General features: G+C 63.6%; 106 protein-coding genes (2 of these 106 cut by a window edge). 49 read left to right on the top strand and 57 right to left on the bottom strand.

Translation table 11 applies throughout. From position 1 onward, the window contains the following. Window positions 1-291: the 5' portion of a PAS domain-containing hybrid sensor histidine kinase/response regulator gene (locus J0909_RS11325; RefSeq protein ID WP_207262937.1), read on the bottom strand. 2,154 nt of this gene lie to the left of the window's left edge; 291 of the gene's 2,445 nt are visible here — the first part of the coding sequence; the start codon lies at window positions 289-291; its stop codon lies off the left edge, out of view. 162 nt (window positions 292-453) lie between these two features. On the opposite strand from J0909_RS11325, the gene J0909_RS11320 reads away from it, so the two are divergent. Further along, on the top strand, window positions 454-1,323 hold the full coding sequence (locus J0909_RS11320; protein WP_207262936.1) for a radical SAM protein: 870 nt from the start codon (window positions 454-456) through the stop codon (window positions 1,321-1,323). Between the two features lie 12 nt (window positions 1,324-1,335). Here the strand turns inward: J0909_RS11320 and J0909_RS11315 are convergent, their stop codons facing one another. Then, a complete protein-coding gene (locus tag J0909_RS11315) occupies window positions 1,336-2,538 on the bottom strand; it encodes an amidohydrolase family protein (RefSeq protein WP_207262935.1) in 1,203 nt (400 codons plus the stop codon). Between the two features lie 10 nt (window positions 2,539-2,548). Beyond that, complete coding sequence (locus J0909_RS11310) at window positions 2,549-3,799, bottom strand: EAL and HDOD domain-containing protein (protein ID WP_207262934.1); 1,251 nt, start codon at window positions 3,797-3,799, stop codon at window positions 2,549-2,551. Window positions 3,800-4,024: 225 nt separating this feature from the next. Here J0909_RS11310 and J0909_RS11305 point away from each other — a divergent pair, with 225 nt between their 5' ends. Continuing rightward, window positions 4,025-4,828, top strand: a complete 804-nt coding sequence (locus tag J0909_RS11305; protein WP_207262933.1) for a 2-amino-3,7-dideoxy-D-threo-hept-6-ulosonate synthase — start codon at window positions 4,025-4,027, stop codon at window positions 4,826-4,828. A 599-nt stretch (window positions 4,829-5,427) separates the two neighbouring features. Here the strand turns inward: J0909_RS11305 and J0909_RS11300 are convergent. Genes J0909_RS11300 through J0909_RS11290 form a run of 3 tightly spaced genes read right to left on the bottom strand, consistent with a single transcriptional unit; the run spans window position 5,428 to window position 7,594 of the window. Continuing rightward, complete coding sequence (locus tag J0909_RS11300) at window positions 5,428-5,829, bottom strand: hypothetical protein (protein WP_207262932.1); 402 nt, start codon at window positions 5,827-5,829, stop codon at window positions 5,428-5,430. A 12-nt stretch (window positions 5,830-5,841) separates the two neighbouring features. Next, a complete protein-coding gene (locus J0909_RS11295; RefSeq protein ID WP_207262931.1) occupies window positions 5,842-6,822 on the bottom strand; it encodes a HEAT repeat domain-containing protein in 981 nt (326 codons plus the stop codon). Window positions 6,823-6,847: 25 nt separating this feature from the next. Further along, window positions 6,848-7,594, bottom strand: coding sequence for a S24 family peptidase (locus J0909_RS11290; RefSeq protein ID WP_207262929.1), 747 nt, complete (start codon window positions 7,592-7,594; stop codon window positions 6,848-6,850). Window positions 7,595-7,747: 153 nt separating this feature from the next. Between J0909_RS11290 and J0909_RS11285 the strand changes: the two genes are divergently transcribed. Together J0909_RS11285 and J0909_RS11280 are read left to right on the top strand one after the other, a co-directional pair. Next, window positions 7,748-8,143 (top strand): DUF5675 family protein, encoded by a 396-nt coding sequence (locus tag J0909_RS11285; protein ID WP_207262927.1) that lies wholly within the window; start codon window positions 7,748-7,750, stop codon window positions 8,141-8,143. 15 nt (window positions 8,144-8,158) lie between these two features. Continuing rightward, window positions 8,159-8,389, top strand: coding sequence for a helix-turn-helix domain-containing protein (locus J0909_RS11280; RefSeq protein ID WP_207262925.1), 231 nt, complete (start codon window positions 8,159-8,161; stop codon window positions 8,387-8,389). On the opposite strand, the gene J0909_RS11275 is transcribed toward J0909_RS11280, so the two are convergent. From J0909_RS11275 to J0909_RS11260, 4 genes are all read right to left on the bottom strand, one after another. Then, a complete protein-coding gene (locus J0909_RS11275; protein WP_207262923.1) occupies window positions 8,350-9,102 on the bottom strand; it encodes a hypothetical protein in 753 nt (250 codons plus the stop codon). The genes J0909_RS11280 and J0909_RS11275 overlap by 40 nt on opposite strands. Before the next feature lie 104 nt (window positions 9,103-9,206). Beyond that, window positions 9,207-10,541 (bottom strand): SH3 domain-containing C40 family peptidase, encoded by a 1,335-nt coding sequence (locus J0909_RS11270; RefSeq protein WP_207262921.1) that lies wholly within the window; start codon window positions 10,539-10,541, stop codon window positions 9,207-9,209. Between the two features lie 4 nt (window positions 10,542-10,545). After that, entirely contained in the window at window positions 10,546-11,124 is a 579-nt protein-coding gene (locus J0909_RS11265) for a flavin reductase family protein (protein ID WP_207262919.1), read from the bottom strand. 64 nt (window positions 11,125-11,188) lie between these two features. Next, on the bottom strand, window positions 11,189-12,271 hold the full coding sequence (locus J0909_RS11260) for a hypothetical protein (RefSeq protein WP_207262917.1): 1,083 nt from the start codon (window positions 12,269-12,271) through the stop codon (window positions 11,189-11,191). Between the two features lie 181 nt (window positions 12,272-12,452). Between J0909_RS11260 and J0909_RS11255 the strand changes: the two genes are divergently transcribed. The 4 genes from J0909_RS11255 to J0909_RS11240 all read left to right on the top strand — a co-directional run bounded on the left by J0909_RS11255 (window position 12,453) and on the right by J0909_RS11240 (window position 14,836). After that, window positions 12,453-12,863 carry a hypothetical protein gene (locus J0909_RS11255; RefSeq protein ID WP_207262915.1) on the top strand — a complete coding sequence of 137 codons (411 nt, stop codon included), beginning with the start codon at window positions 12,453-12,455 and terminating at the stop codon, window positions 12,861-12,863. Window positions 12,864-13,103: 240 nt separating this feature from the next. Next, window positions 13,104-13,919: a sugar phosphate isomerase/epimerase family protein gene (locus J0909_RS11250; RefSeq protein ID WP_207262913.1), complete on the top strand. Its 816-nt coding sequence runs from the start codon at window positions 13,104-13,106 to the stop codon at window positions 13,917-13,919. Between the two features lie 2 nt (window positions 13,920-13,921). Continuing rightward, window positions 13,922-14,332 carry a PaaI family thioesterase gene (locus J0909_RS11245; protein ID WP_207262911.1) on the top strand — a complete coding sequence of 137 codons (411 nt, stop codon included), beginning with the start codon at window positions 13,922-13,924 and terminating at the stop codon, window positions 14,330-14,332. Window positions 14,333-14,401: 69 nt separating this feature from the next. After that, window positions 14,402-14,836 (top strand): thioredoxin family protein, encoded by a 435-nt coding sequence (locus tag J0909_RS11240; RefSeq protein ID WP_207262909.1) that lies wholly within the window; start codon window positions 14,402-14,404, stop codon window positions 14,834-14,836. A gap of 92 nt (window positions 14,837-14,928) precedes the next feature. On the opposite strand, the gene J0909_RS11235 is transcribed toward J0909_RS11240, so the two are convergent. Beyond that, the gene (locus tag J0909_RS11235) at window positions 14,929-15,291 is read right to left on the bottom strand and encodes a hypothetical protein (RefSeq protein ID WP_207262907.1); all 363 of its coding nucleotides are present in this window, start codon (window positions 15,289-15,291) and stop codon (window positions 14,929-14,931) included. Further along, window positions 15,278-16,564, bottom strand: coding sequence for a terminase large subunit domain-containing protein (locus J0909_RS11230; protein WP_207262905.1), 1,287 nt, complete (start codon window positions 16,562-16,564; stop codon window positions 15,278-15,280). Before J0909_RS11230 ends, J0909_RS11235 begins: the two co-directional genes overlap by 14 nt. A gap of 52 nt (window positions 16,565-16,616) precedes the next feature. Here J0909_RS11230 and J0909_RS11225 point away from each other — a divergent pair, with 52 nt between their 5' ends. Next, window positions 16,617-17,537 (top strand): tetratricopeptide repeat protein, encoded by a 921-nt coding sequence (locus J0909_RS11225; RefSeq protein ID WP_207262903.1) that lies wholly within the window; start codon window positions 16,617-16,619, stop codon window positions 17,535-17,537. A 2-nt stretch (window positions 17,538-17,539) separates the two neighbouring features. On the opposite strand, the gene J0909_RS11220 is transcribed toward J0909_RS11225, so the two are convergent. Both J0909_RS11220 and J0909_RS11215 read right to left on the bottom strand, forming a co-directional pair. Next, window positions 17,540-17,752, bottom strand: coding sequence for a hypothetical protein (locus J0909_RS11220; RefSeq protein WP_207262901.1), 213 nt, complete (start codon window positions 17,750-17,752; stop codon window positions 17,540-17,542). Next, on the bottom strand, window positions 17,749-18,153 hold the full coding sequence (locus J0909_RS11215; RefSeq protein WP_207262900.1) for a hypothetical protein: 405 nt from the start codon (window positions 18,151-18,153) through the stop codon (window positions 17,749-17,751). The genes J0909_RS11220 and J0909_RS11215 overlap by 4 nt, the downstream gene beginning before the upstream one ends. A gap of 291 nt (window positions 18,154-18,444) precedes the next feature. Between J0909_RS11215 and J0909_RS11210 the strand changes: the two genes are divergently transcribed. Beyond that, the gene (locus tag J0909_RS11210; RefSeq protein ID WP_207262898.1) at window positions 18,445-19,119 is read left to right on the top strand and encodes a CBS and ACT domain-containing protein; all 675 of its coding nucleotides are present in this window, start codon (window positions 18,445-18,447) and stop codon (window positions 19,117-19,119) included. Window positions 19,120-19,303: 184 nt separating this feature from the next. Here the strand turns inward: J0909_RS11210 and J0909_RS11205 are convergent, their stop codons facing one another. The 3 genes from J0909_RS11205 to J0909_RS11195 form a co-directional block, all read right to left on the bottom strand. Beyond that, on the bottom strand, window positions 19,304-21,118 hold the full coding sequence (locus tag J0909_RS11205) for a hypothetical protein (protein ID WP_207262896.1): 1,815 nt from the start codon (window positions 21,116-21,118) through the stop codon (window positions 19,304-19,306). Between the two features lie 213 nt (window positions 21,119-21,331). Continuing rightward, window positions 21,332-21,790 (bottom strand): FlxA-like family protein, encoded by a 459-nt coding sequence (locus tag J0909_RS11200; RefSeq protein WP_207262894.1) that lies wholly within the window; start codon window positions 21,788-21,790, stop codon window positions 21,332-21,334. Between the two features lie 157 nt (window positions 21,791-21,947). After that, the gene (locus tag J0909_RS11195; protein WP_207262892.1) at window positions 21,948-22,448 is read right to left on the bottom strand and encodes a hypothetical protein; all 501 of its coding nucleotides are present in this window, start codon (window positions 22,446-22,448) and stop codon (window positions 21,948-21,950) included. Window positions 22,449-22,673: 225 nt separating this feature from the next. Between J0909_RS11195 and J0909_RS11190 the strand changes: the two genes are divergently transcribed. Beyond that, complete coding sequence (locus J0909_RS11190; RefSeq protein WP_207262890.1) at window positions 22,674-25,379, top strand: bifunctional acetate--CoA ligase family protein/GNAT family N-acetyltransferase; 2,706 nt, start codon at window positions 22,674-22,676, stop codon at window positions 25,377-25,379. Window positions 25,380-25,382: 3 nt separating this feature from the next. Continuing rightward, window positions 25,383-26,465, top strand: a complete 1,083-nt coding sequence (locus tag J0909_RS11185) for a glycosyltransferase (protein ID WP_207262888.1) — start codon at window positions 25,383-25,385, stop codon at window positions 26,463-26,465. A 157-nt stretch (window positions 26,466-26,622) separates the two neighbouring features. Here J0909_RS11185 and pstA read toward each other — a convergent pair whose 3' ends face one another. The 4 genes from pstA to J0909_RS11165 all read right to left on the bottom strand — a co-directional run bounded on the left by pstA (window position 26,623) and on the right by J0909_RS11165 (window position 31,160). After that, entirely contained in the window at window positions 26,623-27,555 is a 933-nt protein-coding gene (gene pstA, locus J0909_RS11180; protein ID WP_286181955.1) for a phosphate ABC transporter permease PstA, read from the bottom strand. A 10-nt stretch (window positions 27,556-27,565) separates the two neighbouring features. After that, window positions 27,566-28,492: a phosphate ABC transporter permease subunit PstC gene (pstC, locus tag J0909_RS11175; protein WP_207262886.1), complete on the bottom strand. Its 927-nt coding sequence runs from the start codon at window positions 28,490-28,492 to the stop codon at window positions 27,566-27,568. An 85-nt stretch (window positions 28,493-28,577) separates the two neighbouring features. Next, complete coding sequence (locus tag J0909_RS11170; protein WP_207262884.1) at window positions 28,578-29,387, bottom strand: PstS family phosphate ABC transporter substrate-binding protein; 810 nt, start codon at window positions 29,385-29,387, stop codon at window positions 28,578-28,580. 543 nt (window positions 29,388-29,930) lie between these two features. Beyond that, on the bottom strand, window positions 29,931-31,160 hold the full coding sequence (locus J0909_RS11165; RefSeq protein ID WP_207262883.1) for a molybdopterin molybdotransferase MoeA: 1,230 nt from the start codon (window positions 31,158-31,160) through the stop codon (window positions 29,931-29,933). Between the two features lie 175 nt (window positions 31,161-31,335). On the opposite strand from J0909_RS11165, the gene mobB reads away from it, so the two are divergent. Beyond that, complete coding sequence (mobB, locus tag J0909_RS11160) at window positions 31,336-31,872, top strand: molybdopterin-guanine dinucleotide biosynthesis protein B (RefSeq protein ID WP_207262881.1); 537 nt, start codon at window positions 31,336-31,338, stop codon at window positions 31,870-31,872. 298 nt (window positions 31,873-32,170) lie between these two features. Here the strand turns inward: mobB and cydB are convergent, their stop codons facing one another. The 3 genes from cydB to J0909_RS11145 all read right to left on the bottom strand — a co-directional run bounded on the left by cydB (window position 32,171) and on the right by J0909_RS11145 (window position 36,003). Continuing rightward, entirely contained in the window at window positions 32,171-33,220 is a 1,050-nt protein-coding gene (gene cydB, locus J0909_RS11155) for a cytochrome d ubiquinol oxidase subunit II (protein WP_207262880.1), read from the bottom strand. Window positions 33,221-33,246: 26 nt separating this feature from the next. Beyond that, a complete protein-coding gene (locus J0909_RS11150; protein ID WP_207262878.1) occupies window positions 33,247-34,560 on the bottom strand; it encodes a cytochrome ubiquinol oxidase subunit I in 1,314 nt (437 codons plus the stop codon). Between the two features lie 114 nt (window positions 34,561-34,674). After that, the gene (locus J0909_RS11145) at window positions 34,675-36,003 is read right to left on the bottom strand and encodes an ATP-dependent 6-phosphofructokinase (RefSeq protein ID WP_207262876.1); all 1,329 of its coding nucleotides are present in this window, start codon (window positions 36,001-36,003) and stop codon (window positions 34,675-34,677) included. A gap of 220 nt (window positions 36,004-36,223) precedes the next feature. Here J0909_RS11145 and J0909_RS11140 point away from each other — a divergent pair, with 220 nt between their 5' ends. From J0909_RS11140 to J0909_RS11130, 3 genes are all read left to right on the top strand, one after another. Next, the gene (locus J0909_RS11140) at window positions 36,224-37,069 is read left to right on the top strand and encodes a zinc metalloprotease HtpX (protein ID WP_207262874.1); all 846 of its coding nucleotides are present in this window, start codon (window positions 36,224-36,226) and stop codon (window positions 37,067-37,069) included. Between the two features lies 1 nt (window position 37,070). After that, window positions 37,071-38,417, top strand: coding sequence for a trypsin-like peptidase domain-containing protein (locus J0909_RS11135; protein ID WP_207262872.1), 1,347 nt, complete (start codon window positions 37,071-37,073; stop codon window positions 38,415-38,417). 86 nt (window positions 38,418-38,503) lie between these two features. Next, on the top strand, window positions 38,504-39,073 hold the full coding sequence (locus J0909_RS11130; protein WP_353616757.1) for a class I SAM-dependent methyltransferase: 570 nt from the start codon (window positions 38,504-38,506) through the stop codon (window positions 39,071-39,073). Window positions 39,074-39,674: 601 nt separating this feature from the next. Here J0909_RS11130 and J0909_RS11125 read toward each other — a convergent pair. From J0909_RS11125 to J0909_RS11110, 4 genes are all read right to left on the bottom strand, one after another. Then, on the bottom strand, window positions 39,675-41,576 hold the full coding sequence (locus J0909_RS11125) for a SurA N-terminal domain-containing protein (RefSeq protein WP_207262870.1): 1,902 nt from the start codon (window positions 41,574-41,576) through the stop codon (window positions 39,675-39,677). Window positions 41,577-41,642: 66 nt separating this feature from the next. Then, complete coding sequence (locus tag J0909_RS11120; RefSeq protein ID WP_207262868.1) at window positions 41,643-43,565, bottom strand: aconitate hydratase; 1,923 nt, start codon at window positions 43,563-43,565, stop codon at window positions 41,643-41,645. A gap of 116 nt (window positions 43,566-43,681) precedes the next feature. Then, a complete protein-coding gene (locus J0909_RS11115) occupies window positions 43,682-43,987 on the bottom strand; it encodes a hypothetical protein (RefSeq protein WP_207262866.1) in 306 nt (101 codons plus the stop codon). Then, entirely contained in the window at window positions 43,956-45,764 is a 1,809-nt protein-coding gene (locus J0909_RS11110; RefSeq protein WP_207262865.1) for a chorismate mutase, read from the bottom strand. The genes J0909_RS11115 and J0909_RS11110 overlap by 32 nt, the downstream gene beginning before the upstream one ends. 251 nt (window positions 45,765-46,015) lie before the next feature. On the opposite strand from J0909_RS11110, the gene J0909_RS11105 reads away from it, so the two are divergent. After that, window positions 46,016-46,453, top strand: a complete 438-nt coding sequence (locus J0909_RS11105; RefSeq protein WP_207262863.1) for a YMGG-like glycine zipper-containing protein — start codon at window positions 46,016-46,018, stop codon at window positions 46,451-46,453. 335 nt (window positions 46,454-46,788) lie between these two features. Here J0909_RS11105 and J0909_RS11100 read toward each other — a convergent pair whose 3' ends face one another. Beyond that, window positions 46,789-47,631: a DMT family transporter gene (locus J0909_RS11100; RefSeq protein ID WP_207262861.1), complete on the bottom strand. Its 843-nt coding sequence runs from the start codon at window positions 47,629-47,631 to the stop codon at window positions 46,789-46,791. A gap of 142 nt (window positions 47,632-47,773) precedes the next feature. On the opposite strand from J0909_RS11100, the gene J0909_RS11095 reads away from it, so the two are divergent. Then, a complete protein-coding gene (locus tag J0909_RS11095; RefSeq protein ID WP_207262859.1) occupies window positions 47,774-48,493 on the top strand; it encodes a DUF1295 domain-containing protein in 720 nt (239 codons plus the stop codon). 220 nt (window positions 48,494-48,713) lie between these two features. Continuing rightward, window positions 48,714-49,148 (top strand): hypothetical protein, encoded by a 435-nt coding sequence (locus J0909_RS11090; RefSeq protein ID WP_207262857.1) that lies wholly within the window; start codon window positions 48,714-48,716, stop codon window positions 49,146-49,148. A 179-nt stretch (window positions 49,149-49,327) separates the two neighbouring features. Here the strand turns inward: J0909_RS11090 and sat are convergent, their stop codons facing one another. Further along, window positions 49,328-50,614: a sulfate adenylyltransferase gene (gene sat, locus J0909_RS11085; RefSeq protein WP_207262855.1), complete on the bottom strand. Its 1,287-nt coding sequence runs from the start codon at window positions 50,612-50,614 to the stop codon at window positions 49,328-49,330. 614 nt (window positions 50,615-51,228) lie between these two features. Between sat and aprB the strand changes: the two genes are divergently transcribed. From aprB to J0909_RS11050, 7 genes are all read left to right on the top strand, one after another. Beyond that, on the top strand, window positions 51,229-51,729 hold the full coding sequence (aprB, locus tag J0909_RS11080; protein ID WP_207262853.1) for an adenylyl-sulfate reductase subunit beta: 501 nt from the start codon (window positions 51,229-51,231) through the stop codon (window positions 51,727-51,729). 65 nt (window positions 51,730-51,794) lie between these two features. After that, window positions 51,795-53,792, top strand: a complete 1,998-nt coding sequence (aprA, locus tag J0909_RS11075) for an adenylyl-sulfate reductase subunit alpha (RefSeq protein ID WP_207262851.1) — start codon at window positions 51,795-51,797, stop codon at window positions 53,790-53,792. A gap of 119 nt (window positions 53,793-53,911) precedes the next feature. Continuing rightward, window positions 53,912-55,192, top strand: a complete 1,281-nt coding sequence (locus tag J0909_RS11070) for a CoB--CoM heterodisulfide reductase iron-sulfur subunit A family protein (protein WP_353616758.1) — start codon at window positions 53,912-53,914, stop codon at window positions 55,190-55,192. Between the two features lie 3 nt (window positions 55,193-55,195). After that, window positions 55,196-57,478, top strand: a complete 2,283-nt coding sequence (locus J0909_RS11065; RefSeq protein ID WP_207262847.1) for an FAD-dependent oxidoreductase — start codon at window positions 55,196-55,198, stop codon at window positions 57,476-57,478. A 10-nt stretch (window positions 57,479-57,488) separates the two neighbouring features. Then, window positions 57,489-58,760, top strand: a complete 1,272-nt coding sequence (gene qmoC / locus J0909_RS11060) for a quinone-interacting membrane-bound oxidoreductase complex subunit QmoC (protein ID WP_207262845.1) — start codon at window positions 57,489-57,491, stop codon at window positions 58,758-58,760. Between the two features lie 51 nt (window positions 58,761-58,811). After that, complete coding sequence (locus J0909_RS11055) at window positions 58,812-59,465, top strand: hypothetical protein (RefSeq protein ID WP_207262843.1); 654 nt, start codon at window positions 58,812-58,814, stop codon at window positions 59,463-59,465. 238 nt (window positions 59,466-59,703) lie between these two features. Beyond that, window positions 59,704-60,267 carry a hypothetical protein gene (locus tag J0909_RS11050; protein WP_207262841.1) on the top strand — a complete coding sequence of 188 codons (564 nt, stop codon included), beginning with the start codon at window positions 59,704-59,706 and terminating at the stop codon, window positions 60,265-60,267. Window positions 60,268-60,416: 149 nt separating this feature from the next. Here the strand turns inward: J0909_RS11050 and J0909_RS11045 are convergent, their stop codons facing one another. After that, window positions 60,417-61,559, bottom strand: a complete 1,143-nt coding sequence (locus J0909_RS11045) for an XRE family transcriptional regulator (protein ID WP_207262839.1) — start codon at window positions 61,557-61,559, stop codon at window positions 60,417-60,419. Next, on the bottom strand, window positions 61,549-62,169 hold the full coding sequence (locus J0909_RS11040; protein WP_207262837.1) for a hypothetical protein: 621 nt from the start codon (window positions 62,167-62,169) through the stop codon (window positions 61,549-61,551). The genes J0909_RS11045 and J0909_RS11040 overlap by 11 nt, the downstream gene beginning before the upstream one ends. 302 nt (window positions 62,170-62,471) lie before the next feature. On the opposite strand from J0909_RS11040, the gene J0909_RS11035 reads away from it, so the two are divergent. Next, the gene (locus J0909_RS11035) at window positions 62,472-63,035 is read left to right on the top strand and encodes a hypothetical protein (RefSeq protein ID WP_207262835.1); all 564 of its coding nucleotides are present in this window, start codon (window positions 62,472-62,474) and stop codon (window positions 63,033-63,035) included. A 279-nt stretch (window positions 63,036-63,314) separates the two neighbouring features. Here J0909_RS11035 and J0909_RS11030 read toward each other — a convergent pair whose 3' ends face one another. The 4 genes from J0909_RS11030 to J0909_RS11015 form a co-directional block, all read right to left on the bottom strand. Continuing rightward, window positions 63,315-64,835 carry a M48 family metallopeptidase gene (locus J0909_RS11030; RefSeq protein WP_207262832.1) on the bottom strand — a complete coding sequence of 507 codons (1,521 nt, stop codon included), beginning with the start codon at window positions 64,833-64,835 and terminating at the stop codon, window positions 63,315-63,317. Window positions 64,836-64,852: 17 nt separating this feature from the next. Next, entirely contained in the window at window positions 64,853-65,224 is a 372-nt protein-coding gene (locus tag J0909_RS11025; protein ID WP_207262830.1) for a hypothetical protein, read from the bottom strand. Continuing rightward, window positions 65,221-66,561: a CHASE2 domain-containing protein gene (locus J0909_RS11020; protein ID WP_207262828.1), complete on the bottom strand. Its 1,341-nt coding sequence runs from the start codon at window positions 66,559-66,561 to the stop codon at window positions 65,221-65,223. Before J0909_RS11020 ends, J0909_RS11025 begins: the two co-directional genes overlap by 4 nt. 327 nt (window positions 66,562-66,888) lie before the next feature. After that, complete coding sequence (locus tag J0909_RS11015) at window positions 66,889-67,644, bottom strand: SDR family oxidoreductase (RefSeq protein ID WP_207262826.1); 756 nt, start codon at window positions 67,642-67,644, stop codon at window positions 66,889-66,891. Between the two features lie 343 nt (window positions 67,645-67,987). Here J0909_RS11015 and J0909_RS11010 point away from each other — a divergent pair, with 343 nt between their 5' ends. From J0909_RS11010 to J0909_RS10990, 5 genes are all read left to right on the top strand, one after another. Beyond that, window positions 67,988-68,743 (top strand): ABC transporter ATP-binding protein, encoded by a 756-nt coding sequence (locus J0909_RS11010; protein ID WP_207262824.1) that lies wholly within the window; start codon window positions 67,988-67,990, stop codon window positions 68,741-68,743. A gap of 41 nt (window positions 68,744-68,784) precedes the next feature. Beyond that, entirely contained in the window at window positions 68,785-69,936 is a 1,152-nt protein-coding gene (locus J0909_RS11005) for a branched-chain amino acid ABC transporter substrate-binding protein (protein WP_207262822.1), read from the top strand. A gap of 61 nt (window positions 69,937-69,997) precedes the next feature. Further along, the gene (locus J0909_RS11000; protein ID WP_207262820.1) at window positions 69,998-70,900 is read left to right on the top strand and encodes a branched-chain amino acid ABC transporter permease; all 903 of its coding nucleotides are present in this window, start codon (window positions 69,998-70,000) and stop codon (window positions 70,898-70,900) included. After that, window positions 70,881-72,071, top strand: a complete 1,191-nt coding sequence (locus tag J0909_RS10995; RefSeq protein ID WP_207262818.1) for an ABC transporter permease subunit — start codon at window positions 70,881-70,883, stop codon at window positions 72,069-72,071. Before J0909_RS11000 ends, J0909_RS10995 begins: the two co-directional genes overlap by 20 nt. 4 nt (window positions 72,072-72,075) lie before the next feature. Then, entirely contained in the window at window positions 72,076-72,798 is a 723-nt protein-coding gene (locus J0909_RS10990; RefSeq protein WP_207262816.1) for an ABC transporter ATP-binding protein, read from the top strand. 474 nt (window positions 72,799-73,272) lie between these two features. Here the strand turns inward: J0909_RS10990 and J0909_RS10985 are convergent, their stop codons facing one another. After that, the gene (locus J0909_RS10985; protein ID WP_207262814.1) at window positions 73,273-73,743 is read right to left on the bottom strand and encodes a hypothetical protein; all 471 of its coding nucleotides are present in this window, start codon (window positions 73,741-73,743) and stop codon (window positions 73,273-73,275) included. 271 nt (window positions 73,744-74,014) lie between these two features. On the opposite strand from J0909_RS10985, the gene J0909_RS10980 reads away from it, so the two are divergent. The 4 genes from J0909_RS10980 to serS all read left to right on the top strand — a co-directional run bounded on the left by J0909_RS10980 (window position 74,015) and on the right by serS (window position 77,795). Continuing rightward, complete coding sequence (locus J0909_RS10980; RefSeq protein WP_207262812.1) at window positions 74,015-74,455, top strand: universal stress protein; 441 nt, start codon at window positions 74,015-74,017, stop codon at window positions 74,453-74,455. Between the two features lie 267 nt (window positions 74,456-74,722). Beyond that, window positions 74,723-75,823 (top strand): histidinol-phosphate transaminase, encoded by a 1,101-nt coding sequence (hisC, locus tag J0909_RS10975; protein WP_207262810.1) that lies wholly within the window; start codon window positions 74,723-74,725, stop codon window positions 75,821-75,823. Next, on the top strand, window positions 75,816-76,475 hold the full coding sequence (gene cmk, locus J0909_RS10970) for a (d)CMP kinase (RefSeq protein WP_207262808.1): 660 nt from the start codon (window positions 75,816-75,818) through the stop codon (window positions 76,473-76,475). The genes hisC and cmk overlap by 8 nt, the downstream gene beginning before the upstream one ends. Window positions 76,476-76,517: 42 nt before the next feature. Next, the gene (serS, locus tag J0909_RS10965) at window positions 76,518-77,795 is read left to right on the top strand and encodes a serine--tRNA ligase (RefSeq protein ID WP_207262807.1); all 1,278 of its coding nucleotides are present in this window, start codon (window positions 76,518-76,520) and stop codon (window positions 77,793-77,795) included. A 103-nt stretch (window positions 77,796-77,898) separates the two neighbouring features. Here serS and J0909_RS10960 read toward each other — a convergent pair whose 3' ends face one another. The 5 genes from J0909_RS10960 to hisS form a co-directional block, all read right to left on the bottom strand. After that, entirely contained in the window at window positions 77,899-78,738 is an 840-nt protein-coding gene (locus tag J0909_RS10960) for a DUF116 domain-containing protein (protein ID WP_207262805.1), read from the bottom strand. Beyond that, a complete protein-coding gene (fmt, locus tag J0909_RS10955) occupies window positions 78,729-79,730 on the bottom strand; it encodes a methionyl-tRNA formyltransferase (RefSeq protein WP_207262802.1) in 1,002 nt (333 codons plus the stop codon). The genes J0909_RS10960 and fmt overlap by 10 nt, the downstream gene beginning before the upstream one ends. Continuing rightward, complete coding sequence (gene def / locus J0909_RS10950) at window positions 79,721-80,215, bottom strand: peptide deformylase (RefSeq protein ID WP_207262800.1); 495 nt, start codon at window positions 80,213-80,215, stop codon at window positions 79,721-79,723. Before def ends, fmt begins: the two co-directional genes overlap by 10 nt. 273 nt (window positions 80,216-80,488) lie before the next feature. Further along, window positions 80,489-82,309, bottom strand: a complete 1,821-nt coding sequence (gene aspS, locus J0909_RS10945) for an aspartate--tRNA ligase (protein WP_207262798.1) — start codon at window positions 82,307-82,309, stop codon at window positions 80,489-80,491. 211 nt (window positions 82,310-82,520) lie between these two features. Next, a complete protein-coding gene (gene hisS / locus J0909_RS10940; RefSeq protein WP_207262796.1) occupies window positions 82,521-83,762 on the bottom strand; it encodes a histidine--tRNA ligase in 1,242 nt (413 codons plus the stop codon). A 195-nt stretch (window positions 83,763-83,957) separates the two neighbouring features. Here hisS and J0909_RS10935 point away from each other — a divergent pair, with 195 nt between their 5' ends. From J0909_RS10935 to J0909_RS10925, 3 genes are all read left to right on the top strand, one after another. Further along, window positions 83,958-85,859 (top strand): molybdopterin-dependent oxidoreductase, encoded by a 1,902-nt coding sequence (locus J0909_RS10935; protein ID WP_207262794.1) that lies wholly within the window; start codon window positions 83,958-83,960, stop codon window positions 85,857-85,859. A gap of 17 nt (window positions 85,860-85,876) precedes the next feature. After that, complete coding sequence (locus tag J0909_RS10930; RefSeq protein WP_207262792.1) at window positions 85,877-86,068, top strand: hypothetical protein; 192 nt, start codon at window positions 85,877-85,879, stop codon at window positions 86,066-86,068. 90 nt (window positions 86,069-86,158) lie between these two features. Beyond that, window positions 86,159-87,433 (top strand): transcription antitermination factor NusB, encoded by a 1,275-nt coding sequence (locus tag J0909_RS10925; RefSeq protein ID WP_207262790.1) that lies wholly within the window; start codon window positions 86,159-86,161, stop codon window positions 87,431-87,433. A gap of 39 nt (window positions 87,434-87,472) precedes the next feature. On the opposite strand, the gene J0909_RS10920 is transcribed toward J0909_RS10925, so the two are convergent. Next, window positions 87,473-88,054 carry a phage connector family protein gene (locus tag J0909_RS10920; protein ID WP_207262788.1) on the bottom strand — a complete coding sequence of 194 codons (582 nt, stop codon included), beginning with the start codon at window positions 88,052-88,054 and terminating at the stop codon, window positions 87,473-87,475. 314 nt (window positions 88,055-88,368) lie between these two features. Here J0909_RS10920 and J0909_RS10915 point away from each other — a divergent pair, with 314 nt between their 5' ends. Next, window positions 88,369-89,622 carry an HD-GYP domain-containing protein gene (locus J0909_RS10915; protein WP_207262786.1) on the top strand — a complete coding sequence of 418 codons (1,254 nt, stop codon included), beginning with the start codon at window positions 88,369-88,371 and terminating at the stop codon, window positions 89,620-89,622. A 4-nt stretch (window positions 89,623-89,626) separates the two neighbouring features. Here the strand turns inward: J0909_RS10915 and J0909_RS10910 are convergent, their stop codons facing one another. The 5 genes from J0909_RS10910 to J0909_RS10890 all read right to left on the bottom strand — a co-directional run bounded on the left by J0909_RS10910 (window position 89,627) and on the right by J0909_RS10890 (window position 95,670). Then, window positions 89,627-90,622, bottom strand: coding sequence for an asparaginase (locus J0909_RS10910; RefSeq protein ID WP_207262784.1), 996 nt, complete (start codon window positions 90,620-90,622; stop codon window positions 89,627-89,629). 40 nt (window positions 90,623-90,662) lie between these two features. Further along, window positions 90,663-91,268 (bottom strand): DsbA family oxidoreductase, encoded by a 606-nt coding sequence (locus J0909_RS10905; RefSeq protein WP_207262782.1) that lies wholly within the window; start codon window positions 91,266-91,268, stop codon window positions 90,663-90,665. A gap of 63 nt (window positions 91,269-91,331) precedes the next feature. After that, window positions 91,332-93,932: a [protein-PII] uridylyltransferase gene (gene glnD / locus J0909_RS10900; protein ID WP_207262780.1), complete on the bottom strand. Its 2,601-nt coding sequence runs from the start codon at window positions 93,930-93,932 to the stop codon at window positions 91,332-91,334. Between the two features lie 177 nt (window positions 93,933-94,109). Further along, window positions 94,110-94,448, bottom strand: coding sequence for a P-II family nitrogen regulator (locus tag J0909_RS10895; RefSeq protein ID WP_207262778.1), 339 nt, complete (start codon window positions 94,446-94,448; stop codon window positions 94,110-94,112). 19 nt (window positions 94,449-94,467) lie between these two features. Continuing rightward, entirely contained in the window at window positions 94,468-95,670 is a 1,203-nt protein-coding gene (locus J0909_RS10890) for an ammonium transporter (protein WP_207262776.1), read from the bottom strand. Window positions 95,671-95,939: 269 nt separating this feature from the next. On the opposite strand from J0909_RS10890, the gene J0909_RS10885 reads away from it, so the two are divergent. Further along, entirely contained in the window at window positions 95,940-96,392 is a 453-nt protein-coding gene (locus J0909_RS10885; protein WP_207262775.1) for a hypothetical protein, read from the top strand. 2 nt (window positions 96,393-96,394) lie between these two features. After that, entirely contained in the window at window positions 96,395-97,138 is a 744-nt protein-coding gene (locus J0909_RS10880; protein WP_207262774.1) for an SIR2 family NAD-dependent protein deacylase, read from the top strand. A 59-nt stretch (window positions 97,139-97,197) separates the two neighbouring features. On the opposite strand, the gene J0909_RS10875 is transcribed toward J0909_RS10880, so the two are convergent. From J0909_RS10875 to J0909_RS10855, 5 genes are all read right to left on the bottom strand, one after another. Next, complete coding sequence (locus tag J0909_RS10875; protein ID WP_207262773.1) at window positions 97,198-98,832, bottom strand: methyl-accepting chemotaxis protein; 1,635 nt, start codon at window positions 98,830-98,832, stop codon at window positions 97,198-97,200. Window positions 98,833-98,953: 121 nt separating this feature from the next. After that, window positions 98,954-100,105 (bottom strand): chromate efflux transporter, encoded by a 1,152-nt coding sequence (gene chrA / locus J0909_RS10870; protein WP_207262772.1) that lies wholly within the window; start codon window positions 100,103-100,105, stop codon window positions 98,954-98,956. 10 nt (window positions 100,106-100,115) lie between these two features. Then, a complete protein-coding gene (gene hemW / locus J0909_RS10865) occupies window positions 100,116-101,345 on the bottom strand; it encodes a radical SAM family heme chaperone HemW (RefSeq protein ID WP_207262771.1) in 1,230 nt (409 codons plus the stop codon). A gap of 2 nt (window positions 101,346-101,347) precedes the next feature. Further along, complete coding sequence (locus J0909_RS10860) at window positions 101,348-101,701, bottom strand: hypothetical protein (protein ID WP_207262770.1); 354 nt, start codon at window positions 101,699-101,701, stop codon at window positions 101,348-101,350. Further along, complete coding sequence (locus J0909_RS10855) at window positions 101,698-102,246, bottom strand: epoxyqueuosine reductase QueH (protein ID WP_207262769.1); 549 nt, start codon at window positions 102,244-102,246, stop codon at window positions 101,698-101,700. The genes J0909_RS10860 and J0909_RS10855 overlap by 4 nt, the downstream gene beginning before the upstream one ends. A gap of 206 nt (window positions 102,247-102,452) precedes the next feature. Between J0909_RS10855 and J0909_RS10850 the strand changes: the two genes are divergently transcribed. The 3 genes from J0909_RS10850 to J0909_RS10840 all read left to right on the top strand — a co-directional run bounded on the left by J0909_RS10850 (window position 102,453) and on the right by J0909_RS10840 (window position 104,713). Next, window positions 102,453-103,052 (top strand): VOC family protein, encoded by a 600-nt coding sequence (locus tag J0909_RS10850; RefSeq protein ID WP_207262767.1) that lies wholly within the window; start codon window positions 102,453-102,455, stop codon window positions 103,050-103,052. 72 nt (window positions 103,053-103,124) lie between these two features. Continuing rightward, window positions 103,125-103,853 (top strand): DNA/RNA nuclease SfsA, encoded by a 729-nt coding sequence (sfsA, locus tag J0909_RS10845; protein ID WP_207262766.1) that lies wholly within the window; start codon window positions 103,125-103,127, stop codon window positions 103,851-103,853. Continuing rightward, entirely contained in the window at window positions 103,850-104,713 is an 864-nt protein-coding gene (locus tag J0909_RS10840) for a DMT family transporter (RefSeq protein WP_207262764.1), read from the top strand. The genes sfsA and J0909_RS10840 overlap by 4 nt, the downstream gene beginning before the upstream one ends. Window positions 104,714-104,916: 203 nt before the next feature. Here J0909_RS10840 and J0909_RS10835 read toward each other — a convergent pair whose 3' ends face one another. Next, window positions 104,917-105,420, bottom strand: coding sequence for an acyl-CoA thioesterase (locus J0909_RS10835; protein ID WP_207262763.1), 504 nt, complete (start codon window positions 105,418-105,420; stop codon window positions 104,917-104,919). A 1-nt stretch (window position 105,421) separates the two neighbouring features. Beyond that, complete coding sequence (locus J0909_RS10830; RefSeq protein ID WP_207262761.1) at window positions 105,422-105,664, bottom strand: hypothetical protein; 243 nt, start codon at window positions 105,662-105,664, stop codon at window positions 105,422-105,424. A 183-nt stretch (window positions 105,665-105,847) separates the two neighbouring features. Between J0909_RS10830 and J0909_RS10825 the strand changes: the two genes are divergently transcribed. Both J0909_RS10825 and J0909_RS10820 read left to right on the top strand, forming a co-directional pair. Then, complete coding sequence (locus tag J0909_RS10825; RefSeq protein ID WP_207262759.1) at window positions 105,848-107,731, top strand: potassium transporter Kup; 1,884 nt, start codon at window positions 105,848-105,850, stop codon at window positions 107,729-107,731. 305 nt (window positions 107,732-108,036) lie between these two features. After that, window positions 108,037-108,762 (top strand): metallophosphoesterase family protein, encoded by a 726-nt coding sequence (locus J0909_RS10820; protein ID WP_207262757.1) that lies wholly within the window; start codon window positions 108,037-108,039, stop codon window positions 108,760-108,762. Between the two features lie 74 nt (window positions 108,763-108,836). On the opposite strand, the gene J0909_RS10815 is transcribed toward J0909_RS10820, so the two are convergent. Next, entirely contained in the window at window positions 108,837-109,415 is a 579-nt protein-coding gene (locus tag J0909_RS10815) for an OmpA family protein (RefSeq protein ID WP_207262755.1), read from the bottom strand. Window positions 109,416-109,424: 9 nt separating this feature from the next. Next, on the bottom strand, window positions 109,425-109,919 hold the full coding sequence (locus tag J0909_RS10810) for a FecR family protein (protein ID WP_207262754.1): 495 nt from the start codon (window positions 109,917-109,919) through the stop codon (window positions 109,425-109,427). 275 nt (window positions 109,920-110,194) lie between these two features. Here J0909_RS10810 and J0909_RS10805 point away from each other — a divergent pair, with 275 nt between their 5' ends. Further along, window positions 110,195-110,515, top strand: coding sequence for a c-type cytochrome (locus J0909_RS10805; protein ID WP_207262753.1), 321 nt, complete (start codon window positions 110,195-110,197; stop codon window positions 110,513-110,515). Between the two features lie 186 nt (window positions 110,516-110,701). Beyond that, window positions 110,702-111,843, top strand: partial view of a molybdopterin-containing oxidoreductase family protein gene (locus tag J0909_RS10800; protein WP_286181957.1) — the 5' portion only. The gene runs 1,033 nt beyond the window's last position; the window shows 1,142 of its 2,175 coding nt (coding positions 1-1,142); its start codon is at window positions 110,702-110,704; the stop codon falls past the right edge of the window.

Below are 111,843 nucleotides of genomic sequence, written 5' to 3'. Positions count from 1 at the left end.
GTCGATCTCCTCCTCGAAGCGCACGGACCGCACGGTGCGGATGGACTCCGCGATCTTGGCCCGGCGTGATTCGGCTGCGGCAGTGGGCAAGAGTTCGTAAATGTTGGAGCGTTGCAGGGTCTGGCCGGGCTTGAGGTCGAACAGCTTGGCGGCGGCGTCGTTGGCGGCCAGCACGTAGCCGCTGACGTCCATGACAAAGGCGGATTCCACCGAGGAATCCATCAGGGCCTTGGAGGTTTCGTCAAGGGCGACGTAAGAAGTCGGGCGTGCGGGTTTTTTTTCGAAGGGCATGCTGTTTGGACGTAGATGGGTTGACTCTTCTATATCTAGTAAGAAACCCGGTCCGGTTGGTCAACGGGAATCCCCGTGTCGGGCCATTATAATTCTTGATGCCCGGGCGGCTTGTCATTTCCGGCCGTTGCCGTATCGTGGCTTCCGTCCGAAGGAGAAGGCATGGATTACCAAGGCATGATCATACGGCCGCCGAGCGAGGCCGGTTCCATCCTGTTGCAGGTTACTCTGGGCTGTTCCCATGGGAAATGCGCCTTTTGCGGCGCGTACCTGGCCAAGCGGTTCGCCATCAAGCCGCGCGAGACCGTGTTGGCGGACATCCGCTACGCCGCCCGGCATTGCCGGGACCAGCGGCGGGTTTTTTTGTGCGACGGGGACGCCATGATCCTGCCCCAACCCCGATTGACGGAGATCCTCTCGCTCATCCGCGAGCACCTGCCGTGGGTGACGAGGGTGGGCGTCTACGCCAACGCCAAGAGCCTGAAGCGCAAGAGCGACGCGGAACTGGCCGAATTGCGCGCGTTGGGGCTGGGCATCGTCTACATGGGGCTGGAGTCCGGCGACGACGAGATCCTCCGGGCCATGGGCAAGAACGGCGACGCCGCGTTCATGGTCGAGCAAGGCCGCCGGGCCAAGGCGGCGGGGTTCAAGCTCAACGTCACGGTCATCAACGGCCTGGGCGGGGTGGAGCGGTCCATGGCGCATGCCGAGGCCACGGCCCGCGCCCTGACCCGCATGGACCCGGACCAGGTGGGGGCGCTCAGTCTCATGCTTGTCCCCGGCACTCCCCTGCACGAACGGTTCGAGCGCGGCGAGTTCGTCCTGCCCGACGCGCCCGGCATTCTTCGGGAATTGCGCGGGATGCTCGCCGGGGTGGAACTGACGCGCGGCCTGTTTCTGGCCAACCACGCCTCCAACTACCTGCCGCTCAAGGTCCGTCTGCCCTCGGGCAAACAGGCGGCCCTGGACAGCATCGACCGGGCCCTGGCGGGCATGACTCCACTCAAGGCCGAGTCCGCCCGGCGGCTCTGATATTCCCGACGATCAGCGGATGAAGGTTCCATCCTTGACGATGTGCAGGGGGTCTTTCAGTGCGTCCGGCGAGGGCGCGCCTCGCACCGCCAGCAGGTCGGCGGCCATGCCTGGCGCGATGCGGCCCCGGTTTGCGAACCCGCACGCCTCGGCCGCTCCGGCCGTGGCCGCTTCAAGCACGGCGAGCCGGTCCAGTCCGGCCTCGGCCAGCAGGCGCATCTCGCGCACTGGCATGCCCGCATCCGTGCGCCGGTAGGGGAAGTCGTTGCCCAGGGCAACCTTGCCGCCCAGGGCATGGAAAAGGCGCACCGGCTCGAACAGGGCCGGGCCGTTCCACGGGGTTCGGGTGAACACGTCCAGGGTCGGGGTCATGATGATGCCGTCGCGGGCCATGCGCTCAAGCAGGGCCCGGTAGCGGGGCACGGGCAGGCCGTCCGGGCCGAGCACGGGCCGGACGGTGCCGTGTTCGCGCAGACGGTGGGGCACATGCTCCACCGTGGATACCCCGGCGTCCAGGGCTGGCTTGAGCCCGGAAACATCCTCCACATGGCAGCGCACGCCCAGGCCGAGCCGTCGGGCGGTGTCGCAGACGGCCGCCGCCGTGGCCGAGTCGAACAGGGGCCATGGCCGGGGCAGGACGCCCGGCTCGAAGGCTATCTTGATACGCGTGACGCCCAGGTCGGCCAGGCGGCGTACCGCTTCGGCTCCTTCTCTCGGTGAGCCGACGGCCAGGGCGTGCTCCGGGCTATGTACGGGCAGGGGATAGCCGCCGGGCGGGCAGAGCATGGGCCCGCAGGCAGAAGCCGTGGCGGTCGCGCCGGGAGGCGAATCCAGGAGCGCAGGCAGGGCCGCAAGGGGCGAGGCCGCATCGCCGATGGAGGTCACGCCCGCGAGCAGCCAGCGTTCGCGCCGCGCTTGGGCGCTGTGCAGGGTGTGGCAGTGGGCGTTGATCACGCCCGGCAGGATGGCCGCGTTCACCGGGGCGATAACGGGCCGGTCGGTCACGGCGCGTGCCGGGACCACGGCTTCGATGCGCCCGTCGCGGACGAGCACGGCGTGGCCGGGCAGGGGGGCACCGCGGCCGGGGTACACGACGCCAGCCAAGGCGAAGACGCCGCCGGGCGGAGCCGGGACGGACGATGCGGCGGCCGTGCCCGGAGCGAACAGGCCGGTTCCGGCCAGGAGGGTCAGGAACGCGCGCCGGGTGAGGGCCATGGGGCCGGGGCTATTCCGAGCCCGGCTTGGAGGAGAAGAAGGCGTCGGCCCAGGTGAAGGCGTGCTGGTAGCTGACGGCCACGGTGCCGGGCAGCAGGTTCAGGGCCGCGGCGCGTTGGCCCACCTCGTCCCAGTCCGAGGCCTCGATGGCCTTGGCCAGGTCGAGCCACGGAGTGTAGCGGGTTTTCTTGCCGCACAAGGTGGTCTTGACCTCGTCGTCCACGGGCAGGTGGTTGGTGATTTCCTTCATGTCCGTATCGAGCATGGCGTCCAGCAGGGAGAAGAGGCCGACGATGAACAGGGTGTCCGAGTCTTCCTCGTAGCCGCTGCCCAGGGCGGCGGTCTCGAAAAGCTTGGCCCGGTGGGCCGAGATGTAGGCCAGTTCCAGGGTCTTTTCGGACGGGGCCAGGTCGGTCAGGATGATCAGCCTGAGCCAGTTGCGGATGGGCTTCCACCCGGTCAGGACCACGGCCTGTTTGATGGATGTCACCTTGGTGGCGAAGCTGAAGTTGGCGGAGTTGAGGAAGTTGAGCAGGCGGTAGCTGATGGCCACGTCCGCCTCGATGGCCGGGGCCAGGGCATCGAAGTTGGGTTCGTCTTTTTCGATGATCTCGAAGAGCTTGAGCCGAGTGGCCTTGGCCGAGCTGATCTTGCGCCCGGATTCGATCTCGGGCCGCTTGAAGAAGAAGCCGTGGAAGAATTGGAACCCCGCGTTCCGGGCCTTGTCCAGTTCCTCGGCGTTCTCCACCCTCTTGGCGATCATGCGCGGCACGCCGAATTTCTTGCCCCGGGTGACGATGGCTTCCAATTCGGCCTGGTCCTTGCCGGTCACGTCGATGAACAGGGTGTCGGCCAATTCGGCCAGCCGCTCGCAGCCGGGCCGGCCCTCGAAGTTGTTGATGGCCAGTTCATAGCCGTCGAGCAGCAGGTCGCTCAAGGCCACTATCAGAGCCTCGTCCGGCGTTTCAAGTTCTTCGAGGATGATGACCGTGTTGTCCCAGGGGATGGCGTGGGGAATGCCCCTGATCACGGCCTCGGGCGTGAAGTGGATCAGAAACCGCGTCTTGCCCCCTTTCGGGGTGTCGCAAAGAGGCAGGTTGGCCACCAGGCTCATGGTCGCTTCGGAATTGTCGGTGAACACGGCGTGGTCGGCGTCCGCGCTGTCCCGGAAAAGCATCATGTAGCCCCAGGTGTTATTCTGGGTATCGAATATGGGCTGTCTGGCCACGAAGACGGATTCGTAGGTTTTCTCGTCGGTCATCACTGTCCCCTTTGGCAGGCAATCGAGTGGGTCATGTCGGCCCACATGAAACCGGCACGGTGCCAACGATAGTTTTTGGGCCACCATTCGTCAACAACTCCACATAAAAAGCGACCGTTAATCCGATCTTCGGCGATGGGAATTCCGCTTTCCTTCCAGGCCTGGTCTGTATTATGTGAACCCACGTAACGGATAGACCGCAACCGCCAGGAGCGAGGTGAAACAATGCACATCGGCAAAGCCATTCGTCTGGAGAGAATTTTCGACCGCAATACCAAGCGGACCATCATCGTGCCCATGGATCACGGCGTGACCGTGGGACCCATCGCGGGCCTGGAGAAGATGCGCGACACGGTCACCAGCCTGGTTGCCGGCGGGGCCAACGCGGGACTGGTGCACAAGGGCCAGGTCAAGCTCGGGCACCGCATGCAGGGCCGTGATTTCGGCTGTATTGTGCACCTGTCGGGGGGCACCTGCCTGTCGCCGTTTCCCAACGTCAAGCGACTGGTGACCACCGTGGAGGAGGCCATCCGGCTGGGGGCGGACGCGGTCAGCGTGCACGTCAATCTGGGCGACGAGACCGAGGGGCAGATGCTCATGGACCTGGGGCGCGTGGCCGCCTCGGCCTCGGAGTGGGGCATGCCTCTGCTGGCCATGATCTACGCGCGCGGCCCCAAGGTCCCGGACGAGTACGACCCGAACGTCGTGGCCCACTGCGCCCGCGTGGGCGCGGAACTCGGGGCGGACGTGGTCAAGGTCAACTATCCCGGCAGCGCCGAGAGCTTCGCCCGGGTGGTCGAGTGCGCGGGCGTGCCGGTGGTCATCGCCGGCGGAGCCAAGATGGACTCCACCCGCGACTTCCTGGACATGGTCCGCACCTCCCTGGATGCGGGCGGTTCCGGCCTGTCCGTGGGCCGCAACGTCTTCCAGCATCACAACCCCACCCGGCTGGTGGAGGTGCTCAATCGGATCGTCCACGAGGACGCCCCGGTGGACGAGGCCGTCAAAGGCTACGAAGACATCCTTTAGTTCCGCTTTTCGGCGGGCAACGGCAGGTAAAGCCCCTGACGCGAACGGCGTCAGGGGCTTTGTCGTTCCGGGAGAGGGCCGCCTGGCGGTCCCCTTCGTTCAGGCCCGTCCGCGTCCGCCCCATCCCGCCCGTTCGCGTCGCGGTCCATGTCGCCATGCCCGTTCGGCGGCCCCAGGGCCTCGGACATGACGAAGCCCGCCCTGCGAAGTTCAGCGGCCGTGGGCAACCCCACTTTCTGTTCGCTTCTGATGATGACGGCAAGCCGCATGGTTATCCCCCCTGTCCCCTTCGCCGGGAGAGTTCGGCGAAGTTGTTGATCGATAATTATAGAAAGAACGATGCACGGTATGGTTCGGACAGTAAAATGTCCAGTAAAAACTGACAAATTTTGCATCTAATGTCCTATTTTACTTTGAAAAATTAGTTAAATAGAATTTAAGGTTTTACTTTAGAAAGTATTTTATAGTGCGCTGTGGGTGGTGTTGTATTGATGATGCAGACGTATGAAATGCAGTAGTATTTTGTACAACGCAAAAGGCCGCGTCATGCATAGTCTGTGTATGCATGACGCGGCCTTTTGTAGTGCCATGTTGGATAGCTAGTTATTCTGACTCCCGAACACGTAAAGCGGGAGCCGCGCCCGGGTGTCCCATCCGTCGTCGGTCTTCAGGGCCACGGCCAAGATGTGCCGCCCCTCGCCCTCCACTCTGATGCCGGGCAGTTGGAAGTTCAGCTTGTGCAGCATGGTCCCGGTGGGAGCGACTTCCTGCATGCCCAGGGTGATCGGCTCGCCCTGGGGCGGAATCAGGCTCAGGGAGATGGTGAACGGTTCGTTCTCCGCTCCGTCCAGGTCCCACATGCTGGCGAAGAAGATGGGCGGCAGGGTGGCCGGGAACTCCGGGACCACGGCGTGTTCGATGGTCCGGATGAACGAGGTCGAACTCGAATCCTTGTCGATGAGCAGATCCGAGCAGATGAGTGAGTAAATCAGTTCGGGCATTGTGCCTCCGTGTCAGTTCAGGTGAAGGGCGCCGCCCAGGGACCGGCGCAGGTCCTCGGGCAGGGAGTGCGCCAGATCCGGGTCGATGCCGGTCAGGAGCAGGGCCGCGGCCGCGCGTTGGCCCTCGGTGCCGGTGGCCAGGGCGGCGCGCAAGGCCGGTTCGGCCTGGCGGCCCATGCGGGCCAGGGTGTACAGGGCCATCTGCGCCATGGGCGTGCCGGGCCGGGCCAGGAGCCGGACCAGGGTGGGGGCCGCCGCCGCGCCAAGGCGCGAAAACGGCTGGTTGGCCCCAGCGCTTCCGAGCAGGGTCATTTGTCGAAATACCAGGGCCGGGTCCGGGCCGATGAGGTCCAGTGTTTCGGCCAGAACGTGGACCAGGCGCATGTCGTCGGTTTCGAGCGCCCGGATCAGGGCCGGGACGGCGGGCCGGGCGTTCTGCCCCATGGATTCGAGAATCAGGGCGGCCTTGGCCTGCACCGGCGGGTCGTCGCGTCGCAACGTCTCGGCCAGGGCCGGCACCGCGTCCGGCCCCATGCGGCTCAGGGCGAGGGCGGCGGCCACGCGCACATTGTTTTTCGGGCTGGCCAGCAGCCGGGCCACATCGGGCGCGGCCAGTCCGCCCAGGCGGGCCAGGGTTCTGGCGGCCAGGAAACGCACCGCAGGGTCCGGGTCGCCCAGGGCCTCGAGCAGGCCGTCCAGGGCCAGGGCAGGCGAGGGTTGCAGGGCCAGGCCGAGGACCGCGCCGCGCCGGACTTCGGCGGACGTGTCACTCAAGGCCTTGAGCAGACCGGGCAGGGCCGCCTGGCCGACCTGGCGCAGGGCGGACAGTCCCACGGCTCGTTGGCCCGCATCGGCGCTGCCGAGTTGGGCGGCCACGGACCGGGCGTCGGGATCCGAGGCCCGGACGGGGCCGGGAACCAGGGTTGCGGCCAGGGTGAACAGCAGAACCGGCAGAAGCCGTCGGACGAGGAAAGGGTGTCGAAGGTCCAACATCGGGTCTCCTTGTGTCGAAAAATGACTATTTCCGGGTCATGTCGCTCCAGGCCCAGACCACGTTGCCGCCGATGGCCCCGGTGATGTCGCCGCCGAAGTCCCGGCCGAGTCGGAAGGTGGCGGGCGGGTATTCGCGGCTGTCGTCCGAGTAGTAGATCAGCTCCACGTCGCCGTCCAGCGGCCGGGTGCCGACCCGCCGGATGCATGCGGCGCCGTCCTTGCCCGGTTCGCGGACGAGCATGATCCGGCCCGCCGCGTTGGGCTCCCGGTCGTCACGGTCCACCAGGACGATGTCCCCCGGGTGCAGGGTCGGCGCCATGGACCGCTCTCCGGGCGGGATCTCCACGGCCACCAGGTTGGAGCGGAAACGGATGGACTCCTGGTGCCGCCAGACCAGGACCCAGCCTTCCACGTCCCGCTCGGGGACGAGTCCGGGCGAGGCGGCCACGGCCGGGTCCGCCAAGGGCACGGCCAGGTAGTCGTCGGCTCGGGGTTCGGGTGCGCCCGGCCCGGCCCGGCCCTTGTCCGGGGCCCGGAAGCAGATTTCGCGGGCCGTGTCCGATGGTTCGTCGCAGAAGGTCAGGGTTACCCCCACACGGTCCAGAATGTGTCCTAGCGAGTCACTGTTCAGGCCGCGTTCCCGCTTGAGAAATCGGTTGAGTTGCGATGGATCGACGCCGAGTTCGTCCGCCATCCGCTTGTTGTTGGGGTACCGCTTGCCCGGTCCGATCCGGTCGAGGAGCGCCTGGCGCACATTGTCGGTGAATCCCATGTATTCCCCTTTCCTGTGTAATGGTTGTGCACCCTTATACATGAAAATTGGCAAATGTCTAAAGAGAAATACCGAAATTGGTTGACTAGCAAATAGACAACTGACTATACAAGATTTAGCAGTTTGGTCATAAAGCAAAAAATGGAGTAACAGATGAAGAAAATTGATGTTGTTCGACTGGAAAAAAGTGACGCCGGAACCTTTGGCGTGCTTCGCCTGGACGGCCGGGTCCAGTGCGTCACCCTGGAGCCGCCCGAACGCGGCAACCGGGTGGGCGTGTCCTGCATCCCGGCCGGGACGTACACTTGCCGCCGGGTTGATTCGCCGACTTTCGGTCCGACCTTCGAAGTCGCCGACGTCCCGGGACGTACGGCCATCCTGTTTCATCAGGGCAACGTGGCCCGGGACACCCATGGCTGTATCCTGCTCGGCAGCCGGTTCGGCCGCCTGGGGCCGGAACGCGGCGTACTCGATTCGCGCACGGCATTCCGGGAGTTTCTGGATCATTGCGGCGGGGAGCAATCCTTTTTGTTCGAGATAGCGGAATAGGGCGCGGGGGGGAGCATGTCGGAAATCTGTCTGAAAGGGGCGAAGGAGATCTGCGAGGCCGTGGGCGAGAACCCGCGCAACATCACGGAGTTGGTCAGGGACAAGGGGTTGCCTGCCTGGAAGCGGGACGACAAGGGGTCCTGGCGCGCCCTGCCCGAGGATCTGCACAGGTGGATCCGCGAGCAGCGCGACCGGCACATCAGCAACTACGTGTTCAGGGAACGGGGGGACGGAGGCGCGGATTGACCCGGTTCGCGCCCGGACGCGGGCGGTGGGGGGAACGCGGCGGGCGCGGTGCGCATGACCGGCAGGCGCAGGGAACTGCCCCCGTTCACCCCCTGGGCGCACGGGTCGCCGTCGCATGGCGGCACGGACAGGCGCAGGCCACCCCTCTCCGCAGAGAGATAGAGGCGTTCGGCCTGGGCTAGCCCGTTCTCCAGGCGGTCGAGACGCACGAGCAGCGGGTCCGGGGTGTATGCCGCGTAGGTATGGACCGGGAGCGCCCGGCGCGGCGTGGAAGCCTTCCGCACCGGGGCGGTGACCCTGTCGCGGGCCGGGACTACGGGCGCATGCCGTCCGGCTGCGGCGGGCCGTCGTGTGGCGCGGGGTGCCGGTGCGGGCGTGGAAGCCACTTGGGCCACCAGTGCCGGGGGGTGCGCGTTCATCGCCTTCTGGGGGGCCACCGTGCGCCGCAGAGCCCCGGCGAAGGCGGCCGGATCGGGCTCTTTCACATCCTTCCGGAGCCAGTCGAACTTGGCCAGAAAGACCTCGTCCGGGGTACGCCCACGGGCTCCGTATTCATAGGAGTATTCGGCCACTGTATAGGCCGCCCCGGCCAATTGCGCTGCGGGCGGTCCCACGGCGCCGAGCACGCCCAGGGCCGCGTTGACGGCCAGGCAGCCTGGCAGGATCGTGGCCGCCGCCAGGATCAGGAGATTGCGGAATTTCGCGTCGTACATGCGACGGGCGATGCATGGCCCGTTCCCGTCCGGGGCAAGGCATGGGAAATCAGGTTGTTGCGCGGCCCGCTTTCTCCGCCGAACCGGGCCACGTCAAAAAACGGTCAGGGCAGGGTGTTGATGGAACGGACCGAGTGCAGGAGCACGCCGTCGGGCCGGGCCAGATGGCGGAGGTCTTGTCCCGGCTCCAGGGTGGTGATCACGGTCCGGCCGAGAACCGCCCGTCCTTCGATTCCGCCACGCCGTGTTTTGAGGCCCCAGGCCGTGTGCAGGACCACGGGCTCGCCGCGTCGCGAACCGATGTAGAGCATGATGTGTCCCGGCTTGCGCACCAGGGTCAGGAACGGCACACCCTCTTCGAGGAGAAGCGCCTTCTTGGCCGCGTCGTCCCGTCCGTCCAGAGGCTCCACCCATCCGATACGGGCCTGTTGGCTCGAATTGCGCGGCAGGAAGATGCCGAACGCGGCCATCAGGTCCATGGTCGTGGCCGAGCAGTCCCGGTCTCCGTACAGGCCGCCCCATCCATAGGGTTCGCCGAGCATGCGGTCGGCCAGCCGGGCGAAATTGTCCGGTGTGGGCGCAAGCGGCGCGGGCTCGGCGTCCCCGGGCGCGATGCGGGCGAGTTTGATCACCGCCCGACCCCGGTCGTCCCGGGCCGGGACCAGGACCGTCAGCCCGTCGCCCCGGGGCTCTTTGCCCATGGGCAGCAGGGTGCCGATGGTCCCCATGCAGCGGAATACGCCGTCCCGGTCCACCAGGGGGACCCCGTCCCGGACCACGGCGGCGTATGCGCCGGTCCGGAACCGTTGAGCGAATCCGTCGTCCACCCAGGCGATGTCCGAGGCCCGCACCCAGCCGAAGGCGAAGCGCGATTCGACCAATATCCAGGCGCGGTCCGCGCTTTCATGGGTGGCCAGCAACGGCGTTCCGGCCAGGACCAGGGAATTCTGCACATAGTCGAAGGGGAAGCCTTCGCCCGCCTGCCGGGGATCGTAAAAGGCGGGCTTGTCCGTGGGCAGGACCCGCATGGCCGTGTTGCTCACGGCCACCGCCCGCTGGTTCAGGCTCGGATATTCGTTCACCCGCGAAGCCCGGGCCAGGCCCTCCAGCCAGGCCGGATCGCGCGCGAGCGTGTTTTCTCCGTAGAGCGCCCGGTTCGCCAGGCGGTCCAGAGCCCGGAAGACCTTTTCCGCCGGGTATTCGGGCCGGGGCCGATCCCATGGGTCGAAGTGGCGCGTGAGGAAGTCCGACCAGGCCGCCGCCTGGATCGCCGGGCTCATGAGCTGCGCGTCCCCGGGCAGCCCGTGATACGCGCCGGCGTCCTGGGCCAGCGGCAGGGCCACGGTTTCCGCCCGCCGCACCGCGCACCCCGCTCCCAAAAGGAGCAGGGCGGCGAGCAGCGTCGCCAGGAACGGCGGGAAGAGGCCAGGGCGGCGCATGGCGTTAATCCTTCTTCAGGTATTTTTGGCCCATGTCGAATCCCCGGCCGATCCTTTCGCCCACGGTGTGGTAGGCGCGCGTGCCGGGGGAAAAGATCAGCGGCAGGATTTTTTCCGGGTCCGGGTACTTGCCGTCCGCCAGCTTGTCCTCGTCGCACTTCACATCCTTGATCTCGCCCACGAACATGACGTGCGCGTTCAGGTCCACGGTCTCCTTCAACTCGCACTCGATGACCAGGGGAAATTCCTCGATGTACGGCGCGTCCACGAACTCGCCCTTGACCGGGGTCAGGCCGGTGACCGCGAACTTGTCCACCTTGCCGCCCGAGACCATGCCCAGGAAGTCCGCCTCGGCCGCCACCGCCACCGAACTCACGGACACGGTGAACGCCTTATGCTTCATGATGCCCGCATAGGTGTGGCGCGACGGGCGCACGGATACGGTCAGGCAGGCCGGGTCCGAGCCGCAGATGCCGCCCCAGGCCGCGATCATGGCGTCGGGCTTGCCGTTTTCGTCGTAGGACCCCACGGCCCAGACGGGGGTGGGCTGGGCCAGGGTATTGGGACCAAGGGATTTCTTCATGCCGGGAACTCCTTATGATGCGTTGCGGCCGCCGCTGACGGCGGGCCGGGGTAAATGGCGATGGTCAGGGCCGGAACCCGGGCAGGCCGGGGTCCGTGCGCTCCACGATGCGCCTTGCCAGGGCCGCGCACAGGCCGCAGGCCCGGCAGGCCTTGTCGCAGGCCGTGACCTGCTCGAAAAAATCGGCGGGAAGGCCGTGGTTGGGGATGTGCACCCGCTCGGCCAGGTCGCCCATGGCGTCCATCAGGTCCAGGAGGTTGCCCGCGTACTGCTCCTCCACGTAGGCCGCCACCGCGCGCAGGAGAAAATCCGCGCCCCGGTTGCGCCCGCAGAGTTTGAGCCCGTGGGCGAGCCCCTCATAGCGGCCCGCGTCTTCGGGCCGGATGAACGGCGAGGCGAGCATGTGCCCCGGCTCCTCCAGCATGCGCCGCACGCAGCCCAGGTCCCGGTTCAGGGCGAAGGTCCGGTCTCCGCACAACCCTTCCACCACCAGGGCCACGTGGGCGTCGTGCGCGGGCTTGTACGGGCATTGGTGCAGGCAGCCCTCGTTGGCCAGGAGAAACAGGCGGATGTCCACATGCCGGGAGCGCAGCCCGTGGGCCAGCGCGGCCAGCCCCTCGGGATCGCGGTTCAGGGCCCGATCCGCCACCAGCCGCGACGGCGGGCGAAACGCCGTCTCCGCGATCAGATCCAGCAGGGCGAAGACCCGGGCGGGCGTGTCCGGCATGGCGTTGACGCTCGGCACCGCCTCCAGCCGTTCGCACACCTCGGGCCGGGCGTCGGACAACGCCTGGAGATAATATCCGTCCGCGAAAACCACTCCGGTCAGCCCGGCCTCGTCGGCCAGCCGTTCCAGAAGATCGGCGGTCCGGTGCAGGCCCGCCTGGTCGAAATACCGCTCCGGCCGGTGCATCCGTCCATTCATGAGCAGGAACCGGTCCACGCCCGGCAGCCGGTTCAACCCCCGGATGACCGTTTCGACGTCCGCCGTTGCATCCGGTATCGCGCCAGCCGCGCCGAGCCGTTGGCGGGCGTTGGGCACGCGCGGGTCGTGCAACGAGAAATGGACCGAGGCGAGCCGGTCGGACCGCTCGCGCAGGAAGGTGACGTAATCGTCGCGGGGCAAAAAGGGCACATCCAGCAACATGCTTTCTTCTCACCCCTGGGCGCGTCCGCGTCAAGGGGCCTGTGGCGGCGATGCGAATCGGCCGGTATGGGCCCCGGCGGTCCGCCCATGCCGCCGCTCCGGCGAAACCGTGAAGAGGGGCCTTAAGGAATCGGGAAAACGGCCGAAAAGAAGGGACGATGATTGGAGCGAGGAGCGGACAATGGGCAATGTGGTAGCCTTGGATGAATTCCGGCGGACACTGGACCGGCGCGGGGAGCGCAGGGCCGTTCCGCCGCGCCCGGAGATCCGGGGCGCGGATATATGGGGCCGGGATTACAGGCAAGTGGAGGCGGTGGTGTTCGGGCTGCTGAAGGTCCGGGAGATCGCGGCCTACCACGCCTCGTTGCGCGTGGTCGGGTATGCGGACGGGTTCGGGGAAGCGTTCGACACCCTGTGCCTGGACGCCCTGGACGCGGCCTATCATGTGGCGGACCGGGGTTCGGCGCGCCTTAAGGCGGCGATCAAACCGCTCAAGGAGTGGCTCTTGGACGTCATGACCGAGGACAACAAGCGCGACATCGCCTGGGCTCTGGTCTTGGTCGACCTCATCGAGAAGTCCCCGAAGGCGTGATGTCGATAGGTTATCGTCCGCCTTTTCTGTTTTATATTCAATAAAATAGATGCTTCCATTTGTTGGGCGGTTTTTCGCTCGCCAACCCGGCTCCGGTCCGTGCGCCGTGGCGTCGATCGGCGGGAAACCGCACGGCGGCCTTTGTTCGGCGCGTTCGCGCCCGGCTGCCGTTTACCAGCCGAATTGCACCCTTCCCCGATTAGCTGTTGCCTGGACCGGGCCGGACCGTATGGTGCAGGCATGGGAGAAGCCGCAACGGGCCGGGGCGGCCCACACATTTTGCTGTCGGCGGGGTGTCTGTTTCACCTGCCGCTCAAGCTCGTGGCGCGCATGGGCCGGGAGGCCGGATTTGCGGGCATGGAGCTGATCATGAACTCGCCCGGGCTCACGCCCGATGCCGGGCTGGGCGCGGTTCACGACATCCTGCCCATCCGCAGCCTGCACGCACCGTTTCGTGACTGGGCGGCCTGGGGCGGGCATCTCAATGCCTGGAAGGCGACCACGGCCCTGGCCAACTCCCTGCCCGAGGCGGATCACATCGTCATGCATCCGCCCGGTTCGCGGTTGTCCAACATGATCCAGAACCGCTGGTTCGAAAAGGCCGTGGACCTGCCGCTGCTCCTGGACGCCAAGGGCCGCATCCGTTTCTCGCTGGAGAACATGCCCTGGGCCGAAGGGTCGCCCTTCGGCCGTGACCCGTTGGACAAGCTCATGGCCCAATGCCGCGACAGGAACGTGGGCCTGACCTTCGATGTCTGTCATATGGGCGTGTCGGGACGCGACGTGCTCCAGGCCATTGACAGGGTGCCGTCCGACCTGCTCTGCAACGTCCATTTCTCCGACGCCGTGGGGTATACCGAACACCTCGCTCCGGGCCGGGGCGCGTTGCCGCTGGACGCCTTTCTTGAGCGCCTTGGCAAACGGGGCTACGCCGGATACATTACCCTTGAACTGGAGCCCGGCGCCTTCCCCGACGATGCGGAGGGTACCGTGGAAATGCTGACAAGGCTGCGCCGCGGCATGCAGGCGCGGCTTGCAACCGGCCGGAGTGAATGATCATGCCCCAATCCTATCTTGACGCGGTCCGGCGGCCCGGCCAGACCGTGAATCGCCTTTTCGCCTTCCTCGGCATCGTCGTCGACGCCGTCGAACCGGATCGGGCCGTGCTCCGTCTGCCCTTCCGTCCGGAACTGACCCAGGGCGCGGGCATGGTCGCGGGCGGCGTGCTGGCCACCCTGCTCGACGAGGCCATGGCCCACGCCGTGCTCGGCGGCAACCGGCCCGGCCAGAGGACCACCACCGTGGACCTGTCCGTCAGCTATCTGCGCGCCGCCAAACCCGGCGGGGACCTGGTCTGCGAGGCCCGCGTGGTCAAGCGCGGCGGGCGCGTCCTGTTCGTCGAGGCCGCCGCTTCGTCCGACGGCCGCGAGGTGGCCCGGGCCACGGCCTCGTTCCTGCTCCTGGCCTGATCCATCCCCCCTTGCCCCGAGCGGTTTCATGCTTATTTTTCTTCCGTACGACATTTACGGAGGAATACCATGACCACCGACAACCGACTCATCGTCTGTCCCCACTGCGGGGCCGTCAACCGCATTCACCCCGGCCGCGAGGCCGAAGCCGCCTGTGGCAAATGCCACGCCAAGGTCTTTGAAGACCACCCGCTTGAACTCGTGGGCTCGACCTTCGACCGGCACATAGCCAAATCCGAAGTCCCCATCCTTGTGGATTTCTATTCGCCCACCTGCGGCCCTTGCCTCATGATGGGCCCCCAGTTCGCCGACGCCGCCAAAACCCTCTTCCCCCGGGTCCGCCTGGCCAAGATCGATACCTCGGCCGAACAGGCGGTCGCCGCCCGTTACGGTATCCGCGCCGTGCCCACTCTCATTCTGTTCCGCGACGGCCGGGAAATCGCCCGCCAGTCCGGAGCCATGAACGCCCGGGACATCGAGGCCTGGACGCGGCAGCACGTATAGGCGTCCCGGCAATGTCCGCCAATCGCCTCCGGCTGGGCTCCTTTTCGAAGGACCCACCGGAGGCGTTTTTCGTCAATGGGCCGTCGCGCCCGCTAGTCCACGTCCAGGCTGGCCGTCTGGAAGACGTGGTTTTCGGCGAAGCCGTAGAGCCGGGCGAAGCGGAAGAGGTTGGGGTCGAACCGGCCGTTGCCGTCGGCCCGGACGCCCAGGATTCTGGACAGGCCCAACCGGCGGGCCTCGCCTTTGAGCCATTCCAGGTCTCGGGCCAGGACCCGGCGCGTGGCCGGGCCCCAGCGGGTCATGGTGATGTGCAGTTCGAGGTAGTCGGGTCGCGCGGCGATGGCGCAGACCCCGTAGCGGCCGAGGCCGTCGGCGAGTTCGAGCCAGCGGTAGGGGCCGTTTTCCGGGAAGTTGGCCAGAAGGGCTGGGCGCGAGGGCGTCTCAGTCACGGGCATGGTTGCCTCCGAACGGGTTGTAGTTGTTGGCGGTCCGGGCCGGCCGGGGCCCGGCCTCGGGCTCGCGGAAGCCCACGGCGAAGTAGCGGAAACCGTCTGCCGCGTGGCTGGTCCAGTCGTGCATGGGCCGGGACGAGAAGTCGGCGGTCCGTTCGTTGAAGGCGCGCCGGTAGTGGCGCAGGGCCTCGATGCCGGGGCCGCAGCGGGCCTCGTCGAACCAGCAACGCGGCAGGATGGTGCGTACGGCGTTGATGCCGTCCTGTATGGGGATGTTGGCGGCGATGTCGAAGCGGATGCCCAGGGAGCGGGCCGTTTCCAGGCGCGACTTGCCGGTGCCGAGTTCGCGCACGCGGATGTCATGTGGCGCTATATGGTTGCCGTATTTGTAGTCTTTTTCATCCAGGACCTTGGCGTAGTGGTCGAGGCCCTCGCCGCTGGCCTCGTAATAGTCGATGACCGCGAAGGTGCCGCCGGGCTTGGCCTGGACGAACCAGATGGACGTGGAGTCGGACATCCCCAGGTCCCAGGCGGTATGCACGGGCATGGACGGGTCGTGGGGCACGGCGGTCACGCGGCCTTCGCGGTCGGCGTCGGCCAGGAGCTGGCCGAAGTAGGCCCCGCGGATGGCGGCGGTGAACGAACATTCGAACTCCTGCTCGTATTCCTCGGGCGACATTTCGCGGGCGCTGGCGGCGAGTTCGTCGACCGGGATGATTCCGGTCTCGGAGGCGCGGTACATGGCGGCCAGCCAATCCGGGTCGAGCCTGGCCTTTTCCCATATCTCATAGAGGGCGTTCTTGCCGCGCGGGGTGCCGATGAACATGGCCCAGCCCTTGCGGTCGGACAGGGCGGGCCGGATGACCTCGGTCCAGACGCGCAGGGGCATTTGGGCCACCTCGTCGAAGACCACGCCGTCGAGGTACATGCCGCGCAGGGAATCGGGGTTGTTGGCCCCGAACAGGCGGATGCGCGCGCCGTTGTCGAAGTCGGCGCGCAGTTCGGTCTCGTTGAATTTGACGGTGCAGCCGTCCAGACCCTGGCCGCAGTAGCGTTTGAGCTCGTCCCAGACCACGGTCTTGGCCTGGCGGTAGAGCGGGGCGATATAGGCCCCGCGCCAGTCGTCGCGACGTGTTTTCCGGGCCGCGCGGATGAGCCGGTTCACGGAGAGCACGGTTTTGCCGAAACGGCGGTGGCAGACCAGGACGGAGAAACGTCCGAGTTCCGCTTCGATCCGCGCCTGATGTTCCCGGGGGACGTACAGGTTAATGGACATGGTTTCCTCGCTTATGTTGACGGGCGGCCGGGGCCGAGGGTATTTGACGGCTATGCGAAGTTGCGCCCTGATTGTGTTTTTTTGTCTGCTTCTGGTCGCGCCGGGTTGCGTGAAGGAGGAAGGCCCGCCGCCGTCGCCGCTTTCCTCCGCGGAACTGGCGGCGCAACGTCGTGAGGCCCAGGCTGCCGAGGCGCTGGCCGAGGCCTTGCAGCTTCGGCATGATGACGAGTTCCTGGACGAGGACGCGGCGCTCGACTACCTGAACCAGGCGTTGGAGCTGGACCCGGATTTGGCCAATGCGCGGTACTACCGGGCGACCATCCTGTATTCCAAAGGGCGCATGGCCGAGGCCCTGGCCGATGTGAATCGGGCCATCGAACTCAAGCCGGACCGCGCCCAGTCGCATTATTCGCGTGGCGTCATCCTTGAACAGCTCGGGCGGTACCGCGAAGCGGCGCGGGATTTTTCCGAGGTGATCCGGAGCGATCCGTCCGTCGCCGAGGCGTTCGTGCGGCGCGGGCTGTGCTACATGCAACTGCACCGCGAGGACGAGGCCATCGACGACTTCGGCAAGGCCCTGGCCATCAATCCCGCCAACCTGGAGGCCAACTACAATCGCGGCATGGTCTATCTGGCCCGGCGGCAATACGAGGCCGCCCTGAGCGACCTGTCCCAGGCGTACATCCTGGATTCGGACAACGTCCGGTTGCTCTCCGCGCGCGGGGAGGCCCTGATTCGGCTCGGCCGGTACGAGCGGGCCGTCCGGGATTACCGGCGGGCCGTCAGGCTCGCCCCGGGCCGGAGCGTCCTGTATGGACTGCTGGCCGAGGCCCTGGCGGGCGCCGGGGAGACGGAACAGGCCATCGAGGCCGCGGAGAAGGCTCTTTCCTTGGCCCGAGCGCAGGGAGACGACGCCCTGGCTTCCCGGTACAGGGACCAACTCGGACGGTACCGGGACAAAACGCTTCCCTAGGTTCATCGCAGGGCCTCGAAAATGAGGCGCCCGCCCAAGGCGGCTGTGCCCGCCAGGCTGCCCCAGACGAGGCGCTCCAGGAAACGGATTTTTTCTCGATTCCCGGCGCACTGCCGGGTGTCGTTGATTTCCCGGATGGCCTCCTGGATGGCCTTGACCCGTTCGTCGATGCGGACCAGAAGGTCCTGGAGGTCCTGTCGTTCCATGGCCGTCATTTGCGGCCTCCCAGGGCGTCCTTGAGACCGCGCACCGCGCCGGGCAGGTAATCGCCGATTTTCTTGACCCCGAGCACGGCGGCCACGATCCAGAAGGTGATCTGCAGGAACCAGTCGGGCAGGGCCTCCCAGGCCCGGATGACCTTGGCCGCCCCTTCGGGGTCCGCCCCGGACCAGATGAAGAAGCCGATCCAGGCGAAGAAGAGCACGTCGTCCTTCCAGCCCGCGTTTTCAAGCTGCTTCATCTCCCAGTCGTGGTTGAATTCCTGGTCGGAATGGGCCAGCCGGATGCGGTTCTCCATGACCGCCTTCTTCAGATCCCGTTTGCCCTTGAAGTGGTCCGTGACTCCTTCCACCACCGTGGTCAGCAGCCCGGCCACGGCCGTGATAATCGGTACCATGTCGTTCTCCAAATCCTAGAGGGTTGCGCGAGTCACCCCGGTCCGGGACGAGCATAGCCCCTGTTTTCGGGAAATCCCGTTTCGGGGAGAGAATGACAGGGAAAAACGGCTAAATGGCATGAAAAAACAACTTGACGGGTTTCGCGCCGCTACAGTCGCCGGGCGGGCGCGGCCCGGTGCGCGAAAAAGCCGCTGTAGGGCTAGCCAAATGGCGTGGGAATCGTTAAGAATGATTCGGAATATTGACTGCATCCGGCCGTGCGAGGCCGGTTAACCCAAGGAGGGAACTCTATGCTGGTAGCCAACTGGATGACCACAAACGTCATCACCATCACCCCGGAACACTCCATGATGAAGGCCTCCAAGCTCATGAAGGACAAGGGCATCAGCCGTCTTCCCGTCGTGGACGCAAGCGGTCGGATCGTGGGCATTGTCTCGGACCGCGACGTCAAGGACGCCTCCCCGTCCAAGGCCACCACGTTGGACGTGCACGAGTTGTACTACCTTCTCTCCGAGATCAAGATCGCGGACATCATGACCAAGAAGGTGGTTACCATCCGCGACACCGAGACCGTGGAAAAGGCCGCAGTGCTCATGCTCGAGGGCAATTTCGGCGGCCTGCCGGTGGTCAACGAGGAAGACCACGTGGTGGGCATCATCACCGATACCGACATTTTCAAGGTCCTGGTGGAAATTTCCGGCATCTACGAGGGCGGTGCCCAGTTCTGCCTGCGCCTGTCCACGGCTCCGGGCAGCCTGCGCCCGGTGCTGGCCTTCCTCAAGGAACACGGTGCGCGGATCATGTCCATCATGACCCACAACGTGCCCGAGTCCGAAGGCTTCAAGAACGTTTACGTCCGCATCCGCGACATGGAGAAGCCCGAGTTCAAGCGCCTCAAGCAAGACCTGGCCGAACAGTTCGAGGTGGTCTATTGGGCCGTGGATTCGGTCCACAGCGTCATCTAGGCGGTGGCCGGACGCGGTCCGCTGAAGAGCCTGTTTTTCAATAACGGTACGATAAGTTCTTGATTTCTACTAGATCGTAATATAGTCATATCTTACCGACGATCTCTGCCTTTTCAAGACCAGGAGGCCGCCCCGCAATGGGGCGGCCTCCTGCCGTCTGGCGCACGGGATGTCCGCTCCCGGCCTAGGCGTTGCCGACCACGATGTCGCCGCCCATGCGTTCGGGGGCGTCGAAGTTGAGGAAGGTGCGCGAGGAATTGTCGAACACGTAAGTCGGGTCCTGGTCGGTGACGAACTGGACCCGACTCGCGTCGATGTTGTTGATCTCCGAGCTGCTGCGGTCCACATTTTCGAAGTTGTTCACCTGGGTGAGGGTGGTGGAGTTATCCGCCTCCACGGTTCGTGATTCCGGAAAGGCCATGGTCACGGTGCGGTTCTCTTCGAGCACGGTGTCGTTGTCGTTGACGAACGTGGTTCGGGAATTGTCCTGGTCCGTGAAGTTGTAGGCCGTGGTCTGCTCCTCGCGGCGGGAGTTGTCGATTTCGTTCACATGGGTGTCGGCGTAGGTCAGGGAGGAGTGCAGCTCGGTGACCACCTCGGTCCGGGAATTGTCCGCCTCGTTCCGCTCCACGATGTGATTTTCAGTGGTGTCCCGGCTCGCGTCCACGTTGCGAATCTCGGTGTTCTCGGTGGACAGGGTGGTCTCGCGGTGTTCCTCGTTGGTGAAGCTGCGTGAGTTGTCCTGTTCGTTGACCACGTTGGTCTCGGTGTGAAAGTTGTTGTCGCGGTTGAAGTTCTGGGTGATGTCCTGGGTGTTTTCGGTGGTTCGGTTCGTGGACAGGTCCAGGTTGCGGGTGGTGGAATTGTCGAATTCGTTTTGATTCACGTAGCGGTCGCTGCGCTCTATGGCCGTGTGCATGGACAGGTCCAAGGTCTGATCCACGGTCCGGTCGTAGTTTGCCTCGCGATTTTGCTCGATGTCCTGGGTTTGGTCGATGTGCATGGAATATTCGGAGCGCATGTCGATGGGCGTGCCCCGGCCCATGTCCTGGGCGAAGTCGACCTTGGGCAGGGAAAAGGGTTCGGCGTAGCCGTCGGCCGTCGGCACCCACGGGGCCATGGGCACGGTGGGCGGGATGTAGGGCGTGGAGGCTCGCGAGTGCTGGAAGACGTCGTTGGGCCAGTGCTGGGTATGGCCGAAGAACATGCCGTGCGGGCTGGTCATGCGGTGGGCCATGATGGTCCCGCCCGGGGAGATGGGCACGAACCCGGTCAGGATGGGCATGGAGAAGCCTATCTTGGGCGCGATGTTCACGCTGCCCGCCGGGGAAATGGGCTGTACGCCCAGGCCCGGCGCGATGGCCACGTTGCCCGCGGCCATGCCCGCAGGAGACCCGGGGCGATCGACGGGGCCGCCACCTCCGGCGCTGATGGTGCTGCCTCCGGTGGCCGGGGCTGTGGCCGATCTACCGCTCTCGGTGGAGATGGGTACGTTGGCTCCGCCCGAGACCGGGCCGCCGCCCGTGGCCGGGGAAATGGCGTTGCCGCTGCCGGTCTGGCCCGCGCTGCCGCCCGTGGACCGGGCGATGTTCGGCTGGCCCGGTTCGGTGGAGATGGGCACGCTGGCCCCACCCGAGACCTGGCCGCCGCTGGTGGTGCTCGGACTGGCGGCACTGCCGCCGCCGGTCAATCCGATGCCGCCCGAACCGGTGACGCTGCCCACGGTCCCGCCGCCGATGTGCGCGGAGGACGTGCCCGGGGTCAGGCCGCCGCTGGAGGCCGCAAGCGCAAAGGCCCCTCCGCCTGTGGACGCGGCGTAGGGGATTCGGGCCACGGACGTGTCGATGGGTACGTGCGCGGGCGTGGTGTCGATGGGCACATGGCCGGGCTCGCCGATGGAGACTTGCCCGGGCGCAGCCGCCTGGAACGAGCCAGCCGGGCCTGCCGTGATCTGGCCCGGAGGGCCCGCCACGATAAAGTCGGTAACTCCCATGGACATGGGATGTTTCTCCCCGCCGAGCCGACCTTCCATGGTCCGCAATCGCCCGCAGAGGGGCCTTCCGGCGTATATTTACAATATACGACGGGGAAAAAGGGCGTCAAGGGGGTTGTTTGCCGTTTCCGGGGAAGGGGGACTCGGCCAGGGGGGTTAAAGCAAGCGGGCGCGGCGAGGAGCCCCGTCGCGTCCGCTTGCGCTGTTCTGTCGGTCCGGTCAGAAGGTCTCGGCGGTATTGCCGAAGCCGTTGGCGCGGGTACCGCCGCCGTCGGCCGTGCCGGAGACCTTGAGCTTGGACTGCTGGGCCTGGAGCAATTGGTTGCGCAACTCCATGAGCTGTTTTTGCTTATCTTGAAGCTCCATCTGCTTGCGCTCGTCAGGCACCTCTTCGTCTTTCTCCAGCGCCTTGATTTCCTTTTCCAACTTCCGGATGCGCTGCCTCAGGGAGTCGATAGTCTGATCCAGGTCCGAATCCTGGTCGGATTCCCCGGATTCGCCGGGCTTTTCCATGGCGATCAGGGCGCGCCCCTCCTCGGAGATGGTCACGGTGTCGCCCTGGTCCGGGAGGCGGGCCTCCATGGCGGTTTCGGCCTCGGTCTTGTCCGTGGCTGCGGGCTTGACGGTCAGTGCGTCCACGAAAGCTCCCGCCTGCTGCATCAATGATTCGATAGCCATATTCCGCACTCCTTTGTTGCTGGTATGGGCATCCCCTCATCCGATTTACCGGACAATTTATAGAACGCTCTATGCCTGTTGGCAAACCGATAGCCCGGCCCGCAATGGGCCGGTCGTATCGAGACTGCGTGTTCGCCCTCGGCGCGGGCTTCTCTGATCAGAAAGTTTTGGCCGTGTTGCCGAATTGCTTGGCCGGGGTGCCGCCGCTCACGGTGCTGCCGAGGGCATTCATTTTTTTCTCCAAAGCTTCGGACAGCTGGTCGTTCAAATCCATGAGCATGACCTGCTTGTCCTGGATCATGGTTTGCTTCAGCTTTTCGGGCAGGTCCGAGTTTTCCAATTCCTTGATCTCTTCCTTGATGCGCTTGATCTGCTCCTTGAGCATGCGGATGATCCGGTCGACCTCGCTCTCTTCCTCGCTTTCATCGGGCTGCTCGGCGGCGATGCTCACCTTGGAATCCTTGGACTTTTCAGAGTCGCCGGATTCTTCGGCCGCAGCCAAGGCGCGACCTTCCTCAGAGATGGCCACGAGGTCTCCCTGCTCGGGGACGCGGGCTTCCATGGCGGTTTTGGCCTCGGTCTTGTCCGTGCTTGCGGGCTTGATGGTCAGCGTATCTACGAATGCTCCGGTCTGTTGCATCAACGATTCGATAGCCATGGTTTACACTTCCTTGCTGCGTGTAACATCCCCTCATGGGCCTTATCGAACGCTTCATGGAAAACTTTATGGTTGTATATTTATCTTTATATGGACGGCGTCGGAAAGACCCGCCCAGCCTGGGGGACCAGGGACCCGGCGCGTCCATTCTGCGGTTGCCTCATGGCGGCAAAAGGCGCTATCCTTTGCCTAAATCGCTTCCGTCACGACATCTCAAGGAGCCACATGAGCCTCACCAACCTCGAATATCTCTTCAAGCCCACCTCCGTTGCGGTCATCGGGGCCACCAATGATCCCCGGAATGCGGGCAACATCGTCATGCGCAATATCATGGCCGGGGGGTTCCTGGGGCCGGTCATGCCGGTTTCGTCCCAAGCCGAGGCCATAGCCGGGGTGCTGACCTATCCCTCGGTCAAGCATCTGCCCAAGACCCCGGACCTGGCCGTGGTCTGTTCGCCCTTGGACGAGGTCCCGGAGGTCATTCATTCCCTGAGGGAGCGGGGCACCCATGCGGCCGTGATCATGGGCGCGGGCTTCGCCTCCATGTCCTACGAAGAAAGCCAGGACATCAAATCCACCATTCTGTCCATCGCTCGGCCGCCGGAGATCCGCATCCTCGGGCCCAAGTCCCTGGGATTCATGGTCCCGTCGCTGAACCTGAACGCCTCCCTGGCCCACGCCCGGGTGGAGCCGGGCAAGGTGGCCTTCATCTCGCAGTCGGATTCACTCTTCGCCACGGTCCTGGACTGGGCCATCGACAAGGGCGTGGGCTTTTCGCATATGGTCGCGCTGGGCAGCCGCATCGACGTGACCTTCGCCGACATCCTCGACTACCTCGGCTCGGACCCGCTGACCCGGTCCATCATGCTTTACGTGGAATCCATCAAGGATGCCCGCGAGTTCATGTCCGCGGCCCGGGCCGCCTCGCGCAACAAGCCGGTCCTGGTCATCCGGCCGGGCCAGGCCCTGGACACCGTGCTCGGCGACCTCAAGCTGCGCGAGACCGGCGACGGCCGCCATTCCGACGAGATATACGATGTGGCCTTCCGCCGGGCGGGCATGCTCCGGGTTGCGGACATCGACGGCCTGTTCGACGCGGCCCAGACCCTGTCCACGCCCCGCCAGGTCTACGGCCGCAAGCTGACCATCCTGACCAACGGGACCAGCGCGGGCATCCTGGCCGCCGACCGGCTGCTGGTCGGCGGCGGCGAGATGGCCCCTCTGTCCGAGGAGACCATCAAGGGCATCGACAACGTGCTCGGCGCGGGCAACTGGTCTCGGGCCAATCCCGTGGACATCCCCTTCAATGCCGACGGCAAGGCCTATTCCGAAGTCCTCAAGCTGCTCATCAAGGATAAGAATTCCAACGGCATCCTGGCCATGCACGTGCCCTGGGCCGCCCAGCCGGACGTGGAGGTGGCCGAGGCCATCCGCGATTCCCTGAAGCGGGTCCGGCGCATGGTCCTGACCGCATGGCTCGGCTCGGGCAAGGCCGGGCAGGCCCGGGAGATCTTCCGCAACGCAGGCATCCCCACCTACGAGACCCCCACCCAGGCGGTACAGGCCTTCCTGTACATGGCCGAGTACCTGCACAACCAGGATATGCTCATCGAGACCCCGGACTCCCTGCCCACGGACTTCTTCCCGGATACGGCCCGGGCAAGGAAGATCGTGCGCAACGCCCTGGACAACGGGCGCAAGGCCCTGACCGAGCCCGAGGCCAAGGACATCCTGGCCGCCTACGGCATCCCCGTGGTCGAGACGCGCATCGCCGTGTCCGCCAAGGAGGCGGTCATAGCGGCCGACGCCCTGGGTTACCCCGTGGCCCTGAAGCTCCGGAGCCCGCAGGTTCCCCAGCCCTACGACGTGGGCGGCGTGCTCCTGGACCTGGAAACGCCCGAGCGCGTCTGGGAGGGCGCGGCCTCCATCCTGGCCCGTTGCACCCGGGAGCGGCCCGACGCCTACATCGAGGGCTTTACGGTTCAGAAGATGGGGCGCAGGCCCGGCGCGCACGAACTGTCCGTGTCCGCCCACCTGGACCGGACCTTCGGCCCGGTGCTGCTGTTCGGCCACGGCGGCATGGCCCGCGAGATGATCCAGGACCAGGCCCTGACCCTGCCGCCCCTGTCCATGTCCCTGGCCCGCGAACTGGTTTCGCGCACGCGCATCAGCACCTTGCTCAAGGGGACCCCGTCCCACGCTCCGGCGGACATCGACGATATCTGTCTGACGATCATTCAGATATCCCAGCTCATCGTGGACGTGCCCCAGATCACGGCCATCGACATCAACCCGCTCTATGCCGATTCCGAAGGCGTGCTCGCCCTGGACGCCAAGATCGACATCGCGCCCTTTGACGGCACGGGCGAGTCCCGGTTGGCCATCCGCCCCTATCCCCGCGAACTTGAGGAGTGCGTCACCCTGAAGTCCGGCCGCCAGGTCACCCTGCGGCCCATCCGACCCGAGGACGAGGAGACCCATCGCGTCTTTCTGGCCAGCCTCTCGGACGAGGATCTGCGGTTGCGGTTCTTCGGCGTGGTTCAGCGCGAGTTCGACCACAAGGACATCGCCCGTTTCACCCAGATCGACTACGACCGGGAGATGGCCTTCATCGCCACGGCCTTGGACGAGCGGGGCGAACCCGAGACGCTCGGGGTCATGCGCACCAACACCAAGCCCGACAACTCCGAGGCGGAATTCGCCATTGTGGTCCGTTCGGATCTCAAGGGCGAAGGGTTGGGGGCCATGCTCTTTTACAAGGGCATCCAGTACACCAGGGAGCGCGGCACCAGGCTGCTCACCGGCCAGACCATGCTCGAAAACAAGGCCATGCAGGGGTTGTCCCGGAAGTTCGGCTTCGAGATCGCGCCCGATCCGCATGACCCGGACCTGGTGGACATGACCCTGGACATGGAGAAGGCGGTCCTTTAGGCCATGACCCTGCCCCCGGTCCATCATCATACCGGCCTGGAAGCGAGCGGCGGCGCCACCCGCGTGGCCCGGCTGCTGCTTCAGGGGTTGCGGCGACACGGGGTCGAGGCGGAGTTGTCCTTTGAACTGGCCGAGAAGGCCGACGGCACGGCCATTCCGCCCGAGGAGTTCGGCGTGCGCTTGCCCGAGGACGTCATCGCTCACGTGCATTGCACCGGCAATTGGCCCGCCCTGCTCGGGTCCATCCCCACGGGCGTTAAGACGGTCGTCACCCTGCACGATTGCGAGCTGTTCACCGGCGGTTGTCCCTACCCCCTGGATTGTCCCCTGGGCGAGGACGGCTGCGCCGCTCCCTGCCCGCGCAATTTTCCGGACGCCGACGGTCTGCGCCGGCGCAAGCTGGCCGAGATCCAGCGGCTGGACCCGGTCCTGGTGGCCCCGTCCCGCTGGCTGGCCCGGCTGGCCAAGACCCATCTGTTCCGTCCGGTCAAGATCATCCCCAACGGCATCCCCTGGCCCGTGGGGCTGCGCTCCAAGAACGACGCGCGCAAGGCGCTGGGCATCCACCCGGCCGCGCGCGTGGCCTTGTTCGCGGCCCATGGCGGCATGAATGCGGCCTACAAGTCCGGCGACACCTGGCAGGACATTTGGAAACGTCTCAAAAAGGCGCTGCCCGATCTGGTCTGCTTCGCCGTGGGCGGGGACCGCGAGGAGCGGCACGACGACTTCATCCTCTGGCCCTACGTGGACCGCGCCAAGCTCGCTCTGCTCATGGCCGCGTCCGATGCTCTGCTTTATCCCACCCGCGCGGACAATCACTCCCTGGTCGTGCTGGAGGCCATGGCCGCCGGGCTGCCCGTGGTGGCCTATGGCGTGGGCGGCGTGCCCGAGCAGATCGTGGACCGCCTGACCGGCATGCTTGTGCCGCCGGGCGACCGTGATCAGTTCGTGGAAGCCGCCCTGTCCGTCCTGTCCAGCCGCTCCCTGGTCCGTCAGATCGGCCGCGAGGCCTTCCTGTCCGGTAGCCGGAAATTCGCCGTGGACCGTATGGTCGGTGATTATGCCCGGCTATACGCGGGGCTGTAGCCGCCCGTTCGCTGTTCGGGGAGGGGCCGGGCGGGCGTCCCCCGCATTCCGCACATACGCGTCGGCGCGGGATGTTTTCGTTTCGCGGGAAAAGGTGGGCCAATGCAGAAGCCCCCGCACCGATTTCGGTGCGGGGGCTTCTGCATTGGAGTGGGAATTAACCGAGTTTTTTGCGCAGGTGGGAGCGCAGCATAATGGCCACCAGGTTCATGCCCAGAACCAAAGCCACCAGCACGAGCGAGGTGCCGTATTGGAGAGGCAGCGTGGCCTCGGGGTCGGTGGAGGAAACGGACAGGGAATAGATCTGGTAGGGCAGGGCCATGACCTCGTCGAAGACGGAACCCGGCAGGGTCGGGTTGTAGCTGGCCGCCGCCGTGAACATGATCGCCGCGGTCTCGCCCGCCGCGCGGGAGATGGACAGGATGGAGCCGGTCAGCACGCCGGGCATGGCCGAGGGTAGGACGACCCGGAAGATGGTCTGCCATTTGGTCGCGCCCAGTCCGAGCGAGGCCTCGCGGTAGGTGTCGGGCACGCTCCTGAGGGCCTCTTCCGAGGTGCCGATGATGACCGGCAGTATGAGTACGGCGAGCGTCATACAGCCCGAGGCCACGGATACGCCCATGCCCATGCCGCCGAGGTCGCGGCCAGCCACGAAGAAGGCCATGCCGAAGAGGCCGAAGACCACGGACGGCACGCCCGCCAGGTTGTTGATGCACAGCCTGACCACGCGCATGAACGGGCCGGGCGTGGCGTATTCGTGCAGGTAGATGGCCGCGGCCACGCCCAGGGGCAGGGCCAGGGCCATGGACCCCAGGGAGAGGTAGAACGTGCCCACGATGCACGGGAAGATGCCGCCCGCCAGGCCGCCCTCGGTGGGTTTGGTGGTCAGGAAATCCCAGGAGATGGCCGGTAACCCGTAGTAGACCATGTAGCCGACGATGATGAACAGGGCCAGGGCGTTGATGGCCACGGCGATCCGGAACATGGTGAACCAGACCTCCTGGGTGGCCTTGCGCCGGAAGCGCAGGCCCGGGGTGTCCGGTATGTTGGAGCCGTTCAGGGTCATTTCGGTGCTTGCCATTTCGGACATGTCCTTATTCCTAGAGGCTGGCCGAGCCGACCTGTTTGTATTTGTGGGCTATGTGGTCGGCCAGGAGGTTGAAGAGAAAGGTGATGATGAACAGCACCATGGCGATGGCGAATAGGGCGAAGTAGTGCCGCTCCAGGCCGAAGCTGGTCTCGCCCATCTCGGCCGCGATGGAGGCGGGCATGGGACGGACCGGGTCGAAGATGGAGGTCGGGATGCGCGCCGCGCCGCCCGCGACCATGAGTACGACCATGGTTTCGCCGATGGACCGCGACATGCCCAGGATGACCGCCGTGGACAGCCCGGACAGGGATGCGGGCAGGACCACGCGCCAGATGGTCTCGAACCGGGTCGCGCCGAGGGCCAGGGACCCCTCGCGGACCTCGGCGGGCACCGAGTGGATGGCGTCCTCGGCGATGGAGGTGATGGTCGGCACGGCCATGAAGGCGAGCATGATCGAGGCGTTGAGCATGTTCACGCCGAAGCGGATGTTGAAGACTTCAAGCAGGATAGGCGCGACCACAGCCAGGCCGAAGAAGCCGATGACCACCGACGGCAGGGAGGCCAGCAGCTCGACCATGGGCTTGACGATCTCGCGCACCTTGTGGGGCGCTATCTCGGCCAGGTAGACCGCGGTCATGATGCCCAGCGGGATGGCGATGAGCGAGGAGAGCAGGGTGACCCAGAAGGAACCCATGATCAGCGGCAGGATGCCCCATCGCGGATGCGAGGAGATGGGCCGCCACTGGCTGCCGAAGATGAAGTCGAAGAAATTCAGCCCGCTGATCTTTTCGCCCATGGCGTCGAAGCCGGTAAACGTGGGCAGGGCCTCGGAGATCAGGAAGTACATGATCAGCCCGAGGGCGAGGATCGAGGCGCTGGCGCAGAGCAGGAACATGCCCCGGATGAGCTTTTCCTTGGTGGACCGAGAAACGAGCATATGCTGGCCGCCTTTGATGCGTGAACCCGTCGGGGCGGAGCGCCGCCCCGACGGGGAGTTGAGTTCCTTGCCGGTTGGCGTTTCGCTACTGGACCGGGACGAAGCCGACTTCGGCGATGATCTTCTGGCCGGCCGGGGACATCGCGAAGGAGATGAACTTGGCCACTTCGCCGGAAGGCTTGCCGCCGGTGTAGAGGTTCAGCTTGCGGGCCAGCGGGTAGGAGCCGTCGGCGCCGGTCTTGACGGAGGGCACGATGCCGTTGACGGACAGGCCCTTGATCTTCGGGTTCAGGAAGCCGAGGCCCACGTAGCCGATGCCGTTCTTGTTGCCGGCGATCTTGGCGGCCATGGCGGCGTTGGAGGGCATGCGGGAAACCAGGTCGTTCTCGTCTTCCTTCTGCATGACCTTCTGCTCCCAGACCTCGTAGGTGCCGGAGTTGGTCTCGCGGGAGAACAGGGCGATCATGCCGTCGTTGCCGCCGAGCTGCTTCCAGTTGTTGATCTTATCCTGGTAGATGTCCTTGAGCTGGGCGGTGGTCAGGGCGGTGATCGGGTTGGAGGGGTGCACGATGGGCACGATGCAGTCCAGGGCGATGATGGTGCGCACGGGCTCGATGCCGTTGGCCTGGCATTTCTTGATCTCGGCGTCCTTCATGGGACGGGACATCATGCCGATGTCGGCGGTCTTGTTGATGATCGCTTTGGCGCCGTCGCCGGAACCAGTGGCGGAGATGGAGAAATTCACGCCCGGATTGGCGGTCTGGTAGGCGGCCACCAATTTCTTCATGGCCGGGTCAACGGTGGTGGAACCCTTGACGCGGATTTCCGCGGCAAAGGACAGAGCGGAAACGCTCAACACGGCCAGCGTCACGAAAGCAATGAGCAATTTTTTCATCAGAAGTACCTTCCTTAAAAATTATGATGGAAAACTATTCCTCGTCGACGTGTGACGTAGTGATAGACCCGCCATGTTACATCTTCGTGACACGCATTCGAAAGCTCAGTGACAGTTTTGGGGTGGGGGCTGCGGCTTTTGGGTACGGGGGGAGAGCCGCTGTAGGGTGCTTGCGGCATCCTCATCGCTCCAGGGCGTGGTGGCGGAGGGTGAACGCCGTGCGCTTAAATCTGCTGGTTTGGAGATTGACGCGGGGGGCAATGTGTTTGGTTGCGGACCGTAGCGGAGTCCCCCCGCGAAGCGGCAACAAAAAGTTTAGGAAAGGATGGGGATGGGGGTCCGGGGGAAGGGGAAGGAAAAGCCCTTTTCAAAGGGTCTTCCTTCCCCTTCCCCCGGNGTTTGGTTGCGGACCGTAGCGGAGTCCCCCCGCGAAGCGGCAACAAAAAGTTTAGGAAAGGATGGGGATGGGGGTCCGGGGGAAGGGGAAGGAAAAGCCCTTTTCAAAGGGTCTTCCTTCCCCTTCCCCCGGCCGCCGGAGGCGTCTTAAAATAACGTCGTCAGTATTTCGGTTTCGTCGCCGGGGGTGACGGTTTGCCCGCTTTGCAAAACGGCCAGGCCGTGAGCGTGGGCCAGTCCGAACATGGGGGGGACGGCCTTGCCCGCCAGGGGGGTGGCGGTCAGCGCGCAGCCCTGGATTTCGAGGCGGCACTGGACCAGCCATTCGGAGCCCGGCCGGGCGTTGATGGCCTGGGTGAAGCGGGCGGTGCGCGGCGTGTCGGGCCCGGGCAGGCCGCGCAGTCGGCGGACGACCGGGAGGATGACCGCGTGGAAGCAGGCGTGCCCGGCGGCGGGCGGGCCGGGCAGGCCGAAAAGCAGGGTCCGGCCGCGCGCGGCCGCGAACATGTTCCGGCCCGGACGGATGTCTATGCGGTGAAATATCGGGGTGAATCCGCTTTCGAGGGCGGCCTCCAGGGCGAAGTCCCGCTCGCTGTTGCCCGTACCACCGGTGGTGACCAGGATCTCGGGCAGGTCGGCGTCACTCAGGGCGGCCACCAGCCGGTCGCGGTCGTCCGGCATGACCGCGGTCCCTTCCACATAGGCTCCGGCCGCTTCGAACAGCCCCCGCAGCAGGACCAGGTTGTCCGCCGGGAATTGCGCCGTGCCCGGGTGTGCCGGACCGTCCGGGCTGTGGCCCGGCTTGGCCAGCTCACTGCCCAGGGCCATGAGCCGGGCCCGAGGCCGGGGGTGGACCTGGATGGAGTTCACCCGGGTGCGGGTCATGACCGCCGCCGCCTGGGGCGAGATCGGTTGACCCGCCGGGACGACCACCGTATCTTTCGCGATCTCGCCGCCCGCGGCGCGCACGAACCAGCCCGCGCGCACGGGGGCGCGCACCAGGATATGCCCGTCCGCCGCCTCCACGTCCTCTTCGGCATAGACCGCGTCCGCGCCGGGCGGCACCGGGCCGCCGGTCAGTACGCGGACGGTCGTATGCGGCCGGATGGGCATGGGGTTCGTCGATTCCGCGCGCAGGCAGCCGTTCACGGCCAGCCGCACCGGATCGAGCGGCTTGGCCGGGGCCGCGTCCAGGCTGCGCACGGCGTATCCGTCGCGCACCGAGCAAGCGTGTTCGGGGACATCGCACTGGGCGGTCGCATCCCGGGCCGCGATCAGGCCGATGCCGTTCATGGGCGGTACGGTTTGCGTTGTGGCGGGCCGGGCGAGCCCGAGCAGCTTGCGGACCGCGTCCTGGCGGGAAATGAGTGCGGGCATGGCCTTCCTCGGGAGTTTGGGGGCGGTATGGACGCATAGTGGCACCCGGCCCGTACGTTGTAAAGGATTGCACCCGTCGGCCCCTTGATATACGGTTAATGTCTGTCGTCTCGTCGCGCCCGGTTCTGTTGCAACACCTGGGCGCGTTTCCGCATGTCAACCATAAGGGATTGAAATGGCACAGCATATATTCTGCATCGTCGGCAAAAAGAAATCCGGAAAAACTACTTTTATGGAAAAACTCGTGCCTGAGCTGCGTCGGCTCGGGCTGTCCGTGGGCGCGATCAAGCACGATTCCCACTCCTTTGAAATGGACGTGGAGGGCAAGGACTCCTGGCGGCTCAAACGCGCAGGGGCCGAGACCGTGGTCGTTTCCTCGCCCGACCGCGTGGCCATGATCAAGTCCGTGGAGCGCGAGCGGTCCTTGGAATCGTTGGCCGAGACCCTGTTTGCGGACAAGGACCTGGTCCTGGCCGAAGGGTATTTCAACTCGGATCAGCCCAAGATCGAGGTCTACCGCAACGCCGCTCACGTCTTGCCCCTGTGCGACCGCTACAACCAGCAGGCCAAAAGGCTCATCGCCATGGTCACGGACCGGGGCGTGGACACCGACGTTCCGAATTTCGGGCTGGACGATGCCGCCGAGGTGGCGTCCTTTCTCGCCCGCAAGTACTTCGGCTGGGTCTACAACGGCATGGATACGCACGACTAGACATTCCCCGCGCGGGGCGGCTTTCGACAGCCGTCCCGTCCCTCGCCCCTCCGGGATTTGCTCCTCGCGCGACCCGGCGCACCCGAACGCGCTTCGCGCAACGAAAATCCAGGGAACACCCCCCCCCCGGCTCGTGATTCCGGGAAGACGAAGGCTCGTCCACCCCGATACCGCCCGGAGCGGTTTTTCATGGGAGAAACGCGAAAAAACGAGGCTCGGCCCATCCTGTGATCGACGCGAAAAAGCCCGGCCCGGCTGATGCCGGACCGGGCGGTCTTGCGGTTTGGGAGAGCCTTTTCTAGTAGTGCAGGTCGTCCTCGGTCATGGCCGTGGCGAAGTGCTTGTAGACCCATGATTGGTAGCCGATGACAAGAGGCACGAAGATGACCGCCACCACGAGCATGATTTCCAGCGTCAGGGCGCTCGATGCCGAGTTCATGATGGTCAGGCTGTGGGCCGGGTTGGGGTTGGACGGGATGATGGCCGGGAAGATTCCGGTCACGCCGAACAGGGCCGTGCCGCCGATGTACAGGCAGGAGGAGGCCCAGGCCATCCAGTACTTGCCTGCGCCGAGGTAGGTGCGCATGAGCACCAGCCCGGCCACGGGCAGGAGCAGGATGACGAACAGGATCGGGTAGACCATGTAGTTGGCGAAGAGCTGCGTGGACATGGCGGTATAGGCCAGGAACAGCACGGTCAGGATGACCACGCCGGGCCACAGCTTGGTGGCCACGTTTTCGGCCCGCTGCTTGAGTTCGCCGGTGGTGCGGATGCACAGCCACAGAGCCCCGTGCATCATGAAGATGGTCACGAACAGGATGCCGCCGGCGATGCCGTAGGGGTTGAGCAGGCCGAAAAGCCCGGCCTGGGAGAACCCGGTCTCGTCCAGAGGGATGCCCTGGAAGATGTTGGCGAAGGCCACGCCCAGCAGCAGGGCGGGCAGGAAGGAGCACACCGCGTGGGCCGTGTCCCAGATCTTTTTCCATGCGGGGCTTTCAACCTTGGAGCGGAATTCGAAGGATACGCCGCGCACAATCAGGGTGAACAGGAGCAGCATGAGCGCCATGTACAGGCCGCTGAACATCTGCGCATAGGCGTAGGGGAAGGCGGCGAAAGTCACGCCGCCCGCCGCGATCAGCCAGACTTCGTTGCCGTCCCAGAAGGGGCCGGTGGCGTTGAACATGGCCCGTTTTTCGGTTTCGGTCCGGGCCAGGAAGGGCAGCAGGGTGCCCACGCCCAGGTCGAAGCCGTCGAGGATAAAGTAGACGGCCCAGAGCACGCCCCAGAGGATGAACCAGATCATCGCCAGGTAGTAGTGCAGCGAACCGGTTTCCATCAGAGTAGTCATAGATTTTCTCCTTTAATTCGCTGAAGTTAGACCTGGATGGGGGTGTTGTCTTCGGGACCCTTCTTGGCCAGCTTGACCATCAGCCAGATGCCGACAGCGCCGAGCAGGGCGTAGAGCAGGGTCATGAGGACGAGAGTGAAGCCCACCTCGGCGCCGCCCACCGGGGAGACCGCGTCGGAGGTGCGCATGAGCCCGTAGACGATCCAGGGTTGGCGGCCCACTTCGGTGAGGGTCCAGCCCGCCCAGAGCGCGATGTAAGGGAGAGGGATACAGAACGGCAGCGCCTTGAGGAAGAGCGGGTAGTTGTGCACCTTGGAACGGACCAGGAAGCCGAAGGCGGCCACCAGGATGAACAGGGTGCCCAGGCCGACCATCAGCCGGAAGGAGAGGAAGGACAGGACCACGGGAGGCCGGTCCTCCTTGGGGAAGTCGTTCAGCCCCTTCACTTCGGCGTTGAAGTCGTTGTAGGCCAGGAAACTCAGCACGCCGGGCAGGGGCAGTGCCTGAAGCACGTTGCCGTCCTCGCCCGGGATAACCAGGAGATACATGGGCGCCTGGGTCTGGGTCTCCCAGTGCGATTCCATGGCCGCCAGCTTGGCGGGCTGGGTGTCGGACAGGTTGTTGCCGTGGATGTGGCCCTCGAACGCGGTGAACAGGGCGAAGACCAGGGCCACGGAGATGCCCAGGTTGAAGGATTTCTGGAAGAACTCGGTGTTGTTCTTGCGCAGCAGGTGCCACGCCGAGATGCCGACGATGAAGAATCCGGCCAGAAGCAGGGAGGCCGGAACCACGTGGAAGAATTCGAGCCACGCGTACTTGTTGGTGATGACCGCCCAGAAGTCGGTCAGCTCGGCCCGGCCGTTGCGCAGGACGTAGCCCACGGGATTCTGCATGAAGCCGTTGGCGATGAGAATCCAGATGGCCGACAGGTTGGACGCGCCGGCCACCAGCCATGCGGTGGTGGCGTGGGCCTTGGGCGAGAGCTTGTCCCAGCCGAAGTGCCAGACGCCGATAAAGGTGGATTCAAGGAAGAAGGCCGCCGTGGCTTCGATGGCCAGGAGCGAACCGAAGATGTCGCCCACGTAGGCGGAATACCGGGACCAGTTGGTGCCGAACTGGAATTCCAGGGTGATGCCGGTGACCACGCCCAATGCGAAGTTCACCAGGAAGAGTTTTCCCCAGAATTTGGCCATTTTTTTGTACACCTCGTTGCCGGTGCGCACATAGGCCGTTTCCATGCAGGCGATGAGGACCGATAACCCCAGCGTCAACGGCACGAAAATAAAGTGAAACATGGTGGCTGCGGCGAATTGCAACCGGGAAAGCATCAGCACATCCATACAAACCCCCTTGTGGATATTGCTTTGACATACCTCAAACCGTTAAAAAATGCTCAACATTCAGAGATGCATACCTCCGCCTCGCGAACAAATCAAGAATAATTATTGTTCCCATTAGCCATTTTTCATGGAAACGGGCTGGCCCGTGGATTCGAGTACGGCGCGCCAGTAGTTGGAACAGGTGCTGATGCGTTTCTTGCCCTTGGTCACCAACCCCATGGGGATGTACACGTAGCGGCCGTTCCAGCGGGAGACGACCAGGCCGGTACGCCCGGACATGCCCGCATGGACCGCGTGGATGCCCAGGAAAGAGCAGTAGATGCGGTCGTTGGCGTTGGCCGGGACCGAGCGGATGATGTAGCTCGGGTCGATGTATTTCAGGGTGGCCTCGATGCCCTGTTTGCTGAAATGTTCGAGAATTTCCTTCTTGAGCAGGGCGGCGATGTCGCTGAGTTTCACGTTGCCTGAGGCGTCCGCTTCGCCAGAGGTTTTCAGGAGGTCCTGGCCTGCGCCCTCGGCAACCACGATGACCGCGTTTCCGCGCTGCTTCATGCGCCTGTCCAGGGCGGCCAGAAAGCCCTTTTCGCCGTGGAGGTCGAAGGGAGCCTCGGGGATGAGGCAGAAGTTGACCTCCTGGCAGGACAGGGAGCTTTGCGCCGCGATGAAGCCCGCGTCCCGGCCCATGACCTTGACCATGCCGATGCCCCAGGGGGCGCCCGTGGCCTCCACATGCGCGCCCCGGATGGCCATGGCCGCGGTCTCCACCGAGGTGTCGAAGCCGAAGGAGGGCGAGACGTAGTTGATGTCGTTGTCGATGGTTTTGGGCAGGCCGACCACGGAGATGGACAGGCCGCGCTTCGCGATCTCGGCCACCACGGCGGAGGCCGCGCGCATGGTCCCGTCGCCGCCGATCATGAACAGGATGGAGACGTTCATGCGCTCCAGCGCGTCTACGATGACCTCCGGGTCCTGGGGGCCGCGCGAGGAGCCCAGCACCGTGCCGCCGAATTCATGGATGCGCGACACGAAATCCGGGGTCAGCTCGATGACGTCGTACCCCTGTTCGGGCACGAACCCGGCCAGACCGTATTGGATGCCGAGCACGGACGGGACCTTGTATTCGTGGTAGGCGGCCATGACGATGGCCCGGATGACGTCGTTCAGGCCGGGGCACAGCCCGCCGCAGGTGACCACCGCGCATTTTGTCTTGCTTGGGTCGTAGTAGATCTTGTCCCGGGGGCCGGCGGGCTCGAAATAGGCGTGCTCGGGCTTCTTGCGGCTCTTGGGGCCGCCTTCCACGGTCCGGCGGGAGATGTTCACCAACACGGCGTCGTCTTCTTCGACGAATCGACCGAATGCGATGGGATTGGCGATTTTGGCAGGGCCGACCGTGGTGATTGCCGTGGATTTGGATGTGGGGTTCTCGGAAATACATGTCTTCATGGTCTCGACCTCCCGGATTCAACAATGGTCCATTGCTTAACGGTATTATAACGATTTTTTCCCATGGGCAAACGGTATCTCCGTTTTTTCTCAATACGATAACACAAACCCGTTCGGCGGCGGCCGGGCCTGCCATATCCCTTCCGGGCTTGACCTTTGCCGCCGAATCCCTATCTACTGGAATCGAAAACAACGACGGATGTCGGAGGATTGCACCATTATGACCAGCCAGTTGAAAACCGTGTTGCTGCTCGGTCTGCTCACCGGCCTGTTGATGGCCCTGGGTGGAGCCATGGGCGGACGGGCGGGGCTGTTTTTGGCCTTCGGGTTCGCCATGTTCATGAATGTGGGCAGCTATTGGTATTCGGACAAGATCGTCCTGCGCATGTACAAGGCCCAGCCCCTGTCCCCGGGCGACGCCCCGCATATCCACCGGGTGGTGGGCGAAATGGCTGCGGCGGCGGGCATCCCCAAGCCGCGCATCGTGCTCATTCCCCAGGACGCGCCCAACGCCTTCGCCACGGGCCGCAACCCGGAACACGCCGTGGTCGCGGTGACGCGCGGCATCGTCAAGATCCTGGACCCCGACGAGCTCAAGGGCGTGCTGGCTCATGAACTCGGCCACATCGTCAACCGCGACATCCTCATCCAGAGCATCGCGGCCGTGCTGGCCGGGGCCATCGTGTTCATTGCCAACATGCTCCAGTTCACCGCCATCTTCGGCGGGTTCTCCCGCGACGACGAGGGCGGCAATCCCCTGGCCGCGCTGGCCATGGCCTTTCTCGCTCCCGTCGCCGCCACCCTGATCCAGATGGCCATTTCCCGCTCGCGCGAATACCTGGCCGACGCCACGGGCGCACGCCTGGCCAACCCCAACGACCTGGCCGACGCCCTGTCCAAGCTTGATTCGGCGGCGAGCCGCATCCCGCTCCAGGGCAACCCGGTCACCGAGAATTTGTTCATCGTTAATCCGTTCAGCGGACGAAAGGCCGCGTCTCTGTTCGCCACTCACCCGCCCATTGAAGACCGCATCGCGCGTCTGAGGGCCATGGCCCAAGGCAAGTAGCATGCGATCCGTACTCCGTTTCCCGTTCCGTCTTTCCCTCGCCGTCCTTATCCTCGTCGCCGCCGTCGGGTTCGCCTGCGCCCCGGCCCGCGCCGCCGACCGCCGAACTCCGGTGGTCCGCGCCGTGGAGGCCGTCAGCCCCTCGGTGGTCAACATCACCGTGACTTCCGCGGTCCGCTCCGGCAACCGTTCGCCCTTCGGCGACCCCTTTTTCGACCAGTTCTTCAAGGATTATTATGAACAGCGGCCCCGCCAGTCCCAGAGCCTCGGCTCGGGCGTGATCATCGACGGCGACAAGGGGCTGGTGCTGACCAACGCCCACGTCATCGCCTCGGGCGGCGACATCGCGGTGCGCCTCAAGGACGGGCGGGAATTCAAGGCCGACCTGGTGGGTTCGGACGCCGACTTCGATCTGGCCGTGCTCAAGCTCGAAAACGGCCAAGGCCTGCCCCAGGTGTCCATGGGCGATTCGGACGGCATCTTCATCGGTGAGACCGTCATCGCCATCGGCAATCCTTTCGGCTACTCCAACACGGTGACCACCGGCGTGGTCTCGGCCCTGAACCGGCCCATGAAGACCAACAGCGGGGCTTTCGGCAGCTTCATCCAGACCGACGCGGCCATCAATCCCGGCAACTCCGGCGGCCCGCTCCTGAACATCAACGGCGAACTTATCGGCATCAATACCGCCATCCAGGCCCGGGCCGAAGGCATCGGTTTCGCCATTCCCATCAACAAGGCCAAGCACGTCATCGCCGAACTGCTCGATTCCGGCCACGTCGCGCCCATCTGGCTCGGCCTGTTCGGCCAGGACATCGACCAGGCGGCGGCCCGCTATTTCAATCTCAAGGACCTCAACGGCATGCTCGTCACCGAGGTTTACCCCGGCACTCCGGCCGCCGACGGGTTGGTCAAGCCCGGCGACGTGGTCCTGTCCTTCAACGGCCGCACCGTGGCCAACAAGAGCGATTACCTGACCCGGCTGTTCAGCGTGACCAAGTCCGAATCCGTCAATCTCGTCACCCTGCGCGACGGGCACACCATCCGGCTCCACCTTCGGCCGCAGGTTTTGGACAAGGCCAAGGCCCTGGACCTGGTGCGCGCCCGTTGGGGCTTCGAGCTGGCCGACCGGAAGGGACCGGGCGCCGAGGTAACCACCGTGGTCCCCGGCTCGGCCGCAGCCAAGCTCGGCCTGAAGCAAGGCGACGTCATCCACCAGATAGGCAACCGCAGCCTGGGCTCGGGCATCGACCTGCTCAACGCCTTCCTGCGCAACCGCATGCAGAAGACGGTCATGATGCGCGTCCAGCGCGGGCGCAACCTCTACACCGTCCGGCTCACTCTCTAGCAAGGAGCTTTCCCATCCCGGACCCCAAACTATATTGGACCGACAAATGCGCGGCCAAGGATTTCACCACTCCATTCAGGCTCGACGTGTTCCGTGAATACGTTCCCGACGGCAACGCCCGCATCCTGGACTTCGGTTGCGGCTACGGGCGGATCATGGCCGAATTGGCCTCGGCCGGGTATGCAAACCTGACCGGCATCGACTTTTCCGAGCCGCTGGTCAGGCGCGGCCTCGCCGAGCACCCCGGGTTCAACCTGGCCGCCTATCCGGGCGGGCCCCTGCCCTATGCGGACAATGTCTTCGACGCCGCCGTCATGCTCGCGGTCTTTACCTGCATGCTGGAAACCCGCGCCCAGGCCGAGGCTCTGCTCGAACTGCAACGGGTCCTCAAGCCCGGCGGCGTGCTCTACGTCAACGACTTCCTGCTCAACCGCGACCGGCGCAACCTCGACCGCTACCAGCTCGGGCAGGAACGATACGGTCTGTACGGCGTTTTCGACGTGGACGACGGCGGCACCCTGCGCCATCACGACCGCAACCACATGGAAGCCCTGTTTTCCGGCTTCGAGACCCTGGCCTTCGAGGAGGTCGTCTACGAGACCATGCACGGCCACCAGTCCAACGGCTTCTACGCGGTAGTGAAAATGCCCGGATAGCGTTGTAATGGCCTGAGTTCCCGATGGCCGGGGCGCTGCCCCGGGCCCCGCTGGGGCTCCGCCCCAGACCCCGCCAGAGAACCTTTTGAAAAAGGTTCTCTGGACTCTCCCAAACTTTTTGGGTCGCTTCGCGAAGGGCGTGCGGTAGCGAAAGGCCCGGTGAGGAACGCTTTTCGTTGTGCCGGTCGCGATTTCAGACAGAAAAAATGGACGAAACGGCGTGCTTCTTCTCGAAAGAAAGCACGCCGTTTTTTCTATCCGAAATCGCGGGTTTTATTTTTTTAAGAAGGGGGAGAGACAGTGTGAAAATTTTCTTTCGCCTCCGTTCCAACATGCCGCGAAATCAGCCTTTCCCTTGCGTCCATCCCCATACATCCCGTCCCTCCCCCGCGTCCGCACGCTTCTGCCGAAGGCACCCAAAAAGTTTAGGAGGGGGTCCAGGGGGAACCCTTTTCAAAGGGTTCCCCCTGGCCGCCGGAGGCGCCCGCCCGGCGAGGGCGCCCCAACCCTCTCGCCTCAAGCCGCCTCGACTCCGGCGTGCGCACGGAAAAAGGGCTGCCCCGCGAGGAGCAGCCCTTTCGTATGTCGGTAGTCCGGCGCGCTACTTGAGGATGTCGGGCCGGGCGATGTCGATCTCGGCGTTCTTGCTCAGGTCGTCCATGAACGCGGCGACGGCTTCGTGGCGGTAGTTCTGCCCGACCTGGGCGAGCCAGAACTGCTTTTGTTCCTGCCAGTTTTTGTCCGAGGACGGGATGCGCTCGTTGAGCCGGGCCACGACGGCGCCGCCGCCGGGCATGGTGTAGACGAGCTTGAACCAGTTCTTGTCCGGGGCGTTGAAGGCGGCCTTGGCCAGGGGCTGGCTCAGGCCCAGTTCGGGGATGTTGCCCTGGCGGTTGAACGGCTGGGTGGTCTTGATGCGCGAGGCGTACTTTTTGGCGGCGGCCCCGGCGTCGGGGCCGGTCAGGGCCGCATGGATCTTCTCGGCTTCCTGTTCGGCCAATTCCGCGCCCTTTTGGTCCTTGAGGGTGTTGGTGATGGTTTGGCGGACCAGGGGGAGAGCCATGACCGAGGCCGGAATGTCCTCGGCCTTTTCCACGAGCATGTAGCCGCCGTTGACGGCCACAGGGCTCTTGTAGGCCTCGCCGGGGGTCAGTCCGGTCACGGCCTTGGCCGCTTCGGCGTTCATGCCAAAGGTCTGGGCCAGGAACTGGGCGGGCATGGGATCGGTGGTCACGGTTTCGATGCCCAGTTCGGCGGCGATGTTTTTCAGGGGCATGCCGGAGACAAGGCGGTCGGTGGCCTGATCCAGGAGGTCGTTGGCCTTGTCGGAGGCCTTTTCCTCGGCCAGGCGGGTCTTGATCTCGTCCTTGGCCTCGTCAAGGGTCTTGACGGTGCTTTCCTTCTTGTCCTCGACCTTGATGATGTGCCAGCCGAACGGAGTCCTGACCGGCTTGGACACCTCGCCCTTGTTCAGGGCGAAGGCGGCTTCCTCGAAGCCCGGGACCATGGCGCCTTTGCCGAACCAGCCCAGGTCGCCGCCGTTGGGGGCGCTGGGACCGTCGGAATTCTTCACGGCCAGTTCGGCGAAGTCCGCGCCGGACTTGGCTTCCTGGTAGAGCTTGTCGATGCGCACCTTGGCCTTGTCCTGTTCGGCCTGGGGCGCGGAGTCCTTGACGGCCACCAGGATGTGGCGGGCGTGGATGGTCTCGGGCTCGCCCAGGGTGTCCTTGTTGGCGGCGTAGTAGTCCTTGATCTCGTCGTCGGTGACGGTCTGGTACTTGGCCAGGTTGGCCGGAGTGAAGGCGAGGGTCCGCAGAGTCACCTGGGCCGGGATGCTGAAGCGGTCCTGGTTGGCCTTGTAGTAGGCCTCGACCTCGGCTTCACCGATCTTGATTTCGTTGCGGAAGTCCACGGGCAGGACCTCGATGTAGTCGAGGCGGACCTGTTCGCTGATCCAGTCGAAGATCTGGCGGGCCTGGGTCTCGGATACATCAACCGAGGCGGCCACGGCGTCCTTGACCTTTTCCATGGTCAGGTCGCTGCGGTAGCTTTCTTCGAATTCGGCCGGGGTCTGGCGGATTTCCCGCAGGGCGGCCTGATACCGCGTCTGATCGAATTTGCCGTTGGCGTCCTTGAAGGCGGCGATGGCGGCGATGCCGGCGGCCACTTCCTTGTCCGAGGCGCGGATGCCGAGCTTGTCGGCCTCGCCGAGGAGGAGCTTCTGGCTGATCAGCTCGCCCAGGACCCTCTGTTTGAATTCGGGGGACCGGACTTGCGCGGGGGGCAGGTCGGGGTTGGCCCGGCGGATGTTTTCAGCCGCGCGGTTATACATCGTCTCGTAATCGGCGCGGGTGATGACCTGGCCGTTGACCGTGGCCACGGTCGGGTCGCCCGAGCTGTTCAGCCCGGACATGCCGAAGGCGAAGACAAAGGCGATGATGATGACGGCAAAGAGTATCTTGATGATCCAGCCGGATGCGTTTTCGCGCATTATTTCTAACATTTCTGCTCCGATAGCTATGATGAACGCGGTGCCTCTCCGGGTGGGGGAGGCACCGGGGTGCCGGGCTTAGGATTTGCCTTCCCGAACGGCATTCAGGAGGCCACCTGCCTGGATAATCTGTAGTTCCTTTTCGGTCAAATCATTTGTGACCGAGACGGTTAGGCCGTTCCCGGCGATCACGTTCACGGCGCCGCCGGGAGTGATCTCGGAAGCCGGGATGGTCAGGTCCGCGCCTTGTTCCAGCCGGTCGTAGTCCGCCGGGTTTTCCAGGAGCAGGGGCAGGATGCCGAAGTTGATCAGGTTGGCCCGGTGAATGCGGGCCAGGGATTTGACCACCACGGCCTTGACGCCCAGGTGGCGGGGGCCCAGCGCCGCGTGTTCGCGGCTGGAGCCCTGGCCGTAGTTCTCGCCGCCCAGGATGACGCCCTTGCCGTGTTCCTTCATGCGGCCGACGAACCCTTCGTCCACGCGGGAGAAGATGTACTGGCTGATGGCCGGGATGTTGGAGCGCAGCGCGGTGATCTGCGCGCCGGCGGGCAGGATGTGATCGGTGGTGATGTTGTCGCCGACCTTGAGCAGGATTTTGGCCTCGATGCTCCGGGGCAGGGCGTCGAAGTCCTCCAGAGCCACGATGTTGGGTCCGCGCAGGACCTCCACGGCGGAGCCGTCTTCGGGCGGGAAGACGAACAGTTCGCGGATGGACGGCACGTCGTCGGGCAGGGTGACGCGCTCGGGCGCGGGGCCCCATGTGGCCGGGTCGCTGAATTCGCCGTCCAGGGCGAGGCGCGCGGCGGTCTGGGCCGAGACCAGGAATATCTGGCCGTCCTGAGTGCCGGAACGGCCTTCGAAGTTGCGGTTGAAGGTGCGCACGGACACGCCCGCCGAGACAGGCGAACCGCCCATGCCGATGCACGGGCCGCAAGAACATTCGAGCAGGCGCGCGCCCGCGTCGAGCAGCGGTTCGATGAGCCCTTCGCGGGCGAGCATCTTCATGACTTGCTTGGAGCCGGGGGAGATCATCAGATCGGTCTCGGGCGGGGTCATGCGTCCGGCCAGGATCTGGGCGGTGTTCTTGAGATCGGAATAGGACGAGTTGGTGCAGGAGCCGATGGCCACCTGGTCGATCTTCTTTCCGGCCAGGTCCTTGACCTTGCAGACCTGGTCCGGCATGTGCGGCTGGGCCACCAGGGGCTCCAGGGCGGACAGGTCGATGGTGATCACCTCGTCGTACTCGGCGTCCGGGTCGGCCACGAGTTCGGTCCAGTCGTCGGCCCGGCCCATCTTGGTCAGGAAGTCGCGGGTGGTTTCGTCAGACGGGAAGATGGAGGTGGTCGCGCCCAGCTCCGCGCCCATGTTGGTGATGGTCGCGCGGTCGGGCACGGACAGGGAAGCCACGCCGGGGCCACTGTACTCGAAGACCTTGCCCACGCCGCCCTTGACGGTCAGCCTGCGCAGCAGTTCGAGGATGACGTCCTTGCCCTGGGCCCAGCCGGTCAACTCGCCGGTCAGCTTCACATTGACCACTTTGGGCATGGGGATGAAGTACGGCTCGCCCGCCATGGCCAGGGCCACGGACAGCCCGCCTGCACCCATGGCCATGGCGCCGATGCCGCCGGCCGTGGGCGTGTGGGAGTCCGAACCGATGAGCGTCGCGCCGGGCTTGGCGAAATTCTCCAGGTGCAACTGGTGGCAGATGCCGGTGCCTGCGGGCGAGAAGACCGCCCCGGACTTGGCGGCCACGGTGCGCAGGAAGCGATGGTCGTCAGGGTTGCGGAAGCCCATCTGGAGGGTGTTGTGGTCCACGTAGCTGACGGACAGGTCCGTGCGGACCCGGTCGATGCCGATGGCCTCGTATTGCAGCCAGGCCATGGTGCCGGTGGCGTCCTGGGTCAGGGTCTGGTCAATGCGCAGGCCCACTTCCTCGCCCGGAACCATGTTTCCGGAAACGAGGTGCTTCGCTATGATTTTGCGGGTGATGTTCTTGCCCATGATCACTCCTAGGATACGTTGGGTCTCTCTCGTAACCGTCCGGGCGCGGTCGTTCCGGGGCTCTCACCCCCCGGCCGCTTCGGGGACGGGGTCCTTTCCTGAAATCGGCTCGGGACTCAGAACAGGAAGCCGTTCTTGACGCCTTCCGACGGCTCCATGTCCTCGATGCCGAGTTTGATCCGGCGGATCTTGTTGGTCCGGAAGCGGATCTCCACGTCCAGTCGCAGTTTGTCCTGCTGCGCGTGGAAGATTTCCTCGGCATGGTAGACGCCCGTCCCGGGATCTTCCGAGGCCCGGAGATCGCGCACGGCCTGCTTGGTCTTTTCCAGCTCCAGGGTCAACTGCGCCACCTCCGCCTCCAGGACGTCGATGTCGTCGCTCAGCCGTTTTTCATCGGATCTTGATTCGTCTTCTCGTGTCATCCTTTTTCTCGCGTTCCGGTTTGGGTTTCATCTTGCCGGTGGGCAGGGAGTTGTAGAAGTTCCAGAACTCGGGCCAGGTGGCGGTCACTTCGCCGTGATTCTCCAGCACGATGCCGGGCACGGTGAAGGCGGCCAGGGCGCAGCCCATGGACCAGACCGGATCCGGGCTGAACCAGGTCCCTTCCCAACCGGGCTTGCCGGGCTTGAGTTCGATGACGTCGCCGTCGATCTCGTAGCTCGCACCCATGCGGTCCAGCAGCTCCACGGCCACATCGTTGTTTGCGCCGGACAGCCGGGCGTCGCCCACCTTGAGCGCCAGGGCCAGGGCCAGGGGCATGAGGTCCGGGTACGCGCCCAGGGAAATGTCGGCGGATGCGGGCAGTTCGCCCTCCAGGGACGCCACCACGTTTTCGGTGGCCACGTCGATGCGCAGGCCCAGGCCTTTCAACTGTTCCAGCACGCGGTCCGCCCGCTCGTTGCGGGGCCAGGAGCCTTCGACGTTGATCCGGCCGCCGCACAGGGCGGGCAAGGCCAGAAGCATGGCGTTCAGGCGCACGGACAGGGGCAGTTGCGGTTGCGGCTCCATGATCGGGACGCCGTCGGACACGGACACGGAGTCCTTGCCCAGCTCGGCCTTGATGCCGCAGGCTTCGAGAACGGTGACGGCCTCGGCCACGCGTTCGCGGGCCGTGCTGGTCAGTCCCTTGATGGTCAGTCCTCCGGGGAACGACCAGGCGGCCAGGGTCAGGGCGGCGGCGAAGTCCGGGTCGATGCCGCCGGGCAGGGTCACCGCCTCGTCCATGGCCCCGCCGCACTCCAGGCGGATGGGCAGGCCGGGGTTGTTCGGGTTCATGGGAACCACCCGCGCGCCCAGCGACGGCAGCACCTTGTTCAGGGCGGACGCGTCGAGCAGTTGCAGGGAGGGCTTGCCCGTGAACTTGCACCGCCCGGCGTGGCCGAGGGCCAGACAGAGCAGCATGTAGAAATTGAAGGAGTCCTCGCCCACGAAGGCCATCTTGCCCTCGAATTCCAGGGTCCGGCCGCCGTCGTTGCGGATGAAGTCGTCGTCCCAGTGAATGGGCGCGCCGACCTGCTTCAGCGCCTTGGCGAGGTCCTTGTTCGGGGCGTTCATGGTCACCGGGGAGAGGGTCACGGACGCTCCGGCCGAGGCGGCCATGGCCAGCATCATCCGGGTGAAGCGGAAGGAACGCGGCCCGTTGAGCCCCGCGGAAACGGGTTCCACGCGCGGCGCGAGCTTGTAGCCTTCGCCTTCGAACGCCTTGCGCACGTCGGCCAGCGAAAATTGGTTGAGCAGGGTGAAGAGCTGTTTGGTCAGCTTGGCGTCCAGCCCCAGGCGGCCCGCCGAACGGTCGAAGGCCGCGCGCAGCAACTTCTCGAGCTTGGGGTCCACCAGGGATTTCTGCCGGGATTTGCGCCAGGCTCCTTCCTTGCGGATGAGGAAGGTGCGCTTTTCCAGCAGGCCCAGGATCTGGTCGTCGATTTCGGCGATGTCGTTGCAGCGGTGGCCGGTGACCACCTCGGCCTTGGACGGGGCGTCGTCGTCCGGGATCGGGGCTTCGGGCTTGCGGCCGAAGAAGTCGCGATTGTCGCGCCGGGGGCCGCGGCCGGGACCGCGTTTGTCGAATTTGCGCGGAGGCCGCCGTTCGTCGCGTTGCGGGCGGCCCCTGTCGTTGCGGGGGGAATTGTCGGAGGCGCCTTCGGCGTCCTTGCGGGGGCGGTCCTCGAAGGGACCGTCGTCTTTGCGGATCTTGATCATCGTCTTGCCGTCTTCCTTATGTATGATTATGGTTCCCGCCACAGCGGGAAAGGCTTCTCTAGCCCGAAAGCGCGCGATATGCAAGACCCGGTCGCCCGCCGGAGCCCGCGCGTCCGGCGTTTTGACCCGTTTCCCGCGTCTGCGTACTGGACAAGCCGCTTCGGAAGAGGCACATTGGAATAAGTCGTTCCCGTCCCCGGTGGACCGGCCCGGCTTCGACAACGCACCCTAATTCCATGGAGGAACACGCCATGAGGAAAGTATTGATACCCGCGCTGATGATATGTTTTCTGGCCGCAGGCTACGGCTGCGCCACCAAAGCCCAGCAGGGCGCCACTGTGGGCGGCCTGGCCGGCGCGACCATCGGCGCCCTGACGTTCAAGGACAAGCTCCTCGGCGCGGCCGTGGGAGCGGGCGTGGGCACGCTGTTCGGCTACATCGTGGGTAACGAGTGGGACAAGCATGACGAGGCCCAGGTCCAGCGGACCTTGGAAGTCGGCAAGTCCGACCAGCCCCAGTCCTGGACCAACCCCGACACCGGGGCCAGCTACACGGCTACGCCGACTCCCCCGTACATGGCCGACAACAAGGTCTACCGCGACGTCTACATCAAGGACCAGAAGGATGGCGATACCATCATGGCCAAGGCCTGGCGCGACGACAAGGGCGTCTGGCATCTCAAGCAGTAGCCCGTTCAGACCGGGATCGACCAACCCAAGGGACCGCTTTCGAAGCGGTCCCTTTTTTTGGGGACTCTCCCCTTAACTCTCTGGGAAAAACCAGGTGTTGAAAGCCGCTTCGCGGCGAAAATCAAAAGGACTTCGCCTCCGGCGGGCAAGGACTCGCGCCCTTGCATCCCCTTTTTGCGCCTCCGGCGCGCTTTTTTTTGGGTGCCTTCCAGGAGAGAAGGGGAGGGCGTTGAGAGCCGTTTCGCGGCGGGGTCCAGGCGATTTAGCCGCCGATGGGCAAGGACTCGCGCCCGTGTATTCTTATTTGCGTTCGCGCGCGGGACCCGGTTCCGGGATCAGGAGTGGCCCGGTCGGCGCAGGGCCGCCAGCGCCCCCCGCAAGGTCACCGCGCCGATGACCGTCACGCCGCCCGCCACGGCCCATGCGCCGGGCAGCTCGCCGTAGCCCACGGCCACGAGCAGGGGGTTGAAGATCGGTTCGAGCATCATGATCAGGATGGCTTCCAGCGCGCCCAGCCGTTTTATGGCCCAGACGTAGAGGGCCAGGGACACGCCCTGTTGGAAGACGCCGAGGTAGAGCATGCCGAGCCAGCCGTCGGGGGAGGGCGGGACCGGGAACAGGAAGGGCAGTCCGGCCAGGGCGGTGAGCAGATGGCCGAGGATGACCGATTCCACGGGCGAGGCGTCCTTCTGGGCGCGCATGCACAGGGTGAACGCGGCATAGGAGAGGCCCGTGCCCATGGCCAGGATGTTGCCCCACAGCCCGGAGGGGGAGAGCCTGTCGAAAAAGAACAGGGCCATGCCGCCCACGGTCACGGCGATGAATGCCCAGTCGGACCGGCGCGTCCTTTCGCCGAGCAGCCACGGCGCGAACAGGGCCACGTAGACCGGCGCGGTGTAGGCCAGCAGGATGGCGTTGGCCGAGGTGGTCAGCTTGGTGGCCGCCACGTTGGTGATCAGCAGCCCGGCATAGCCCGCGGCCGCCCCCCACTGCACCGCCGAGAAGCGGAACTTCAGCTGCCCCCGGAAAAGCGCGGCCAGGGTCAGCGCGGCCAACCCGCTGCGCATCCCGGTGATGGCCATGGGTGTCCACGGGACGAGCTTGATGACCAGCCCCCCGGAGCTCCAGATGAGCGCCGTGGCCGCCAGAAGCAGTATGGCCTTGGTCCTTTCGGGCACAACCCCCCTGTTCTGCGGTAAAAGAGCGGGAGAGGCAAGACGAATTTGGCGCGGTTAACCCTCCCAAATCGGTCCGTTTTCTGGCATACTCGGCCGCGACGGCGGGGCGCGCAGTGTGCCCGCGCGGCAACCGGGAGGTCCGATGGGAGCATCTTCAAGCAACACCGGGGGCGTGAACCGCTCCCATGGCCGCACGCCGATGCAGCGGGCGGTCTTTTGCCTGGGGCATTTGTGTCTTGTCCTTATTTGCGCATGGCTGGTCTGCGGCGGCCTGGAACGCGCGGGCCTGCTGTTAGGCCGGGATTGGACCTTTGCCGACAGGGATCGGGCGCTGTTGTTGCTTGGTTGCGCAGCGCTCTATTGGGCGCGCCACGCGGTGACCCTGTTTTACCTGCTGGCGCGGCGCGTGGACTGGCCCGAGGTCTTCGGGCTGCTCGCCTTCATGGCCCTGATCGAAATAGGCCAGCTTCTCGCGGGGGGCCTGCTCTCGGACGGCCCGACGCCGCCCACGCCGCTGGATTGGATTGCCCTGGCCCTGGTCCTGGGCGGCTCCTTCCTGAACACGGCCTCGGAAATACAGCGCAAGCTGTGGAAGCGGGACCCGGCCAACCGGGGCCGTTGCCACACCGGCGGCCTCTTCCGTTACGCCGTGCACATCAACTACTTCGGCGATACGGTCATGTTCACGGGCTGGGCCCTGCTGACCGCCGTGCCCTGGGCCCTTGCCCTTCCGGCCCTGATGGCCGCCATGTTCGTGGGCTACCACATCCCCGCTCTGGACGCCTACCTGGCCGAACGCTATCCCGCCGACTTCCCCGCCTACGCCCGGACGACCAGGAAATTCATCCCGTTCGTGTACTGATAAGCTCCGAACTGAAGCCTTGTCGGCCCTCATGAACGCTATGTTTTGGCTCAGGTGGGCAATTGGAAGAAGGTAACCCCACGTAAAACAGCTGATGGGGAGTAATATCCTGGCTCCAGCACTTTTGGATCACGTCTGTCTTGTGTCCAATATCAGATTATGTGTATAGGTAGGGCAGCGTATGATTAAATTAGTTATCCTCCAACCAAGGAGCTAAATCATGAGAAATAACATGCTGTCTCTGCTAACTGGAATTGGTGCGGTTATCTTTTTATCTTTTGCTGCAATGGCCGCTGAACACTATATGCCGATCTCGGCTTATTCAAAGCCAGCCGGTTACAATGAGCATGAAATTAGTGCAGCTGTAATAGCCACTGTGATGGGAAGACCCGTAAACATCATGTTGGTGAAAAGTGTCGATGGGGAAACCTTTTTCGTTAAATATACTAGACCGAGCGATGGATCCGTATGGACCAGTAAGTGTAAGTTTGATGGAACGAGGGTGATCTGGGGGACTCGCGATGGCAGATGGAGGGTGCATCCGGAAGATGGCGTTGTCAGTTATGAGGTGAAGTCAGGGAAATTAGTTGTTACTGAGCGATATTCTGATGGCAGCGCAATAAGCAAAGAATATCGCAAGTCAGATTTCAAATAGGATTTGATCTTCGGTTCCCCTTTCTGCCCGGCGTCTTTGGAGCGCTTTTGGGGCGGCACGCCCCAAATAGTGGCTCTAGACGTATTGAAGTGCGGGAGAGTGCGCCGTTCGGCCAACGAAAAGGGGAGGCTGCGCGAGCAACCTCCCCTTGAATGGTCAGTAGAACCGATTGGTCGGACTTATTTCATGTCCTGACCGGAAGCGGCCTTCTGCATCTTGACCTCGACCTTTTCGGTCAGGTTCTCGTAGTAGTCGCGGAGGATGACCAGGACTTCGTCGCGGCCGAAGTGATCCGGAACCTCGGCGCCTTCGGACAGGGCCTTGCGCAGCTTGGTGCCGGACAGGATGACGCGGTCTTCCTTGCTGTGCGGGCAGGTGCGCATGGAGGCCATGCCGTCGCACTTGTAGCAGTAGAAGGTCCAGTCGATGTTCATCGGCTGGCAAAGCAGGGCCTTGCCGGGTTCCGGGCAGGCTTCGGTGACGTAGGGGATCCGCTTGAAGATCTCCTGGGCCTCGAACAGGCCGTAGAAGTCGCCGACACCGGCGTGGTCACGGCCGATGAGCATGTTGTTGATACCGTAGTTCTGGCGGAAGGTGGCGTGCATCAGGCCTTCGCGGGGACCGGCGTAACGCATGTCGAGGGGGTAACCGGCGTTGATGACGTTCTCGGGCACGAAGTAGTTGTCGATCAGAGTCTGGATGCACTTGATGCGGACTTCGCCCGGGATGTCGCCCGGCTTCAGGTTGCCGATCAGGGAGTGGATGACGACACCGTCACACACTTCGACGGCGATCTTGGCCAGGAACTCGTGGGAGCGGTGCATGGGGTTGCGCAGCTGCAGGGCGGCAACCTTGGACCAGCCGCGTTTTTCCATCTCGGCGCGGATCTGAGCGGGGGTCTGGTAGACGCCCGGGTAACGCTTGGCGTAGTCGCCCTCGGACAGGACCTTGACGGGACCGGCCAGGTTGTACTTGCCCTGAGCCATGACCATCTGAACGCCGGGGTGATCTTCCATGGCGACTTCCCAGAACTTGTCGTCGGCGGAATCTTCACCGTGGCCCTTGTAGACCAGCTCGCATTCCCATTTCTTGTCGGCTTCGGTCATCTCGTACTTTTCTTCGATCTTCATGGTCGCGTAGACCACGCCGTCCTTGGCCTTCAGGGCCACCTCGTCACCGACCTTGACGTCTTCGTCGTTGGTGTCGAGGGTGATGGGGATGGGCCAGAAGGTGCCGTCGGCCATCAGGAACTTTTCGCAGACGCCGGCCCAGTCGGCCTTCTTCATGAAGCCGTTCAGCGGAGAGAAGCCGCCGATACCCATCATGATCAGGTCGCCCTTGGCGCGATCGGAAATTTCGAGGGTCTTCAGGCCAGCAGCCTTTTTGACTTCAGCTTCAAGCGCTGCGCCTTCGAGCAGACAGCAAACGAGACCTTTACCACCGTGAGGTGCTACGAGGTTGGACATGTAAGCCTCCTAAATAGTTTGTCAGTGATTCCATTGCCTTAATTCATGGTGAGCCGCCTCGGCCGCTTACATAACCATGATTATTTCCCAATTGTAGGGTCCGCCTTTATTGGCTGTTTGTGAAAGTCGTGTCAAGCGCTTTTTTCCGCCCGTCCTGCAACATCTTATGCCCGATGGACCGCTCGGGTGGGTGAGTAGACCTTCTCGGGAGAAAGTCTAGAGAACGAGGGGGTTTTCACTATATTTTTTGATTGTATTTTCAGTGGATTGCATTGTCATTAGAGTACTACCATATAAATTGAAAAAAGGCTTGCAATTCTTTGTTCATTTAAACTAAAAACGGTAAAGGTTTCAATAGGTGTTTTTTCGTTGTGCGATGCCGCTTCGCGCCGGGTGAAAATGCCGACGGGCCGGGCATTTTTCGCCCGCAGGCCCAAAACCCGAGACACAGTTGACGATATACGCTTGTTCAAAAATTCACTTTCACGTTGACAAGGGTGTTTCGTCTTGCTAATCCCAAATTCCGCCCGGTTTGCAACGGGTGACGATTTTTGTTTTTAGGTAGAGGATGTCGGTTATTGTGAATAATAAAACCCTATTTAGGAGGAGAAGTTATGCCGACCTTTGTTAACCCGGAAAAATGTGACGGCTGCAAGGGTGGCGAAAAGACCGCTTGCATGTACATTTGCCCCAACGATCTGATGATCCTGGATCCCGCCGAAATGAAGGCCTACAACCAGGAACCGTCCGCTTGCTGGGAATGTTATTCCTGCGTGAAAATTTGCCCCCAGGGCGCTATTGAAGCCCGTCCGTACGCCGACTTCGCCCCTATGGGTGGTACCTCCATCCCGATGCGTTCCGCTGAAGATATCATGTGGACCATCAAATTCCGTAATGGCAGCGTGAAGCGCTTCAAGTTCCCCATCCGCACCACTGCTGAAGGTTCCATCAAGCCCTTCGACGGCAAGCCCGAACCCGGCGATCTGGACTCCGAGATCCTCTTCACCGAGACCGAACTGGCCGCCCCGAAGGCCACCGTCATGGAAGAGGCTTCCGTCACGGACGCCGACCTGAAGAAAGAGTGGAAGCTGGAAGACTACGCCAGCCTGGTCTAGTACCCGGTTCGTGTAATCTCGTCTGCAAGACAACTTGAATCACTTCAAATATTAGGAGAAATATTATGCCTCTGCTTCCTAGCAAAGAAGCCTCCAAAGGTGTTGCTCTCGCCGAGCCGGAAATCATCGAACAGCACGCTGATATCCTGATGGTCGGCGGCGGCATGGGTTGTTGCGGCGTCGCCTTCGAGGCCGTGCGCTGGGCCGACAAGGTCGACCCCTCCCTGAAGATCATGCTCTGCGACAAGGCCGCTCTGGAGCGCTCCGGCGCCGTTGCCCAGGGCCTGTCCGCCATCAACACCTACTGCGGCGAGAACGATGTGGACGACTACGTCCGCATGGTCCGCACCGACCTCATGGGCATCGTCCGCGAAGACCTGATCTTCGACCTGGGCCGCCACGTTGATGATTCCGTCCACCTCTTCGAAGAATGGGGCCTCCCCGTTTGGGTCAAGAAAGACGGCAAGAACCTCGACGGTGCCAAAGCCAAGGCCGAGGGCCTGGCCATCCGCAACGGCGACGCTCCCGTCCGCTCCGGCCGCTGGCAGATCATGATCAACGGTGAGTCCTACAAGTGCATCGTTGCTGAAGCCGCCAAGAACGCCCTGGGCGAAGACCGCTACGTCGAGCGCGTGTTCATCGTTAAGATGCTCCTGGACGCCAACGAGCCCAACCGCATCGCCGGTGCCGTCGGCTTCTCCACCCGTGAGAACAAGGTTTACGTCTTCACCTGCAACGCCGCTGTCGTGGCTTGCGGTGGCGCCGTCAACGTGTACCGCCCCCGCTCCACCGGTGAGGGTATGGGCCGCGCCTGGTATCCCGTCTGGAACTCCGGCTCCACCTACACCATGTGTGCTCAGGTCGGCGCCGAGATGACCATGATGGAAAACCGCTTCGTCCCCGCCCGCTTCAAGGACGGTTACGGCCCGGTCGGCGCTTGGTTCCTGCTCTTCAAGGCCAAAGCCACCAACTACAAGGGTGAGGACTACTGCGAGACCAACCGCGCCATGCTGAAGCCTTACGAGGATCGCGGCTACGCCAAGGGTCACATCATCCCCACCTGTCTGCGTAACCACATGATGCTCCGTGAAATGCGTGAAGGCCGCGGCCCGATCTTCATGGACACCAAGACCGCCCTGCTGAACACCGTCAATGGCGACCTGACCGGTCCCGAGTGGAAGCACCTCGAGTCCGAGGCTTGGGAAGACTTCCTTGACATGTGCGTCGGTCAGGCCAACCTGTGGGCCGCCACCAACTGCGCTCCCGAGGATCGCGGTTCCGAGATCATGCCCACCGAGCCTTACCTCCTGGGTTCCCACTCCGGTTGCTGCGGCATCTGGGTTTCCGGTCCGGACGAGCCTTGGGTCCCCGAGAGCTACAAAATCAAGGCCGACAACGGCAAGGTCTACAACCGTATGACCACCGTCAACGGTCTGTTCACCTGCGCTGACGGCGTCGGCGCTTCCGGTCACAAGTTCTCCTCCGGCTCCCACGCTGAAGGCCGCATCGTCGGCAAGCAGATGGTGCGTTGGGCCGTGGACCACAAGGACTTCAAGCCCGTGCTGAAGGAATCCGCCGCCGACATGGCCAAGGAAATCTACCAGCCGATGTACACCTACATGGAGAACAAGGGCGGTTCCACCGATCCCGTTGTGAACCCGGCCTACATCACCCCGCACAACTTCATGATGCGCCTCATCAAGTGCACCGATGAATACGGCGGAGGCGTTGGCACCCTGTACATGACCTCCCGTGCTCTGCTGAACACCGGCTTCTGGCTGCTCGGCATGATGGAAGAAGACTCCAAGAAGCTCGCCGCTCGTGACCTGCACGAACTGATGCGCTGCTGGGAACAGTTCCATCGCCTGTGGACCGTCCGCCTGCACATGCAGCACATCGAGTTCCGCGAGGAATCCCGTTACCCGGGCTTCTACTACCGCGGCGACTTCATGGGCCTGGACGACTCCAAGTGGAAGTGCTTCTGTAACTCCACCTACGATCCCGCCACCGGCGTGACCACCGTCTTCAAGAAGCCCTACGTCAAGATCATCCCCGACGCCTAAGCTTAGGTAATGATCACCCCGAGAGCGCGGGTCCCCGGACCCGCGCTCTCTTAAAAATACCGGGGCTAAAATGGTCTGAAGCCGGGCCGGGAAAACCGCTCCCGGTCCGGGTTTAGGCCATTTTTTGGCTTGAGCCTCAACTTTATTCGGGAGGAGTTAAGAGAATGTCGAATAACAGTATTCTCGTCGTAGGCGGAGGATTCGCAGGAATCACCGCCGCCCTCGAAGCCGCCGAAGTCGGCTACGAGGTGTACATCGTTGAAACCAATCCCTACCTTGGTGGCCGGGTTGCGCAGCTGAATCAGTATTTCCCCAAGCTGTGCCCCCCCTCCTGCGGTCTGGAGATTCAGTTTCAGCGCATCAAAAACAACCCCAACGTCAAGGTCCTCACCATGGCCGACGTCACGTCGGTTTCCGGTTCCGCCGGCAACTACGACGTGAAGATCACGCAGCGTCCCCGCTACGTGAACGAAAAGTGTACCGCCTGCGGCGAGTGCGAGAAGGCCACCAAGACCAAGATCAGTTCCGAATTCGATTTCGGCACCGGCACCCGCGGTCTGGCCTACAAGACCCATCCCTTCATGTTCCCCATGCGCTACGTGGTGGACGCCGAGAACGCGTCCGAGACCGAATTGGCGGCCATCAGCAACGCCTGCCCGTATGACGCGGTGGTCGTGGACGACGCGCCCAAGACCATCGATCTGGCCGTCGGCGCCATCGTGGTGGCCACCGGCTGGAAGCCTTACGACGTGGCCAACCTGACCAACCTGGGCGGGGGCAAGCTCAAGAACGTGGTCACCAACATGCAGTTCGAGCGTCTGTGCGCGCCCAACGGCCCCACGAACGGCAAGATCAAGCGGCCTTCCGACGGTGCGGAACCCAAGAAGATCGCCTTCGTGCAGTGTGCCGGTTCCCGCGACCAGAACCACCTGAACTACTGCTCGTACATCTGCTGCATGGCTTCGCTGAAGCATGTCCGCTACGTGCGCGAGCGTTCCGACGCGAGCGCGACGATCTACTACATTGATCTGCGCACCCCGGGCCGGTACGACAAGTTCAAGTCCATCACCGAGGCTGACGAGAAGCTCAGCCTGGTCAAGGGCAAGGTGGCCGCCATTGTCGAGGACGGCGACGGCAACCCCATCGTCACCGTGGAAAACGCCCTGACCGGCATCAAGACCGACGAGAAGTACGACATGGTTGTGCTCGCCACCGGCATGCAGCCCAGTTGCGCCGGCGTGCAGGTCCCGGCCGGGTCCATCGACGCCGACGGTTTCGTCATCGACGGCGAGGGCATCATCGCCGCCGGTTGCGCCAAGCAGCCGTTCGATGTCATGAAGACCGCCCAGTCCGGCACCGCCGCCGCGATGAAGGCGATTCAAACCGTGGTAGGGAGGTAAACAATGGCTGAAAAGCTTGGAGTATATATCTGTGGAGGCTGCGACATCGGGGCCAACCTGGATGTCGATGGACTGGCCCAGTTCTGCGCCAACGGCAAACACTCCTCCGTTGTCGCTGCGGCCAAGTCCAATCCGGTGCTGTGCAGCCCGGAAGGCAAGGCCATGATCGAGGCCGACATCGCCGAGAACGGCCTGGACGGCGTGGTCGTCTGCGCCTGTTCACCCCGCGCCAAGTGGGACGTGTTCAAGTTCGGCGACAAGGTCCAGGTGGAACGCGTCAACCTGCGCGAGCAGTGCGTGTGGTCCTATGAAGAGGATCCCCAGTTCCCGGGCCAGATGGAAGTCATCGCCAAGGATTACTGCAACATGGGAATCATCAAGCTGGCCAACAGCCGGATTCCCGAGCCGGAACTGCCCGACGCCTACAAGACCGTGCTGGTCGTGGGCGGCGGCTTCACCGGCCTGAACGCGGCGCTCAACGCCGCCAGCCTGGGCTACCAGGTGGTTCTGGTCGAGAAGAACGAGACCCTGGGCGGCAAGGCTGCCACCATGTACAAGTCCTTCCCGCTGGGCGCGCCCTATTCCGAGCGCGAGCAGGAAATCAACATCAAGGACATCATCGCCAAGGTCGAGGTCAACGATAAGATCACGGTCATCACCGGCGCGGTCCTGGAATCCCTGGCCGGAGCCCCGGCCCAGTACAAGGCGACCATCGCGGGCAAGGAATACGAGATCGGCTCGGTGGTCATGGCCACCGGCTGGGTCCCGGGCAAGACCAAGTTCCTGGCCCCGCTGGGCTACGGCACCATCAAGAACGTGGTCACCACCGCCGAGTTCGAGGCCATGGCCAAGAACGGCGGCATCAAGACCGCCGATGGCCGGACCCCGTCCTCCGTGGCCTTCATCGTGGACATCTCCCTGCTGACCAAGGACGTCTCCTACGATCCCTGCGGCGAAGTCTGCGAAGCGCCGGAGGACATGCCCTGCAAGGCGGAAGACGAATCCGAATGCGCCGACGAGTGCGAGACCTTCGCCTACCCCGATAAGGAATCCGCCAAGCACCTGGCCTACTCCTCGGAGCTGACCTCCCTGATCGCCCTGAAGCAGGCCAATTACGTGCGCGAGCTCGCTCCCGACGCCGTGGCCTACATCATCTACGATCACATGATGGTCCCGGGCATCAACGAGAAATACTATCAGGCCGCCCAGGATGATCCGGGCGTCATGCTGACCAAGGGCACGGTCGCCGAAGTCGTCGAGGCCGGTTCCTCGGTGGTCGTCAAGGCCAAGAACACCCTGCTCGGCGCCGACATCGAGCTGGTCGCCGACATGGTCGTGGTTCCCACCGCCATCGTCCCGACCACAGCGGCCGATCCGACCATGAACTTCGTCTACCGCCAGGGCCCGGCCTTCCCGGACCTGGAGCTGTTCGACGGGTTCGCGGATTCCAATTACATCTGCTTCCCCTACGAAACCCGCCGCACGGGCGTTTACGCCGCCGGTTGCGTGCGTCAGCCCATGGGCCTGGGCCTGGCCGCCGAAGATGCGGCCGGTGCCGCCCTCAAGGCCATCCAGTGCATCGAGTCTGCCAACCGCGGCGTCTCCGTGCATCCGCGTTCCGGCGACCTGAGCTTCCCCGAGTTCAACTTCATGCGTTGTACGCAGTGCAAGCGTTGCACCGAGGAATGCCCGTTCGGCGCGCTGGACGATGACGAGAAGGGCACGCCGCTGCCCAACCCGACCCGTTGCCGTCGCTGCGGCACCTGCATGGGCGCCTGCCCGGAGCGCGTCATCAGCTTCGCCAACTACGGCATCAGCCAGATCGGCCAGGCCATCAAGGAAGTGAAGGTCCCCGATACCCTGGACGCCGGCGGCCCGCGCATCATCGTGCTGGCCTGTGAGAACGACGCCTACCCGGCTCTGGACATGGCGGCCATGCGCGGCAAGTCCTGGTCCCCGTACGTCCGCTTCCTGCCGGTGCGCTGCCTCGGCTCGGTCAACGCCATCTGGGTTGCCGACGCCATGAGCAAGGGCATCGACGGTGTGATGTTGCTCGGCTGCAAGTACGGCGACGACTACCAGTGCCACTTCGTCAAGGGCTCCGAGCTGTGCAACCGCCGCAAGGAGAACATCGCGGAGTCCCTGGGACGTCTTGGCGTCGAGCCGGAACGCGTCGAACAGTATGAGGTCTCCATCGACATGTACGACAAGGTTCCGGAAATGATCGACGAGTTCGTCAACAACATCACCACCAACTTCGGCCCCAACCCGTTCAAGGGTTACTAGGAGGTACGGCATGTCCAATACCGTCAAGGTACAACCGGACCTTAAGTTCGTGAAAGAGTTGCAGGCCGTAGGCGGCGACTCCCTGAAGAAGTGCTACCAGTGCGCCACCTGCTCGGTGGTTTGTCCCCTGTCCCCCGCCGACAGCCCCTATCCCCGCAAGGAGATGGTCTGGGCCCAGTGGGGACTCAAGGACCGCCTGGTCAATGATATCGACATCTGGCTGTGCCACAACTGCGGCACCTGCTCCGACCTGTGCCCGCGCGGCGCCAAGCCGGGCGACCTTCTGTCCGCCCTGCGCAACATGGCCTACCGCAACCTGGCCCCCCTGCCGATCATCGGCAAGTGGATGTCCAGTTCCAGCGGGCTGCTGCCTCTGGCCGCCATCCCGGCCATCATCTACGCGCTGATCTGGGTTCTCCAGGCCTCGCGCCTGGGTTCCTTCCTGCCCACCTTCGAGTGGGACCACGCCGCCCATGCCTGGAAAGCGGTGCAGGACGGCGCGGTGGTCTTCGGCGGCCTGTTCGTCGGCGACTACTTCATCGACCCGATCTTCGGCCTGGTCTTCCTGTTCATGCTTTGGGGCTTCTACGCGGGCGTCCGGAACATGCTCAAGGCCTTTGACCTTCAGCCCAAGACCTTTATCGTGGGCCGCAAGGACGAGCCGTGCTTCTGCGCCTGCCTGATCGACACGGTCAAGTACGAGATCCTCCAGCACACCCAGTTCCTGGAGTGCAGCGACGAGGAATCCGATGAACTCGACATCAAGCGCGCCTCCGGGCATCGCTGGCTCATGTTCGCCTTCATCGCCCTGCTGGTCGTCACCGGCGTGGTCGCCACGGGTCACTGGGGCGGCTGGTTCCTGCGCAAGATAGGCGTCGAGGGCCTGGGCGACATCGTGTCCGCCATCGGTCACACCCCCATGCCCTGGTGGTCCCCGGTCAAGCTGCTCGCCTACGTGGGCGCGGGCCTGGGCGTCTACGGCCTCATGGCCCTGACCAAGCGCCGGGTCAACCTGGACCAGTCCAAGCAGTCTTCCAGTTGGTATGACTGGTATCTGCTGACTCTGATCTGGACCATCTTCCTGACCGGTATCGGCGCCTTCGTGTTCCGTCTGCTGGGCGTGGCCCTGTTGGCCTACCCGATCTACTACGTGCACCTGATCGGCGTGTTCATGCTGCTGGCATACCTGCCGTGGTCCAAGTTGGGCCACCTGGTCTACCGCACCGTGGCCCTGTCCTACGCCAAGAAGATTGGCCGCATCCCCATGGGCGCCGACAGATAGTCGCCTGGGTGAACCATACAAACGAAGCTTACTTAGTTAAGGAGGCATCAAATGGCTGAAGCTAAGGTATTCCCCATGAACGCTTTCGTGTCTGTGCTGCGCGGCGAGGCCGCCGACCAGACTCAGCTCGATATGCTGGCTTACATCACCCAGGCTGAAACTCTGGACACCGACGTCGCCCCTGTGGCGCAGGCGCTGTCCAAGGCCTGGATTTACGAACAAGAGCCCGGCCTGACCGCCTATGCCGAGGGCGACATCTCCAAGCTCGGCAGCCAGGTCAAGATCGAGGCCCTGCCCGAGGCGGAGGCCGCCCGTGCCAAGGAAGTCCTGGACCTCCTGGCCGGCCTCAAGGCGGATAACGCCGCCCTCAAGGCCCAGGTCGAGAAACTCGAAGCCGAGAAAAAAGACTTGGCCGCCAAGATCGGTCCCATGGAAGCCAAGATCAAGACCATCGACGCGCAGAACGCTGCGGGCGAGCAGAAGGTCACCGTGGCCTCCACCAAGCTCGACGAGATGACCAAGAAGCTCAACGACCTCATGGCCGAAGTGGAAAAGGTCAAGAAGCAGGGCGTCGTGGTTGCCGGTGTTGCCGGTGACGGCGCGGCTGCTCCCGCCGATGGCGGCATGGCCTCCGGCCCCGAGGTCGGTGGCGAGCCCGAGGCCGATTTCGGCCTCGGCGGAGACGCATTCGGCGGCGATTGGTAAGCCTACCGAAATTGAACGCCAAAGGGGCTCGCGCTGGTGCGCGGGCCCCTTTTTGCGTCCAATTTGCGGTCGGGCGGAGGCTTGGGAGGCCTCCGGTCGGGACTGGCGGGGACGTGGTCGCTGTTGGCTGCCGATGACAGCCAAATCGCTGGGGGTGACTTGTTGGGGAAGGGGGCGAGTGGGGAGGCGCGGTTGTTGCAACGTTCCGGGGGAGGAATTATTTTCCGGGAGGTCTCACATGGGCGTTGATGGGATAGATTCCGGCTACCGTGTGGATATGGTGGAAGGGCGCAGGACGCAACGGAGCCGGGCGGAGGAGAGCGGCGGACGGCCCGGGGATACCGTGACCATTTCGGACAAGGCCAGAGAACTGGCCGCAGCGCGCGCCAAGGAGATGGCCCCCGAGGACGCCGTCAAGCCGACGGAGAACGAAGATTTTCCCCTGGAGTCGTACCGAATGCCCGATTGGTATATGGATTTGCTCGGGGGGTACTCCAAGGTGACCGTCCAGCTGGGGCAGTTTTGGGAGGAAGGGCGTACCAAGTACGAGAAGCTCGATCCGGCAGACCAACGGCTTTTCGATGAATACGCGGCCATTGTCACCCCCGCCTATCGCGAGGAAATGGACAAGATCGGCGTGCTTGGGGACCATGGCAAGTACTATCACGAATTTCTCGAAAACCCCGAAAATCAGCGCACGGTGCGGAACGCCCTGTATGATCGTCTGAAAAACAATCCCCGGGCCATGGAATTGATGCAATATTTCGGCATCAGCATGCCACAACATTTCGTACCCTCTTGATGAGAAGGAGCCCGAAGGAATCCCCTCCGGGCTCTTTTTTTTGAATTGGCAACCGGTCCGGGGGGCGGCGCGAGGAGGGCCGCTGTTTGGGGGCTGCGCCTTTAAAGGCCTTTGAGGGGCAGAGAAGAGGGGGGAGAATGGTGAAGATGCTATTTATGTAAATATACGAGGTTTGATGATGTATTGACCGGCTGGCGATCAATCTCCTCGAACAGTTGTGCCGAAACTCCTTGATCAGCAAGAATAGAGCGCAATTCGTCTTTAGAAGAATAGCCTAGATCGGTAGCGACCGCACCGACACGAATTTCGTCTTTGAGCAACTCGATGATTTGGGGAAGAAGGTCTGGTTTGGAGTGAGGAAATTCGCCGGGCTCATTTTTCCTATAAGGGCTCATCGCTATGCAGGAACGCCTATAAGATGATTCCGATATGATGCGAAGTTCTTTCGCCCGATAAAGCATGGCGGCAATGGATACTTTCCATTTTCGCTTTAATGAAAGATAGCCTTGAAGACTCCACCGTCGTGGGCAATCAGCCAAGAATGTAGTTCTTGGCAAAAGGAAATTGCTCGCAAATTTATCTGCTTCGCGTTCCGTCGCATTGTCTCCTGTTTCAATATCTTGATGAAAAAGTAAATGCCCAAATTCATGTGCTAAATCAAAATTAATACGGCTGGCAGGCTTGTCGCTGTATAAAAAAATACAAGGCGTGGATGAAATCCACGCCGAAAAGGCATCAACTTTTCCAAAATTATCGCCAGACAACATTATTATACGAATGCCCTTGCTCTCAAGAAGGCCCATCAAATCAGTTATTGGTCCTAGTCCTATATCCCATTCATTTCGAATGTTATAAGCAAGCTCTTCAATGTCAGCAGATGTTTTAATGACTGTCGATAAATGTGATATTTGTTCGTCAATAAAAGTAATTCCAAAAGATTGAAAGTGGTTGATTAGGTCATACAGCCTTTCGCCTTGTTGCTTAGCCATTCGTTTTTGTATGAGTGATGTGCTCCTTCTAGAACGAAAATGGCAATCAGAGATATCAATAGGGCTGGGGATTGTATAACTAAAGGAAAAGAAGCTGTGATGTACTTTTAATGTTTGAGACAGCGACAAAAGAGTGTCGATCTCAGGGCGAAGATTTCCATTCTCAATGCGTGTTATAGCGCTTGGGGACTTCCCTATCTTATCAGCTAAGTCTTTTTTAGTCATCCCACGCAACTCACGTGCAACTGTGACTTGCTTGGGATTTAAATTATCTAAGCTATGTTGTAGGCTGTTACTCTTCATTAGTAATGACCTTATTGGGTATCGTACGAGTTACAAGCTGGCGCTTTTCGTGTGAGGGGGCGGAAGGCAAAGTGTCAACGTGAACGGGTTGTTCGTCAGCGTTGAATATCTCTACGAGATTCTTGCAATGCGAACTCTTTCCTATCTGCGAGAGAATACCCACGAAGATACGCTGTACACCTTCCTTCTTGTCGGCAACAACGCCTATGAACAGCGTCCCACCGGATGAAGAAATAATGAATTCTTCCAATCCTGGCAACAGAATCCCTCCGGTCGTGGCCGCTTCAAGCTTTAGCTTTTTCCCGCCCAGTGGGACAAGGGTTTTCGGATGAACTCGATGACAGCGCACTTCTAAACTCCCGAGGAGAAATCTGAGATCATTTTGGGCATAAGTAACTTGTTTAATGATTGAGGAATATTCTAATGATTTAAAATAATTTATTTTATATTCCCAAAAAGCCATGCCAAATGTGTGCTCACCAAGGAAGGGGTCTACCCTCATGCATTCAGCGGCCACTTCGCCGCTTTCTTTTATAATATCAATCAAATGAGTCAGAGCAAAAGAAGCGATCGTGTTGGCTTTTTCGATAATCGTAACGTCGGTGGCCATTGAACAATCCTTTTTAAAGTTTATTGTATGAACTTTTCTTGATAGAAAATTAACTGAATGTCAAGTTGACCATTAAAAAATGAATTTATTGCTCGTACAAAAGGATTTCCGACGAAAGTGACAGCAAAGTATGTTTTTAAAGGAGGGCTCTTGAAAGGGTATTTGTGAGTATTAAGGTCTAATGAAATGGGGGAAGGGGCGGAAGAGAGGATTCATGAAGGATGTCGGCTCGATGGGTAAAAATGTCCGGACCGGTTCTTGCAAATACCCGGTGCCAAGAAAAAAATACCTAGGGAGCGGATATGAACATCTCAAGTGATTTGACGTCGTCGCCGTACGGCTTTGAAGATCTGGTCAGCAAGGCCCGGCCGAGGCAGGCCGAGGGACTTCCCCAGGATTCCTTTACCTCCGTTATCGAGAAAGAGGAGGACAAGCAGCAGGGGCAATCCGGAGGAGTATCCTTCCCGGGTCAGATGTCCGAGGAGGAACGGGTCAAGATCGAGATGCTCAAGGGCAGGGCCGAGCAGATTACCGCCCAGGCGACGGATGGCCTGACCGCCAGGCAGGAGGCCGAGATTCGGTCCATCCAGAAGGAGATCGGCAAGATCACCAATCTGCCCATGGGAGAAAACCTGGTCGAGAAGGCCCGGCACAAGGCCGAGGCGAACAAGATCGAGACCCAGGCCAATAGAGACCAGGAGGATCCGTCCCGTAACGGCCAGGACGGGAACATGCCAGGGGACCAGAGCCGGCTCGACATGGCCGAGCAGCCCGGCAACCAGATGCTGCGCCAGAATGCCTTTATCACCGAGGTGAAGACGGCGAGCGCGGGCATAGCCGCTTCCGGGTTCAAGAATCGAGCCTGATGCCCGGCCTACGGGCCGCGTCCGGGAACCGGGCCAACGGTCGCATGAATGAGGACTCTCTCTTCACGGGAGGGGTGTTGAGCGTCCTGGCCGGAAGACGGTCCGTTCCTCCCCGGGCATGAATCGTTTGGGGCCACCGTGCCCCAAGGTCGAGACGGAAGAACGAAAAACGGCGGTCTCGGCGCGGGATGCGGCCGATAGACGGTCATGCCATCCGGAGCACGGTCTGTTAAGCGCCGCTGGCCGTACGGTGATTTATTCCGCCTTCAACCCCTTGGCTTATTTTTCTTTTTTCGTGTCGAGGTTCTCCTGGCACAGGGCGACGAGCTCGGAATTGCCGCTTGTCTTGCAAGTCAGGAAGTAGGCCAGGGTCTTGCCTTCGTCGCCGACTTTTCTGTTTAGCCGGATGAGGTCCGGCAGGAGAACCTCGGTTTTGTCGAGACTCTCATAAGCCGTGTCGGCCACGGTCAGGGCCTTGTCTGGGGCTTTGGGCTCATAACGCGCCATGAGGTCTTTGTATTCGGCGAGCAGCGTGTCGTCACGCTGGCAGTCGGCCTGCAAGGCCTTGAGCATGGGTTTGCCGTTTGCGGTCGCGATTCGGCATGCCAGGGAACGAATGTAGGGGACTGCTTCGGTCAGGGCGGTGCAGCGGTGGGAGCGGATGAGCTTGAGGGCGTCCTTTTGCTGGCCTGCGAGGAGTTTCTTCTTGGCGTTTTCCATGTCGTCCAGACCGCTGAAGTACCGCTTGGTCACCGAGGAGGCGAAGACCACCTGGTATGGCGCGGTCAGCAGGGCATTGCGCGGGGTCTGCGCGTAGTTGGCGCGAACGTAGCTTTTGACCGTCTGAAGGCGTTCCGTGGCCGCATAGTGCCGCCTTCCTATCTTATCAGTGGCCTTGCCCAGGTCGGCGAACAATTTGTCCATGGAAAATTCGCGCTTCCCGTCCTTGGCCTTTTCCTCTTCCGCAGCCTTCCTGGCCTCCTCCTTGCGTTGTTCAAGCAGGGCCTCCCAGGAAGTCAACCGTTGCAGCATGTGGACCATGCCCATGGGCGAGTAATGGGCGGCGAGCAGCAGGTCCGTGCCCAGGGCGTCGGCTTCCTCCTCGTTCTCCCGGCTGAAGACGGGGATGAAAGCCTCTTGCCCCAGCTTGTCTGCCGCCGTGCCCAACACGGCGTTCTTGATCAGATTATCCGTGTTCCCGCTGGTCTGATATTGGACCGCCGTCGAGGTCTGGTATGCTTCGACGGCGAACCCGATCATGGAGCTCCAGCTTTGCAGGGATTGATGGCCGAGCAGGATGTGCGAGTATTCGTGTGCCAGCAGAGCGGCGACTTCGTCCTCGCTCTCCAGGGCGCGGAGCAAGCCGTAGTCCACGAAGATTGCCTGATCCGTGCTGTAGGCGTTGAATTCCGGGCTGGGGCGAAGGAAAACATAGCTCGACACGGACTCTCTGGGCCAGGCTTGTTGGAGCTTCTTCAGTACGGAATTGAGGTATGCCTCGATATTCTTGTTGCGGGCCACGCCGATGGACAGCCGCTGTCCGGTGAGGGCCTTCTCAGGGATACTGATGGTCGGCGACTTCGGTTCCTCTTTCCCGGCCGAGACCTCTTCGCCCGGTGTGGCCGCCTGGGTGTCCGGGGACAAGGCGGCGTCGCCCGAGGCTGGTTCCTTGAATTGATCAATAAATCGGCCTTCGGGCTCACCTGCGCCCACCCAGGATTGGACGTCCTTCACTCCGGGTGTTTGGCAGGCGGAACACAAAACGAGCGTAAGCACAATGAGCGGAAGCGATCGAAACATGGGGATCCCCTTGGTTGCTATTGGTTCTCACCGATGCCGTGCGTGGCAAAGTTCCGCAGCCCGGACTTGGTTCCCACGGATTGCTGGCACCCTGCGGCGGTCTTGTTCGTGGAGGTGGTCACATCCATGGGGTCGAACCACATCTGCTGGCCGTTGTGTTTGATCATCAGGAAGCCGTTTGGTTCCTCCCGGACAACCGGTACGGGCGTGCCCGGCAGATCGGATACGGCCGTTTCGCCGCCTATGGCGAAACTGTTTCCCGTCTTGACGAAGTAAACCACCGGGTCGGTCTCGTAGTGCGTGATGGCTTGGGCTGGGCCTGCGGCCATGAGCGGCAGGGGCAGGCTCAACGAAAGGATGAAAGTAAGCAGGCAGGCCAGTCGGGTCATGAAATGCGCTCCTTGTTTTCGGGGGCCAGAGTGTCCCGGTCAGGGGTTTGTATGGATTTGGCGAGCAAGGTCAACAGGGAATAGCCGATCCAATTCTGCGGGGCGATTTTGAAGCCGCAATACAGGACGAGCACCAAGCCGAGGGTGATGAGGCTGGATACGTAAACGTATAGGGAGCCCAGCTTTTTGTGTCTGTGGTACATGATGGCGGACATGGCGGCCATGAGCATGGCCATGCCCAGGAACAGGGGAATACTTTGCGGCGGGTTGGTGAAATAACGCGCGCCGTAGCGGGTCAGGTTGTCCAGGGCCATGGCGTGGTAATAGACTCCGGGTAGTTGGCCGTTGACCGGGGTCTCGACCACATCGTTGAAGCCCGCCAGGGCCGCGCCGACCAACACTACACGGTCCTTGAGCAGGCCTCGGATCTGGGGGTTGCCCAGGTCATGTGCCATGACCGTGACCGCGTACGGGATGCGTTCGCGCGCTTTATCCATTGCGTCTTGGTCGATTCCCGCCAAAAGGCTTCGCCAGAGCAGTTCGACGGACCGGGAGCCCCGTTCTCCCCATGTCGGGGCCACGAAGAGTTTCCCTTTGGGAAGCAGATTTCGGTCTTGCATGACTTTGGAAACGGCGCATCCCCACTGCACGGCCATGGGGGCGCCCTGGGCGGGAGGGAAACCGTGAGCGCACGCCGCTGAGCCATCGGCCGCATCGGCGCAAAGGTGGCGGTAGAGCAGAGGGGCGGGCGAGGGGCCGCGTCCGGCGGTGTCCCACAGGGGGTATTCGGCCGAGGTCCAGGCGACCATGGCCGTTTCGATGCCCGGAATGTCCGCAAACAGATTGTCCGCGTCCAGCGTCGACCTGGCCAGGACCACTGGGATGCCGAATCTGGGCACGGTCGCGGATAGGTTGGCGTGGGCTACCTCGAAGGACTCCCGGTCGCGTTCCCGGAGCCGTTCGAGCAGGATGTCCATGAACACGGCCTTGGGCTGTTGGCGCAGGATGCGGTAGAGAAGGTTGGCGTAAACGTCGTAGGGCGGAGGCCATCCCTCGCCAAGTTCGTCGAGGGTTGTGTCGTCGATCAGGACCACGGCGATGCGGTCCTGCCCCGGGGAGTGATAGAAAGGGGCCGTGACGCGGTCGATGATCAGTTGGGAATAGGCGTCGGAAGCGGTGCTCAGGCCGAAGGGGTCGAGGAAGGACAGGATGAGTCCGGAGCAGCACCAGAGCGTAAAGGTCCCGACGGCGATGTCGGCCAGAGGGTGTCTGGAGCAGGCCTCGGCGATGCGTCGCACCCAACGCCAGCGGCGGGCGTAACAGCCGAACCGGCGCATTCCGCGCGGTCGAAGAAAAAAGTCGCCGCAGAGCTCGGCAAAACCCTTGACGGCAAGGCGTTGCGAAGGCCTGGACGAGGATGAGTTCGAAGCTGAAGACGTGTCCATTGTCCGAACGAAAACCCCTCACATACAATATAGTAATTCCCTATCAAGGTATGAATGTATGCTCAAGCGGGTATGATATGTCCTTGTAATGTTTTTGCGAGTGTTGGGCTGTCGGTGAATCGATAAAGTCGATACGTCGCCCGCGCCACGAAAAAACGTCCGAGTCCGCGGAAGAGCGGACCCGGACGTTGCTGTTTGGGGGAGGGGACGCCGGAGGCCCTACTTGTCTCTTGAAACGGCGAACGGGGAGAAGGCCTGCTGCACGGGCATGACTTCCAGAGAGTTGATGTTTACGTGCGTGGGCAGGTTGGTGGTCCAGAAGACGCATTCGGCGATGTCGTCGGCGGTGATGGCTTGGACGCCTTCGTAAACCTGGTCGGCGGCGTCTTTGTCGCCCTTGAAACGGACCACGGAGAACTCGGTTTCGCACATGCCGGGTTCGATGTTGGTCACGCGGACCTTGGTGCCGAGCAGGTCGGCGCGCAGGTTCTTGGAGAAGTGGTTCACGAAGGCCTTGGTGCCGCCGTAGCAATTGCCGCCCGGGTAGGGGTAGTTCCCGGCCACGGAGCCGAGGTTGACCACATGTCCGGCATTGCGCTCGACCATGCCGGGCAGCACGGCGCGGGTCATGTAGGTCAGCCCCTTGATGTTCGTGTCGATCATGATGTCCCAATCGTCCAGATTGCACGCCTGGGCGGGCTCCAGGCCCAGCGCCAGGCCCGCGTTGTTGACCAGGACGTCGATGTTCGCGAACTCGCCGGGCAAGCTTTGTATGGCTTGGTCGCACGCCTCGCGGTCGCGCACGTCGAAGCTCAGGATGTGTACCTTGGCCGGGGAGAGGGCGGCTTTGAGGTCGTCGAGGCGTTGGGCGCGGCGGCCGGTGATGACGAGGTTCCAGCCTTCGGCCGCGAAGCGGCGGGCCATGGCTTGGCCGAATCCGGCGGTGGCGCCGGTGATGAGTATGGTTTTTGCCATTGTCGAACTCCTTTGAATGTCTGAACGAGGATGTGCCCGTGGGCGTTCCGGGAAGCGAAGTCCGATTCTGGCACGAACGCGGCTGGAAGTCACTAATTCACGGTAAAACCCATTTTTGCCCTCTAAAACGCGTATCCTTCGGAATAAAATTCACGGTTGGTCAAAATTTGCCAAATTTTCACCAGATGATCCACAAATACGGCGAGTATTAGACTTTTTTTGTCAAATAAGGTAAGTAGTGATGTACAACCAAAAAATGGCGTCATTTCAAAAGATTGAGATGGCGAACGGGGTGTCGCCCCGTTGTCTCGGCCGATGATTTCTACTATTTTATTAGGTAAATATGGCAAATCTTATTCTTGACGACATCTGTGTCCGTTTCGGCGGATTGCAGGCCCTGACCGACGTGGCCTTTTCCGTGTCCGAGGGCGAGGTCGTGGGCCTGATCGGGCCCAACGGGGCGGGCAAGACCACGGTCTTCAACGTCATCACCGGCGTGTACAAGGCGTCCGGCGGTTCGGTTTCCTACGACGGCACGAGGATTACGGGCCTGAGGCCATATCAGGTCCTGTCCATGGGCATTGCCCGGACTTTCCAGAACATCCGCCTTTTCCAGAACATGACCGCCCTGGAGAATTGCATGGTCGCCCAGCACAGCCGCTCCAAGTCCGGCGTGGTCAGCGCGATCCTGCGCAGCCCGGGCCAGCGGCGCGAGGAAGAACGGATCATCGAGAAGTCGCAGAAGGCGTTGGATTTCATGGGGTTGGGACGCAGGTCCGATGAGGTTGCCTGTAACATGCCCTACGGCCATCAGCGCCGGCTTGAGATCGCCCGCGCCCTGGCCAGCGAACCGCGCACCATTCTTTTGGACGAGCCCGCCGCCGGACTGAATCCGGCGGAATCCAAGGAGCTCATGGAGTCCATCGGCCGGATCACCGACCTGGGCATCAACGTGCTTATGGTGGAACACGATATGAAGGTCGTCATGGGCATCTGCAACCGCATTATTGTTCTCGACCACGGTGTAATGATCGCCGAGGGAAAGCCTGAAGAGATTCAGCGCAACCCCGATGTGATCGAGGCATATTTGGGCCAGTAAGAGAGAGGCTGGCTGAACCGCAACGAATGGAGAGAGTGTTTATGAAACGTTTACTGGTACTCGCAGTGGCCCTGCTCGCTCTGGGTATGCTCTTTGCGGGCTGCGGCGGCGAAGAGAAGAAAGGCGAACAGGTCCTCAAGATCGGCACCATGTCTCCGCTGACCGGCCCCTACGCCGCCGACGGCAACGACATCCGCCAGGGTGCGGAGATCGCCGTGGAGGTCTTCAACGAGGCTGGCGGCATTCCCGGATTTTCCAAGATCGAAATGGTTTCCGAAGACACCGCCTGCGACCCGAAACAGGCCGTTGCCGCAGCCAACAAGCTGATCAACGAGAAAGTCTCCGCCGTGGTCGGCGCGTATTGCTCCAGCTCGACCATCCCCGCGTCCGAGACCCTGGCCGAGGAAAGCATCATCATGCTCACCCCGGCATCCACCAGCCCCAAGGTCACTGAGCGCGGCCTGAAATACATGTTCCGCACCTGCGGGCGTGACGATCACCAGGCCCCGGCCGCCGTCAAGTTCATGAAGGATGTCGAGCACGTCAAGACCATCTTTATCGTGGACGACAAGACCACCTATTCCCAGGGATTGGCCGAGGGCGTGGCCGCCGCCGCCGAGGCCGCGGGCATCAAGGTCCTTGAGCACGACCATGTCAACCAGGGCGACAAGGACTATTCCGCCGTGCTGACCAAGGTCAAGGCCGCCCACCCCGACTTGTTCTACATCTCCCTGCAGAACTCCGCCACGGGCGCGCTCATGGTCATCCAGGCCCGGCGCATGGGCATCGACGCCATCCTCATGGGCCAGGACGCCGTTTATCATCCGAAACTCATGGAGATCGCCAAGGCCGATGCCGAGGGCATGTACTGCACCTTCGGCGCCATTGATAAGGATGCTCCCAAGTTCAAGGAGTTCCAGACCAAATACACGGCCAAGACCGGCAACGCCCCCGGCGCGTACTCCGCCTATTCCTTCGACTCCGCCACCGCGTACCTGATGGCCGTCAAGGCCGCGGGCACCACCGACCCGGCCAAGGTCCGCGACGAACTGCTCAAGCTGGACTTTACCGGCGCCTCCAAGCAGATCAGCTACCAGGAGAACGGCGACTCCGGGTCCAACTATACCGTGTACAAGATCCAGGGCGGCAAGTTCGTGCCCTACTGGAACTCCCTGACCGGCGAAAAGTACTAGGCTTCAACCCGTCTAACCAACCGGGGTCCCGCCATGGCGGGACCCCGGATACTGGAACATCATGGACTTTTTTCTTCAGCAGTTGATCAACGGCATCACGCTCGGCGGGGTCTACGCCCTCATCGCCCTGGGCTACACCATGGTCTACGGCATCATCCAGCTCATCAACTTCGCTCACGGCGAGTTTTTCGCGGCGGGCGGCTATATGGGTGTGATCCTGATCTCCTATCTTTCTTCCCAGGGGCTGCATCCCTACGCCTGCCTGGTCATCTCCCTGGTCCTGTCCATGGGCTATTGCGCCCTGCTGGCCATGGCCGTCGAACAACTCGCCTACAAACCGCTCCGGCAGGCCTCGCGTCTGGCGGCGCTGCTCTCGGCCCTGGGCATGTCCATCTTCCTGCAAAACGGGCTGATGCTCACCCAGGGCGTTTACGACCGGGCCTATCCCACCGAAATCACCTCCGGCGGGTTCGAGGTGGGGGCCCTGTCCATCTCCTACATGCAGATCCTCATAGTGGCGGTGACCGCGTCGCTCCTGGTCGGCCTGAACATCCTCGTCTTCAAGACGCGCATCGGCCGGGCCATGCGAGCCACGGCCCAGGACAAGGTCATGTCCGCCCTGGTCGGCATCAACTCCAACCGGATCATCGCCCTGACCTTCGCCGTGGGCGCGGGGCTGGCCGCGGCGGCGGGCATCATGGTCGGCCTGTACTACGGCTCGGTCAACTACACCATGGGGTTCGTGCCCGGCATCAAAGCCTTTGCGGCGGCCGTGCTCGGCGGCATCGGGAACATCACCGGGGCGCTCGTCGGCGGGCTGATCATCGGCATGGTCGAAATCTTCGCCGCCGGATACATCTCCGGAGAGTACAAGGACGTGTTCGCCTTCGTCATCCTGATCGGCGTACTGTACTTCAAACCCACCGGCATCATGGGAGAGAACGTTGACGATACGCGAGTCTAAACGGCTGTGGGTGGCCTGCGGCGTCGGGCTGCTCTGGTTCCTTCTGCTCCTGTGGCCCATGCTCGGCATCAAGCCGGAGGGGCTGGAGTTCGCCGCGACCTTTAAAGTCTTCGGCTACGTGGCCGTGGCCGCGGTCTTCATCATGTTTTTCTACCAGGTCAAGGAGGCGGGCTACCTCGACGTCGTGGACAAGCCCGTCAAGGGGGCGGCCGGGGCCATCGGCACGGCCTACGCGAAAGCGCCCACCTGGCTGCTCCTGGGTATCGTCCTGGCCGGGGCCGTCGTCTACCCCCTGGTCACCGAACGCTACGCGCACGATGTGGCCATCAGCGTGCTCATCTACGTTTGCCTCGGCCTGGGCCTGAACGTGGTCGTCGGGCTGGCCGGGCTCCTTGATCTCGGCTACATCGCCTTCTACGGCGTGGGCGCCTATACCTACGCCATTCTGAGCGTCAACTACGGCCTGTCCTTCTGGCTCTGCCTGCCCATTGCCGCCGTCATCGCGGCCATCGCGGGCTGCATCATCGGCTACCCGACCCTGCGCATGCGCGGGGACTACCTGGCCATCGTCACCCTGGGGTTCGGCGAGATCGTCCGGCTCATCCTGAACAACTGGATGTCCTTGACCAACGGCCCCAACGGTATCCTGTCCATCCCCCGGCCCGAGCTGCTCGGCTTCGAGTTCCGTTCCCTGTCGAGCATGTACTACGTCATCCTCGGCCTGGCCGTGGTGACCATCCTCTCGGTCTACCGCCTGAACTATTCGCGCGTCGGACGGGCCTGGGAGGCCATCCGCGAGGACGAGACCGCCGCCGAACTCATGGGCGTGAACACCTTTCTGCTCAAGCTGCTGGCTTACGCCATGGGCGCGACCTTCGCCGGAATCGCCGGAGCGTTCTTCGCCGCGCGCATGAAGTTCGTCGGGCCCGAATCCTTCACTTTCCTGGAATCCGCCATGGTCCTGGCCATGGTCATCCTCGGCGGCATGGGGTCCATCCCCGGCGTCATCCTCGGCGTGCTCGCCCTGGTGGCCCTGCCCGAGCTTTTCCGCGAATTCGAACTCTACCGCATGCTCGTGTTCGGCGGCGCCATGACCCTGATGATGCTCATCCGCCCGGCGGGCATCTGGCCCGCCAAGCGCGTCGGCAGCCGGTCCGAGGAGGCGGAATAATCACATGACGGACAAGACTCCCATTCTCGAACTGCGCAACGTGGTCTCGGCCTATGGCCGCATCCAGGCCCTGAAAGGCATTTCGCTCAAGGTCTTCGAAGGCGAGGTGGTCTCCATCATCGGGGCCAACGGCGCGGGCAAATCCACCACGCTGATGACCATCTGCAACATCATCAAAGCCGTGTCCGGCGACATCCTGTACCGGGGCGAGCGCATCAATGGCGTGAATTCGGACATCCTGCCGACCATGGGCTTGTGCCAGGTGCCCGAAGGGCGGCGCATCTTTCCGCGCCTGACCGTACTCGAAAACCTGGACATGGGCGCGTTTTTCCGACGCGACGCCATAGGCATCAAGGAAGACGTGGAGCGCGTCTTCAACCTGTTCCCCAAGCTGCGCGAGCGGCGCAAGCAACTCGGCGGCACCCTGTCGGGCGGCGAACAGCAGATGCTGGCCATGGCCCGCGCGCTCATGAGCCGCCCCAAGGTCCTGCTCCTGGACGAGCCGTCCATGGGACTGGCCCCGCTCCTGGTCAAGCAGATCTTCGACATCGTCAAGATGATCAACGGGCAGGGCGTCACCGTGGTCCTGGTCGAACAGAACGCCAACCTCGCCCTCCAGGCCGCCACCCGGGGCTATGTCCTCGAAACCGGCAATGTCGTCATGGAGGACGAGGCGGGGGCGTTGCTGGCGAATCCGGACATACGCAAAGCGTATCTGGGTGAATAGCCGTCAAAGTTATAGAATTCGAGAAGCCCCCGGAAGCCGCGTCGCTTTCGGGGGCTTTCATCCTCACGCAGACGGCTACGCTGCGGTGAAATACCCCCCTGGTCTGTATCTCCGGCATAAGATTTTGTACGGCTGATTCTCTCTCCCAAGCTTATTCCAAGGACGGCAGTACGTCAGGATAAAAGCCGCTGTCGGGCGTTGGCGCATCCGAAATCGCTTCAGAGGGGGAGGGGGGAAAGCCCTGCGGCCCGAGATCGGCCCGGAGGTTTCCCGCCGCGTCAGCACCCCGCGAAGCGGCACAAAAAGTTTAGGAAGGGAGAGGGGATGGGGGTCCGGGGGAAGGGGAGAGGGAAAGCCCTTTTCAAAGGGTTTCCCTCTCCCCTTCCCCCGGCCGCCGGAGGCGCCCCCCGAGAAAGAGGGCGGCCCGGCCCACTTTGGTGGACCGGGCCGGGCGAAATGGTGGGCGGATTCGGATTAGGCGTAATCGCCGCGGTTGAACTTGAACTGTTCGGCTGCGGCGAGGGTTTCCAGTTCATCGACGATGGACTTGAGTCCGGGGTGGGTGGCGCCGAGGTCGGGTTGTCCGGCCTTGAGGCTGGCCACGTCGCCGGCGATCTCGTCGAGGGTGCCGTAGGCGGACTTGAGTCCGGCCTCGGGGTCGGCGAGGGTGGCGGCGTAGTCGTCCCACTTGTCGAGAATGGATTCCACCTGGCCCGCGATTTCAGCGCCGTTGTCGGATACGGCCTGCACGTTGACGACGGTTCCGGCGGCAAGCAGGGGGTTCACGATCATCGGCGGCGTTAGGGCCTGCGAGGCTTTCGCCTCTCCCCGCGCCACTTCCTGATTGAGAATATCCCCAAAGGCCGATTCGGACTGCGTCGTCTTGTTGCGACGTTGCGTTTGTTCCGGCTGGACGCCCTCGATCTGATCAGGACGGATCTTCATGGTTCAACTCCTATCCTGTGGTTTGCCTTTGATTTAGCAAGAATCTTGCCAAGGCCATCCTGTTGACAACCTGCTGAAAAATATTATCCTTTTTGACGAAAGGCCCGGAAAATTCTGCCGCCGGGCCCGGCTGGCGATCATCCATGGGACAACTGTAATGCAGAAGAAAAAGGTTGTCTATCAGGAGCGGGGGAGGCATAAAAAGGGTAGGCAGGATTCATTCCCCCCCGTTTTGGCGGGAGGTGGACCATAAGCAAGGAGGAAAATGAACATGGCTGAAATCAAGAAGGTTTTATGCGCGGTTGATTTTTCGGATTACAGCCCCCTGGTGGCCGAGTACGCCAGCATGATGGCCAAGTGCTCCGGGGCGCAGGTTTTGGTGCTTTACGTGGCGCCGTCGCTGAGCCAGTACGTGGGCTTCCACGTGCCGCCCAGCTCCATTGAGAGCTTCGTGGGCGAAATCGTTACCGGCGCCGAGGACACCATGAATGCTTTCGTCAAGGAAAACTTCAGCGATCTGAGCGTGGAAGGCAAGGTTGTCACCGGCTACCCCGCCGAGGAAATCCTGGCCATCAGTGAAGCGGAAAAGTGCGACATGGTCGTCATGGGAACCCATGGCCGCAAGGGCATCGACCGCATTCTCTTCGGCTCCGTGGCCGAAAAGGTGGTCAAGAGCTCCAAGGCTCCGGTCCTCACCATTCGACCCAGCTAGTTCCTTTACGGACCGACGTAAACCATATAAAGGAACGGTTTCGGCCGTTCCTTTTTTTATGGGCGGAAAGCCTCCCCCGGACCTCCCTCCCCGCTCCCCTCCTATATTTTTTGGACGCTTTGCGAGGAGGAGCGAAAAGGACTCTCAGGGACGGGACGGCGTGGCTATCCGCGTCCGCACGGCCCTGCCGAAGGCGCAAAAACGTTTTGGAGCTTCTTAAGCCGCCGGAGACGCCCACAGCAGGGTTTGTCTATCGAGGAGAGAGTGATGAGAAAATTTACCGTTCGTCCGGAGATCCTGGATTTCGCCCCATACGTGCCGGGTCTGACCATCGAGCAGATCCAGGAACGCTACGGCTTGACCTCGGTCATCAAGCTGGCCAGTAACGAGAACCCGCTGGGCACGTCTCCGCTGGTCATGAAGGCCATTGAGCGCAACGCGTCGCGGGCCTTCCGGTATCCGGAAAACCACACGCCGAGGCTGACCGAAGCCGTGGCCGAGAGCGTCGGGGTGCCTGCGGAGTGCGTGCTGGTGGGCAACGGGTCGGACGAGATCATCGACATGCTTTTCCGCATGAAGTGCATCCCCGGCAAGTCCAACGTGGTCTTCTACGAGCATAGCTTCGCCATGTACGGCATGTGCGCCAAGCTGTGCGGCCTGGAATACCGGGTGGTCCCGCGCGGCGAGGATTACGCGTTGCCCTTGGACGGGCTGGCCGAGGCCGCGGACGAAAACACGGCCATGGTCGTGGTGACCAGCCCGGACAACCCCACGGGGCTGGCCGCCGGAGTGGAGGACCTGTCCGTGCTGGCGGGCGTGTTGCCCAAGGACTGCCTGCTGGTGGTGGACGAGGCGTACATCGAGTTCGCCTGGCCGCCGGAGTCCTATTCGCCGGTCCAGGCTTTCGACAAGTTCGAGAATCTGGTCTGCCTGCGCACTTTTTCCAAGGCCTACGGCCTGGCGGGCATGCGGTTGGGGTACGGGATCATGCCCCCCCAGGTGGCCGCGCTGCTCAGAAACGCGCGCATCCCGTTCACGGTCAACCTGCTGGCCGAGGAGGCCGGGCTGGCCGCGCTCGAGGATGAGGTCTTCTTCAACGAAACCCTGGCCACGGTCATGCGCGGGCGCGAGTATTTCACCACCGAACTGACCCGGCTCGGTTGCAAGGTCTGGCCCAGCCAGTCCAATTTCGTCATGTTTCAGCCGCCCATGGATGCCAAGACGGTCTTCCAGACCCTGCTCGAACGCGGGATCATCGTTCGCCACCTGGGCAGCTTCGGCATGCCCGAGTGCATCCGCGTGAACATGGGCACGGACAAGGAAAACGGGCTGTTCATCAAGACCCTGGGAGACGTTCTCAATGGGTGACGCCCTGATCGTGACCATCGACGGCCCGGCCGGAGTGGGCAAGTCCACCATGGCCAAGCGGTTGGCCCGGTTGCTCGGCATCCCGTACCTGGACACCGGGGCCATGTTTCGGTCCGTGGCCTGGAAGCTCGGCCCGGGGGCCTGGGAATGGCCGGAGGCCAGGCTTGAAGCGGCGTTGGATGATTTTGAATACGGTCTGTCCGGGGTGGGCGAGGACTCGGTGCTGTCCCTGAACGGCACCCCCATCGGGGACGAGATCCGCACCGAGGAGGTCGGCATGTGGGCCTCGAACATCGCCACCCTGCCGGTCATCCGAACCTTTCTGAAACGGGCCCAACAGGCGATGGGGGAGAAGTATTCCCTGGTGGCCGAAGGGCGCGACATGGGCACCGTGGTCTTCCCGGACGCCCCGTACAAGTTTTTCCTGGACGCCTCCGTGGCGGAGCGCGCCCGCCGTCGGTTCCTGCAATTGCGGGAACTGGGCAGCCCTGCCGATCTGGCCGCGCTTGAGGAGCGGATCGCCAAACGCGACGCTCAGGACCGCAACCGGGCCGTGGCACCGCTCAAGGCGGCCGACGACGCGATGGTCATCGACACCACGGGCATGGACAGGGACCAGGTCCTGGGCGTCTTGAAAGAAGCCGTGGCCTAGGATACACCCTATAGCGAAGCCATTTTTAGGAGATATTTCGTCATGCTTGATCTGAAACTGATGCAAAAGGACCCGGAACTGGTCCGCGAGAGCCTGGAAAAGCGCCATTCCAAGATAGATGTGCGCGAGTTCACCGACCTGGATGCGCGGCGCAAGCAGCTCATCGGCGAGGTGGAATCCCTCAAAGCCGAGAAAAACGCCGTGGGACCGGAGATCGCCAAACGCAAGCGGGCGGGCGAGAACGCGTCGGATTTGCTGGAGAAAATGAGTGATGTGGCCGAACGCACCAAAGAGCTCGACCGCGAGCTGGCCGAGGTGGAGAAGGCCGAACAGGACTGGCTGATGGCCGTGCCCAACATCCCCCACGAGTCCGTGCCCGAGGGCGCGGGCGAGGAAGACAATCCCGTCTTGCGTTATTGGGGCGAGAAGCCGGTCATGGATTTCGAGCCCAAGGAGCACTGGGAGCTGGGCACCGCCCTGGGCGGCCTGGACTTCGAGCGCGCGGCCAAGCTGGCCGGATCCCGGTTCTCCCTCAGCTTCGGCTGGTGTGCCCGGCTGGAGCGCGCCCTGGCCCAGTTCATGCTCGATACCCAGACCGAACAACATGGTTACACCGAGGTTCTGCCCCCGTTCATCGTCAACAAAAAGACCATGACCGGCACGGGCCAATTGCCCAAGTTCGAGGAAGACCTGTTTAAACTCACCGACGAGCGCGAACTCTATCTCATCCCCACGGCCGAGGTGCCCCTGACCAACATCTACGCGGACGAGGTCATCCCCGCGGAGAAGCTGCCGGTCAAATTCTGCGCCCAGACTCCGTGCTTCCGGTCCGAGGCCGGTTCCTACGGCAAGGACACCAAGGGGCTGATCCGCCTGCACCAGTTCTATAAAGTGGAGATGGTCAACTTCGCCCATCCCGACCACTCCTACGAGGCATTGGAGGAGATGACCCATTGTGCCGAGCGCATCCTGGAATTGCTCGGGCTGCACTACCGGACCATCACCCTGTGCACCGGCGATATCGGCTTCAGCGCGGCCAAGACCTACGACATCGAGGTTTGGCTGCCCGGCCAGGGCAAGTACCGCGAAATCTCCTCCTGCTCCAATTGCGGGGACTTTCAAGCGCGGCGGGCCAACATCCGCTTTCAGGACAAGGATTCCAAGAAGAAGCTCTATCCCCACACCTTGAACGGCTCAGGCCTGGCCGTGGGCCGCTGTCTCGTCGCCGTGCTGGAGAACTACCAGCAGGCCGACGGTTCGGTGGTCATCCCCGAGGTGCTCAAGCCCTACATGGGCGGAATCGAGGTGGTCACACCGTAACGGGCGTGACGAGAAGACGATACGGCCGGGAAAGCGAGCGCTTTCCCGGCCTTTTTTTTATCGGCATGGCGAGTCCGCCCGTGAGGCGGCCTGCGCCAAGGGATTATCTCCGGGCCGCCTGGCCCGTGGAGATGGTCCGGCCGTCTTTGGCCTTGTCCGGGTCGATGAAGCGATCCAGCATTTTCTCGACGATGGGCAGGGAGACCGTGGTATCGAGGCAGGGGCCGTGCGGCCGTTCGTTGAGCACGCCGTAGACCGGCAGGGGATAGGTGTCCTGGATGCCCGAGGAAAGGTCGCGGTAGCAGGCCACGGCGATGATCAGCCGGGGCCGGAGCTGGACCACGATGCGACGGGCGATGGTCCCGCCCGTGGCGATGGCCAGGTTCACGCCGTACTTGTCGTGCAGCCCGAGCAAGCCTGCCATGGGGCATTTGCCGCAGCGCACGCAGTTGTTGATGTCGTAGGTCAGCCGCCGGTCGCACTTGGAGTTCTGGAGGCAGTGGGGCATGAGCAGGAGAATGTCCCTCGGCGCGTACCGCCCGGCCTCGGCCAGGACGAGCTCATTGTTCACCGAGATGAACGAGAGCATGATCTGCTCCTTGTCGAAGCCAAGTGCCCGGCCCAGCAGGACCATGAGCGGCAGGAAGAGCTTGATGGTCAATCCTCGGAACCGTTGCGCGCCGAGCAGGGGCTTCCTGGTGACGATGTTCAGGAACAGTCCCCAGTAGGCCACGCAGACCATGGCGATGAGGGCGAGGACCAGCGCGCCGAGGACCCATTTGGCCGCCGGGTGGATGTTGTCCAGGCCGATGTACGGCACCAGCCAGAGCAACGTCAGAAAGACGCAGATGACCAGGCAGGAAATGCTGATCAATCCGACGAACAGGCGCTTGCGCGCCCGGTGCACGGACCGGGGCTGGTCTAAAGGCGTTCCTATTTGCATTCCTTCATGTACCCGCAGGTGAAGGCCGTGGCGTCCATGGCTTTTTTGCCCTGGGGCTTGACTTCCGGGGTCAAGTATATGCTGTCCGCCGTGGTGATGGCCAGCTTGCCGTCCATCTCGCCCAGGATGGTGCCGGGCGCGACCTTGGGGGCCGACTCCTCGGAGATCTCGCCCGGGGTCACGTGCAGACGCAGGTTCTTGCCTTCGGGGTTGGTCCAGTCGAAGAACGCCCCGGGCCAGGGATACATGGCCCGGATGCGGTTGTGGATCGCCTCGGCGGGTTGGCTCCAGTCGATCTCGCCTTCCTTCTTTTCCAGCTTTTTCGCGTAGGTGGCCAGGGAGTCGTCCTGGGGCTTGAGGTCGTAGGCCCCGGTCTGCAAGCGGGCCAGGGCCTCGCAGATGCAGATGCCGCCGAGCCGGGCCAGTTCGTCGTGGATGGTGCCTGCATGGTCGTTGTATCCGATGCGCAGGGCGCGCTGGACCATGACGGGGCCGGTGTCCAGGCCAGCCTCCATCTTCATGATCGAGATGCCGGTGACCACGTCGCCGTTTTCCACGGCCCGTTGGATGGGGGCCGCGCCGCGCCAGTGGGGCAGCAGCGAAGCGTGGATGTTCAGGGGCAGAACGGTCGGGATGTCGAGCACGCTCTGCGGCAGGATCAGCCCGTAGGCCGCCACCACCAGGACGTCCGGCTTGAGGGCGGCGAGTTCGGCCACGTCCGCCGGGTCCTTGAAGTTGACCGGCTGGTGGACCGGAATGTCGTGCTTGAGCGCCACTTCCTTCACGGCCGAGGGGCGGCACTGCCTGCCGCGTCCGCACGGGCGGTCCGGCTGGGTGTACACGGCCACGACGTCGGCGGCGTCGAATTTGAGCAGGATTTCGAGGGCCTCGGCCGCGAAATCCGGGGTGCCCATGAAGACCACGCGCAGGGGTTTGAGATCCACCGCGCCCCAGGATTCGGGCGAGTTCGCCCCGTTGGCGGTTACTTCCATCGAAGGGCCTTCTTGCGGTACATGGCTTTTTTTAAGCGCCCCGTGCGGTCGGCCAGGGTCACGCCGTCCAGGTGGTCAATTTCGTGTTGCAGGATGATGGCCAGGAGGCCGTCCGTCTCCACGCAGACGTCCTTGCCTTCGCGGTCCATGGCCTTGACCTTGACCCGCTCCTTACGCGTGACCTTGACGTTCAGCTCCGGGCAGCTCAGGCAGCCCTCTTCGGACTCCACCTCGCCGTCGCATTCCACGATTTCCGGGTTGATCAGCACGCGCAGCTCGCCGCGTTCCTTGGGGCCGGTCTGGTCCACGCAGATCAGCCGGATGGACCGGTTGACCTGGGGCGCGGCCAGTCCAACGCCGTCGGATTCGTACATGGTCTGGACCATGTCGTCGATGAGTTCGTTCAGCTCCGGCGTGATCTCGGCCACGGGTTCGGCCTTGGCCTCCAGGACCTCATCGGGCCAGGTACATATCTGCAATTTCATAGCGGTTGCCTCCTGCGGACCCGTATCCCCTCGTTTTCCTGAATATTTCGTCGCGCCGCGGGGAGGGAGGAGGGGAACGTCGGGTCCGTTTGCGGCGTGAGTGACAATATCTAATATCCCAATAAGTACGGAAATTCAAAAGGCCAGTTCCAAAATGAAACCAGCCGGATTCGGTAGGCGTTCCCATGGCCCGCTCTGCCCGCGAAAAGGCGGGGAACGCCGTGAAGAGGACGGGAGGGCAGCGGCTTGCCCACTTCCCTCCCGCCCGGCTTGCTATTCTTCTTTTTTCTTTTCGCGCAACCGGATGCCCAATTCGCGCAGCTGCTTGCTGGGGACCTCGGACGGGGCCTCGGTCATGAGGCAGGTGGCCTTCTGGGTCTTGGGGAAGGCGATGACGTCGCGGATGGACTTGGAGCCGGTCAGGATCATGATCAGCCGGTCCAGGCCGAAGGCGATGCCGCCGTGGGGCGGCGCGCCGAACTTGAGGGCGTCCATGAGAAATCCGAACTTCTCTCTAGCCTCGTCCTCCTGGATGCCCAGGGCGGCGAACATGGCCTTCTGCTGGTCCTCGGTGTGGATGCGGATGGAGCCGCCGCCCACTTCATAGCCGTTCATGACGATGTCGTAGGCCCGGGCGATGGCCTGGCCCGGATCGTCCTTGAGAACCTGCATCTGCTCGGGCCGGGCCGAGGTGAAGGGGTGGTGCCGGGCCACGAACCGCTTTTCGTCCGGGTCCCATTCGAGCAGCGGGAAGTCCGTGATCCAGACGGGCTTGAATTCGCCTTCCTTGATCAGGCCGAACCGCTTGCCCAGTTCGCAGCGCAGGTTGCCCAGAGCGGCGTTGGCGATGTCCGCCGGACCGGCCTGGAAGAACAGGATGTCACCGGGCTTGCAGCCGGAGCGCTCGCGCAGGGTGGCGATCTCGTCCTCGGAGAAGAATTTGACGATGGGGGACTGCCACTCGCCGTCCTCCTTGACCTTGATCCAGGCCAAGCCCTTGGAGCCGTAGATCTCGACGAACTTGGTGTACTCGTCGATCTCCTTGCGGGACAGCTCGGCTCCGCCGGGCACGACCATGACCTTGACCAGCTCGGAGGAGGCAAAGACCTTGAACCCGGAGTTCTTGAACACATCGGTGATGTCGATGTGCTTGAGCTCGAAGCGCAGGTCCGGCTTGTCCACGCCGTAATCGCGCATGGCGTCGGCGAAGGTCATGCGCGGGAACGGATCGGGCAGGTCAACGCCGATGGTCTCCTTGAACAGGGTCCGGACCATGCCCTCGGCCATCTCCTGGATGAGCGCCTCGTCCACGAACGACATTTCGATGTCGATCTGGGTGAATTCGGGCTGGCGGTCGGCGCGCAGGTCCTCGTCGCGGAAGCATTTGACGATCTGGAAATAGCGGTCCATGCCCGAGACCATGAGCATCTGCTTGAACAGTTGCGGGGACTGGGGCAGGGCGTAGAACTCGCCCTGGTTGACCCGGGAGGGCACCAGGAAGTCGCGCGCGCCCTCGGGGGTGGACTTGGTCAGCACCGGAGTTTCCACCTCCAGGAAGCCGAGCCCGTCCAGGTAGCGGCGCACCGACTGGGCGGCCTTGTTGCGCAGGATGAAATTGCGGGCCAGGGAGGGGCGTCTGAGATCCAGAAAGCGGTACTTGAGACGCAGGTTCTCGGAGACCTCCACGCGGTCTTCGATGGGGAAGGGCGGGGTTTCCGAGGTGTTCAGCAACTTGTAGTCCGAGACTTCGATCTCGATCTCGCCGGTGACCATGCTCGGATTGGCCATGCCCTCGGGACGGGGGCGGACCTTGCCCTTGACCGCCACCACGTACTCGGGGCGGATGGCGTGGGCGCGTTCATGCACCTCGGCGTTGTCCGCGGGGTTGAAGACCACCTGGGTCAGCCCTTCGCGATCGCGCAAGTCCAGGAAGATCAGCCCGCCGTGGTCGCGGCGGAACTGGACCCAGCCCATGAGACAGACTTCCGCGTCCATGTCGGCGGCCGTCAGTTCGTTGTTGTGGTGCGTGCGCCGCCAGCCCGCCAGGTCCTCTATGACGCGGAACTCGTCGTAATCTCTCTCTTGTTCGGACATTGTGTCTCCGGTATCTCGTATTTATGCCTCCGGCTCCCCCTGCGGGGGCTTGCCTCCGGCGGCTCAAGACACCTTTTGAAAAAGGTTTCTTGAGAATCTTCCAAAACTTTTTGTCGCGCCTTCGGCGGGCAGTATCCACACCATGAAGGCTCGAGTACAGTACCCTGCGGCGAAGCCGCTCGACCCCGCCGTGCAGCGGCAGTCTCTTTCCCTACAAATTCGCCAGGTACAGGGCCCGGTCCACGGTTTCCTGTTCCTTGTCCCCGGCCATGTCCTTGACCGTGACGGTCTTGTCGGCCAATTCGCTTCCGCCCAGGATCAGGCAGGTTTGGGCGCCGGATTTGTTGGCTGCGCGCATGCGGGATTTCATGGAGCCGCCCGCGAAGCTGACCTCGCCGTTCAGGCCTTTGTCGCGCAGGGCCTGGGCAAAGAGCATGGCTTCGTTGGCCGCGCTCTGGTCCACCACGGCCAGGTAGAAGTCCGGGGCCTTGGGCGCGACGTCGTCGAGCAGCAGGGCGAGGCGCTCCATGCCGCAGGCGAAGCCGGTGCCCGGGCAGTCCGGGCCGTCCAGGCTCTTGATCAGGCCGTCGTACCGGCCGCCGCCCGCCACCGAGGTCTGGGACCCGATGTCGAGGCTGGTCACTTCAAAGCAGGTGCGCACGTAGTAGTCCAGGCCGCGCACCAGGCGGGGATTCAGGGTATAGGCCACGCCCGCCCCGTCGAGTACGGCGCGCACGTCCGCGAAGTGGGCCTCGCAGTCCGGGCAGAGGTGATCGGTGATCAGCGGGGCGTCCTGGACCAGTTCCTTGCAGGAGGGCACCTTGCAGTCGAGCACGCGCAGGGGGTTGGTCTCCATGCGCCGCCGACAGTCCTCGCAGAAGTTCGCCTTGTCCTTGGAGTGGTAGTAGTCCACCAGGGCCTGCTTGTAGGCCGGACGGCATTCGTGGCAGCCTAGGGAGTTGAGCTCCACGGTCAGGGCCTTGAGGCCGATGCGGCGCAGGAACGTGGTCAGCATGAGGATCAACTCGGCGTCGGCCTGGGGCTCGTCCGCTCCGAAGCACTCCGCGTTGATCTGATGGAACTGGCGCTGGCGGCCCTTTTGCGGGCGCTCGTACCGGAACATGGGGCCGAAGGTGAAGAATTTCGAAATGTTGCCCGGCTGATGCGTCTTGGATTCGATGAACGCGCGGACCACGCCCGCCGTGGCCTCGGGGCGCATGGTCAGGGAGCGGCCCTTGCGGTCCGGGAAGGTGAACATCTCCTTGCCGACCACGTCGGTGTCCTCGCCGATGGACTTCTGGAACAGTTCGGTTTTCTCCAGGATGGGCGTGCGCAGTTCGCCGAAACCGTAGCACGAGAAGACCTCGCGGGCGCAGGCCTCCATGAAAGTGTACTTGGCGGCCTCTTCCGGGAAAAGATCCGCGAATCCCTTTATTTTTTGTACTTTCGCCATGTCGCGTCCAATATCCTTAAATATGATCGGGTCGGTGGAACCGAATCTGGTTAGACCAAACGGGCATGATTGTCAAAACGTGCGCCGCGTATTTCGGCGTCCGGCCGCCATAGGGGAAGCCGATGGGCGGGGCCGGTTCTTTTGATTTGACCTCTCGCATCAAATTATCCACTGTCCGGGGCAAGGAGAATGCGTATGAAGACCGTTACGGCATGCACCATGGATTGCGGCGACGCCTGTTCGCTGCTGGTCGATACCGAAAAGCGGACTATCCGGGGAAACCCGAACCACCCGTTCACCAAGGGCTTTTGTTGCAAGAAGGGGGCCCGTTACCTGCAACGGCTGGATTCGGACGAGCGCGTCACCGAACCGTTGGTCCGGCGCGGGGACCGCTTGGAGCCCACGGACTGGGACACGGCGCTCGACCTCGTCGCGGCCCGGCTCGACGCGGCCCGGCGTGCGCCCGAGACCATTCTGCACATTCACGGCCACGGCTATCGCGGCATTCTCGGTCAGGCCAGCACCAACTTTTTCGAGCGCCTGGGCGCGTCCTCGGTGTACGGCTGCCTGTGCGACGACACCGGCATCGAGGCCTGCCTGCGCGACTTCGGCGCGCTCAATCACAACGACCCCGAGGATATCCTCAACAGCGACCGGGTGGTCAATTGGGGCCGGGATTTGACCCGTTGCTCCGTGCACCAGCTCGCCCTGCTGAAAAAAGCGCGGCAAAAGGGCGTCGAGGTCCTGAGCATCTCCCCGGGCGGCGACGGCACGCCCGAGTTCTCCGACGTCAACGTGATCATCCGGCCGGGTACGGACCGTTTCCTGGCCGCCGCCGTGCTCAAGCTCTTTCTGGAGGCGGGGGATCTCAACCCGTGGGTCCTGACCCGGACCAAGAACTGGCCCGCCCTGCGCGGGCTCGTGGACGGCCTGCGGTTTACGGAGTTGTGCGCGGCCTGCGAGGTCCCGCCCGCAGACGCGGAGATGGTCTACGAGTGGTACGCGGATCGGGGCAATACGGCCACCCTCCTGGGCTGGGGCTTGCAGCGCTATCTCTTCGGCGGGGAGAACGTCCGCTTCATCAATGCCGTGGCCATGGTTTCCGGGAACATCGGCGTGCGCGGCGGGGGGGCCTATTTCAACATTTCTTCGGGCCGCAACCTCGGTTCCTGGGCCCATCTGATCGAGGGCGGCGCGAAGCGGGAGACGCCACGGCGGCTGCTGTTGCAAGACCTGGGCGCGGAATTGCGCCGGGCCGATCCGCCCGTGGAATTCGTCTGGATCGACGGGCACAACGTGGTCAACCAGGTCCCGGACAGCCTGGCCGTGGCCGGGGCGCTGACGGCCCCCTTCACGGTGGTGGTGGACGGATTCCTGAACGACACGGCCCTGTGCGCGGATGTGATCCTGCCGCCTGCGCTCATGTTCGAGCAGCGCGACGTGGTCGGTTCCTGTCTCCATAATTACGTCAATCTCTGCGCTCCGGCCGTCCCGCCGCGCGGCCTGGCCCGGCCGGATTTCGATGTGCTGGCCGACCTGGGGGCGCGGTTGCGCGAGCCCGTCCGCTTCCCGGACGAGGAGACTTGTCTGCTCGAGGGCTTGAAGCGCTCGGGCGTGTCCTTTGACGAGTTGCGGGAGAACGGCTTCGCCCGGGTCAACCATCCCTTCGTGGCCTTCGAGAATCTGGTCTTCGGCCATCTGGACGGGCTGTATCGCTTCCCCGAGGCGCTGCATCCCGAACCTGGGCGGGACCCGGATTACCCCTTGCAACTCCTGACCGTGGTGCACGGCGATTTTCTGCATTCGCAGATCCCCGAGGCGGAGCAGCGCGGCGTGCCCTCGGTATGGATTTCGCGGGCCAATCCCGCTTTTGGTGTCCTGGACCCGGAATCCGACGTATATCTGGTCACGGACCTCGGGGCCATGGAGGTCCGGGTCCGGACCGTTGACGACCTGCACCCCCGGGCCGTCCTCATGCGCCGGGGCGGGTGGATGAAATACGGCCACGGTGCCAACGCCATCATCCGTCCGTCCGTCACGGACATGGCCTTCGGTATGGCCTATTACAGCCAGTCGTGCCGCCTGGAAAACCGATAAATGGAGATGTTATTACCATGAAATTATTCAAAAAAGTTATCGTTGTGGTCTGTCTGCTCGTCTTTGTGGCCATGGCCGTGGGCTGCAGCGAGGAAGGCCCCATGGAGAAGGCGGGCAAGAAAATCGACAAGGCCGCCCAGGAGGCGGGCCAGCAGATGGACAAGGCCGCCGAAGACGCGGGTAATGCCGCCAAAAAGCTTTTCGAATAACGGTCGGCTGCTGAAAGGCGCAAATTCGTCACGCGGCTGTCGGGTCGAGCCTCTTGCCAAATAGGGTTCTCGGCGCGTAAGAGGGCAGATATGCAAGCACGTTCCTCCAAGCCCTTGCCCGCCGCCAGGCGGGTGGCGCTCGAAGCCCTGTTTCGTTGTCTCATGAACAAGCAGGACATCCAGGCCTCCCTGGATGCGGCCCTGTCCTCCGGCGTGGACGACCCGCGCGACCAAGGCCTGGCCACGGAGTTGAGTTACGGATACCTGCGGCTTAAGGGCCGCCTTGAGTACGTCCTTTCAAGGTTCCTCAAGGATCCCGGGAAGCTCAATCCCAAGATGCGTTTGGCCATGGGTGTGGCCGCCTACGAAATTCTGTTTCTGGACAAGGTCCCGGCCTACGCCTCGGTGGATTGGGCCGTGGAGTTTTCCAAGTCCAAGCCGGGCGCGCGGTTGGCCGGATTGTTCAACGCCGTGCTTCGGCGGGTGTCCGAATTGGGCGACGACGCCCATGATCCCGACTTTTTCCGCAAGGACGCCTCCCTGCCGGAATTTCTGTCTCGCTGGTACTCCTGCCCGCAATGGCTGGTGGACCTGTGGTGGCGCGAATACGGGGAGAAGACGGCCATCGACTATCTGGAGGCTCAGCTTCGACCCCCGGCGCTCGGCTTCAACCTCTTCGGCCACCCCGAGGCGGACGCCCTGTACACCGAGATTTCGAGCTGGCCCGAGCTTCTTGATATCGACGGCATGAGTTTCGCCCTGCCCGCGGGTACCGCTTTCGAGGGCGAACCCGACCCTCCCCTGGCCCGGCAGTCCTTTGCCGCGCGCCAGGCCATGGAAGCCCTGGAGCCGGAGACCTGGGACGGCCCGGTCTGGGACGCCTGCGCCGGACGGGGGGGCAAGACCCGCGTGTTGCTGGAAAAGGGGCTCGACGTGTTCGCCTCGGACCCGCATCGGGGCCGCCTGGCCGCGCTGTGCCGCGAACTGCCCGGGGTGGAGACCTTCGAGGCCAACGCGGCCGAGGCCGAACCGCCCCGCGTGCCCGGCGTCATCCTCCTGGATATGCCGTGCTCGGGGCTGGGCGTGCTTTCGCGCCGCCCGGACACCAAATGGAAGCGTCGGCCCGCCGATCTCGGGGACCTGACCCTGTTGCAGCGGGAGATCCTGGACAACGCCCTGGAGCGGGTCCGGCCCGGCGGGCGTATCGCGGTCATCACCTGTACTCTCAATCCCGAGGAGAACCAGGGGCTCGTCACCCGGTTCGCCGGTGACCACGAGCGGGTTCGGGTCGAGCGCGAATGGACCACCCCGTCCGACTCGCCGTTGAACGAGTTCTTCTACGCGGCCTCCCTGTCCGTAAAATAGTTTTCGGCGCGGCCCGATTCGGGCCGCGCCGCCTTTTTGTCAGCCCCCGAACTTGGCTCCCAGCCATGTGGTCGGCGTCACGGACTCGGGTACGCCCTCGCGGGCGTTCACGCCGCGCGCCTCGGCCAGCTTCTCCTGATAGGCCTTCCAACACGACTGGGCCAGGGACGTGGACCCGGACAGAGGGTAGGCCAGGGTGGCCCCCAGCCGCGCGGACAGGGCCTCGGCCAGCAGGGCGTCATACTTCTTGGGGTCGGTCTCCCGGCGCACGTAGGAGATGAAAATCGGGGCGTTCTCGTCGCAGAGGATGATCCCGGCCTGGATTTCCCAATCCCCCACCTCCTCGCCGTCCGCACCGGTGATGGCGATGATCCGCAGGAAATCCGTGGGCAGGACATACTTGTAGGCCCATTTCCACAAGGGGGCCGTGGCCCCGGCGGCCAGTTCGGCCTGGGCCATGGCGCAGTTCCACGGGTGGGCGCGCAACACGGCGTCGCGCACCGAGGGCCAGCGGTGGTTGCACAGCCCGGCGGCCTTGGAATTGTCTCCCAGGGACATGATCGCGTCCTCTCCCAGGTCCAACAGGGCATTGTTGCAGATTTCAATCACACTCGTTGCCATTGGCGTGTTCCTCGTTTGGCTAGGGTTGCGGGCATCCCGGTGCGGACAGCGTACCACGGGTTTTTCGCGCACCCGGCTTCGGGCAACGAATGGCAGGGAAAAGCGTTCGATCGGCAGGGAAAATCAACTTGACATGGTTCGGGACCGGTGGTCGCCGGGGCGGCTATGTCACCGGTTGTTGACAACCTGTGGCGGATATGTTGTGGCCCCTGTGCCCGGAATGGAAATATAATTGGCAGCGGCCGGGCAAGCGGCGATTCTTCAAGAGCGCGGTTTAGTTTTTTGAATATTCGTACAAGATAGTGTGATTCGACATGGAAAACGTTTCTCTCATCGACCTTGCCTGCGGCATATCCTCCGCTCTGGACTATATTTCACCTACGGTCACAGGCCACCACCGGCGGGTGGGGCTGGGGTCGGCCCTTCTGGGCGGCCATGTGGGCATCGGGGCCTCTTCCCTGGTCGATCTGCTTCTGGCCGGGTTACTCCACGACATCGGGGCCTTTTCCATGGACCTGGCCCTGGACGGGCTGAGCTTCGACGCGGACCTGGAGGAGCATGCCGTGGTCGGCTACCGGCTGCTCAAGGATCACCCCTTCCTGGATCGCGCTTCGCGCATCGTCCTCTATCACCACACCAGTTGGAGGGATTTGCGGGTCGTTCGACAGGAGGGCGACCGCGAAACCCTGCTGCTGTCCAACATTGTCAACCTGGCCGACCGAGTGGACATCCTGCGCCGGACGGGCTCCAAGGGGCTCGAACGCGAGGCGGTGGAACGGGCCGTGGCCGGGTTTACCTCGGACCTGTACGCCCCGGAGCTGCTCCAGGCCTTCAAGGAGCTGGCCGAGGGAGGCATCTTCTGGCCCCTGGTCGAGGACATGGACCGTCCCGTGCGCGAGATGCTCTCCAAGGATTTACTCGACGTGCGCATCACCCCGGACCAGCTCATCGACTTTTCGGGTTTCTTCACCCGGATCATCGACTTCCGAAGCCGCCACACGGCCACCCACACGGCGGGCGTGGCCGAAACCGCGGTCCAACTGGCCCGGTTGGCGGGCATGAGCGAGCAGGAACAGAAAGCCATGCGGCTGGCCGCAAACCTGCACGACATCGGCAAGCTGGCCGTGCCCACGGTCCTGCTGGACAAGCCGGGCGCCCTGGACGAGGACGAATACGTCCGGATCAAGGATCACGCCACGGTCTGCGCCGAAGTCCTGCATTCCATCCCCGGGCTGGGCGAAGTGGCGGATTGGGCCTGCCAGCACCATGAGCGGCTCAACGGCAAGGGGTATCCCCTGGGATTGACCGACAAGGACTTGTCCCTAGGCTCCCGGATCATGCAGGTGGCGGACGTGCACACGGCCATCACCGAGGACCGGCCCTACCGCAAGGGCATGCCCCGCGAGCGTGTCGTGGCCGTGCTCCGCTCCATGGCGGACAACGGATTTCTGGACATGGACATCGTCAACCTGGTCATAGAGAACCACGACCAGTTGGACGCGGTCCGGGCCATGGTCCAGAGTCGCGCCTTGGCCGAGTTCCGGCATTTCGCCGAAAGCTCCAGATAACCGGCTAGGCCTCTTCGAATATCTCGCGGATCGCGTCCGGGTCGCTGGTCAGCCCCAGGGCGCACATGAGCCGGATGCGTGCCTTGGGCCCGCCTAGCCTGCCGGACAGGATGACCCCCTTGGCGTGCAGGTCGGCCCCGCCGCCGGGATAGCCGTAGATGGGCCAGACCCCGCCCTCGATGCAGCGGGTGGTCAGGACCACGGGAAGGCCCCTGTCCAGGCACGCCTCGATGCCTTCGACCATGGCCGGAGGCACGTTGCCCGCGCCGAACCCTTCGATTACAATCCCCTTTGCACCCTCGCTTATTGCATGATCGAGAGGTTTCCGGTCAATTCCCGTATACGCGGTGATGAGCGGCACGTTGGATTCGATGGCGGCCGGATTGAACTTGCGCCGGGGCATGGCCAGGGAATGGCGTCGGGCCAGGAGCACGGACTCCCCGGCCACGTAGCCGACCACGCCTGCCTCGCGGGATTCAAAGGCGTCCACGTTGAGCGAGTTGACCTTGACCGCCTCGCGGGCCGCGAAGATGCGGTCCGTCATCAGGATGCACGCCCCGATGCCGGGAGGCAGGGGGAGCAGGCAGGCGCGTACGGTGTTGGCCAGGTTGCGGATGCCGTCGTAGCCCGCCTCGGAATAGTAGCGCATGGACCCGGTCAGGATGACCGGCTTGTCCGAGTGGATGACCAGGTCGCACATGTAGGCGGTTTCCACCAGGGTGTCCGTGCCGTGCAGGACCACGGCCCCGAGCACGGACTCTTCCTGCAGGACGGCCTCCACGTCGCGGGCCAGCCGAAACATGTCCGCCGGGGTCATGTGCGGGCTCGGCTTGTCCGACCAGAGCACGGGCCGTAGGGTGACGGTCGCCTCCTGGGGCGAAAGTTGGTTGAGCAACCCGTCGAAGTTGCCGCCGGGAGCCACGCCTTCCTTGCCTTCCACCGGGGACATGCCGATGGTCCCTCCGGTGAAGAAAATCACGATTTCAGCCTGTTGTGCCATATCTCTCAACTCGTTGCGGTTTGTTGTGGTTTATTGTGGTTCACTCGGCTCGCAGAGCCGTTTCCAGGGCCCGGCGCAGGACGGCCTCGTCCACGGCCCCGGTGATGGGCGGCTGCCCCTTGATGAAGAAGGAGGGGATGGCCGTCACGCCCGCCGCCCGCGCCCGGGCCGAACCGTCCTTGATCCGCGCGGCGTAGCGATGGTCCGTGAGCGCCTCCCCGACTCCGGCCGGGTCCAGGCCCGAGCGGACGGCTACGTCCAGGATGACCTCCATGTCGCCGATGTTCCTGCCCTCGGTGAAGCAGGCCCGGAACATGCGTTCGTGAAACTCGTGGAACCGGCCCGCGTCCCGGGCGAATTCCGCCGCCTCCAGGGCCAGGCGGGAGTTGGACAGCGTGGTCATCCGGGTGAATCGGATGCCGTAGGGCTTGCCTCGCTGGTTGCAGGTCATGGTCACCTGGTCGATGTCGAAGCGGTCGAACAATTCGTCCACCGGGCGTCCCTCGGGCGGGGTCTCCGGGTGCAGTTCGTGGGGGAGCCATGTGTCGCGGAGGTCGAAATCGCGCCTCAGGTGGTCGATGATCCCCGAGCCGACGAAACAGAACGGACAGACGAAGTCGGAAAAGATGGTCAGATCTATGGGCATGATGCGTCCTCGGGCTGCGGTTTGTTCACACTTTACGGCCCGTCTTCGAAAAGTAAAGTGCTTTTACCGGGGCGTGGCTGCGTGCAGGAGATCCCTGCGCAGGGCGGCCATGCGTTCCTCGTCCAGCAATCGTTGACCGTCCTGCGTGCGCACGTGGAAGACGTCGGCGGCCCGGCCCTTGATGGTCGTGATCATGGCCAGGTGGATGGACAGCCCGTGGGCGGCCAGGGTGCGGGCCATGTCGAACAGGAAACCGGTGCGGTCCGTGGCCGCCACCTCCACCACGGTGTAGAAGTCGCTCGCCCGGTTGTCGATGGTCGCCAGGGGCTTCAGGCGTGGACGGCCCCGCCCGCGGTTCAGGGGCGATTCGCCGCGCTCCCTGAGTCGCGCCGCCAGATCGAGTTTGCCGACCATGGCGTAGCGCACGGACCGGCTGACTCGGGCCCAGACTTCCTCGGGGTACAGGTTCTCGGGCGGTTCGGCCACGGTGAAGACGTCCACGGCCGTGCCGTCCTTCCATGTGAAGATGTCGGCGGCCAGGATGTTCAGGCCGTGCAGGGAGAGGGCTCCGGCTATGGTGGCGAAGAGGCGGGGTTGGTCCACGGCGGCGATGGTCAGCTTGAAGGTGTTCTCGGCTCTGCCCGGGGCGGCCTCGATGAGATTGACCCCCTTACCGCCGATGGAGGACGGCTTGCGCATGTGGTCATCGGCCACGGCCGCCCAGAGTTTTTTCACCAGCCGGACGTGTCCGGCGATGGCCTCGGGGGTCAGGGCCAGGAAGGCGCGCGGGGGCATGGCCCGCAGGGCCGCGTCCACGTACTCCGGGTCCTGGTCCGAGGCGGCGGAGAGCACGGCCAGCCGGGCGTCGGCCAGGCGGCGGGCCGCGGCCGGCTCGGCCAGAGGGCCGTGGCGCAACAGGTTGCGTACCTTGAAATACAGTTCGCCGAGCAGGGAACTGGTCCAGCCGCTCCAGGCGCGCGGTCCGGTGGCCATGGAATCGGCCACGGAAAGCAGGTGGAGCATGTCCAGGCGGGCCGTGGTCCCGACCGTGGCGGCCACGTCCGAGACCGTGCGTTCGTCCGACAGGTCGCGCCTGGTGGCGGTCTTGGGCAGGAGCAGGTGGTGCCTCACCAGGAAGGCTACGTCCTCGACGATCTCGTCCCGTCTGCCGTAGCGGGTCAGCATCTCGCGGGCCAGGACGGCCCCGGCCTCGGAGTGGTCGGGCGCGCCCTTGCCCAAGTCGTGGAAGAATCCGGCCAGGACCAACCGGGCGGGATCGGCGACGTGGACGGCCAACTTGCCGGTCCATTCTCCGTCGCCGCGCAGGAAGTCCGAAAGCAGGGCCACGGTGGCCAAGGTATGCCTGCCCACCGGGTGCACGTGGTAGTCGTTGAATTGGATGAGATGCTCGACCTCGGCGAAGGGCGGGAACAGAGCGGGCAGAAGCCGCGTCTCCAAGAGCCCGTCCAGGGCGGTGCGGCAGTGCGGGGCCAGGAATATCTCCACCAGCAGGGATAGGGTCTCGGGCTTGCCTGCCAGCCCCGCCGCGAACCGGGCCGGGTCGCGGCGGATGATGCGCCGCGCTCCCCAGGTCAGGGGCAGGCCGGTGCGCGCGGATTCCAGGAATGCGCCGAGCACGTTGTCCGGGGTGACCTCGGATTGCCGCCTGAAACGAATGCCCCCGACCCCGGCGTCCAGGTTGCGGATGGACAGTTCGGGCGGGCGGCCGGTGCGCGCCGGAAAGGCCTCCTGGAACAGGGCCTCGCGCATGGCCTTGATCCGGGTCATGGCCTGGTGCAGCCGGGACAGGAAAAATTCCACGGCCAGGCCGGTGTCTCCGGGCGAGGCGGTCCGGGGGGCGAAGCCCATGAGCCGCGCCGTGGGCGGCTGGAGGTCGAAGAAGAGCCGGTCGGTCTTGCGCCCGGCGGCCAGGTGCAGGGCCGTGCGCACGCGGTTGAGGAAAGCCTGGTCCTCGCGCAGCCGGGCCAGTTCCTCGGGCAGGAAGAGGGCGTCGCGTCCCAGAATCCCGAGCACCCGGGTCAGCCAGGCCACCTGCTGGCCGTCGCGCAGCCCGCCCAGACCGTTCTTGAGCTCGGGTTCGAGCAGGGCCGAGGCGTCGCCGTACTGGGCGGCGCGGGCCGCGTTGTGGTCACGCAGGGACGCTGCGAAGGTCTCGCCGGACTTCTTCAGGACCCGGGAGGCGAAGGACGCCCGGAAGGCCTCGAAGACCTTGGCCTCCCCGGCCAGGGGGCGGGCGTCCATGAGCGAGGCCAGGACCTGGAAGTCCTTGCGCGCAAGGGACACGCAATCGGCCACGGTGCGCACGCCGTGACCCAGATCCAGGCCGAGGTCCCACAGGGGGTAGAGCAGGGTCTTGATGAATTGGTCCGCTCCGGACGGGATGCGGCGCTTGAAGAGCAGAAGCACGTCCACGTCCGAGCCGGGGCACAACCGTCCGCGTCCGTAGCCGCCCACGGCCGTGAGCACGAAGGCGAACCGCTGGGGACCGGCCTCGCGGATGCGGTCTTCGAAATATTGGTCCACCAGGTGCGTGTATTCCCAGGCGAAACCGCCTACGGCCCCGGCTTCGGCCCGTGCCCACAGGGCCGCCCGGGCCTGTTTCAGTCTGCGGGCGGATTCGGGGAGATGGCTGTCCGACTGCATGGGGCGGCTCCTGGGTTGTCCGTATGCCGACGAGAAGGCGGCCGGGGGCCTCTCCTTCCCCCGGCCGCCGCCAGCCCGGATGGGCTGGAATGTGCCCGGGCTGCCGGGACTCTCCTTCCTCGTCGGCCCGGATGGACCCGGCCCGGATGTCCGGGCCGGAAAACGTTTTCTCGTTGGTTAGATGGCCTCTTCGCCGGTCTCGCCGGTGCGGATGCGGACCACCTCGTCCACGGGGGAGACGAATATCTTGCCGTCGCCCACCTCGCCGGTGCGTGCGGCCGCGCGGGCCGCTTCCACCACCTCGGAGGCGAAGTCGTCCTCGACCACGACCTCGATCTTGATCTTGGGCACGAAGTCCACCTGGTATTCCGCGCCCCGGTAGACTTCCTTGTGTCCGCCCTGGCGGCCGAATCCCTTGACCTCGCTGACGGTCATGCCCTTCACGCCGATGCCGGCGAGGGCGGTCTTGACCTCGTCGAGCTTGAAGGTCCGGGTGATGATCTCGATTTTTTTCATGTCGCTGTCTCCTTGGCTGCTACCACTGATAACCGGTCTCGGAATGCTCGGCAATGTCCATGCCTCTGTCCTGCTCCTCGTCGCTGGCCCGCAGGCCGATGGTGGCGTCCACCGCTTTGAAGATGATGAAGGTCATGACGAAGCAGAAGGCCCAGGTGGCCACCACGGAGACGAACTGGACCCACAGCTGGTGCGCGTTGCCCGCGATGAGGCCGTCCGCTCCCACCGTGGCCAGCACGCCTGTGGCCAGGGCGCCGTAGGTGCCGCCCAGGCCGTGGATGCCGACCACGTCCAGGGCGTCGTCGTAGCCGAATTTGTTCTTGAGCATGATCCCGCCGTAGCACAGCACGCCCGCGCCCAGGCCGAGCACGATGGCCCACATGGGGGTGACGAACCCGGCGGCCGGGGTGATGGCCACCAATCCGGCCACCGCGCCCGAGGCCGCGCCCAGGGTGGTGGCCTTGCCGCCGTGCAGCCACTCGGCGATGATCCAGGACAGGGCCGCGGCGGCCGTGGCCATGTGCGTGGTCACGAAGGCGTTGGCGGCCACGCCGTCGGCGGCCAGGGCGCTGCCCGCGTTGAAGCCGAACCAGCCGAACCAGAGGATGGCCGCCCCCAGGATGGTCATGGGCAGGTTGTGCGGGATGAAGGCCGTGGAACCGTGACCCTTGCGCTTGCCGATGAGGATGGCGCAGCACAGGGCCGCCGCGCCGGAACTCATGTGGACCACCGCGCCGCCCGCGAAGTCCAGGGCGCCCATGGCGCCCATCCAGCCGCCGCCCCAGACCCAGTGGCACATGGGCGCATAGACCAGGATCAGCCACAGGCCGGAAAAGACCATGAAGCCGCCGAACTTCATGCGCTCGGCGAACGCCCCGGTGATCAGGGCGGGCGTGATGACTGCGAACATGCATTGGAAGATCATGAAGGTCAGATGGGGCAGGTTCTCGGCCGGGGAGCCCGCGTTGGTCATGCCCACACCGTTCAGGAAGGCGAAGTCGAATCCGCCGATGAGCCCGCCGATGTCGGGTCCGAAGGACAGGGTATAGCCGATGACTGCCCAGAGCACGGACATGAGCCCGAGCATGATGAAGGACTGCATGATGGTTGCCAGAACGTTTTTCGAGCGGACCAGACCGCCGTAAAACAGCGCCAGCCCGGGGGTCATGAACATGACCAAGGCAGCGCAAACCAGGATAAAGGCGTTGTCGGTGAAATTCATTGTTCAAACCTCCAGCGGACTGCTATGCAAAACCGGGGCCAAGCAAAAAACCCGTAATTCTGGCGAGATCTACACAAAAGTATTTTTCACGTTTGACAAAAGTGGAAAAAATGTCGGAATATTGCCAATAATGTTAAAATTCTTGTCGACAATTGATGACGAAGCGGGCCGGTGCGAGACCGTGGGTGGGTTTGACCGGAATCGGCCAAACCTTTAGGGTTTTTCCAAAGGGATTGCTTCGGGGTTGCGTCCAGGGGAGGGATATGCCCATGCACATGAGAACCAAAAGCGCGCTGGTCGTGACCGTCGGCCTGCTCCTGTTGTTCACCGTGATGGTCTCCTTCGATTACACGGGCAGGTACGTCAGCGACCGTTTCTTCAAGGCCCTGAAGGAGACACGGGCCGGGAGCGGCAAGGCGCATTCCCTGGACGCCTTCATGGAGTACTACGACTGGGATTCCGTGTGCGTGGTCCTGCCCGGCGCGGAGCACGATTTTTCCACCCTGTTCGGCCGCGACTACATGCTCGCCCCCCGGAAGGAGGGCGGCTGGAGCCTGGTCTTCATCAAGGAAGGGGCGGTCAACGCGGAGATTTCCGTGGACCCGGCCGTACTTGGGCCGCCAAGCAGCCATGAGGGCGGCTGCATCGACCGCTGGGCCGCCATCTTCACCCTGACCCAGGACGCGCAGGGCCATGTCCACATGGTCTTTGCCGGACATTAGCCATGTCGAACCACGCTCTGCACAACGCCGCCGAGGCCCTGGGCAAGGCCCGCTGCGCCATGGCCTTCACCGGCGCGGGCATCTCCGTGGAATCGGGCATCCCGCCCTTTCGGGGACCGGGCGGCGTGTGGTCCAAGTACGACCCGGACAAATTCGAGAAGGGGTATTTCAAGCGTCATCCCGAAGAGGTCTGGCCCCTGCTCAAGGAGATATTCTTCGACATGCTCGGCCGGGCGCGGCCCAACCCGGCCCATCTGGCCCTGGCCGAACTGGAGGCGGCGGGAAAGCTTGTCGGTATCGTCACCCAGAACATCGACTCGCTGCATCAGACCGCCGGAAGCCGCACGGTGTACGAGTATCACGGCTCCACCCGGCGTATGCAGTGCCTTTCCTGCCGGACGTTCTTCGACTCCGACCGCATCTCCCTCGAAATCCTGCCGCCGCCCTGTCCCGTCTGCGGCGGCCTGCTCAAGCCCGACTTCGTCTTTTTCGGCGAGGGCATCCCGAGCGACGTGCACGCAGCGGCCACGGACCTGGCCAAGCAGGCGGACGTCTGCCTGGTCATCGGCACGGGCGGCGAAGTCATCCCGGCCGGGCGCATCCCCCATGTGGTCAAGAACCACGGCGGCACGATCATCGAGATCAACCTGCGGGACACCGCGTATACCTACAACACCACCGACTATTTCCTGGAAGGCAAGGCCGGAACGCGCACTCCGGAGTTGGTCCGGGCCGTGCTGGGCTGACCGGCGGCCGCCCGCCCTTTTGGGCGGGCTTCCCGTCCTCGTGCCGGGCCTAAGCCCGGTCAGGACTGCATGCGGTCGATGAGTTCCTTGAGGGAACCGGCCAGGGCGGCCAGGCGGTCCAGGTCGGTGCGGGCCTCGCTCATGGCCTGGGCGGTATCGCGGGAAATGGCGGTGATTTCCTCAGTGGCCCGGGTGACCTGTTCGCTGGTGGCCGACTGTTCCTCAGCGGCCGTGGCGATGGAGCGGACCTGGTCCGCGGTCAGGGTGACGGCCTGCCGGATGTTTTCGATGGACTGCCCGGCCCGGCCCGCCAAGTCCGTGGATTCGCGGACGGCGGCCACGGCGTCTTCGGTGGCGGCCGCGTTCTCGCGGGTGCCGGTGCGGATGGCCTGGATGGCCGTGTCCACTTCCTTGGTGGCGGTCATGGTCTTTTCGGCCAGCTTGCGGACCTCGTCGGCCACCACCGCGAAGCCTCGCCCGGCCTCGCCCGCCCGGGCCGCCTCGATGGCCGCATTGAGCGCCAGCAGGTTGGTCTGGTCCGCAATGTCGTCGATCATTTGCATGATCGTGCCGATGTCCCCGGTCTGCCGGTCCAGCTGGGCCATGGAGTCCTTCAGGGCCTCGGACCGCACGCCCACGCCCCGGACGGCCTCGACCACCTGGTTGACCAGCCCGGCGCCTTCCTCGGCCAGATCGCGCATGTCGTCCGCGTTGCTCGAAACCTTTCCGGCGTTCTGGGCCACTTCGAGCACGGTGGCGTTCATTTGCTCCATGGCCGTGGCGGTCTCGGTGGCCCGATCGCGCTGAACGTCCGAGCCGTGGTTGGCTTCGTCCACCTTGCGCGACAGGGTGTCCGATGCCGCTTCCATCTCGCGGGCGATGGACTCGGCCTCGCGGGCGGTTTCGGCGATGAGTTCGTGCTGGTGCAGGGCCTCGGCTTCGCTTTTTTTGATTTCCGTGGTCTCGGTCAGGATGGTGAACGCCCCGATGATGTTTCCGTCCAGATCCTTGATGGGAGAGATGTCCACCAGCAGGTGGTAGGGACGGCCCTTGCGGCCCGTGCCTTCGGTCGCCTGGCCCGCGATGATGCGGTCCTCGCGCATGCATTGGGCGAGCAGGGTCGGCCGCGAATGGTCGCCATAGACGAACTCGGACAGGTGCATGCCGATGAACTTCGACGGCGGCTCGTCGATCTGGAGCAGGTCCAGCTCGGGTTGGTTCAGGAAGGTGATGATTTCGTCGGTATCCACGACCACGCACGGTTGGGTCAGGCTGGTCAACAGCCCCTGGGACATGCCGAGCCGGGTTTTGAGCTCGACGGTCATGTTCCGCACCGCGTCAATGGTTTCGCCGATGGCGTCCTTGGTCCGGTATTCGATGTCCGCGCCGTAATTGCCCGCCGCCACTTCGAGCGTGTAGGCGGAGAGCTGGCGCAGGGGCTGGATCAGGATGCGTACCAGGACAAGGCTGCCCAGCAGGGATCCGATCACGCCCGCCGCCACGATGAGCGCGGCCACGAGCAGGATTCTGTGCTCCGCCCCGGCCAGGATTGTGGGATCAATATCCAGCCCGCCCAGGGCGTTGTCCATGGTGAAGAGGATGCCTCCGGCCAGGATCACGGCGGTCAGGGCGACCATGGCCGTCACGCCGAGAATGAGTTTGTAGCGGAATGGTATATTTCTGGGATCGATCATGCCTCATCCTCCGGGTTGCCTGCGGCCGCGTCGAATGGCCCCGTAACAGGCGATTTTCTGGCAAGTATCTAAAATTCTTACGGCGGCCGAATGGTTCTGTCAATACGGCCGCGCGTCGGGCTCAGAAGATCATGGCCCCGATGCCGGCCCCGGCCAGGACCACCCAGAGGATGTCCACCCCGCGGCGCAGGGCGATGAACGCGGCCAGGGCGAAGACCGCCTGGGGGACGGTCCAGTGGATGGACAGGCCGAAGCGCACGGCCACGGCGGCCATCAGGCCCACCAGGGAGATGAGGCTGCCCTTGAGCACCCGCCGGGCCACGGGCGAACTGACCAGCCGGTCGGCGAACGGGGTGGTGGCGCACAGGACGATGAGCGAGGGCGAGAACACGGTCACCGCCGCCACCAGGGCGCCGGTCAGGCCTGCCACGGCGTAGCCCACGAACGCCCCGGTCATGACGATGGGGCCGGGCGTGACCTGCCCGAGCGCGATGCCGTCCATGAACATGGGGCCGGTCAGCCAGCCGTGCACCTCGACCACCTCGTGGAGCATGAGCGGTACGGACACGTAGCCGCCGCCGAAGGCGAAACAGTCGATCTTGACCATGAGCAGGCCCAGCCGGAACAATTGGGGATCGACCAGGTACAACGCCGCCAGGAAGGCGAGGAGCGCGGCCAGGAGCAGGGCGGCGAAGCGCAGCGGGCCGCGTCCGGTCCCTGCTTCGGGCGCATTGAGCCCGCATCCCTCGTCGCGGAGCAGAAGCACGGCCAGAACGCAAACCACGGCCATGGCCAGGATGGGGTTGCCCTTGAGGCCGAGCCAAACGCCCGCCAGGCAGGCCAGGAGCTTGTCGGCCAGGGTGTCCAGGTAGCGCCGGGCGAAGTTTACGGCCGCGTGCAGGATCAGGGCGGTGATGACCAGTTGCAGGCCGGTGAAGGCCGCGGTCACGGCGGCCACGTCCCGGGCCGAGAAATAGAGCGCGCTCAGGCCGAGCATCAGCAGGAGGGCGGGCAGACCGAAGCCCGTGTAGGCGGCCAGAGCCCCGGCCCCGCCGCGCGCCCGCAACCCCACATAGGCGGCCACCTGCATGGCCGTGGCCCCGGGCAGGAGCTGGGTCAGGGACATGCCCAGCGAAAACGACGACTCGTCCAGCCACCCCTCGCGTTCCACGGCCCTGGCCCGGATGAACGGGACCATGGCCGGGCCGCCGAAGGCGGTCAGTCCGAGGCGCAGGAAGACGAGGAAGATGCGGAACAGGGATGGCGTGCGCATACTTGTCCTCCTAGTCCCCGAAGGCGAGCCGTTCGATGATCACGTTGGATACGAGCATGCCGTTCTTGGTCAGCCGGAGCCTGCCGCCCGAGATGCGCACCAGATTCTCTCGGTGCAGGGCGCTGACGAGCCGCTCCCGGCGTTTGATCAGATCCATGCCCGTGCGTCTCCGGTATTCCTTCAAATCCAGTCCCTTGGCCGTGCGTAGCGAGAGCATGACCAGTTCCTTGAGCAGATCGTCGTCGGTCAGATCCTCGTAGTCGTTGCCCACCAGTTCGCCGCGGACGTACGCGTCGTATTCGTCCATGTAGCGCGGCACCGTGAACCGCCTGCGGCCCAGGGTGGACACGGCCGACGGCCCGAGCCCCAGGTAGTCGGACCCGTCCCAGTAACCGGAATTGTGCACGGACGTGAAGCCCATGCGCGCGAAGTTGGAGACCTCGTAATGCAGGTAGCCCGTGGACTCCAGGTATTCGGCCCCGTAGACGAACATGCGCCCCTGTTCCTGGTCCAGCGGCAGGGTGAGATCGCCGCCCTCGCCGCAGCGCCGGGCCATGACCGTGCCCTCTTCGAGGGTCAGGTTGTAGGCCGAAATGTGTTCGGGCCGCATCTCCGAGACAATGCGCAACTGGTCGAGCCAGACCTTGAGCTTCTGGCCGGGCAGCCCCCAGATGAGGTCCAGGCCGATGTTGCCGAACCCGGCCCGCCGCGCCTGGTCGAAGGCCTGGTAGGCCATGCCCGCGGAATGCGGGCGGCCCAAGGTCTGCAGGTCCGCGTCCTTGAGGCTCTGCATGCCCAGCGACAGCCTGTTGAACCCCAGGGACAGGAGCCCCCGGAAGTAACTCACGTCGTGGGCCGAGTCCGGGTTGGCCTCGATGGTCGTCTCCAGGCCCGGATTGAGGACGAACGCCTTGCGGAGCGCGGCCATGATCCGGTCGAGTTGGGCCAGGGGGATCAGGGACGGAGTGCCGCCGCCGAAATAGACCGTGCGCAGCCGGGGGCGTTGCAGCCGCCGCCCCCACAGCTCGATTTCCTTGAGCAGCAGGGACAGGTACCAGGCGAAGGTGGTCTGGTCGAAGGACTGCGAGTGGAAGGAGCAATAGTGGCAGCGCGAGCGGCAGAAGGGCACGTGGACGTAGAGCAGCAGCCCCTTGTCGTCGTCCGCGCCTCGGACGGGCTTGGACCCGGCGGCGGGGAAGGCGGGACGCGTGGGGACGTTCTCGTCGTGAATCCTGCCCATGGTCAGCCCCTCCGGCGGCTCGAAAAGACCGCCAGCGCTCCGGCGATGAGATAGGCGGCCGCGACGAACCCGATCACGGCCACGCCGGGCGCGTCCTTTAAGCCGGACCAGCCGAGGAGCAACGCCCCGGCCCCTTCGTAGAGCATGAGGATGGTGACGGCCCAGATGGAGATGACTCGCCCGGCCCGGGCGAATCCGGCGAGGATCCCGTAGACGATCAGGGCCAGGATGCCGGTGCCCCAGGCCTCGGTGGAACCCTGCGCCAGGCCGTGGGCCAGCACGGCCGCCGTCTTGAGCAGCAGGAAGCCGATCAACGCGTGCCCGGGCGAGAACAGGAAGTGGAGCAGCGCGTTCATGGGCGGACCATCAGTTCCCGTTTGTACCGCTCGTTCTCGCTGTACAGGCAGCCGCAATACTGCTGGCGGTAGATTCCCCACTCCTTGGAGGTCTCGATGCCCTCTTTCCACCCCTCGCGGAAGTCGCGGTACAGGAATTTCGTCTTGGCCGACTCCAGGTCCCGGCCCAGGGCCGCGATCTCGTCGTGCTTCTGGTATTTGGAGTAGAGCAGGGTGGAGGTGAAGCCATCGAATCCGCCGCGCCGGGCTATTTGGGCCGTGCGCTCCAGGCGCATGGCGTAGCAGTGGAAACAGCGGTTGTTCTCGCGGTGCGCCACGGCCCGAAACCACTCCTGAGGGCGGTATTCGTCATCCTTGACGATGACTTTCACGCCCAGCTTTTCGGCCACGGCCAGGCAGCCGTCCCGCCGCTTCACGTATTCCGTGAGCGGATGGATGTTCGGGTTGTAAAACAGCCCTGTGATCTCGCACCCCTCGCCCAACAGGGTCTTGAGCGTGGTGATGGAACACGGCCCGCAACAGATATGCAGCAATACTTTCGACATTTGCCGCAGTGTGCGCCGATTCGTCGTTATTTGTAAAGGGAGGATGGCCCGCTCCTCCCCGCCGCAAACGGTTCATTCCCGATTCCGGGCCGCTTTCCGCGTCCGGCCCGGCCGGGAAATCCCTGGAGCGGCTTTGCGCCCGGTTCTCCTTTTCTCCTTTTCCCTGCCATGGTATTCCTTTTGAAAATCAAGCAAGGAGAAGAATAATGGCACGATATACCGGCATCAACCATCTGGCCATGGTCACCGGGGACATGGACGCGACCATCCGGTTCTGGCGGGACCTGCTCGGCATGCGGCTGGTGGTGGGCCTGGGCAGGCCCGGCTACCGGCATTATTTTTTCGAGATCGCCGAAAACGACATGATCGCCTTTTTCGAGTGGCCCGGAGTGGAGCCGCTCGACGAGAAGGATCACGGCTTTCCGGTCCAGGGCAAGGCCGCCTTCGACCATGTCGCATTCGGCGTGGCGGGCGAGGACGACCTGTGGGAACTCAAGGACAAGCTCGAAGCCGCCGGGGAGTGGTGCTCCGAGGTGGTGGACCACGGCTTCATCCATTCCATCTACGCCTTCGACCCCAACAACATCCCCATCGAGTTCAGCGCGCCCGTGCCTGGCGTGGACATCCGCCGGACCCCTGTCATGACCGATTCCGAGCCGAGTCGGGAGGCCCGCAAGGGGCCTGATCCGCAGCCCGACGTCTGGCCCGGAGTGTTCGCGCCCACGCCGGACGCGGACAAGACCGTGTACGAGGGGGAGGGCCACAAGATAGGCGAGGCCCTGGAGCGGCTCAATCGCGGAGAGTAGCCGGAGAACTCCGGGTTTTCCGCTGGCAAAAGCGGGGGAAATCGCCTAGAGGTTTTGGCCCGAGGAGAGACCGTGCCCAGATCCGTTGCCCGCTTGCCCTTTCATACCCCTTGCCGCCGCGCCGCCTTTGTCCGCCGGATAAAGCGGTTTACCGTGGAGGCCGTGGCCCTGGACGGGCCGGACAGGGGGGCGCTCCTTGCGGCCCATACCAACAATACCGGGTCCATGCTCGGCTTGCTCCGGCCGGGCGGCGTGGCCCTGCTGTCCCCGGCCGCCAATCCGGAGCGCAAGCTCAAGTACACCCTGGAGGGTCTTGAACTGGCCGGGGCCATGGTCGGGGTGAACACGCTCACCCCCAACCGCATGCTGTATGCGGCCTGGCGGGCGGGAGCCATGCCCGAATTGGACGGCTACGATCATTTTCAGAAGGAGGCCAAGGTGGGGCAAAGCCGCCTGGACGCGCACCTGACCGGCGAGCCCGGCGACCTGTGGGTGGAGTGCAAGAATGTGACCCTGGTGGAGGATGATGTGGCCCGTTTCCCGGACGCGGTCACCGAGCGCGGGCAGAAGCATCTGCGCGAACTCATGTCCCTGGCCGGGACCGGGGCGCGCGTGGCCCTGTTCTTCCTGATCCAGCGGCCCGATGGCCGTTGCTTCGGCCCGGCGGATTTCATCGACCCGGCCTATGCGGACCTCTTCTACGAGGCCCTGGACGCCGGGGTGGAAGCGTGGCCGTATGTGGCCGACGTGGACGTGACCGGCATCACCCTGGGCCGCAGGCTTCAGGTGGTGGCCCCGTGAGCGCGTTGCTGGTCGGAGCGGTGCTCATCAGTTTTTCCTCGGTCATGGTGGTCCTGGCCGGGCTACCTCCTGACGTGACCGGGTTCTACCGGCTGATCGGCGGCGGACTGGCCATGCTCGCGGCGCTGGCCCGGGCGGGCAAGCTTAAGCGGTTCACCCCCAACGTCGTCAAGTGGGGCTGCGTGGCCGCCGTGTTCTTTGCGGGCGATTTCGTTTTCTGGCACCGCGCCATTGGCTACGTGGGACCCGGGCTGTCCACCATGCTCGGCAATTTCCAGGTCATCCCCCTGGCCGTGGTCTCGGCCCTGTTCTTCAAGGAGCGCATGCCGCCGCGCATGTATGCGGCCATCCCCCTGGCCCTGGCCGGGCTCTACCTCATGGTCGGCGTGGGTTGGGCCGGCTTTTCGGCTGATTACCGGCTGGGCGTGTTTTACGGGCTTTTGACTGCCTGCTTCTACGCCTTGTACATGCTTTCGCTCAAATATGCCCTGTCCAAGGACCACGTGGATTCCTTGGTCCTGGCCTCGGTCGCGGCCCTGGTCACGGGCCTGATCCTCGGCGCTCTGGCCCTGGTCGAGGGTGAGTCCTTCGCTATTCCCACGTTCAAATCCCTGGCCGCCATTTCCGCTCTGGCGTTCATCTGCCACGCCGTGGGCTGGTTCTTGATCACCCGGGGCATCCAGACCGTGCGCGGTGCCCTGGTGGGCCTCATCCTTCTGCTTCAGCCGACCCTCTCCTTTCTCTGGGACATCCTCTTTTTCGGTAAACCGGTGAACCCCGTCGAGCTCTCGGGCGTGGGGTTGGCGCTCGTCGGTATCTACATCGGTTCGCGCACGTCCAGGCAGAAGCGCGGGGCATAGGCGGCTTTCGGTCGCGACGCCGAAACGTCCGGGCAGGTGGATGGGAGGCGAAGGGGCCTGTCCGCTGATTCCCTGAAGGGTGAGATCGGATACTGAACGCCGTTTCGCGTCGGCCTTTCCCCGGCGGTTTTCCCCGTTCGAAAAAAGGACGGCGAGGTGATTCGCGAAACAAAAGGGCCGCTTCTGGCGGCCCTTTCGTGCGGTTATTCGTCTTTGGGCTGGCAGACCCTCTTGCCTTCTTCGAGTTCGCGTTCTTTTTTGCGCATTTCGCGGCGGAATTCGGCTTCGCGGTAACGCCGCTTGGCGGTTTCGGTTTCCAGCTTCAAGGGCGGAACCTCGCAAGGCTTGCCGTTTTCGTCCAGCGCCACGTAGGTCAGGTAGGCGGAGTTGGTGTGGCGGACCTCGCCGGTGCGCAGGTTCTCTGCCTCCACGCGCACGCCGATCTCCATGGATGTCCGGCCCACATGGTTGAGACTGGCCTTGAAGATGAGCAGTTCGCCCATGTAGGCGGGCTGCTTGAAGGCCATGCGGTCGATGGACACGGTCACCGTGTTGCTGCGCGAGTGACGTTTGGCCACCACGCCGCCGGTGGTGTCCACGTGCTTGAGTATGACGCCGCCGTGCAGGTTGCCTGCCGGGTTGGCGTCTTGGGGCAGAACGAGGTGGGTCATGATTACCTCGGATTCCGCTGCGGATTTCGCTTTCATATCAGTCCTCTTTGGATTTTCCGTATTGAACGCGGGCCTCCCAGACCAGTTTCCCGATCTTGCGGCCCAGATCGGCCTGGCGCGTCTTCATCAGCGCCTCGGCCGCCTCCTGGTTGCCCTGCTGCTTGAGCAAGGTGGCGGATTCGAGATCACGCAAGTGGCGCTCGCATTCCCGGATTATCCCCGAAAGATTCAGGGTCTCCAATTCCTTGGGCACGCGGACACTGCGGACTTTCTTGCTCATGGCACCACCCCCCGGAGGTTTTCATTGTGTCATCCAGATTGATGACAGAGCGTGACGCGGGGGTCAAGACCGGTATTGCGGGCGGTCCGGGCGCTGATCAGGGGTGGCATACGGCGGCGGATGGCTGTATGCTACCTGCTATCGGGCCGGGCATGGCGGCCCGGAACCGAAACCGGAGTTTGCATGGAATCCACCGATCATCCAACCGGCAAACGGCTGGCGGGCCTTTCCCTTGCCGCGCTGGGCGTGGTCTTCGGCGACATCGGCACCAGCCCGCTGTACGCCCTGCGCGAATGTTTTCACGGCGAATACGGCATAGCTGTCACCCCGGAGAACGTTCTGGGCGTACTGTCCCTGATCTTTTGGGCGCTGATGCTTATTGTCTCCTTCAAGTACCTGACCATGGTCCTGCGTGCCGACCACGACGGGGAGGGCGGGGTGCTCGCCCTGACCACCCTGGTCAAGCCGCGCAGGGAGAAGATGACCAAGGGGGCCTGGGTCCTGGTCACCCTCGGTCTGTTCGCGGCTTGCCTGCTTTACGGCGACGGCATGATCACTCCGGCCATCTCGGTTCTGAGCGCGGTGGAGGGACTCGGGCATATCACGCCTCTGTTGACGCCGTACATCCTGCACATCACCCTGGCCATCCTGGTCAGCCTGTTCCTGTTGCAGCGCCACGGCACGGCCAGAGTCGGCACCCTGTTCGGCCCGGTCATCCTGGTCTGGATGATCGCCCTGGCCCTCATCGGCCTGCACCAGGTGATCAAGACCCCTTCGGTGCTGGCCGCCATCCTGCCCTGGCATGGGCTGCATTTTCTCGTCGTCAACAAGCTGCACGGCTTCGTGGTCCTGGGTGCGGTCTTTCTGGTGGCCACCGGAGCCGAAGCCATTTACGCCGATCTGGGCCACTTCGGCCGCCGCCCCATCAGGCTGACCTGGTTCCTGTTGGCCCTGCCCTGCCTGTTGCTCAATTACTTCGGCCAGGGCGCGCACCTGCTGTCCGCGCCCGGCGACGCCTTCCATCCATTCTACGCCATCGTGCCCCGTTGGGCCATCGTTCCCATGGTCATCCTGGCCACTATGGCCACCATCGTGGCCTCCCAGGCGGTCATCACCGGGGCCTTTTCCCTGACCTCCCAGGCGGTTCAGCTCGGCTACCTGCCGCGGCTGCGCGTGACCCATACCTCGGCTTCGCACAGGGGCCAGATCTACGTGGCCCCGGTCAACTGGCTGCTGATGCTCTGTACCGTCGGGCTGGTTCTGGGCTTTCAGACCTCCAGCAAGCTGGCCGCGGCCTACGGCGTGGCCGTGACCGCGAGCATGCTCGTGACCGCCACCCTGTTCTACGTGGTCATGCGCAAGCGCTGGGAATGGAAGCTGCCCGTGGCCGTTTCGCTTACGGCCCTGTTCTTTACCGTGGATTTCTCGTTTTTCGCCGCGAATATGACCAAGATCACCCACGGCGCGTGGTTCCCCCTGGTCATCGCTCTGATCGTCCTGGGCATCATGCTCACCTGGGAACGCGGCAGCGAAATCCTGGCCGAGCGCGCCAGGGGATTGACCCGCCCCTTGGACGACTTCCTCAAAGGCATAGCCGACGATCCGCCCAAGCGCGTGCCGGGCCAGGCCGTGTTTCTGACGCGCAGCCACAACACCGTGCCCGTGGCCATGATCCAGAATCTGCGCCACAACAAAGTGCTGCATTCCGAGGTCTACTTTCTGAATATCCGCACCGAGGAGATTCCCCGGGTGCCCAATTTCGAGAAGATCGAGCTGGAGCGGTTCGGCTCGGGCGTCCATCGGGTCATCGCCCATTTCGGCTACATGGAGGAACCCACGGTGTCGGTCATCTTCGCCCTGTGCAAGGACAAGGGCGTGGATGTGGACATCAATGCGGCCAGCTTCTTCCTGGGCCGCGAGAAACTGACCGTGGGCACGCCTCCGGCCATGGCCCGCTGGCGCTCCAATCTCTTCCTCTTCCTGGCCCGCAATGGCATGGACCCGGCCGCTTTCTTCGACATCCCGTCCGAGCAGGTCATCGAAGTCGGCGCCCGGTTGCAGATATAGGGCCATGCCCCTATCTTCCCGGCGAATCCGCAAAACCCCGGCGGAACGCGTGCAAGGAAAGGAATTTGTATAGTCAACTCCCTTTCCGTGGGCGAAAAGCCGCGTGGTGAAAAATCGCGCCGGAGGCGCAAAAACGGGATGCAAGGGCGCGAGTCCTTGCCCGCCGGAGGCGAACCCATTTTGATTTTCGCCGCGACGCGGCTTTCAACGCCTGGTTTTTCCCAAATGATTTCCCTCTGGCCGCCGGAAGGGGCCTTTCCGTCCGCGCCTTGCGCGGGGACGAGGGAAAGGATAGGTTTTCGACCATGACGCGTATCGCCATTATGTCCGACGTGCACGGCAACCATGAGGCCCTGAAGGCGGTCTTGGCCGACCTGGATCGGCAGGGCGCGGACGAGGTCTATTGCCTGGGGGATATGATCGGGTACGGGCCGCGGCCCCAGGAGTGCGCGGACCTGCTGCGCGAGCGCGGGGTCAAGTGCACCATGGGCAATCACGAGCAGGGGTTGATCAACATTATCTATTTGCGTGGCTTCAACCAGCCCGCGGCCGACGTGTTGCGACGCACCCGCGAGATGATCACCGAGGAGACCTACCAATGGCTGGTCTCCCGGCCCAAGGCCATCGTCGAGCACGGCTGCCGTTTCGTGCACGGGCTGCCACCCGATTCCATCACCGAATACCTCTGGAAGTACCGGGACGAGATGCCCGGAGTCTTTGCGCGCTACGGCGAGGACGTCTGCTTCGTGGGGCACACTCACGACCTTGCGCGTTTTACCTCCCGCCGGGGCGAGGTGCATCGGTTCCCCCTGCCCGAGGGTGATGTCGAGCTCGCTTCGGACCGCCGCCATCTGGTCAACATCGGCTCCGTGGGCCAGCCCCGCGACGGGGACAACCGGGCCAAGTACGGCTTGTTCGACCTGGATGCCCGCATCCTGACCATGCGTTTCATTTCCTACGACATCAAGAAGACCGCCGACCTGATCATGGCCCAGGGGTTTCACCGGGGCTTCGCCGACCGCCTCTGGTAGCCGGGCTCGTTCTCGACGATAAAAGGCCCCCGCGCATGGTTGCGCGGGGGCCTTTGGTTTCGGATCGCCCGGGCCTAGCGGACCAGGACCTCGACCCGCCGGTTGCGCGGTTCGGACTTGTTGTCCGGGGTGGGAATGAGCGGGTTTTCCTCGCCGTGTGAGGTCATCTCAATGATGTCGTCGGGAAGGCCCGCCTTGACCAGCAGGTCGCGGACCTTCTTGGCCCGGCGCACGGACAGGTCGTAGTTGTACTGCTTTTCGCCCAGGGTGTCCGTGTGGCCGATGATCGACACGTCGTTGGAGGAGCGTGCGCGCCAGCTTTCGATGATGGTCGGGATGAGCTTCATGGAGTCGTCCGTGAGCCGGCTGGAGTCGCTGAGGAAGTACAGGATGAACCGGGCCGTGGGGTCGGGTTGGGCGGCCATGGCCGCGCCGAACTCGGACTGGACCTCGGCGTCGCTCAGAGTGGTCACTTTGGAGGTGCCGGTGAGGGCCTGGTTGGCCTCGGTCAGGGTTGCGGTCCGGCCGTCTTCGGAGGAGACCGTGACCTCGCCCACGTGGCCGTCCAGGTCGGGCAGCAGGACGATGGTCTGTTTGCTGCCGCATCCGGCGAGCCACAGGCAGACGAGAACGATCAATGCGAGTTTTTTCATGGTGCGCTCCTAATCGACTTTGATCAGGAACCGGGTGCCCCGGATTCCGATGGTGGACAGGGGGGTCTCGACGGACATGCTGCCGGGCGAGAGCTTGGCGATCTGGCCGGAGATGAATTGGACCGTGCCCTTGTTCACCTTGGTCAGGAAGTCGAGATTTTCATTGGCGGGATCGAAGACGAATTTGTCGATGGTCACCCTGGAGCCGGGCCCCAGCGAGAGAAGCGTGTCGTCGCGGAAGATCACGCCGAGCGTGGAGTTCCTGCCCGTGATCAGCGTGTCGCCTTCAAGCAGGAGGTCGCCGATTTTGGCGGGCTGCCGCTCGGTCTGCCGTTCCACGAACGCTTCACCGCTTACGGTCTTGATGGAGCCCACCACCTGGGCGCGTTCCATGGCCGCCGCCGGTTGTCCCAGACAGCAACAGAAGAAGAAAATCAGGGCTGCGATCCCGGCCCACGGACGTTTGCCGCGGCGAGGCCGGGTGGCGAGTTGTGTCGGGAACATGGGATGGACCTCCTGTTTTGGATATCACGAAATCATATCATACAGCCTATTCCCACGGACGTCCATAAAGATAGGAATATACCAGGATTCTCGGCACGGCGTATCGTGATTTTCTATTACATAGGCTTGACACCCATACCCGGTATGGGTATATGGGCATCGAACGGCTTTATCGGGTGCATGTTATAATGTTCAAGGATTTAAACAGGCCATATGGTTTGTTAGAGTGTGAAAACCCGTTTTCGATTGCGCAACACGTCAACTTTGGAGGCAGCATGAAAAGTAAGTTTGTCCTGGCCGTGGCTACGGCCCTGATCACCATTTTCGCCGTGTCCATGGCCTTTGCCATGGGTGGCGGCAACGCCCGCAAGGGCAAGTTCCTCTACCGCAAGAACTGCCGGTCCTGTCACGGCTCTTCCGCCAGCGACATGAGCCCGGCGGACAAGACCCAGGCCGAGTGGACCGCCCTGTTTTCGGACACGGGCAAGATCAAGTGCAGCCCGGAATGGACCGTCAACGAGAAGGACCTGAACGACATCTTCACCTACCTGCACGATTACGCCAAGGACTCTCCGTCCCCGGCCAAATGCAGCTAGCGCGAGTGCGGCCGGAGCCGCGTCGGTAAGCTTCCGGCGCGGCCCTTGCGCCCCCCGGGGAGGAGAGGGGGGCGCGGTTCGACACAATCGGTTCCAGCCCGCCCGAGTCGGGAAGCGGGGCGGAGAGGGACCTCATCCGATCCAGCGGACGATTGGAGGTATCCAGTGCCCAGTGCAAAGCAGACGATGTCCCGCCGCGAATTTTTCCGGGCCTCCGGCCTGGTTGCGGCAGGGGTTGTAGGCGGCCCGGCCCTGCTCGGCGGCCTGAGGGAGGCCCGCGCGGCATCGCCGGCCAAGCCCGCCTGGGATTCCAGGTTCTCGGCTTGCGACATGTGCTTCAACAAGTGCGGGCTCATCGCCCGCGTTGAAGACGGGGTGGTCAGAAAACTCGACCCCAACCCCAAGTTTCTCAAATCCAGAGGCATGCTTTGCGCGCGCGGCAATGCGGGCATAGCCCAGGTCTACGACCCGGACCGCCTCAAGTACCCCCTGTTGCGCAAGGGTGAACGGGGGGAGGGCAAGTGGCAGCGCATCCCTTGGGACGAGGCCCTGGACATGGCGGCCCAAAAAATGGCCGAGGTCCGTGAAAAGTATACTCCCTGTGGGCACCTTTTCTCGGCGGGAACGGACCTGCATTCGCAGTTCGTGGGCCGGTTCGCCGAAGTCTACGGCTCATTCAACGTGACCTCGCACGAATCCCTGTGTCTGGTCTCGGGCAGCCGCGCCTTTCTGGACACCTTCGGCGAGGTCCCCTTCGCGGACGTGCTCAATTCCAAGTATATTCTGATGGTCGGGGCCAACCGCTTCGAGGCGCTGGTCACCCCGGACTCCATCGACCTGATGACCGCCATCCGCGAGAACGGCTGCAAGCTGGTCACGCTGGACCCGCGTTACACCAAGACCGCGGCCTTGTCCCACGAGTGGTACCCGGTCAGGCCCGGCACGGACATGGCCTTCATGCTCGCGCTGGCGCACGTGATCATCAACGAAAAGCTCTACGACCCGCAATGGATCGAGGAGAAGACCTTCGGCATGGAGCAGCTCACGGCCCACGTGCAGCGATACACGCCCGGTTTCGCGGCCGAGCAATGCGGCATCCCGGCCGAGGCCGTCACCCGCATCGCCCGGGAGCTGGCCGCGGCCGCCCCGGCCTCCATGGTCTACCCCGGCCGCCGTACCTCGGACTACGAGGACTCCACCCAGATTCGACGCAGCTTCGCCATCGTCAACGGGCTGCTCGGCAACTGGGACAAGCCCGGCGGGCTGTTGGCCGCGCGCCAGGTGGGCCTCAAGGGCGTGCCCTACGACGCCCCGTGGTATGACGAAAA

This window comes from Desulfovibrio sp. Huiquan2017 (assembly GCF_017351175.1).
Classification (GTDB): Bacteria; Desulfobacterota; Desulfovibrionia; order Desulfovibrionales; family Desulfovibrionaceae; genus Pseudodesulfovibrio.
The sequence above is the reverse complement of the archived record's forward strand: the minus strand, read 5'-3'. Positions and strand labels throughout refer to the sequence as shown.

What these genes read in the sequence shown, in the direction of transcription:
- J0909_RS11275 (WP_207262923.1), bottom strand. Translation starts at nt 9,102, where the DNA reads ATGTACGACGCGAAATTCCGCAATCTCCTGATCCTGGCGGCGGCCACG.
- J0909_RS10985 (WP_207262814.1), bottom strand. Translation starts at nt 73,743, where the DNA reads ATGAAGATCCGTCCTGATCAGATCGAGGGCGTCCAGCCGGAACAAACG.
- J0909_RS11020 (WP_207262828.1), bottom strand. Translation starts at nt 66,561, where the DNA reads ATGCGCCGGTTCGGCTGTTACGCCCGCCGCTGGCGTTGGGTGCGACGC.
- J0909_RS10875 (WP_207262773.1), bottom strand. Translation starts at nt 98,832, where the DNA reads ATGATCGATCCCAGAAATATACCATTCCGCTACAAACTCATTCTCGGC.
- def (WP_207262800.1), bottom strand. Translation starts at nt 80,215, where the DNA reads ATGAAATTGCAGATATGTACCTGGCCCGATGAGGTCCTGGAGGCCAAG.
- J0909_RS10890 (WP_207262776.1), bottom strand. Translation starts at nt 95,670, where the DNA reads ATGAATTTCACCGACAACGCCTTTATCCTGGTTTGCGCTGCCTTGGTC.
- J0909_RS11170 (WP_207262884.1), bottom strand. Translation starts at nt 29,387, where the DNA reads ATGAAAAAATTGCTCATTGCTTTCGTGACGCTGGCCGTGTTGAGCGTT.
- J0909_RS10855 (WP_207262769.1), bottom strand. Translation starts at nt 102,246, where the DNA reads ATGTCGAAAGTATTGCTGCATATCTGTTGCGGGCCGTGTTCCATCACC.
- J0909_RS11185 (WP_207262888.1), top strand. Translation starts at nt 25,383, where the DNA reads ATGACCCTGCCCCCGGTCCATCATCATACCGGCCTGGAAGCGAGCGGC.
- J0909_RS11265 (WP_207262919.1), bottom strand. Translation starts at nt 11,124, where the DNA reads ATGAAGAAATCCCTTGGTCCCAATACCCTGGCCCAGCCCACCCCCGTC.
- J0909_RS10925 (WP_207262790.1), top strand. Translation starts at nt 86,159, where the DNA reads ATGCAAGCACGTTCCTCCAAGCCCTTGCCCGCCGCCAGGCGGGTGGCG.
- J0909_RS11000 (WP_207262820.1), top strand. Translation starts at nt 69,998, where the DNA reads ATGGACTTTTTTCTTCAGCAGTTGATCAACGGCATCACGCTCGGCGGG.
- J0909_RS11250 (WP_207262913.1), top strand. Translation starts at nt 13,104, where the DNA reads ATGGGAGAAGCCGCAACGGGCCGGGGCGGCCCACACATTTTGCTGTCG.
- J0909_RS10830 (WP_207262761.1), bottom strand. Translation starts at nt 105,664, where the DNA reads ATGAGCAAGAAAGTCCGCAGTGTCCGCGTGCCCAAGGAATTGGAGACC.
- J0909_RS11140 (WP_207262874.1), top strand. Translation starts at nt 36,224, where the DNA reads ATGACCAGCCAGTTGAAAACCGTGTTGCTGCTCGGTCTGCTCACCGGC.
- J0909_RS11045 (WP_207262839.1), bottom strand. Translation starts at nt 61,559, where the DNA reads ATGAAGAGTAACAGCCTACAACATAGCTTAGATAATTTAAATCCCAAG.
- J0909_RS10805 (WP_207262753.1), top strand. Translation starts at nt 110,195, where the DNA reads ATGAAAAGTAAGTTTGTCCTGGCCGTGGCTACGGCCCTGATCACCATT.
- J0909_RS11165 (WP_207262883.1), bottom strand. Translation starts at nt 31,160, where the DNA reads ATGCCCGCACTCATTTCCCGCCAGGACGCGGTCCGCAAGCTGCTCGGG.
- J0909_RS11095 (WP_207262859.1), top strand. Translation starts at nt 47,774, where the DNA reads ATGGGAGCATCTTCAAGCAACACCGGGGGCGTGAACCGCTCCCATGGC.
- J0909_RS11195 (WP_207262892.1), bottom strand. Translation starts at nt 22,448, where the DNA reads ATGGCTATCGAATCGTTGATGCAACAGACCGGAGCATTCGTAGATACG.
- J0909_RS10835 (WP_207262763.1), bottom strand. Translation starts at nt 105,420, where the DNA reads ATGAAAGCGAAATCCGCAGCGGAATCCGAGGTAATCATGACCCACCTC.
- J0909_RS11005 (WP_207262822.1), top strand. Translation starts at nt 68,785, where the DNA reads ATGAAACGTTTACTGGTACTCGCAGTGGCCCTGCTCGCTCTGGGTATG.
- J0909_RS11120 (WP_207262868.1), bottom strand. Translation starts at nt 43,565, where the DNA reads ATGGGCAAGAACATCACCCGCAAAATCATAGCGAAGCACCTCGTTTCC.
- J0909_RS11260 (WP_207262917.1), bottom strand. Translation starts at nt 12,271, where the DNA reads ATGTTGCTGGATGTGCCCTTTTTGCCCCGCGACGATTACGTCACCTTC.
- J0909_RS11015 (WP_207262826.1), bottom strand. Translation starts at nt 67,644, where the DNA reads ATGGCAAAAACCATACTCATCACCGGCGCCACCGCCGGATTCGGCCAA.
- J0909_RS10980 (WP_207262812.1), top strand. Translation starts at nt 74,015, where the DNA reads ATGGCTGAAATCAAGAAGGTTTTATGCGCGGTTGATTTTTCGGATTAC.
- J0909_RS11135 (WP_207262872.1), top strand. Translation starts at nt 37,071, where the DNA reads ATGCGATCCGTACTCCGTTTCCCGTTCCGTCTTTCCCTCGCCGTCCTT.
- J0909_RS11270 (WP_207262921.1), bottom strand. Translation starts at nt 10,541, where the DNA reads ATGCGCCGCCCTGGCCTCTTCCCGCCGTTCCTGGCGACGCTGCTCGCC.
- J0909_RS11210 (WP_207262898.1), top strand. Translation starts at nt 18,445, where the DNA reads ATGCTGGTAGCCAACTGGATGACCACAAACGTCATCACCATCACCCCG.
- J0909_RS10935 (WP_207262794.1), top strand. Translation starts at nt 83,958, where the DNA reads ATGAAGACCGTTACGGCATGCACCATGGATTGCGGCGACGCCTGTTCG.
- J0909_RS11050 (WP_207262841.1), top strand. Translation starts at nt 59,704, where the DNA reads ATGGGCGTTGATGGGATAGATTCCGGCTACCGTGTGGATATGGTGGAA.
- aprA (WP_207262851.1), top strand. Translation starts at nt 51,795, where the DNA reads ATGCCTCTGCTTCCTAGCAAAGAAGCCTCCAAAGGTGTTGCTCTCGCC.
- J0909_RS11190 (WP_207262890.1), top strand. Translation starts at nt 22,674, where the DNA reads ATGAGCCTCACCAACCTCGAATATCTCTTCAAGCCCACCTCCGTTGCG.
- hisS (WP_207262796.1), bottom strand. Translation starts at nt 83,762, where the DNA reads ATGGCGAAAGTACAAAAAATAAAGGGATTCGCGGATCTTTTCCCGGAA.
- J0909_RS10990 (WP_207262816.1), top strand. Translation starts at nt 72,076, where the DNA reads ATGACGGACAAGACTCCCATTCTCGAACTGCGCAACGTGGTCTCGGCC.
- serS (WP_207262807.1), top strand. Translation starts at nt 76,518, where the DNA reads ATGCTTGATCTGAAACTGATGCAAAAGGACCCGGAACTGGTCCGCGAG.
- J0909_RS11290 (WP_207262929.1), bottom strand. Translation starts at nt 7,594, where the DNA reads ATGGGATTCACCGACAATGTGCGCCAGGCGCTCCTCGACCGGATCGGA.
- aprB (WP_207262853.1), top strand. Translation starts at nt 51,229, where the DNA reads ATGCCGACCTTTGTTAACCCGGAAAAATGTGACGGCTGCAAGGGTGGC.
- J0909_RS11235 (WP_207262907.1), bottom strand. Translation starts at nt 15,291, where the DNA reads ATGCCCGTGACTGAGACGCCCTCGCGCCCAGCCCTTCTGGCCAACTTC.
- glnD (WP_207262780.1), bottom strand. Translation starts at nt 93,932, where the DNA reads ATGCAGTCGGACAGCCATCTCCCCGAATCCGCCCGCAGACTGAAACAG.
- J0909_RS11105 (WP_207262863.1), top strand. Translation starts at nt 46,016, where the DNA reads ATGAGGAAAGTATTGATACCCGCGCTGATGATATGTTTTCTGGCCGCA.
- cmk (WP_207262808.1), top strand. Translation starts at nt 75,816, where the DNA reads ATGGGTGACGCCCTGATCGTGACCATCGACGGCCCGGCCGGAGTGGGC.
- J0909_RS10885 (WP_207262775.1), top strand. Translation starts at nt 95,940, where the DNA reads ATGCACATGAGAACCAAAAGCGCGCTGGTCGTGACCGTCGGCCTGCTC.
- fmt (WP_207262802.1), bottom strand. Translation starts at nt 79,730, where the DNA reads ATGGAAGTAACCGCCAACGGGGCGAACTCGCCCGAATCCTGGGGCGCG.
- J0909_RS11245 (WP_207262911.1), top strand. Translation starts at nt 13,922, where the DNA reads ATGCCCCAATCCTATCTTGACGCGGTCCGGCGGCCCGGCCAGACCGTG.
- J0909_RS10880 (WP_207262774.1), top strand. Translation starts at nt 96,395, where the DNA reads ATGTCGAACCACGCTCTGCACAACGCCGCCGAGGCCCTGGGCAAGGCC.
- J0909_RS11305 (WP_207262933.1), top strand. Translation starts at nt 4,025, where the DNA reads ATGCACATCGGCAAAGCCATTCGTCTGGAGAGAATTTTCGACCGCAAT.
- J0909_RS11200 (WP_207262894.1), bottom strand. Translation starts at nt 21,790, where the DNA reads ATGGCTATCGAATCATTGATGCAGCAGGCGGGAGCTTTCGTGGACGCA.
- pstC (WP_207262886.1), bottom strand. Translation starts at nt 28,492, where the DNA reads ATGCTCGTTTCTCGGTCCACCAAGGAAAAGCTCATCCGGGGCATGTTC.
- J0909_RS11220 (WP_207262901.1), bottom strand. Translation starts at nt 17,752, where the DNA reads ATGACGGCCATGGAACGACAGGACCTCCAGGACCTTCTGGTCCGCATC.
- pstA (WP_286181955.1), bottom strand. Translation starts at nt 27,555, where the DNA reads ATGTCCGAAATGGCAAGCACCGAAATGACCCTGAACGGCTCCAACATA.
- J0909_RS11040 (WP_207262837.1), bottom strand. Translation starts at nt 62,169, where the DNA reads ATGGCCACCGACGTTACGATTATCGAAAAAGCCAACACGATCGCTTCT.
- hisC (WP_207262810.1), top strand. Translation starts at nt 74,723, where the DNA reads ATGAGAAAATTTACCGTTCGTCCGGAGATCCTGGATTTCGCCCCATAC.
- qmoC (WP_207262845.1), top strand. Translation starts at nt 57,489, where the DNA reads ATGTCCAATACCGTCAAGGTACAACCGGACCTTAAGTTCGTGAAAGAG.
- J0909_RS11315 (WP_207262935.1), bottom strand. Translation starts at nt 2,538, where the DNA reads ATGGCCCTCACCCGGCGCGCGTTCCTGACCCTCCTGGCCGGAACCGGC.
- J0909_RS11280 (WP_207262925.1), top strand. Translation starts at nt 8,159, where the DNA reads ATGTCGGAAATCTGTCTGAAAGGGGCGAAGGAGATCTGCGAGGCCGTG.
- J0909_RS10850 (WP_207262767.1), top strand. Translation starts at nt 102,453, where the DNA reads ATGGCACGATATACCGGCATCAACCATCTGGCCATGGTCACCGGGGAC.
- J0909_RS11090 (WP_207262857.1), top strand. Translation starts at nt 48,714, where the DNA reads ATGAGAAATAACATGCTGTCTCTGCTAACTGGAATTGGTGCGGTTATC.
- J0909_RS11150 (WP_207262878.1), bottom strand. Translation starts at nt 34,560, where the DNA reads ATGGATGTGCTGATGCTTTCCCGGTTGCAATTCGCCGCAGCCACCATG.
- sat (WP_207262855.1), bottom strand. Translation starts at nt 50,614, where the DNA reads ATGTCCAACCTCGTAGCACCTCACGGTGGTAAAGGTCTCGTTTGCTGT.
- J0909_RS11035 (WP_207262835.1), top strand. Translation starts at nt 62,472, where the DNA reads ATGAACATCTCAAGTGATTTGACGTCGTCGCCGTACGGCTTTGAAGAT.
- J0909_RS10930 (WP_207262792.1), top strand. Translation starts at nt 85,877, where the DNA reads ATGAAATTATTCAAAAAAGTTATCGTTGTGGTCTGTCTGCTCGTCTTT.
- J0909_RS11145 (WP_207262876.1), bottom strand. Translation starts at nt 36,003, where the DNA reads ATGAAGACATGTATTTCCGAGAACCCCACATCCAAATCCACGGCAATC.
- cydB (WP_207262880.1), bottom strand. Translation starts at nt 33,220, where the DNA reads ATGACTACTCTGATGGAAACCGGTTCGCTGCACTACTACCTGGCGATG.
- J0909_RS10810 (WP_207262754.1), bottom strand. Translation starts at nt 109,919, where the DNA reads ATGTTCCCGACACAACTCGCCACCCGGCCTCGCCGCGGCAAACGTCCG.
- J0909_RS11030 (WP_207262832.1), bottom strand. Translation starts at nt 64,835, where the DNA reads ATGTTTCGATCGCTTCCGCTCATTGTGCTTACGCTCGTTTTGTGTTCC.
- J0909_RS10910 (WP_207262784.1), bottom strand. Translation starts at nt 90,622, where the DNA reads ATGGCACAACAGGCTGAAATCGTGATTTTCTTCACCGGAGGGACCATC.
- J0909_RS11300 (WP_207262932.1), bottom strand. Translation starts at nt 5,829, where the DNA reads ATGCCCGAACTGATTTACTCACTCATCTGCTCGGATCTGCTCATCGAC.
- J0909_RS11240 (WP_207262909.1), top strand. Translation starts at nt 14,402, where the DNA reads ATGACCACCGACAACCGACTCATCGTCTGTCCCCACTGCGGGGCCGTC.
- J0909_RS11285 (WP_207262927.1), top strand. Translation starts at nt 7,748, where the DNA reads ATGAAGAAAATTGATGTTGTTCGACTGGAAAAAAGTGACGCCGGAACC.
- J0909_RS11320 (WP_207262936.1), top strand. Translation starts at nt 454, where the DNA reads ATGGATTACCAAGGCATGATCATACGGCCGCCGAGCGAGGCCGGTTCC.
- J0909_RS10915 (WP_207262786.1), top strand. Translation starts at nt 88,369, where the DNA reads ATGGAAAACGTTTCTCTCATCGACCTTGCCTGCGGCATATCCTCCGCT.
- mobB (WP_207262881.1), top strand. Translation starts at nt 31,336, where the DNA reads ATGGCACAGCATATATTCTGCATCGTCGGCAAAAAGAAATCCGGAAAA.
- J0909_RS11115 (WP_207262866.1), bottom strand. Translation starts at nt 43,987, where the DNA reads ATGACACGAGAAGACGAATCAAGATCCGATGAAAAACGGCTGAGCGAC.
- J0909_RS11215 (WP_207262900.1), bottom strand. Translation starts at nt 18,153, where the DNA reads ATGGTACCGATTATCACGGCCGTGGCCGGGCTGCTGACCACGGTGGTG.
- chrA (WP_207262772.1), bottom strand. Translation starts at nt 100,105, where the DNA reads ATGCGCACGCCATCCCTGTTCCGCATCTTCCTCGTCTTCCTGCGCCTC.
- J0909_RS11010 (WP_207262824.1), top strand. Translation starts at nt 67,988, where the DNA reads ATGGCAAATCTTATTCTTGACGACATCTGTGTCCGTTTCGGCGGATTG.
- J0909_RS11025 (WP_207262830.1), bottom strand. Translation starts at nt 65,224, where the DNA reads ATGACCCGACTGGCCTGCCTGCTTACTTTCATCCTTTCGTTGAGCCTG.
- J0909_RS11065 (WP_207262847.1), top strand. Translation starts at nt 55,196, where the DNA reads ATGGCTGAAAAGCTTGGAGTATATATCTGTGGAGGCTGCGACATCGGG.
- J0909_RS10895 (WP_207262778.1), bottom strand. Translation starts at nt 94,448, where the DNA reads ATGAAAAAAATCGAGATCATCACCCGGACCTTCAAGCTCGACGAGGTC.
- aspS (WP_207262798.1), bottom strand. Translation starts at nt 82,309, where the DNA reads ATGTCCGAACAAGAGAGAGATTACGACGAGTTCCGCGTCATAGAGGAC.
- J0909_RS10905 (WP_207262782.1), bottom strand. Translation starts at nt 91,268, where the DNA reads ATGCCCATAGATCTGACCATCTTTTCCGACTTCGTCTGTCCGTTCTGT.
- J0909_RS11255 (WP_207262915.1), top strand. Translation starts at nt 12,453, where the DNA reads ATGGGCAATGTGGTAGCCTTGGATGAATTCCGGCGGACACTGGACCGG.
- J0909_RS10820 (WP_207262757.1), top strand. Translation starts at nt 108,037, where the DNA reads ATGACGCGTATCGCCATTATGTCCGACGTGCACGGCAACCATGAGGCC.
- hemW (WP_207262771.1), bottom strand. Translation starts at nt 101,345, where the DNA reads ATGGGCAGGATTCACGACGAGAACGTCCCCACGCGTCCCGCCTTCCCC.
- J0909_RS10960 (WP_207262805.1), bottom strand. Translation starts at nt 78,738, where the DNA reads ATGCAAATAGGAACGCCTTTAGACCAGCCCCGGTCCGTGCACCGGGCG.
- J0909_RS11230 (WP_207262905.1), bottom strand. Translation starts at nt 16,564, where the DNA reads ATGTCCATTAACCTGTACGTCCCCCGGGAACATCAGGCGCGGATCGAA.
- J0909_RS11055 (WP_207262843.1), top strand. Translation starts at nt 58,812, where the DNA reads ATGGCTGAAGCTAAGGTATTCCCCATGAACGCTTTCGTGTCTGTGCTG.
- J0909_RS10825 (WP_207262759.1), top strand. Translation starts at nt 105,848, where the DNA reads ATGGAATCCACCGATCATCCAACCGGCAAACGGCTGGCGGGCCTTTCC.
- J0909_RS11110 (WP_207262865.1), bottom strand. Translation starts at nt 45,764, where the DNA reads ATGATCAAGATCCGCAAAGACGACGGTCCCTTCGAGGACCGCCCCCGC.
- J0909_RS10860 (WP_207262770.1), bottom strand. Translation starts at nt 101,701, where the DNA reads ATGAACGCGCTGCTCCACTTCCTGTTCTCGCCCGGGCACGCGTTGATC.
- J0909_RS10815 (WP_207262755.1), bottom strand. Translation starts at nt 109,415, where the DNA reads ATGAAAAAACTCGCATTGATCGTTCTCGTCTGCCTGTGGCTCGCCGGA.
- J0909_RS11225 (WP_207262903.1), top strand. Translation starts at nt 16,617, where the DNA reads ATGCGAAGTTGCGCCCTGATTGTGTTTTTTTGTCTGCTTCTGGTCGCG.
- J0909_RS11310 (WP_207262934.1), bottom strand. Translation starts at nt 3,799, where the DNA reads ATGACCGACGAGAAAACCTACGAATCCGTCTTCGTGGCCAGACAGCCC.
- J0909_RS10920 (WP_207262788.1), bottom strand. Translation starts at nt 88,054, where the DNA reads ATGGCAACGAGTGTGATTGAAATCTGCAACAATGCCCTGTTGGACCTG.
- J0909_RS11295 (WP_207262931.1), bottom strand. Translation starts at nt 6,822, where the DNA reads ATGTTGGACCTTCGACACCCTTTCCTCGTCCGACGGCTTCTGCCGGTT.
- J0909_RS11125 (WP_207262870.1), bottom strand. Translation starts at nt 41,576, where the DNA reads ATGTTAGAAATAATGCGCGAAAACGCATCCGGCTGGATCATCAAGATA.
- J0909_RS11205 (WP_207262896.1), bottom strand. Translation starts at nt 21,118, where the DNA reads ATGTCCATGGGAGTTACCGACTTTATCGTGGCGGGCCCTCCGGGCCAG.